The following is a 101,532-nucleotide window of genomic DNA, read 5'->3' on the forward strand; positions in this document are numbered from 1 at the left end:
CCCACGCGACGACACGACCAAGTCGAAGACTCAGAAAGATCGTTCCGTGGGAGGCGCCCTGCGGGCCGGCCACCTTGCGGCGTCCTGCATCCCGTCTGGCTTGTCCTTCTAGAGTACCTCGGTGCGCAGAGCCCTGCGAACCGTTTTCCTCTGTCGGTGTCCCCTGGGGCCGTCCGCCTGTCGGCGTCCCGCATCCCCTTGGGGCACCACAGAGATTAGGCAGCCCCGGGAGGTCCGTCAAATCAGGCCCGGCCACCTGTTCGCCCGTCCATCGAAACCCCCAGGTCACGCACTGTTCAAGTCGGCGGCGTCACCAACGCGTCAGCGTCACGTCAGCGCTCGCGCACCGGTGTCCGCGTGATGTCAGCGCCGTCGCCCACGGTGGTGACCGTCACAACGAAGGAATTACGGGAGGCACCCAGATGGACGATGTGATCCGCGCGGAGGGGCTGCGGAAAAGGTTCGGTGACACGAAGGCGCTGGACGGTGTGGACATCACGGCTCGCCGGGGCACGGTGCTCGGGGTCCTCGGGCCGAACGGAGCGGGCAAGACCACCGCGGTGCGCGTGCTGGCGACACTGCTGAAGCCGGACGCCGGACATGCCGAGGTGGGCGGGTACGACGTGGTCAAGGACGCGGTGCGCGTCCGGGCGAAGATCGGGCTGACCGGACAGTACGCGTCGGTGGACGAGGAGCTGACCGGCTTCGAGAACCTCGTGATGATCGCCCGGCTGCTGGACTTCGGCCGCGCGGAGGCGAAGGCGCGGGCACGGCAGCTGCTAGACCGGTTCCGGCTCACCGACGCGGGGGCACGCGCCGTGAAGACGTACTCGGGCGGGATGCGCCGCCGGCTGGACCTGGCGGCGAGCCTGATCAACCACCCGGAGATCATTTTCCTTGACGAGCCGACGACCGGGCTGGACCCGCGGGCGCGCAACGAGGTCTGGGACACGATCCGGGAGATCGTCGCCGAGGGGGCGACGGTGCTGCTGACCACGCAGTACCTGGAGGAGGCCGACGCGCTCGCCGACCGGATCGCGGTGTTCGACCACGGGCAGGTCATCGCGGAGGGCACCTCCGACGATCTGAAGGGGCGGATCGGGCGGCAGACGCTGGTGGTCCGGGCGGCCGAGCCGTTCCGCCTTGCGCAGCTCACCGCGATCGTCGCGGAGCTGACCGGGGAGCCTCCGGAGGTCCAGAAGGCCGCGGGCCTCGTCTCGGCGCCCGTCAACGATCCGCGCCTGCTGTCGGCTCTGGTGCGGCGGCTGGACGAGGCGTCCATCGTGGCGGCCGAGCTGGCGTTGCGGATGCCGAGCCTGGACGAGGTGTTCCTCACGCTGACAGGCCATCACGCCGAAGAGCCCGCGTCCGAGCTCGTTTCCGAGGGGAGCCTGGCATGACCGCCATCACCGTTGACAGCCGTCCGTCCGCCGCTGAGCCGCCCGCGCGCATCAGCGTGAGGAGGACGGTGCGGCACGGTCTGACGCTGGCGTGGCGCAACGTCGCCCAGTTGAAGCACTCGCCGGAGAAGCTGCTGGACACGACGCTGATGCCGATCGTGTTCCTGCTGCTGTTCCTGTACGTGTTCGGCGGCGCGGTGGCCGGCGACACGCATTCCTACCTGCAGCAGCTGCTTCCGGGGCTCGTCGCGCAGATGGCGATGTTCGCCACGATGGGGCTCGGGACGGCGCTGAACGAGGACATCCACAAGGGCGTGTTCGACCGGTTCCGGAGCCTGCCGATCGCTCGTTCCGCACCGCTGCTCGGAACGGTCCTCGGGGACACGGTCCGGTTCATCACCGTGATGACGGTGCTCGTGGGGTTCGGGTCGGTCCTCGGGTTCCGCTTCCACACCGATCCGCTGTCGGTGCTCGCGGCGTTCGCGCTGGCGTACGTGTTCTACCTGGCGGTCTGCTGGATCTCCGTGCTCGTGGGGCTGGTCGCGCCCACGCCCGAGACGGTGCAGGGGCTCGCGTTCATCTGGGTGATGCCGCTGACGTTCGGCAGCAGCATCCTCGTGCCGGACACGTCCACGATGCCGGGATGGCTGGAGGCGTGGACGAAGGTCAACCCGGTCACGCACCTGGCGGAGTCGGTGCGCGCGCTGACCGTCGGCGGCCCGATCGGGAACCACGCCTGGTACACGCTCGCCTGGGCGGCGGGCATCGTCGTCGTCACGTTCCCGCTGGCCATGCGCATGTACTCGCGGAGGGCCTGACGCCCGGCCTCGCATCCGAACGCGCGCCGCCCCGAAGAATCCGTCTTCGGGGCGGCGCGCGTTTCCGGCGCCGACCGCACCGGCCGAGACGCGGAGGCCCTCAGAGGGAGGTGACCAGCCCGTCCGCCTCGTCGAAGACGTCGTCCCGGGTGATCTGGCGCCCCCGCTCATACGCGGCGGCGAACGCCTCCTCGCCGAGGACACCACTGACGAGCGACAGCGTCCGGCAGACCTCGTAGCTCGCCGCGTCACGATAGCCGCGCAGGTTGTGGGCCGTGCCCAGCAGCTCGGCGGCGCGCACGTGCCTCCCCCGCGCGGCGGCATACGCGGCGAGGCCGTCGATGAGGGCCGCCACGGTCGGGTTCCCCATGAGCGCGTCGTTCGGCAGATCGCGCAGCGCCTGGACGTGCCGGCGCTTCGCGGCCTCCAGGTCGCCGTCCTCCTCCGCCAGGCACCCGAGGCGGCTGAACATCCTGCGGGCGGTCTGCGCGAAGTCGGGGCGGTGCCCGCGCGACTCGACCCACGTGCACGCGCGGTCGGCATGGGCGTGGGCGGTCTCGCGGTCGCCTTCCAGCAGCGCCATCTCGCACAGCATGAGGGAGGAGTTCGCGGCGTCGGCGAATTCGCCGATGCGCTCGGACTGCGCCATGGCGCGTTCGAGGTCGGCTCGGGCGCGCGCGACCTCGCCTCGCCGGGCGCGCGCCCACGCGAGCTGGGCGAGCAGCGCGGAGCCCTGCTCGGGGCTGACGCCGCCCGTGGCGTAGCCGTAGGCCTCCTCGCCGAGGCGGACCGCCTCCGCCAGGTCGCCGCGCGCCATGGCGGTCTGCATCATCCCGCTCAGCCCGACGATCATTCCGAACCGGTCGCCCAGCTCGCGGAACCGCGCGTAGCCGTCGGCGGCCTGCTCGGCGGCGTCGTCGATCTCGCCGTGGTTGATCCCCACGTGGGCGAGGATGACGCGGACGACGGCCCGCACCCACGGGTCGGCGTGGTCGCGGATGCGGCCGAGGCTCTGCCTGACCTCCTCCATGTCCCCGCCGAACATGCTGGCCCCCGTTTCGGCGAGGGCGAGCAGAGGATGCATGGGCGCCGCTGACACCACGGCCGCCGCGTCGCTCATGGCCCGGCGCAGCGACTCCTGCGTGGGCCCCGACTCCTTGGTCATCTCGCTCACCAGGGCGGCGGCGACCACGCTGATCGCGTACTGCTCCTCCAGGCCGGGAGGCGCGGCGCCGTCCGCCATGTCGCGGACGACGACCGTCCAGCCGCCCGATTCCCGCTCCATGTCGCGCAGGACCCAGAACCACACCAGCCCGGCCACGAGCCGCAGCGCCGCCTCGACGTCGCCGACCTCGGTGACGTGCCGGAACACGACGGTGAAGTTCTCGCGTTCGGCGGCCAGCCGGGCGGACCAGACCAGCTGGTCGCGGCGGCGCAGCTCCGGCTCGGCGCGCTCGGCGAACTCGATCATGTAGGCGGCGTGCGCGTCGCGGACGCGGCGGGTCTCGCCGGCCTCCTCCAGCCGCTCCCCCGCGTAGACGCGGACGGTCTCCAGCAGCCGGTAGCGGACGTCGGTGTCGCCGTCGGCCATCACCAGCGACTTGTCGATGAGCGCGGCGATCACGTCGATGACGTCCTGCGGGTCGGGCGCGTCCGGCGCGTCGAGCCCGCACACCCGGACGGCGGCGTCCGGTGTGGCGCCGCCGGCGAACACCGCGAGGCGGCGCAGGACGGCGCGCTCCCCCTCGTCCAGCAGATCCCAGCTCCAGTCGACGACGGCGCGCAGGGTCCGGTGCCGGGGCAGGGCGGTGCGGCTGCCGCCGGTCAGCAGCCGGAACCGGTCGCCGAGGCGGGCCGCGACCTGGCCGGGGGTGAGGGAGCGCAGGCGGGCGGCGGCCAGCTCGATCGCGAGCGGGATGCCGTCGAGCGCGCGGCAGATCGCGACGACGTCGGCGACGCTGCCGGCGTCCACGGCGAAGCCGGGGCGGACGGCGGCGGCGCGGTCGGCGAACAGCCGCACCGAGGCGTAGCCGAGGGCGTCGGCCGGGTCGGCGGCGTCCTCGGCCGGCAGCGGGAGGGACGGAACCGGGCACAGCGACTCGCCGGTGATGCCGAGCGGTTCGCGGCTGGTCGCGAGGACGCGGACGCCGTCGGCGTGCGCGACGACGTGGTCGACGAGCCGCGCGACGGCGTCGATGAGGTGCTCGCAGTTGTCGAGGACGAGCACGCTCCGCTTGGTGGCGAGGAAGTCGGTGAGCCGTTCGAGGGGCCGCACGACCACGCGGGTCTCGGTGGGGCGGACGCTCTCGGGGACCGCCAGTGCCGACAGCACCGCCTGCACGACATCGCCCGGGTCGCTGACGGGGGCGAGCGGGACGAACCACACGCCGTCCGGCATCTCCTCGATGAGCGCGGCGGCGCTCTCCCCGGCCAGCCGCGTCTTGCCGGCGCCGCCGGGGCCGGTGAGGGTGACCAGGCGGGTCTCGCGGAGCAGCTTGCCGACCCGCTGCGACTCCTCCTCCCGGCCGACGAAGCTGGTGAGCTGGGCGGGCAGGTTGGTGCGCGCGGGCCGCGGGACGGCGGGGGGCGGCGCCGGTTCGGGCGGCGGGGCGGTCGTCTCGCGCCGGAGGATCGACAGGTGCACGGCGGCCAGTTCCGGGGACGGGTCGACGCCGAGCCGGTCGGCGAGGGCGCGCCGCGTCTCCTCGTACACCTCCAGGGCGTCGGCCTGGCGCCCCGCCGCGTACAGGGCGCGCATCAGCTGGCCGCGCAGGCGCTCGCGCAGCGGGTTCGCGGCGGCGAGGGGCTCCAGTTCGGCGACCGGCGGGGCGGGGAGCCCGGCGGCGATCTCGGCGGCGACCCGGTCCTCCACGGCGGCGAGCCGCAGTTCCTCCAGCCGCGCGATGGTCGGGTAGGCGAAGTCGGCGTCGGCGACGTCGGCGAGGGCGGGGCCGCGCCACAGCGCGAGCGCCGCGCGCAGGCCGTCCGCCCGCGCGCAGGGGTCCTCCTCGGCGCGGGCGGCGGCGACGCCGCGCTCGAACGCGACCGCGTCGATCTCGCCGGGGTCGATCCCGAGCCGGTAGCCCGCCGGGCCGTGCTCGACCATGTCCCGCCCGGCGACGCCGCGCAGCCGGGACACCAGCGCCTGGAGCGCGTTCCCGCCGGGCGGGGCGCCCTCCCACAGATCGTCCAGCAGCCGCTCGGCCGACACGGGGCGGCCCGCCTCGGCCGCCAGCCGCACGAGGAGGGCTCGCAGCCTGCGGCCCGCGACCTCGACGGGCCGCGCGGCCCCGTCCCGCACGTCGAGCGGTCCCAGGATGCCGATGCGCACGCGTGCCCCCTTCCCGGGTGCCATTGTCCCCGATGTGTGGATCTCACGGGCCGGGTATGGATTCCCCATGCCCAGAGCACAGATCAAGGACGAGAAGAAGTACCAGAAGCTGCGTGAGAAGGGCGAGAGCAAGGAGAAGGCGGCACGGATCGCCAACGCCTCCGCGGCTCAGGGGGAGAAGAAGGTCGGCCGCAAGGGCGGCAAGAGCCCCTCCTACGACGAGTGGACGAAGGACGAGCTGCTCAAGCGCGCCCGCGAGATCGGCGTCGAGGGCCGCTCCTCGATGAACAAGTCGGAACTGGTGAAGGCGCTGCGCGACCACTAGACGGGATTTTCGCGCCGAGCCGAACGTCGCGGAGTTCCGGGCACCCGCCGAGGGCAGCGAGTCCTGCCTGTTCGCCCCCCACAGAAGGAGAGCCCATGAACGCGGTCGTCGACACCGCGCGCAGGCAGAAGGAGGAGTACGCCGCCGGGGAGGACCGGCCGCTCGGCTCGTATCTCGGCACCCTCGCCGTCTACGCCATCACCACGGGGACGCTGGCCCTGCTCGGCCGCCGCCTCCGCGACGGCGCCCCGGCGATCGGCCTCGCCGATCTGGCGCTGATGACGGTCACGACGCACAAGGCGTCCCGGCTGATCACGAAGGACCCGGTGACCAGTCCGCTGCGCGCCCCGTTCACCCGCTACTCGGGGACGGCCGGCCCGGCCGAGCTGTCGGAGGAGGTGCGCGGCAGGGGCGTCCGGCACGCCGTCGGGGAGCTGATCACCTGCCCCTTCTGCACCTCCCAGTGGGTCGCGACCGCCTACGCGGCGGGCCTGGTGTTCGCTCCGGACGCGACCCGGCTCGCCGGCGCCACGATGACCGCGGTCGCCGGGTCGGACTGGCTGCAGCTCGCCTACGCGCGGCTCCAGAAGTCCGCCGAAGGCTGACGCCCCAACGACGTTTGTCACAGATGCGGGGGGTACGGCGAACCCATGGATCTGGCATTCCTCAAAACGCTGTACCAGAAGCCGGGACCGTACGCGTCGGTGTACGCCGACCTCACCCGTACCACGGAGGACGCGTCCAAGGCCGCGGAGCTGCGGTGGCGGGCGCTGCGCTCGGAACTGGAGGCTCAGAGCACACCGGACGCCACGCTCCGCGCGATCGACGAGACCGTCCAGGAGGACATGGCGCTGCGCCGCTCCGAAGGCATCGTGATCTTCGCGGCGGACGGCGCGGTGGTGCACAGCGAACGCCTCCCGGGCCCGCCCCGCAGCACGCGCGCCACCCTCGCCCCGCTCCCCGACGTCCTGCCCTACCTCGTCGAGCGCGGCGAGAGGTTCCCGCACCTGCTGGCGGTCGTCGACCGGCGCGGCGGCGCGATCGAATGCGTCACCGCCGACGGGAAGCGCGAGCGCATCGAGGTGGACGGGGACGAGGAGTACCCCATCCGCAAGGTCAAGGCGGGCGACTGGAACCAGTCCCGCTTCCAGCGCTCCGCGGAGAACGTCTGGAAGCTCAACGCCAAGAAGGTCGCCCACGAGATCGACAGGGCCGCGGAACGCTGCGGCGCCGAGGCCGTCGTGATCGCCGGTGACACCCGCGCCCGGACGGCCGTCCTGGAGGAGATCTCGGAACACGTCCTGGAGCACACCGTCGAGGCCGACAAGAACACCACGGTCGACGACCCGGACCTCGACGCCGAACTGCGCCGCCTGCTGCGGCTCAAATCCACCGAGCGCATCATGACCGTGGCGGAGCGCTTCGACCGGGAACTCGCGAACGGCCAGCGCGCCGTCTCCGGACTGGACGCGACGACGGAGGCCGTGCGCCAGGCCCGGGTGGAGACGCTCCTGCTGGCGGACGAACCGGACTCGCGGGGCCGGCTGTGGGTCGGCCCCGACCCGTCCCAGATCGCCACGACCGCCGAGCAGCTGCGTGAGGAGTTCGGCGTGGACGACCCCCGCGAGGACCGCGCCGACGCCGCCCTGGTGAGAGCGGCCGCCGCGACCGACGGCGAGCTGGTCGTCCTGCCCTCGGACGGCCCGGCCCCGACGCTGCACGTGGGCGCCGTCCTGCGCTTCACCGCCTGAGAAACGAGAAGGAGTGGCGCTCTCGGCGACCACTCCTGAATCGTTCGTGGAGCTATGGGGATTCGAACCCCAGACCTCCTCCATGCCATGGAGGCGCGCTACCAACTGCGCCATAGCCCCTCGCGAGGAAAAGCTTAGTGCACGTTGGGAGCGGTTGGGACGCGTCGGCCGCGGAGGGTCGCCCCTCCGCGGCCGGCGCGCGGGTCAGGGCTTCTTCGAGGTGTAGACGTACCAGCGGTCGTTGACCGTCGGGACTTGGACGGTGAGGCTTTTGAGCCACTCGACCGAGCCGAGAGACTTGTCCCGCTCGACCTTCTTGCCGTTCTCGTCGGTGTACTCGGTGTGGACCTCGTTGGTGTACTGCTCCTTCTGCTGCTGCGCGACGGAGCACAGAGTCCGGCCCAGGTCGGGCTGGTTCGGGAGCAGCTTGAAGTAGGACAGCACGTCGAGCGCCTTGGCGCAGTCGTCGACCTGGTACTCGGGCGGCGGAGCCGCATGCGCGGGAACGGTCGCCGCCGTGACGGACGCCCCGGCGACCGCCGCGGCCAGCAGCAGCCTCTTCCCGGTGAACCGGCTTCTCATGGGGTCAACCCTCATCTCGATCATGCATCGCCACGTGGGGCCTTCCGCATGATCAACACGGCGAAGCGCGAGGGGCCAAAGGTAGCCGCCGTGATGGTGAAGGCTTTGCGTCATCTCCACCCGAGGCGTTCGCCGACCTCGTCGGGCGCGTAGCCCCGCTGCCCGCCGTCGCCGATCCACACGATCCCGTCGGCCTGCGCGACGGTCCCGACGGCATGCTCCTGCGGCATCCGCGGTTGGATCGCCAGCCGCACCTCGGCGCCGGGATCGAACCGTCGCAGCTCGTCGATGAGATCACCCACGGTGACCTCGCGCTTCGCCCCCCTGCGGTGTCTTCCCATACCCCGCATGAAACCATCCCTCCACCCGCGCAGAGGCCAACCCGCAGACCCCCAAGCCCCGAGCCGGAAAGGAGCAAGGACCAAAGCCCCCGAACAAGCCACACCAACCCACAGATGACCAAAAACCTGCCCCGACAGGGACAAGGGCGCAGCCCCAACAAACGGGCGGAGCCCGCTTCAGCGAGCGTCACCATCCCGCAGGTGATCAGAGACCTGAGCCGGGAGGGGGTGTGGGGGCGGAGCCCCCACATCGGGGGTCTGGGGGTCGCCCCCCAGGCAGACATGAAGAAGGGAGTCCCGGCCCACGCTTTCCGTGGGCACGGTCCTCCCAACTCCGTTCGTGGAGCTATGGGGATTCGAACCCCAGACCTCCTCCATGCCATGGAGGCGCGCTACCAACTGCGCCATAGCCCCGCCGCCGCGTGGACTTTCATCCCGCGGCGCCCAGCCAGTGTATAGGACGGCCGGGCCTGGTCTCGAATCGTTTGGGTCAGGCGCCGGCGTCGGGGCGGTCGTCGCTGAGGAGGGGTTCGGGGAGGGTGCCGGCGTTGTGCTCGACGAGGCGCCAGCCGCCGTTCCGCATCTCGGTGATGACGGACCAGCAGCAGTTGGACAGGCCGCCGAGCCGTTCCCAGGTCTCTTCGGGGAGGCCGAGGAGGTGGGACATGCCGAGGCGGAGCGCGGCGCCGTGGGAGGCGACGACGAGCTGGCCGGTGGGCGGCAGGTCGTCGAGGGCGCGTTCGAGCGCGGCGCCGACCCGTTTGGCGACCTGGGCGCTGGTCTCGCCGCCGGGCGGCTGCCAGGCGGCGTGCTCGGCGGGGTAGCGCTCGCGGATCTCGTGGGAGGTGAGGCCCTCCCAGGCGCCGCCGTCGCGTTCGATGAGGTCCCGGTCGTAGTGGACGGGCAGTCCGGTGATCTCGGCGAGGGCCTGGGCGGTGTCGGCGGCGCGGCGCAGCGGCGAGGAGAGCAGCGCGGTGGGGCGGAGGCCGGCGAGGAGCCGGGCGGCGCGCTGGGCCTGGGCGACGCCCGTCTCGTCGAGACGGATGTCGGTCTTGCCTTGGAAGCGGCGCTCGACGTTCCACGCGGTCTGGCCGTGCCGCCAGAGGACGAGGCGGCGTCTGCCCGGTTCGCGGGCCGGGCGGGCGTCACTCACTCGGGCTCCCGACGGCGCGGGTGCGCTGGGCCTGGTGAGCGGTGACGCTTTCCGGCATGGCGATGATGGGGCAGTCTTTCCAGAGCCGCTCGAGGGCGTAGAACATGCGGTCCTCCTCGTGCTGGATGTGGACGATGATGTCCGCGTAGTCCAGCAGGACCCAGCGGCCCTCGCGCTCGCCCTCGCGGCGGACGGGCTTGGCCTCGGCCTCGTCGCGCAGGCGCTTCTCGACCTCGTCCACGATGGCGCGGACCTGGCGGTCGTTGGGGGCCGAGCAGAGCAGGAACGCGTCGGTGATGACGAGCTGCTCGCTCACGTCGTAGGCAAGAATGTCGTCGGCCAGCTTGTCGCCCGCCGCCTCGGCGGCGATCCGGACGAGCTGCGCCGCCCTCTCGGATGCGGTCACGGTGCGCTCGCGATCCTCCCTGTAGGGGTCGTCTCCACTCCACCTTCTCACGTGCGGCGGACGATCGACCTCTTTGTTGTTGTTCGACCGCAATGGCGGATGCGGCCCCGCTCTCCGTCCAGAATATGTGGCCGCGGCGCCGCGTCAGGCGGCACCGCGGTAGAGGCTCCGCTTGTTGATGTACTGGACGATCCCGTCCGGGACGAGGTACCAGATGGGTTCGCCGCTGCCGACCCGCTCCCGGCACTCGGTGGAGGAGATGGACAGCGCGGGCACCTCCATGAGGGAGACGCGCCCGTCGGGCAGCCCGGGGTCGGCGAGCCGGTGGCCGGGGCGGGTGACACCGACGAAGTGGGCGAGTTCGAACAGCTCGTCGGTGTCGTGCCAGGTGAGCATCTTCTCCAGCGCGTCCGCGCCGGTGATGAAGAACAGGTCGGTGTCCGGGCCCTGGATCTCGCGCATGTCACGGAGCGTGTCGACGGTGTAGGTGGCGCCGGGCCGGTCGATGTCGACGCGGCTGACGGAGAAGCGCGGGTTCGACGCGGTGGCGATGACGGCCATGAGGTAGCGGTCCTCGGCGGCGGCGACCTTGGCCCCCTCCTTGTGGGAAGAGATGCCGGTGGGCACGAACACGACCTCGTCCAGGGAGTAGAAGTGCGCGACCTCGCTGGCGGCCACGAGGTGCCCGTGGTGGATCGGGTCGAAGGTGCCGCCCATGATCCCCATGCGCCGCTTTTGCGTCATGGCGACGACAATAGCCAGCCGATGGGCGTCCGGAACGTCCGCCCCCGGCGGCTCAGGCCAGGCCGGGCAGCGGCGGGTCGCCGTCCTCCCAGGTCACGACGCGGACGGCCTTGCCCACCTCCACCCTCGGCACCGTGCCCTCGGGCAGGACCGCGACCTCGGCGGTAAGGCCGAGCGTCTCGTACAGGGCGTGGACGAGGGCGGCCCTCGGGTCGCCGGAGAGGGCCTCGCAGGCGACGATGAGCCGCGCGGTGGGGCTGCGCCGGTCCACGACGAGCTGGTAGTGCGGCCGGACGAGCCCGGAGCCGAGCAGGACCCGCTCGACCTCGCTCGGATACACGTTCACGCCCCGGACGACGATCATGTCGTCGGCACGGCCGAGGATCTTGCTCATCCGCACCAGGGTCCGTCCGCAGGCGCATTCGCCGCGGGTGAGGGACGCGATGTCACCCGTCCGGTAGCGCAGCAGCGGCAGCGCCTGCTTGGTGGGGGTGGTGAAGACGAGTTCGCCGGGCGTCCCGTCCTCGACGGGGACGCCGGTGGCGGGGTCGACGGCCTCGACGATGAAGTGGTCCTCGTTGACGTGCAGGCCGTCCTGCTCCAGGCACTCGGTGGCCACCCCGGGCCCGATGATCTCCGACAGCCCGTAGACGTCCATCGCCTTGATCGGCAGGACGTCCTCGATGGCCGTGCGCAGTTCCTCCGACCACGGCTCGGCGCCGAAGAGCCCCGCGGTGAGCGAGGTCGCGTCGATCCCGGCCTCGGCGACGGCCTCCCCCAGCCGCAGCGCGTACGCGGGGGTGCAGGTGAGGATGTCGGGGCGGAGGTCGGCGAGCATGCGCACCTGCCTGTCGGTCATGCCGCCCGACATCGGCACCACGGTCGCGCCGAGCGCCACGGCCCCCTGGTGGATGCCGATCCCGCCGGTGAACAGCCCGTATCCGTAGGCGTTGTGGACGATGCTCCCCGGCGACGCCCCGGCGCACGACAGCGAGCGCGCGCACATCGCCGCCCACAGGTCGAGGTCGGCCTTGGTGTACGCCACGAGCGTCGGGCGCCCCCGCGTCCCGCTGGACCCGTGCACGGCGGCGACCTGGTCGCGGGGCACGGCGAGCATCCCGAACGGGTAGTGGTCCCAGAGGTCCTGCTTGGTGGTGAACGGAAGGTCCCGCAGCCCCGCGAGCGTCACGTCGGCGCCGCGTCCGACCCCGGCCTCCTTGAGCCGCCGCCCCTGCACGCCGCCGGCCGCCAGGAGCCGGTCGACCAGCCCCCACACCCGGTGCCGCTGCAGGGCGGCGCGCTCGTCGAGGGACATCGCCTCGGCCTTCGGGTCGAACATGGCTGCCTCCCGGGCGCGGCCAGAGCCGGACGCGGCTCCCGCGCGGGGAACCCTGCGGCACGGTGGATCGTCGGAACTACCATGCCAGACTTGGCTTCTCCCCTGTTGGAAGGAATGTCCCGCTTCGTCGCCGATCGCCCGCTCGGAAAGAAGACTCCCGTTGAGGTCTGACATCGGCTCCACCGGCGTTTCGCCTCTCCGCCGGCCCGGCGGCGAGGACGTCACGGGCCGCGTCGGCGGTCACCGGTCGGCGATCCTCCACTCCTTCCAGCGGCGGGCGCGACCGCACGAAGCGCAGCGGTTCCTTCAGCTCGGCCAAGGCCAGGCGGCCCTCGTCGCAGGTCAAGGGCCGACCGTCCCGGTGTGCCCGGATGCGCGCTTCCAAGGCCATGTTGTAGACCAGACGGACACAACCGAACGTGCGGCTCAGGTGCTCGGCCTGTTCCAAGATCGGGTAGAAGCGGTACCGGAAGGACCGGCGGACACAGTGCGTCACGCCGCAGGCACCATTCGAACACGTCGGCGAGGGTCGGGGATACGTACGAACCCGTCGCCCCGGACCTCTCCGGGGCGTGGCACCGCCTCACGCCCGCCTGTCGACCAGGCTCTGCACCCTCCAGGAGGTCGGACATGACGGAGAACACACCGGATCGAGCACGTACGCGGTTCCCAGGGATCAGTTCCCGGGCCTACGAACACCCGGCGGACCGATCGGCGCTCGTGGCGCTGCGCTCGCTCTCCGGGTTCGACGTCGTGCTGCGCAAGCTGTCGGGGCTGGTCAACGAGCGGTCCCTGCGGCTGATGTTCCTCGGCGGGACGGTGCGCGTCGGCGAGGACCAGTTCCGCCACATCTACGACATGGTCCGCGATGCCTCCTACATCCTGGACATGCCGGAAGTTCCCGAGCTCTACGTGCGGCAGGACCCGACGCCGAACGCGATGGCGCTCGGGTCCGACCATCCGTTCATCGTGCTGAACACCGGACTGATCGACCTGCTGGACGAGGAGGAGCTGCGCTTCGTCGTCGGACACGAGGTCGGGCACATCCTGTCCGGCCACGCGGTGTACCAGACGATGATGCAGATCCTGCTGCAGCTCGGGGCGCGGCTGGCGTGGCTGCCGCTCGGCAACGTCGGGATCGCGGCGATCATCATCGGGCTGCGCGAGTGGTTCCGTAAGGCGGAGCTGTCGTCGGACCGTGCCGGGCTGCTCGTCGGGCAGGACCTCGACGCGGCCAAGCGGGTGAACATGAAGCTCGCGGGCGGGACGCGGCTCGGCGAGATGAGCAGCGAGGCGTTCCTGCAGCAGGCGCGCGAGTACGACGCGGCCGGCGACGTGCGGGACGGGCTGCTGAAGTTCATGAACCTGCTCGGGCAGTCGCACCCGTTCGCGGTGATCCGGTTCGCCGAGATCGAGCAGTGGGCGGGCAGCGGCGCGTACGAGCGCATCCTGGCCGGGGACTACGCGCGCCGGGAGGACGACGGCAACGCGTCGGTCCGCGACGGGATCAAGGAGGCCGCCCAGTCGTACCGCGAGTCGTGGGAGCGGACGGCCGACCCGTTCGTGGGCAAGGTCCGCGACATGGCCGACGCGGCGGCGGGCGCGGCCGGCGGGCTGTTCGACCGCTTCACCCGGCGCGACAACGGGCCCACGTCCGGCAACTGACCGGGCACCGAGCCGGGGCCGCCGCGACACGGACGCGGCGGCCCTTCGCGGTTCCTCAGAAGGGGGCCGGGACCAGGAGCTCGACGTTGCGGTCGGCGGCCTCGCCGCGGCGGTCCTCCTCGCGGTCCTGCCAGTCGTTGCCCGCCAGTTCCCGGGACAGCGACGCCAGCCTCACCGGGTCGGTGAGGCGGCCGCCGTGGGAGGCGGGCCCGGCGGAGTCGAGGATCGTCGCGAACACCGAGAGGGTGCCGTCGCCGTTGTCGGCCAGCTCCACGATGCGGCTCTGCTGCGGGAAGTCGATGTGCGCGGCCGTGTTGACCTCCCAGAAACCTCCGCCGCCCTTGCGCGCGTGCGGGATGACCTGGTTGCGGTGCGTGTGGCCGTTCACCCACAGGACGACGTTCGGGTAGCGCAGCAGAAGCGCCTCGACCTCGTCGCCGAGGACGCGGTCGCCGCCGAGCGGGTTCTCCAACGAACCGATCGGGTGGTGGCTGAACAGGACGAACAGCCGGTCCTTCACCGCGTGCTCCACGACCGAGCCGTCCGGCGCCCGGTAGCGGCCGCTACCGGCCTTGAGCTGCGACTCCAGCCACGTGAACTGCTTCCGGTCGAGCGAGCCCTCGGAGTAGCCGTTCGGGTTGACGGTGTCGAGGACGAGACCGCGCACGACGCCCTTGTCGAAGGCGTAGTAGGCCGTCCCCTCGCGCAGGTTGGCGGCGGTGAAGCCGTGGCCGCGCAGGGAAGCGCTGGTCTTGAAGTGTTCGGCGACGACTTCGGCACGCGACAGCATCCGGCGGTTCGGGTCGGGGGTCACCGGGCGGAACAGGCCCCCCGCGCCGCCCTGCTCGCGGCTGAGGCGGACGAGTTCGGCGGCGTCGCCCCCGCTCATCATGCGGGCGAGGCGCTCGGCCTGGCCGGCGTCCGCCGGGGCGCCGATCTTGATGCCGCCGGTGGCGAGGCCGGACACCAGCGGGTTGACCGGCAGATTGCCCTGGACGAGTCCGTCGTGGTTGCCGAACGCGGCCAGCCACGGGGCGTCGAGGCCGGTCGCCTCGAACGGGCGGCGCGCGGCGTCGATCAGGCCGTGCACACGGGGAAAGCCGTACCTGCTGCTCGGGAGGTCGGCCTCGGCGCCGGGCGGCGGGCCCTCGGGGTGCCAGAACGAGCGGTCGTAGGACGCCCAGTCCATGACGCCCTCGTAGCGGTTCGGGTCACCGGAGTCGGGGCGGATGCGCCCGCCGTCCAGCAGGTCGATGATCCAGCGGAGCTCGTTGTACTGGACGTTGTCGGCGGCGTCGCCGGTGTTGATGGTGAAGGCGAGGCCGAGGCCGGTCGCCGGTCCTCGCCCGACCCGGTTCACCGCCTGGACCATGGCCTCGGCGACCTGCGTGGACAGGATCTCCTGCGGCCGGTAGGCGCCCTCGACCGGCAGGACGTCCAGGCCGTCCTTGAGCCGGTCGACGAACTCGACGCGCGCCGGGGACTGCGCGTCGATGATGTGGACGTCGGTGAGATGGCCGAAGGCGAGAACGCCCCGGCGGACGGCGGCCCGGCGCGCGGAGGCGGTGCCGCCGAGGTCGCGGCGCAGCAGGTGCGGCTCACCCGGGCCGGTGGTCACCTTGCGGTACCCGCCGGCGCCAGCGGCGCCGAGCAGGTAGGTCCGGTCGAGGGTGGTGCCGGCGGTGGGACCGCGCAGCGCGGGCGCCGCCGCGGCGGCGGGGCGCGCGGGGAAGGCGGCCAGTCCGGTGGTGGCGATCCCCGCGCCGAGGGCGGCGCCCTGCAGGACGCGGCGGCGGCTGTACTGACGAGTCACAATCGTGAATCAGACCACACCCGCACACGTGACATCAATGGCAAAACTGTCACAAATCCGGAGCTCAGCCGCGCACGTGCCCTTCCCCGGTCACCACGTACTTGGTGGACGTCAGCTCCGGCAGCCCCATCGGGCCGCGGGCGTGCAGCTTCTGCGTCGAGATGCCGATCTCCGCGCCGAACCCGAACTCCTCGCCGTCGGTGAAGCGCGTCGAGGCGTTCACCATCACGGCCGCCGAGTCGACCAGCGCGACGAACCGCTTCGCGGCCGGCTGGGACGTCGTGACGATCGCCTCGGTGTGCCCCGAGCCGTACCGGCGGATGTGCGCGACGGCGTCGTCGAGCGAGTCCACCACGCGGGCGGCGATGTCGAGCGAGAGGTACTCGGCGTGCCAGTCGTCCTCGGTCGCCTCCACGACGTCGCCGCCGAAGGAACGGATCCGGTCGTCGCCGTGCACCGTGACACCGGCGCTCTTCAGCGCCTCAAGCGCGCGCGGGACGAACGCGTCGGCGATGTCGGCGTGCACCAGGAACGTCTCGGCGGCGTTGCACACCGAAGGGCGCTGCGTCTTGGCGTTCAGGAGGATGTCCACGGCCATGTCGACGTCGGCGGAAGCGTCCACGTACACCGCGCAGTTCCCGACGCCCGTCTCGATCACCGGGACGGTCGACTCCTCCACCACCGAGTTGATCAGCGAGGCGCCGCCGCGCGGGATCAGCACGTCCACCAGGCCGCGCGCCCGCATCAGGTGCTTCACCGACTCCCTGGACGTGCCCGGGACGAGCTGCACCGCGTCCGGCGGGACCTCCGTACCGGTCAGCGCGCCCTGCATCACCTCGACCAGCACCGTGTTGGAGGAGTACGCCGACGACGAGCCGCGCAGCATCGCCACGTTCCCGCTCTTCAGGCACAGCGCGGCGGCGTCCACGGTCACGTTCGGGCGGCCCTCGTAGATGATCCCGACGACGCCGAGCGGCACCCGCACCTGGCGCAGCTCCAGCCCGTTCGGCAGCACGTTCCCGCGGACCGTCTCCCCCACCGGGTCCGGCAGCGCGGCGACCTGCCGGACGGCGTCGGCGATCGCGGCGATCCGCGGCTCCGACAGGCTCAGCCGGTCGATCATGTACTCGGAGGTGCCGTTCCCGCGGGCCCGCGCGACATCGGACTCGTTCGCCTTGACGATCTCCGGGGCGGCGGTGACCAGGGCGTCCGCGATCCGGTGCAGCGCCGCGTCCTTCGCCGACCGCGGCAGCGGGGCCAGCCCGGCGGCGGCCTCCCTGGCGCGCCGCGCCACCCGCAGGAACTCCTCGCGCTCGTCGCTCATCAGCAGGCTCCTGTCATCGCAGTATCACCAGATGGTCGCGGTGGATTATCTCGCGTTCGTACTCGGCGCCCAGCTCACGGGCCAGCCAGCGCGTCGAGCGCCCCATCAGCTCGGGGATCTCGGAAGCGTCGTAGTTCACCAGGCCTCGCGCGACGACCTCGCCGCCCGCGTCGCACAGGTCGACCGGGTCGCCCGCGGCGAAGTCGCCGTCCACGCCCGTCACCCCGGCCGGGAGCAGGGACGTGCGGCGCCGCACGACCGCCTCGACCGCGCCCGCGTCCAGCATGACGCGGCCCTGGCCCGTCGTCGCGTGCGCCAGCCACAGGTGGCGGGTCGACATGCGGCGGCCCTCGGCCGGATGGAACAGCGTCCCGACCTGGTCGCCGGAAAGCGCGCGCGCCGCGGACGCCGCGTTGGTCAGCACGACGGGGATGCCCGCGATCCTGGCCGCCTCGACCTTGGTGACCATGCCGCCGGTGCCGACCCGGCCGGACCCGCCGAGCTCGACGTCCCGGAGGTCGTCCGGGCCGCGCACATCCTCGATGCGGCGGGTCCCGGGACGGCGCGGGTCCCCGGTGTAGAGGGCGTCCACGTCCGAGAGCAGGACCAGCGCGTCCGCGCGGATCAGGTGCGCGACCAGCGCGGCCAGCCGGTCGTTGTCGCCGAACCGGATCTCGTCGGTGGCGACGGTGTCGTTCTCGTTCACGATCGGCAGGACGCCCATGGCGAGCAGCTGCGCGAGGGTGCGCTGCGCGTTGCGGTGGTGGGAGCGGCGCATCATGTCGTCGGCGGTGAGCAGCACCTGCCCCACCGTCAGCGCGTAACGGGCGAACGAGGAGGTGTAGCGGGCGAACAGCAGGCCCTGACCGACGCTCGCCGCCGCCTGCTGGGTCGCGAGGTCGGGCGGCCGGCGGGTCAGCCCGAGCGGGCCGAGCCCCGCCGCGATCGCGCCGGACGACACGAACACGATCTCGGTGCCCTCGCCGCGGCGCGCGGCGAGAACGTCCACCAGCGCGTCGATGCGGTTCACGTCGATCGTGCCCTGCGGCGTGGTCAGGGAGGACGAGCCCGCCTTCACCACGATCCGCCGCGCCTTCGCGACCGCCTCACGCCCACTCATGACTCAGCTCCGCTCAACCCTGTCTCCTGTGGGGGGACGACCCCACACCCCCCGGTCCGCTTCGCTCGGCCCTGTTTCCTGTGGGGGACGATCCCCCACACCTCCCGGTCCGCTTCGCTCGGCCCTGTTTCCTGTGGGGGGACGACCCCCCACACCCCCCGGTCCGCTTCGCTCGTTCAGGACCAACCGTCCAGGCGGCGGTCGGTGCCGCGCGGGCCCCTCGTGCCCTCGCCCGCCGCGACCTCCGGCTCCCAGTCGAAGACGATCGAGTCGTCCATGGTGCCGATCAGGACGGTGGCTCCCGCGCTGGCGCCCGCCTGGCGGAGCGCGTCCTCCACGCCGAGCCGGGCGAGGCGGTCGGCGAGGTAGCCCACGGCCTCCTCGTTGGCGAAGTCGGTCTGGCGCAGCCACCGGACCGGCTTCGTGCCGGTGATCAGGTAGGTGTTGTCGCCGAGGGTCCTGATCTCGAAGTCGGTGTCGCCGCCGACCGGCTCGGGACGGATGACGATGCGGGTGGGCTCCGCCGCCGGCAGCGAGTCGCGGTAGTCGGTGACCATCGCCGCCATCGCGAACGACAGCTGCCGCAGCCCCTCGTGCGTCGCCGCCGACACCTCGAACACCCGCAGGCCCCGGGACTCGAACTCCGGCCGCACCATCTCGGCGAGGTCGCGGCCGTCCGGCACGTCCACCTTGTTCAGGACGACGATGCGGGGGCGGTCCGACAGCGGGCGGTCGCCCAGCACCCGGTCGTAGGCCTGGAGTTCGCGCTCGATGACCTCGAAGTCGCTGACCGGGTCACGGCCCGGCTCCATCGTCGCGCAGTCGAGGACGTGCGCGAGGGTGGAGGAGCGCTCGATGTGGCGCAGGAAGTCCAGGCCGAGGCCGCGGCCCTCGCTGGCGCCCTCGATCAGGCCCGGCACGTCCGCGACCGTGAACGTCGTGTCGCCCGCGCTCACCACGCCGAGGTTCGGGATCAGCGTCGTGAACGGGTAGTCGGCGATCTTCGGCTTGGCGGCCGACAGCGCGGCGATCAGCGACGACTTGCCCGCGCTCGGGAACCCGACGAGTGCGACGTCGGCGACGCTCTTCAGTTCCAGGACGACGTCGCGCTCCTCCCCCGGCTCGCCGAGCAGCGCGAATCCGGGCGCCTTGCGCTTGGCCGTCGCCAGCGCCGCGTTCCCGAGACCGCCGCTGCCGCCCTTGGCGATCACGAACCGGGTGCCCTCGCCGACCAGGTCCGCGAGGACGGTGTCGCCCGACTTCACGACGGTGCCGTCGGGGACGGACAGGATCACGTCGCCGCCGTCCGCGCCCGTCCGCAGGCTGCCCTGGCCCGGCCTGCCGTTGCCCGCCTTGCGGTGCGGGCGCCGGTGGTATTCGAGGAGGCTCGCGGCATTGGAGTCGACGACGAGGACGACGTCGCCGCCGCGGCCGCCGTTGGCGCCGTCCGGGCCGCCGAGCGGCTTGAACTTCTCCCGGTGGATCGAGGCGCAGCCGTTGCCGCCGTTGCCCGCCGCGACGTGCAGCACCACCCGGTCGACGAACTGCGCGCCCGATCCCGCTCCAGCGGCCACGGTGACTCTCCTCAGGGAACCTTGGTAAGAACGGCGAAGGGGCGGACCGGAAACGGTCCGCCCCTTCGAACAAAAAGTCGCTGCCCCCGGCGGACTATTCCGCCGGCGGGACGACGCTCACCGCGTTGCGACCGCGGTAGCGCCGGAACTCCACCGCGCCCGCGACCAGCGCGAACAGCGTGTCGTCGCCGCCGCGGCCGACGCCCGGGCCGGGGTGGAAGTGGGTGCCGCGCTGGCGGACGATGATCTCGCCGGCGTTGACGACCTGGCCGCCGAAGCGCTTCACACCGAGGCGCTGGGCGTTGGAGTCGCGACCGTTGCGGCTGGACGATGCGCCCTTCTTGTGTGCCATGAGACCGCTCTCCCTTACTTCTTGCCGGCCTTGATACCGGTGATCTTGACCTCGGTGTACGGCTGGCGGTGACCCATCCGCCGCTTGTACCCGGTCTTGTTCCGGTAGTGCATGATGTTGATCTTGGGACCCTTGACCGCGCCGAGGATCTCGGCGGTCACCTCGTAGCGGGCGAGGTCGGCCGTGCGGCTCACGACGTCGTCGCCGTCCACGACCAGCAGGGGCTGGAGCGTGATGGTCGACCCGACGTCACCGGCCAGCTTGTCGACGGTCAGCACGTCGTCGACGGCGACCTTTTCCTGCCTGCCGCCTGCGCGGACAATCGCGTACACCGCGGAAACCCTTCGTCTGCGCGCGCTTCCGGAGTGAACCGGCCCCACGCGTGGCTAACCAGCCCCCGGACGGGGGCCTACCCCCGGCACCGGGCCGAGGGCGGCACACCAGGAGGACCCTGGCGCTCTCTGCTGTGCCCCACCGGATCGATGAGGTGAGCACCGAACGATCCCCGGACGGGGCTCGCGGTGCGGATTCGGGCGACGCACCGAAGGCGCGCCGAAGGTCAAGGGTACCGGATGCCCTGGCCGGAACGCGAACGCGTCCGGCCAGGGCCCCGGCCTCGTGTCAGTCCGAGGACTCGCCGCCGTCGGCGGCCTGCGCCGCCGTCGCGCGGGGGCGGCGGGCACGGCGCCGGCGGGCGGGCTCGGCGCCGTCCTGGTCGCCCGCGGGCGCGGAGCCGTTGGACTCGCCGGCGGCCGCCCCCGTGCCGTTCAGCTCACCGGCGGGCTCGCCGCCCGCCGGTTCGGCGCCGTTCGAGCCGACCTGCACCGGCTCGGGGGAGTCGAGCGCGCCCGGCGCGGTGTCGGCGGTCTCCTCGGCGGCCTCGGCGGCCTCCACGGCGGCCTGGGCCGGGGCCTCGTCGATCTCGGGCGGCGGGCCCGCCGGGCGCTTGGCGGGCCGGGACTTCTTCGGCCGCGAACGGGCCGGCTCCGGCGCGGCCTCCACGACCGGCGCCGTCTCGGAGGCGGGCTCCCTCGCGGGCTCCTCCGAGGCCTCCTTGGGCTTGGGCTCGTGCCGGGACAGCTTCTCCTCGACGGCCTTCTCGACCTCGCCCTTGCGCTTGCGGCGGCGTCCGGACTCCTTGCCGGCCGCCTTCTCCGCCTTCGGCTCGACCGGCGTCAGGTGGACGTGGATGCCGCGGCCGTTGCAGGACTCGCAGGTCTCCGAGAACGCCTCCAGCAGCCCCTGGCCGACCCGCTTGCGGGTCATCTGCACCAGCCCGAGCGAGGTGACCTCGGCGACCTGGTGCTTGGTACGGTCCCGCGACAGGCACTCCACGAGGCGGCGCAGCACCAGGTCGCGGTTGCTCTCCAGCACCATGTCGATGAAGTCGACCACGATGATGCCGCCGATGTCGCGGAGCCGGAGCTGGCGGACGATCTCCTCGGCCGCCTCCAGGTTGTTGCGGGTGACGGTCTCCTCCAGGTTGCCGCCCTGCCCGGTGAACTTGCCGGTGTTGACGTCGATGACCGTCATCGCCTCGGTGCGGTCGATCACCAGTGAGCCGCCGGACGGCAGCCAGACCTTGCGGTCCAGCGCCTTGGCGAGCTGCTCGTCGATGCGGTACGCCGACAGGGCGTCCTGGTCGCCGTTCCAGCGCTCGACGCGGTCGGCCAGATGCGGGGCGACGTACTGGACATAGTCGGAGACGGTGTCCCAGGCCTCGGCGCCGGACACGACGAGCTTGGTGAAGTCCTCGTTGAAGATGTCGCGGACGACCCGGATCGTCAGGTCGGGCTCGCCGTAGAGCAGGGACGGCGCCGAGGCCGTCTTGACCTTCTTCTGGATGCTGTCCCACTGGGCGGCCAGGCGCGAGACGTCGCGAGCGAGCTCCTCCTCGGTCGCCCCCTCGGCCGCGGTCCGCACGATCACGCCGGCGTGCTCCGGCATGACCTTCTTCAGGATCGACTTGAGGCGGCTGCGCTCCTTGTCGGGCAGCTTGCGGCTGATGCCGGTCATCGAGCCGTCCGGCACGTAGACCAGGTACCGGCCGGGCAGGGAGACCTGGCTGGTCAGCCGGGCGCCCTTGTGGCCGAGGGGGTCCTTGGTGACCTGCACGAGCACCGACTGGCCCGACCTCAGCGCCGACTCGATGCGGCGGGGCTGGCCCTCCAGCCCGGAGGCGTCCCAGTTGACCTCGCCCGCGTACAGCACGGCGTTGCGGCCCTTGCCGATGTCGACGAACGCCGCCTCCATCGACGGCAGGACGTTCTGGACCTTGCCGAGGTAGACGTTGCCGACGTACGACTGGTGCGTCGCGCGGTTGACGTAGTGCTCGACGAGCACGTCGTCCTCCAGGACGGCGATCTGGGTGCGCTCGCCCTCCTGGCGGACCACCATGACCCGCTCGACGGCCTCGCGGCGGGCCAGGAACTCCGCCTCGGTGATCACCGGCGGGCGGCGGCGGCCCTGCTCGCGGCCCTCGCGGCGGCGCTGCTTCTTGGCCTCCAGGCGGGTCGAGCCCCGCACGGACTGGACCTCGTCCTCGGCGGCGGCGCGCTCCTCGCGGGCCGTGCGGACGTGGACGACGGTGTTCGGCGGGTCGTCGGTGCCGCCGGACTCGCCGTCGGCCCCGGTCCGGCGCCTGCGGCGGCGACGGCGGCGGCTCGTCCCGCCCTCTGCGTCGTCGTCCTCGCCCTCGGCGGCTCCCTGCTCGGGCTCCTCGGCCTTGGGCTCCTTGTCCTGCTCCCTGTCCTTGGCCTTGGACGCCTTGCCGCCCTTGGCCGTCTTGCCCTTGGCGGCCCTGGCGGCCCTTACGGGCTTGGCGGGCTGCTCTTCCTTGGGCTCCTCGGCCTCGGCCTCGTCGTCGGCCTCGGTGTCGTCGCCCTCGTCCTCGGCGCCCTCCTTGCCGCCCCGGCCCCGTCCGCGGCCGCCGCGGCGGCGGCGACGGCGGGACGGGCGGTCGTCGGAGTCGTCCTCGTCCGCCGGCCCGTGGTCCTGGTCCTGGTCGTCCTCGCCGGCGTCCTGCACGGCGGGCTCGGCCTCGGCGGGCTTCGGCCGGGCGGGCGCCTCGGCCTTGGGCTGCGGCGGCTGGAAGACGACCATCGGCGGCTGGAACGTCACGCCGGGGACGCCGACGCCGCTCGCGGGCTCGGTCTCCGACACCTGCTCGGGGGTCGGCACCTCCCCGGCGACCGGGACGGCGGGGACCTGCGGCACGGACGGGACCTCGGCCGCGGCCTTGGTGGAGCGGCGGCGGGTCCTGGTGCGGGGCGCCGGCGCCTCTTCGGCGGGCTGCTCGGCGGAGGCGGGCTCAGGCTGCTCGGCGGGGGCCTCGGGGGAGGTCTCGGCGCCGGTCATCGGGACGGGCTCGGCCGTCTCGGCGGCGGCCTTCGTGCTCTTGCGCGCGCGGGTCCGGGTCCGCTTCGGCGGCTCGGCCGCCTCGGCGGGCGCCGCGGGCTCCTCGGCGGGCGCGGGCCGCTCGGCGGAGGCGGGCTCCGGCTGAGCGGCGGGGGCCCCGGCGGAGGTGTCGTCCACGTCGGGCGGCGGGCCGGCGGGCCGGCTCGCACGGCGCGGACGCGACGTCACGCCCGTGCCCTCGCTCTGAGCGTTCCCGCTCTGCGCACTCCCGCTCTGCGCACTCCCGCTCTGCGCGCTCTCGGTCTGGGCGGTCTCGTCGTCAACGGTCCCGTCGTCGGCGCCTTCGGCCGCGGCCGCATCGGCTTCGTTCTCAAGCATCCGGGCAATCTCCCGTCAGGCTCCCGGGCGCGTCCGCCCGTCCCGCCAGGGGCGGAACGATGCGGTGCGCCGCACGAGAGCACCTCGTCAGTCGGTGTCGTCACCGCCGGACGGTGGTCCGGCCATGACGACGAAGTCGTCGGGGGTGCGCCTTCCCTACCCTGCGGAACCGGTTCCGTGCCTCCACGGCTTCGGTTCCACGGTCAGGCGCTGACAACATCCGCGCTCGCGGGGTCCCCGGACCGCGGCCGCTCATGGCCGTGGGCCGTCCCGGCGTCGTCGCCGGGCGGCGGTCCGGTCTCCCGGTCGGGATCCAGGGGATCCGCGAGGCCACCGGTGTCCGCGTCGAGGGGCCCCTGCGCCAGCCTGGTCACCAGCGGTGGTGACGGCGGCGCGAGGTCGGCGACCTGGCGCAGTCCGGTGAGGATGTCGTCGGGTCGAACGGCGGGTGTGGAATGCCGAACAACCATTCGAAGTATCGCACAAGGGGCATCCGCCGTCTCGGCGGCACGCCGGTCCAGCTCGCAGACGGACACGGCGGCCCGCACATCGAAACGGCGCCGTCCCTTCTTCGTGAGACGTTCTACCTCGATGTTCTCGGCGTCCATGAAGGCGGCCACGGCCGCGGCGGCGTCGTTTTCGGCGACGCCGTCCAGCCGGATCCGCCATGCGGACGCCTCGAGCCGATCGGTGAACGCGCCCGGCTTCACCGGGGCGTCGCCGCGTCCCGCCCGTACCGGCACGACGTCCAGGACGTCGAGTCCGGGAGGCAGGGCCGCGTCGAGATCGGCTCGCACCCGCGCAGGGTCGCGGGTCTCGGTGAGCCCGAGTTCGAGGTATTCGGCCTCACTGGCCACCCCTGTCGCCGCCGCACCCGCATACGAGATCTTCGGGTGGGGGGTGAATCCGGCGCTGAACGCGACAGGGATCCCGGCGCGCCGCACGGCGCGTTCCACGGCCCGGGAAATGTCGCGATGGCTCGTGAACCGCAGCCTGCCCCGCTTGGCGTAGCGGACGCGCAGTCGCTGGGTCACGGGGGCCGGCGCCGGACCCTCCGGCATGGGTGCCAGGGTTCTGGTCCTTCCTACTCGTGTCGAGTCGAAATAAAGGTCTCCCTATAGAGTACGGGGCGCGGGACCCGGTTCCGCCAGCCACCGCCCCCGTAAGCCCGGAACCCTTGCAGCTCAAGGGACGACGCGGCCGAATCCGGTTCACACCACGTTCAGCGGGAGCAGCTTCCTGCCGGTCGGGCCGATCTGGATCTCGGTGCCCATCGTGGGGCAGACGCCGCAGTCGTAGCACGGCGTCCAGCGGCAGTCCTCGACCTCGGTCTCGTCGACGGCGTCCTGCCAGTCCTGCCAGAGCCACTCGCGGTCGAGGCCCGCGTCGAGGTGGTCCCAGGGCAGCACCTCGACCTCCTCGCGCTCCCGGACGGTGTACCAGGCGAGGTCGACGGGCTCCTCGGCCAGGGCCTTCTCGGCGCAGGCCGTCCAGCGCTCGTAGGAGAAGTGCTCGCTCCAGCCGTCGAAGCGGCCGCCGTCCTCCCAGACGGCGCGGATGACCTTGCCGACGCGCCGGTCGCCCCGCGACAGCAGGCCCTCGACGATCGACGGCTGGCCGTCGTGGTAGCGCAGGCCGATGGCGCGCCCGTACTCCTTGTCGCCGCGCAGGGCGTCCTTGAGGGCGCGCAGGCGGCGGTCGACGGTCTCGTGGTCGCACTGCGCGGCCCACTGGAACGGGGTGTGCGGCTTCGGCACGAACCCGCCGATGGACACGGTGCAGCGGATGTCCCTGCGGCCGGTCGCGTCCCGCCCGGCCTGGATGACCCGCTTGGCCATGTCGGCGATGGCGAGGACGTCCTCGTCCTCCTCGGTGGGCAGGCCGCACATGAAGTACAGCTTGACCTGCCGCCAGCCGTTCTCGTAGGCGGTGCTGACCGTGCGGATCAGGTCGTCCTCGGTGACCATCTTGTTGATCACCTTGCGCATCCGCTCGGAACCGCCCTCCGGCGCGAACGTCAGGCCGGAGCGGCGTCCGCCGCGGGAGAACTCGTTGGCGAGCGTGATGTTGAAGGCGTCCACCCGCGTGGACGGCAGCGACAGGGAGGTGTTGGTGCCCTCGTAGCGGTCGGCGAGGCCCTTGGCGACCTCGCCGATCTCGCTGTGGTCCGCGCTGGACAGGCTGAGCAGCCCGACCTCCTGGAAGCCGGACTCCTTGAGCCCCTGCTCCACCATGTCGCCGATCGTGGTGATCGACCTCTCCCGCACCGGGCGCGTGATCATTCCGGCCTGGCAGAACCGGCAGCCGCGGGTGCAGCCGCGGAAGATCTCCACGCTGAACCGCTCGTGCACGGTCTCGGCGAGCGGGACCAGGGGCTTCTTCGGATACGGCCACTGGTCGAGGTCCATGACGGTGTGCTTCTCGATCCGCCACGGGACGCCCGGACGGTTCGGCGCGACCCGCTGGATGCGGCCGTCGGGCAGGTAGGTCACGTCGTAGAAGCGCGGCACGTAGACCCCGCCGGACGCGGCGAGGCGCAGGAGCAGCCCGTCCCGACCGCCGGGCTCGCCCTCGGCCTTCCACTCGCGGACGACCTCGGTGATGGCGAGCGCGATCTCCTCGCCGTCGCCGAGGACGGCGGCGTCGACGAAGTCGGCGATCGGCTCGGGGTTGAACGCGGCGTGCCCGCCCGCGATCACGATCGGGTGGTCGCCGGTGCGGTCGGCGGCCTCCAGGGGGATGCCGGCGAGGTCGAGCGCCGTCAGCAGGTTGGTGTAGCCGAGTTCGGTGGAGAACGACACGCCGAACACGTCGAAGGCGGCGACCGGCCGGTGCGCGTCGACGGTGAACTGCGGGATGCCGTGCTCCCGCATGACGGCCTCCATGTCGGGCCACACCGAGTACGTCCGCTCGGCGAGCACGCCGTCGCGCTCGTTGAGGATCTCGTAGAGGATCTGGACGCCCTGGTTCGGCAGCCCCACCTCGTAGGCGTCCGGATACATCAGCGCCCACCGGACCGTGGTCTCGTCCCAGTCCTTGAGCTGGGAGTTCAGCTCGCCGCCAACGTACTGAATCGGCTTCTGCACGCTCGGGAGCAGCGGCTCCAGGCGCGGGAAGAGCGACTCGACCGGCATGACGGGACCCTCCGTGCAGGGGACGTGGGATGAACGTTCAGCCTACGCGGTCGCCGGTCGCTAATCGAACGGGCGGCGGCGCACGTGGACGGCCTGCAGCAGGCCGAACGCGATCATGTTCGCGAACGTCGCGGACCCACCGTAGGACACGAACGGCAGCGGCAGCCCGGTGATCGGCATGATCCCGATCGTCATCCCGACGTTCTCGAACGTCTGGAAACCCAGCCAGCACACGACGCCGGTGGCGACGAGCGTCCCGAACAGGTCGGCGGCCTGGGTGGCGATGCGCAGCCCGCGCCACAGCACCACGCCGAGCAGCGCGATGATGACGGCGGCGCCGACGAAGCCGAGCTCCTCCCCCGCCACCGTGAAGATGAAGTCGGTCTGCTGCTCGGGGACGAAGTGGCCGCCGGTCTGCTCGCCGTGGAACAGGCCCTTGCCGAACGCCCCGCCCGACCCGATCGCGATGCGGGCCTGCTGGGCGTTGTAGCCGGCGCCGCGAGGGTCGGCCTCGGGGTCCAGGAACGCGGTGAACCGGGCGATCTGGTAGGCCTTCAGCAGCCCGAAGAAGTACACGGCGAAGCCCGCGGCGATGCCACCGCCGACCAGCCCGACGAGCCAGCGCTTCTGCGCTCCGGAGATCGCCAGCATGCCGAGCACCACCGCGATGAACACCAGCGTGGTGCCGAGGTCGGGCTGCAACATGATCAGCATGCCGGGCACTCCGGCGAGCACGAGCGCGAGCAGCACGTCCCGCCGCCCCGGGCCGATCTCCCCGTCGCGCGGCTCGCCGAGGATCATCGCCAGCAGCACCACGAGCCCGACCTTCGCGAACTCCGACGGCTGCACCTGGAACCCGCCGCCGATCACGATCCACGAGTGCGAGCCGTTGATCGTCGAGCCGAGCGGGGTCAGCACGGCCAGCAGCCCGACGCACGCCAGCCCGTACAGGATGGGGACGTAGGCGCGCAGGAGCCGGTAGTCCAGCACGGTGACCAGGCCGCCGAGCAGGAACCCGATGACCAGGTTCAGGATGTGCCGCTTGAGGAAGCCCTCGGGGTCCTTGCCCTGCTCGGTCAGCAGGTGGAAGGTCGCCGAGCGCACCAGCAGCGCGCCCACCGCCGACAGCGCCAGCACGGCCAGCAGCATCGGCAGGTCGAGCCTGCGCAGCCCGGAGAGCCTGCTGGTCCACGACCGGTGCGCGGCATAGGCGTCGACGCTGCCGACCCCGGAACCTGTGATCACGGGGCGGTCCCCTCGGCGGGCATCCGCGGCAGCTCGGACGGGAGCCTTCCGTCCTGGAGGATGGCCTTGCGGTCCTTCGTCCCGTACATGGCCTCCCAGATCTCCCGGACGGCCGGCGCGGACGTCTGCGCGCCCTGCCCGCCCTGGGAGACCATCGCGACCACCGCGAAGCGCGGCTTGTCCACCGGGCCGAACGAGGCGAACCAGGACGTGTCCTGCTTGCCGTAGACCTCCGCGGTACCGGTCTTGCCGCCGACGTCGACGCGCTTGAAGTCGAAGCCGGTGAACGCCCCGGCCGCCGTGCCGCTCTTCGGCACCTCCGCGAGCGACTCGCGGATGTACTTGAGCACCTTGCCGTCGACCGGCACCTTGCGCGCCGGCGGCGCGTCGATCCGGCGGACGATCGAGCCGTCGGGACGCACGACCGCGACGCCGAGCCGCGGGGTCAACAGTTTGCCGCCGTTCGCCACGGCCGAGTACGCGCGGACGAGCTGCAGCGGCGTCACCAGGACGTCGCCCTGCCCGACCGAGAAGTTCGCCGCGTCACCGGGTCGCCAGACGTAGCCCTCGGTGCAGTTCTCCGTCGCGACGGCCTTCAGGTACGCGGCGCGGGCCGGGTCGGTCTTGGCGACCTCCGGGTAGCCCTCCTTGGCGCCCTTGCAGTTGGCGGCCTTGGTGACGTCCCAGAAGTTCTTCTTCCACCCCCGGTCCGGGATGCGGCCCTCGCTCTCGCTGGGCAGGTCGACGCCGGTGCGCGCCCCGAACCCGTAGTTGCGGGCCATCTTCACCATCGGGTCGGAGGGGTTCTTCCTCGGCTTCATCCCGCCGTCGCGCTGCCACTCCTGGTAGGCGAACCGGTAGAAGATCGTGTCGCAGGACTTGACGAGCGCCGTGTGCAGCGACATCGCCCCGAGCTCCTCGCCCTCGAAGTTGCGGAACGCGCGGTTGCCGACGTTGTAGGAGCCGGGGCAGTCGTAGGTGCCGGACAGGCTGTTGCCGTCCTTCACCGCGGCGGACACCGAGGAGATCTTGAAGGTGGAGCCGGGCGCGAACTGCCCCTGGGTGACCCGCGAGATCAGCGGCTCGCCCTGCTTCTTGCCGAGCAGCGCGTCGTACTCGTCCTGGGAGATGCCACCGGTCCAGATGCCGGGGTCGTAGGTCGGGTAGCTCGCCATCGCGATCATCCGGCCGGTGCGCACGTCCATCACGACCGCGGCACCGGCGTCGGCGGGGCGGCCCTGCTTGTGCGCGCCGTCGATCGCGTGCTTGAGGGCGTTCTCCGCCGCACCCTGCACGCCGGCGTCGATGCTGGTGACGAGGTTGCTCCCGGCCGTCGGGGGCTGCTCCTGAGCGGTGCCGGTGACGCGGCCCTGGCTGTCGACCAGGACCTTGCGGAACCCGGGCTCGCCGCTCAGCACCGAGTCGTACTGCGCCTCCAGGCCGTCGCGCCCGACGAGGTCGACGCCGCTGTAGCCGGTGACCTTGAGGCCCTTGCGCTTGTCGAGCTCGTCCTGCGTGACGGGCTGGAGGTAGCCGAGCAGCTGCGCGGGGCGCGCCCCCTCCGGCTCGGGGTAGTCGCGGACGGCCTGGACCTGCGCGGTGATCCCGGGGAAGTCCTCCTGCCGCTCCATGATCTGCAGGGCGCGCTTGGGGTCGACGTGGTCCTCGACGGGGATCGGCTGGTAGGGAGAGCCGGGCCAGCACGGCCGCTTGATGCCGGGACCGCACAGCCGGATCCGCTTGGACATCTCGTCCTGGGACGTCCCGAGCACGGCGGCGAGCCGCTTCAGCACGGTCTGGCCGCCGTCCTTCTGCCGCGACAGCGTGGTGCGGTCGACCGACACGACGAGCGCGCTGCGGTTGCGCACGAGGGGCCTGCCGCGGTCGTCCAGGATCATGCCGCGGGTGGCGGGGACGACGATGTCGCGGGTGCGGTTCTCGGCGGCGACCGCCCGGTAGTGCTCGCCCTCCAGGACCTGCAGGGCCCACATCCGCCCGATCAGGACGAGCAGCAGCGCCGCTACGAGCACGTACAGGACCACGAGGCGGAAGTGGGTCCGCGGGTTCACAGGGTCCCGCTCCGCCCCGACATCGCGCGGTAGCGGGCGGCGGGCACGGCGAGGCGGTCGCCGCGGGCGCGTTCCCCGCGTTCGTACCGGCGGGTGGCGCGCAGCACCGCCCAGACCACGAACGGGCTCGCGATGACGTCGTAGAGCACCTGCAGCGGCACCATGCTGGACACGGTCGCCCACCCGGCGCGCGGGTCGCCGAGGATCATGCCGGTGCCCGCGTACAGCACCGTCCCGGCGAGCGCGCCGGCGGCGACGGCGAAGAACGGCACCGCGGACTGGCGGTCCATCTCGGCGGACGCGGCGCCGCACAGGTATCCGATGAGGCAGTAGACGAGCGCGTACCGGCCGATGGTGTGGTCGGCGGGCGGGATGATGTCGGCGGCGAGGCCCGCGAGGAACCCGGCCACCATCCCGGTCATCGAGCCCGCGACGAGCGCGAGCGCCACGACGGCCAGCAGCACCAGGTCGGGCTGGACGCCCCCGGGCAGCGGCAGCCGGTTCGCCACCGACACCTGCAGGACCAGCGTCACGACGATCACCACGGCGGTCACCGCGGCGCGGCCTGCCGGCGACGCCTCGGGCGGGTTCAGCACGTCATTCCCCCCGGGTCGGATTCGTGGACGGGCTCTTCGAGCGGCGCGGCTTCGCCGTCGGGCTCTTGCTCGCCGACGGCGTCGCGGTCGGCGTCGGGGTCGGCGGCGGCGGGGGCTTGGGCGGCAGCACCGCGTCCCGCGGGTCGGCCCTCGGCGGGGCGACCACGACGGCGACGACGTCCAGGCTGGTGAACCGCACGAACGGCCGGATGTAGGCGGTGCGGGTCAGCCCGCTGGTGGACCGCTCGATCCGCTCGACCACGCCGATCGGGACGCCCGGGACGTACGGCCTCTGCCCCTGCGACCCGAGCGTGACGATCCGCTGGCCGACCTTGATCGGCGCGGCGGCGTCCAGCAACTGGAACCGCAGCGGCGTCGCGCTGCCCCGGCCGAGGCCGCGCCGGCCCCGGCCCTGGGTGATCCCGATCTCCTTGGACTGTTCGAGCCGGGAGCCGATGGAGGAGGTCTGGTCGGTGGCGAGCAGGACGGTGGCCGTCGCGGGCCCGACGCGCGTGACGCGGCCGACGAGACCGTCGGCGCTCATCACGGTCATGTCGGGCTTGATGCCGCTGCGGCTGCCGACGTCGATGGTCACGGTGTCCTCGAAGCCCTGCCCCGCGGAGATCACCTGCGCGGCGTGGATCTTGTAGCCGCCCATCCCGGCGGTGCCGAGCAGCCTGCGCAGCTGCGCGGACCGGTCCTGGTCGAGGCGGCTGGAGCGCAGCTGCTCGCGCAGCCGCTGGTTCTGCCGCACGAGCCGGTCGGCGCGGCGCCGCTCGCCCGGCGCGTCGGTGATGGCGTCGAAGCTGTTGCCCACCGGCCGGACGACGGACGCCGACGCCCGCTCCACCGGTCCGAAGACCGCCGCGCCGACGCCGCGCAGGCCGCGCAGTGGCGAGTCCCCCCCGCCGCGGTAGTCAATAGTGATCATCGCGAGCGCCACGACCAGCAATGCGCCGAGGACCACGCGGGTACGCCGGGTGTCCTTCACGCACCGACCTCCCGTTCACTGGTCCGCCGGGAGCCCAGTGCCTCACGAGGGGGGACGCCCCCGCGTCCCCCTCGGCGGACCATGTCCGAATCGGCTCGCCCGGGGGACGACCCCTCGCGTCCCCTGGCCGGCCACGTCCGAATCAGTGCCGCGGCTCCGGCACGAGCACCTGCCGGAGCGACTCGAAGTCCTCGACGCACTTGCCCGTGCCGAGCACCACCGAGTCGAGCGGATTGTCCACCAGATGGATGGGCATCCCGGTCTCCTCGCGGAGCCGTTCGTCGAGGTTCTTCAGCAGAGCGCCGCCGCCGGTGAGCGCGATGCCGCGGTCCATGATGTCGCCGGAAAGCTCGGGCGGGCACTTGTCGAGAGTGGTCTTCACCGCGTCCACCACGGCGTTGACCGGTTCCTCGATCGCCCGCCTGACCTCCTCGGCGGAGATCACGACGGTCTTGGGCAGCCCGCTGACGAGGTCGCGGCCCCGAATCTCGGCGTGCGGCTCCTCTTCGCCGCCGGGATAGGCCGACCCGATCGCCATCTTGATCTCCTCCGCGGTGCGTTCCCCGAGCATCAGGGAGTACTCCTTCTTGGAGAAAGAGATCACGGCCTGGTCGAGCTCGTCGCCGCCGACGCGCACCGACTGGCTCGTGACGATCCCGCCGAGCGAGATGATCGCGACCTCGGTGGTGCCGCCGCCGATGTCGACGACCATGTTGCCGGTCGGCTCGTAGACGGGCAGCCCGGCGCCGATCGCGGCGGCCATCGGCTCTTCGATGATGTAGACGCGGCGGGCCCCTGCCTGGTACCCGGCCTCCTTCACCGCGCGCTGCTCCACCCCCGTGATCCCGCTCGGCACGGCCACGACGATCCGCGGCTTGGCGAAGTGCCGGCGCTTGTGCACCTTCTGGATGAAATAGCGCAGCATCCGTTCGGTGACGTCGAAGTCGGCGATGACGCCGTCCTTCAGCGGACGGACCGCGACGATGTTGCCAGGTGTGCGGCCGATCATCCGCTTCGCCTCGATGCCCACCGCGACGATCTTCCCGGTATTGGTATTGATCGCCACCACTGAGGGTTCGTTCAGGACGATGCCACGCCCGCGCACGTACACCAGGGTGTTGGCGGTACCTAGATCGACCGCCATGTCACGGCCAAGAAACGACAGCTTGTTACCCATGAAGAAAGGGAGCCCTTCATGATTGACGGGCGTGTATAGCGGCGCGTCCATCGTAACGTGCGCCTACCTCCGCGGGCAGTAACCCCCGCGCCGCGCGTCGCGAAAAAAACGCGTCCTGACCAGCCCGGTTTTCCATAAAGAGAACCCGGCGGACTGACCCGGCGGCCCGATCGGCCAAAGACGCGCGACGCCACGGCAGACCCGACGCCACCGGGTATCCGAGGATCTTAGGGGGTCTCCCCCGGCCGGACACAGCCCCCACACCGACACGGTTCGACCAGCTCCGCAACACCGCTCCGCACGGCCACAGAAAAGCCGAACCCCGGGACGAGGATCTACCGGCTCATGAAGGGGACCGGGGCACCGCAGGGCCAGCCCTTACTCGTCCTCAAGCCGGTCGTGGGACGAGCGCCCCCGCCCCGTCTCCGCCGGAACGGGCCCGGTTCTCGAAAGAGAAACATCCAAGCCCTCTCGAACCGAACCTCACCCAGCGGCAGCTGGACGCCCGCTCAAAGAGGGTGCGAATCATCCACATCCAACGCTCTTGGACGTGCCGCGCCCGGACGCTCGTGGAAAGACCCGAGCCGGGACACGGTCAGGTGCGGGGAGCGAGCGCAACGCACCTGCCCGTCGAGCCGGGCGACCACAGCGACACAGCGCCAACTCGCACGGGCACAGCGCACCCGCGCGGTGGCGTGAGGATCGCCCGGCTACGTGACGGGGGTTCCAGGGGTCACCCCCCGGGAAACACAGCGGGTTCCAGGGGGTCGCCCCCTGGGCCGACTCACACCTCGGGGAAGAAGAGCTTGATCTCGCGCTCGGCGGAGTAGGTGGAGTCGGAGCCGTGGACGATGTTCTCGCCGATTTCCAGGGCGAAGTCGCCGCGGATGGTGCCGGGGGTGGCGCTGACCGGGTCGGTGGCGCCGGCGAGGGAGCGGAACGCCTCGATGGCGCGCGGGCCCTCCACGACCATGGCGACGAGGGGGCCGCCGGTGATGAAGTCGACCAGTTCGCCGAAGAACGGCTTGCTGGCGTGCTCCTCGTAGTGCGCCTCGGCGGTCTCGCGGGCGAGGGTGCGCAGTTCCAGCGCGACGAGCTTCAGGCCCTTGCGCTCGATCCGGGAGATGACCTCGCCGACGACGCCGCGGCGAACGCCGTCGGGCTTGACCAGGACAAGAGTGCGCTCGGACACGGGAGTTTCTCCTAGAGGATTGCGGATTCGGTAAGCGCGCGAATCCTACCCGGCTCCGGGGTCCGCAGCGGCATTCCCGGGGAGCCGGGCGGCGCGGGCGCGCGGTGCCGCGGCGCGTCCGGCGCACAGGCGGGCGGTGGCTCCGGCGAGCAGCACGGCGGCCACCCCGGCGACGGCCAGCCAGATGCGGTAGCCCTCCAGCAGGGCGTGCACATGCTGCGCGTCGGTGACCGGGCGGATGCGCTCCAGCCGCGCCGCCTGCAACGACAGGACGAGCATCTGCCCGGCCAGCACCGCGGGGAAGCACAGCGACAGGCCGAACAGCGCGGCGCCAACCCTCGCGTCCCGGAGCGAGGCGGCGAGGGCCAGTCCCGCGCCGGCGCCGAGGGGGACGAGCGGGGCGAGCAGCGCCCAGCGGCCGAGGGCGCCGCCCGCGAGGCCGAGCGGCACGGCGACGGCCATGAGGATGTGGCCGGTGCGGACGGCGCCGCGCGTCCCGGCGCGGGTGGCCGCGAGCGCCGCCGCGAGGGCGGCGGCGGCCGCCACGGCGAACGGGAGCAGCGGCGGGCCCCCGGCCCCCGCCTCGGCGGCGGCCAGCCCGGCGAGCGGGCCGGCGACGGGCTGGCAGAGCAGGCCGACGGCGATCATGACGACCACGCCGCCGGACGGGCCGCCCGCGGCCGCGCCCCGGCCGCCGGCGAAGGCGAGGCCGGCCAGGGCGAGCAGCGTGAGCCCGGCGAGGAGGAGCCGCGCCCCGGGCGACCAGCCGTGCGCGGCGACGACGGCGAGGAACGCGAAGCCGCCCGCGGGGACCGGCACGAGGAGCAGCCGGCCGCGCTCGGTGCTCCGGAGCGCGGGCGGTCGCCGGTGGCGGCGTCCGCGCAGGAGGGGGTGGGCGAGCGCGGCCCCCGCGGCGGCGACGGCGAGCAGCGGGTAGGGCGCCAGCGCGACCCGCCAGTCGTGGACGGCGGTGCCGTCGGCGGGCACGGGCACGGCCTTCAGCGCCAGGGGCATCGCGAGGATCAGCGTGCCCGCGAGGGCTCCGGCCCAGGCGGCCGACAGGGCGCGGTTCCGGCGTTCCCACACCAGGACGAGGCTCGCGGGCAGCACGATGCCCGCCCCGACGCCCTGGACGGCTCGGACCGCCCCGATGTCGGGCAGCGAGTGGGCGAGGCCGGCGGCGCCGGTGCCCGCGAGCAGCACCGCGAGCCCTGCCATGAGCACGCCCCACGCGGGGAGCCGGCGGGCGGCGACGGCGGCGAACGGCACGGTGACCAGCAGGGCGGGCAGCGACAGCCCGGTGGCGCGCAGCAGTCCGGGGACCTCGGCGTCGCCGAGCGCGAGGGCGCTCGCGGCGGCCGGGACGACGTTGCCGGACGCGTCGGGCACCACCAGGACGGCCGCGGGCAGCGCGGTGAACGTCAGCAGCAGCGCGCCGAGCGTCGCGAGCCGCCGCCGGGCGACCCCCTCGGTGGGGCGTGCCGGAGGCCAGGCGGGCCGCGTCCCGGCGAGGTCGCCGGGCGTGTGTTCGCGTGCGTGGGAGGACACGGCGTGCTCCTTAGGACGTCGTCATCCGCCGCACGCACATTTCCCAAAAAGGAAATATGTCCAAATAAGATGATGAGGTGAATGCGCGGGAATCGGCGGACGCAATGGTGCCGTCCCCGCGAACCTAGCGCGGCGGAGCGCCGCCCACCTTGCGTCCCAGCCAAATGGCCGTTCCCCAAAGTGCCCCGAACACGACACCGAGGAAGAACATGGCCGGCACCATGAACCCGGTCGCGATGATCAGCACCTGCAGGACCGTGCCCGCGTGGACCGCCCACGGGAAGCGCAGCAGGCCGGCCAGCACCACGCACGCGACGGCCAGGCCGCCGCACACGCCGCCGGCGGTCGCGCCGTCCACGTCCAGCACCGTCACCGCCACCGGGATCGCGAGCGCGATCACGATGGCCTCACACGCCAGCACCGTGGCGAACAGCCTGCGCGCGGGGTTCGCGGCGGTCCGCGCGCTCATGCCCGTCACCGGCCTTCCCCGACGCGCAGCAGCGTGCGGGCGTCGCCCGCGGTGACCACCGAGCCGGTGATCAGCACGCCGGCGCCCCGGTACTCCCCCGTCTCCTCGGCGAGGCCGATCGCCCGGTCGATGGCGTCGTCCAGCCGCTCGACGACATGGACGCGCTCGGCGCCGAAGACCCCTTCGGCGATCTCGGCCAGTTCCTCGGGCGGCATCGAGCGCGCCGAGGAGTTGCGGGTCACCACCAGCTCGGCCAGCACCGGTTCGAGCTGGTCGAGGACCCCGGCGACGTCCTTGTCGACGGCGATGGCGAGAACACCGGCGAGCCGGGTGAAGCCGAACGACTCGGTGACCGTGGCGACGGTCGCGGCCATCCCTGCGGGGTTGTGCGCCGCGTCCAGCAGGACGGTCGGGCCCGTCCGGGCGACCTCCAGCCGGCCCGGCGAGGCCGACTTGGCGAAGCCGCTGCGGACCAGGGCCGGGTCGAGTTGCCCCTCCTCGCCGCCGAGGAAGGACTCGCCGGGCGCGATCCGCGTCGCGGCCTCCAGGTTCGGCTCGCCCCGGGTCGGGGCGCCGCCGGCGAACGCCTCCACGGCGGCCAGGGCCGTCGCGGCGTTGCTCGCCTGGTGCTCGCCGAACAGCGGCAGGAAGATGTCGTCGTAGACGCCGTGCAGGCCCCGCAGCGAGATCTGCTGGCCTCCGACGGCGACGTCCCGGCTCAGCACGCCGTACTCGACGCCCTCGCGCGCCGCCGTCGCGCCGGTCTCCACGACCCGCCGCAGCAGCACCTCGGCGGCCTCGACCGGCTGCTGCGCCAGCACGGCGATCGCGCCCGGCTTGATGATGCCCGCCTTCTCCCCGGCGATCTGCTCCAGCGTGTCGCCCAGGTAGCGGGTGTGGTCCAGGCCGATCGGCGTGATCACCGCGACCGCGCCGTCGGCGACGTTCGTGGCGTCCCAGGCGCCGCCCATGCCGGCCTCGACCACCGCCACGTCGACCGGCGCGTCCGCGAAGGCCGCGAAGGCCATCGCGGTGAGCACCTCGAAGAACGACAGCCGGGCCTCGTGCTTGTCGTCGACCAGCTGGAGGTAGGGCAGCACCTCGTTGAACGCCTCGACGAACCGCTCCTCGCTGATCGGCTCCCCGTCGATCGCGATGCGCTCGCGCAGCGTCGTCAGCTCGGGGCTGGTGTAGAGCCCGGTGCGCAGGCCGCGCTCGCGCAGCAGCGCCTCGACGAGCCGGGCCGTGGTGGACTTGCCGTTCGTCCCGGCGATGTGGATCACCGGGTACGCGCGGTGCGGCGCCCCCAGGACGTCGACCAGGTCGGCGATCCGGTCGAGGGTCGGGTCGATCTCCCACTCGACCCCGCGCCCCATGATCGCGCCGACGGTGGCCCTGTAATCGGACGGCTCGGATACCTGACTCACGGTCACAGAGCCTACTCGGCGGTGGGCGCGGCTCCGCCCGGGGTCACACTGGAGGCATGGACGTGTTCTTCGGCGAGTGGGAGCGGCGCGCGCCGGGCGAGACCCGCGACGTCGGGCGGGCCCGCGCCCTCGCGGGCGCGCTGGGCCTCCTCGCGCCGGACGTTCCCGTCCTGACCGTCGTCGGCTCCAAGGGGAAGGGGACGGCGGCGACCTACGCGTCGGCCTTCCTCGGGGCCGCAGGGTTCCGCGTCTGCACGGTCACGAGCCCCGGGCTGCGCAGCGATCGCGACCGCATCCGGGTGGACGGGCGCGCCGTCTCCGCCGGGGAACTCGCCTTCCTGGCGGACGTGCTCGGGCAGGCCGTGGCCGCGCTCCCGCCGCCGTCCGGCGGTTACCTGTCGCCGTCGGGCCTCTTCACGATCGCGGGCGTCCTGCACGCGCGCCGCGCCGGTGCGGACGCGCTCGTCCTGGAGGCGGGCATGGGCGGACGGTCGGACGAGGTCGCCCTGTTCCCGCCGGACGTCGCCGCGATCACGCCGGTCTTCCGCGAGCACGCCGGGGTGCTCGGCGACACGCCGGCGGAGATCGCCGAAGAGAAGCTCGGTGTCGCCGGGCCGCGGACGCGCGTCCTGTCGGCGCCGCAGTCGGCCGAGGTCGCGGGGGTGCTCGGCGCCGCGGAGTTCGTCGGGCCCGGAGGAAGCGCGCTCCCCCCGGACCTGCTTCCCGCCGGTCTCGGACGCGCGGCGGCCGAACTGGGCGTGGTCGCCGCCCGCCGTCTCCCCGGAGTGGCCGAGCCCGCGGCCGCAACGGTGCGGGACGCGCTGTCCTCGATCGCCCTGCCCGGCCGCCTGTCCTGGCACGACGTGCCCGGGTCGGCCACGCGGCTGCTGGTCGACTCCGCGATCGACCGGGCCGGGGTCGCCGCCGCCCTCGGCGCCGCCTGGGATGCCTGGGGGACCATCGACCACGTCGTGGTCTGCCTCCCCGACCACAAGGACCTGGACGGCGCCATCGCCGAACTCGGCACGCTGCCCGTGACGTTCGTCCGGCTTTCGCCATCGCACCTGCGGTTCACCCGCGCCCTGCCGTCCCGCTGGGACGTGATCGGGTCCGCCGCCATCACACCCGAGTCGCTCGCGACGCTCGGGCACCGGGTGGTCGCCCTCGGCACGGTCTACTTCACCGGGCTCGTCCTGGACGCGGTGGGCGCCGACACTGAGCGCCTCTACATCACTTCGGCTTCTCGACGTCCTTCCTGATGCGGTGCATCAGGTCGGCCATCAGGGGGAACTGCGGGTTCACCGAGGGCCGGTTGGACGCGACGACGCCGAAGGAGTCCTTGGTCGCCCAAGCGCAGTAGGTGTGGGTCTCGGCGAGGACGGCGAACGTGCCGCACACCGCCTTGCCGCCCTTGCGGCCCGGGTCGGCGTCCTGCCCGGCGATGAACGTGGTCGGCTGTGTCTTCTGCAGGAAGCCGGAGGGATCGCCGATCTGGCCCGTCCCGCCCACGAACAGCAGGTCGACATTGCGCACCGGCTCCTCGGTGTAGACGGCGAGGCCGTTCTCGGCCACCGGGACACCGCCCGCCTCGACCGCGCCCGCGAGGAACGGGTAGGCGGCGCTCGCCTGCGGCGAGGTCAGCGGGTCCTTGTGCAGGCCCCCGGCCGTCGGACCCGCTTTGATCACCTTCTTGGACGGCCCGGGGCCGGCCGCCGTCTCGGCGTCCTTGCCGGCGCCGCCGGCCCGCAGCGCCAGCGCGCCCGCGACCAGCAGCATCCCGACGACCACGGCGACGCCGGCGACCACCAGCGGTTTCGGCAGGCGCCCGCCGGGCGCGGCCGGCGCGCCGGTCACCCGCGGCAGCGGGCCGGTGCCGTTCGGGAGGACGCCGTGCGGGCCCGTGCCCACGACCGGAAACGCCCCCGACCCGTTCGCCGAACCGGGCATCGCGTGCGGGCCGGTGCCGTTCCTCGGCATGGCGTGCGGGCCGGTGCCGTTCACCATCGCGTGCGGGCCGGTCCCGTCGCCGATGTCGACCGACCACCAGGGGCGCGCGCCGCCGAAGGGCGTCGGGTCGTCCTCCGGTTCGCGACCGTCCTCGATGACCTGCGCCGCGTCCAGGTCGTCGCCGGACGGGGAGTCCGGCGTGCCGGACCGAGGTGGTGAATCGGCCATTGCACTCCCGATAGTTCAAATACCGCAGGGGCCCACGGGCCCTACCGGATCGTAACTGCGGCAGGCGCCGCCGTGCCGACGGATCGCCGTGTCAGCGCCCGTGTCAAGAGCGGCCCGGCCGGCCCGCCGGCGGGGGTCAGCCCGCCGGGAGCGCGGCCAGCTGGGCCTCCAGCCTGCCGATGTCGGACTCCGCCTGGGCGAGCCGGTCGCGGTTCTTCGCCACGACCGCCTCGGGCGCCTTCGCCATGAACGCCTCGTTTCCGAGCTTGCGCCGCGCCTGGTCGACCTCCTTGCGGGCGGCGGCCAGGTCCTTCTCCAGCCGCTTGCGCTCGGCGGCGACGTCGATCGCCCCCGCGGTGTCTAGGTGCACCTTCACGTCCTCGACCGGCAGGGACGCCGTCGAGGAGAAGCCGTCCTCCGGCTCGGTGAGGCGCAGCAGCGAGCGGATGCCGTCCTCGTGGCGGTGCAGGGCGGAGCCGTTCCACTCGATCCGCGCGGCGACCCGCTGACCGGGCTTGAGGCCCTGGTCGGCGCGGAACCGCCGCACCTCGGTCACCATCCGCTGGAGGGAGCCGACGAGCTCCTCGGCGCCGCCGTCGCGCCGCGCCGGGTCGGCGGTCGGCCACGGCGCGGTGACGACCGTCTCCGCGCCCGTGAGAGACGTCCACAGCTCCTCGGTGACGAACGGGACGACCGGGTGCAGCAGCCGCAGCAGGTTGTCGAAGACCTCGCCGAGCACGCGGCGGGTCGCCTCGGCGCGCTCGTCGGCGAGCTGCACCTTGGCCAGCTCCACGTACCAGTCGCAGACCTCGTCCCACGCGAAGTGGTAGAGCGCCTCGCACGCCTTCGCGAAGTCGAACGCCTCCAGGTGCGCGTCGACCTCGGCGATCACCGCGTGCAGCCGGGACAGGACCCAGGCGTCGACCGTGGAGAGCTCGGCGGGCATGGCGCCGCGGGTGTGCGCGCCGTTGATGAGCGCGAACCGGGTCGCGTTCCACAGCTTGTTGCAGAAGTTGCGCGAGCCCTGCGCCCACTCCTCGGCCACCGGGACGTCGCCGCCCGGGTTCGCGCCGCGCAGCAGCGTGAAGCGGGTCGCGTCGGCGCCGTAGGCGTCGATCCAGTCGAGCGGGTCGATGACGTTCCCGAACGACTTGGACATCTTCTTGCCGAACTGGTCGCGGACCATCCCGTGCAGGGCGATGGTGTCGAACGGCTGGACGCCGTCCATCGCGTACAGCCCGAACATCATCATGCGGGCGACCCAGAAGAACAGGATGTCGTAGCCCGTGACCAGGACGGACGTGGGATAGAACCGCTTCAGGTCGGGCGTCTCGTCGGGCCAGCCGAGCGTCGAGAACGGCCACAGCGCCGAGGAGAACCACGTGTCGAGGACGTCGGAGTCCCGCGTCCATCCGGCGGGCGGCTCCTCGTCCGGGCTCGGGCAGACGACCTCGCCGTCCGGCCCGTACCAGACCGGGATCCGGTGCCCCCACCACAGCTGGCGGCTGATGCACCAGTCGTGCATGTTGTCGACCCACTCGAAGTAGCGGGACGCCATCTCCGGCGGGTGGATCTTGACGCGGCCGTCGCGGACGGCGTCGCCCGCGGCCCGCGCCAGCGACTCGACCTTGACGAACCACTGCAGCGACACGCGCGGCTCGACGACCGTCGAGCAGCGCTGGCAGTGCCCGACCGAGTGCTTGTAGGGGCGGACCTCCTTGACGATCCGGCCCTGCTCGCGCAGCGCGGCCACGACCGCCGGGCGCGCCTCGAACCGGTCCAGCCCCGCGAACGGGCCCGGCGCGGTGACGTTGCCCCGCTCGTCCATGACCGACAGGGACGGCAGCGAGTGCCGCCGCCCGATCTCGAAGTCGTTCGGGTCGTGCGCGGGGGTCACCTTGACGGCGCCGGTGCCGAACGCGGGGTCGACGTGCTCGTCGGCGACGACCGGGATGCGGCGGCCGGTCAGCGGGAGCTCGATCTCCCGCCCGACCATGTGCGCGTACCGGGCGTCCTCCGGGTGGACGGCCACGGCGGTGTCGCCGAGCATCGTCTCCGCCCGGGTGGTCGCGACGACGATCTCGTCCTCGCCCGACCCGTACCGGATCGAGACCAGCTCGCCGTCGACCTCCTCGTGCTCGACCTCGATGTCCGACAGCGCCGTCAGGCAGCGCGGGCACCAGTTGATGATGCGCTCGGCGCGGTAGATCAGGCCGTCGTCGAACAGCCGCTTGAAGATCGTCCGGACGGCGCGGGCACGGTCGTCGTCCATCGTGAACGCCTCGCGCGTCCAGTCGACGCCGTCGCCGAGGCGGCGCATCTGACCGAGGATGCGGCCGCCGGACTCCGCCTTCCACTGCCAGACCCGCTCGACGAAGTCGGCGCGCCCGAGGTCGTGCCGCGACAGGCCCTCCTTGGCCAGCTCGCGCTCCACGACGTTCTGCGTGGCGATGCCCGCGTGGTCCATGCCCGGCACCCACACCACCTCGTGGCCCTGCATCCGGCGGCGCCGGACGAGGGTGTCCTGGATGGAGTGGTCGAGGGCGTGCCCCATGTGCAGCGAGCCGGTCACGTTCGGCGGTGGGATCACGATGGAGAAGGCGGGCCGCTCCGGCGCGCGTTCCGGGTCGGCGGTGAACAGCCCCGCCGATACCCACCGCTCGTAGAGCCGGCCCTCGACATCGGCCGGTCGGTACTGGGTGGGAAGGTCGACGTCCGCGGCGGCGCCCTGGCCGCGCTCAGTGCTGGGCTGTGTCACGGCTGACGATTCTACGGGGACGCCGGGGGTGGACGGCCCCGGGGACGGCCCGGCGCGCGGAGGAATCCCCACCGGCCAGCACCCCGTCGCGCCGTCCACGTTCACGCCGATCACCCTGATCCGGTCGACCGGAACCACCGCCCGACCGTCCGGCCGGCGGCCGGACCGGCCCGGACCATGTCCGCGACGACCGTGCGAGTCGGCGCGCCGTGCGCGGGCATCGGCCTGGCCAGCGTCCTGCGCGACGTCCGCGACACGCGGCGGGGCGGGCCAGAGAGCGTTTTCCCGCCGCGGTCGGGACACTGGTCACCTGACACCGGGTCGCCTCCCCGGAAAGGGTGGCGGCGAAGTTCCGCGACGGCGGGACGGAGGAGAGGGACGGGATGCGAGCGGTACTGGCACGCGCCACCGTGCTGGCCGGCGCGTTCACAGCGGGGGCCGTGGCGGCACGTGCCGCGACCATCCCTCACCTCCGCCGTCTCACCGCCGACCTGCAGCGCTCGCGCGAGCGCATCCTCGCCAGCCGGGAGGAGGAGCGCCGCCAGTTGCGGCACGACCTGCACGACGGGCTCGGGCCGACGCTCGCCAGCCTCGCGATGTCGCTGGACGCGGCCCGCATCACCCTCGCCGGCGAGCCGGAGCGGATGGACCCCCTGCTCGCCGAGGTGAGGGACCGGCTGGCGACCGCCGTCGGGGAGATCCGGGATCTGGCGCACGGGCTGCGGCCCCCGGCGCTGGACGACCTCGGCCTCGTCGCGGCGATCGAGTCGTTCGCCGACGGCTGCTGCGAGCGGGTGGACGTCCGGTTCGACGGCGAGCCCGCGGGGCTGCCCGCCGCGGTGGAGGTCGCGGCGTACCGGATCGCGCAGGAGGCGCTGACGAACGTCCGGCTGCACGCTCCCGAGAGCACCGCGACGGTCAGGCTGAGCCGGGACGCCGACCTGCACCTGATGGTCGCCGACACCGGACCCGGCCTGCCGGACGCCGCCCGCAACGGAGGCCAGCCGAAGCCGCGCCGCGGCCTGGCCGCGATGAGGGAGTGGGCCGCCGAGGTCGGCGGCAGCTGCGCGATCACGTCCCGGAACGGCGGCGGGACCGTCGTCACCGTCCGGCTCCCGCTCGCCGCCGCGCGGATCGCCGCCGGGTACCATCGTCCCTCGATCGGAAGAGACGGGCGGAGATGACCGAGACCATCCGGGTGCTCATCTCCGACGACCACCCGGTGTTCCGGCAGGGGCTGAAGGGCCTGCTGCAGGCGCTCGGGGTGGAGGTCGTCGGCGAGGCGGAGAACGGGCCGGGCGCGGTGCGGCTGGCGGCGGAGCTGCAGCCGGACGTCGTCATCATGGACCTGCACATGCCCGGCGGCAACGGCATCGAGGCGACCCGCACCATCACCCGCACCAGCCCGCGCATCGGCGTGCTGGTGCTGACGATGTTCCGCGACGACGACTCGGTCTTCGCGGCGATGCGCGCCGGCGCCCGCGGCTACCTGCTGAAGGAGTCGGGCGCGGAGGAGATCGCCCGCGCCGTGAAGGCGGTCGCGGCGGGCGAGGCCATCTACGGCCCGGAGATCGCACGCCGCGTGCTCACCTACTTCACCGACATGCCCGACCCGCGGCAGGCCGCGTTCCCGCAGCTCACCGAGCGGGAGCGGGAGGTCCTCGAACTGATCGCGCAGGGCCGCAGCAACACCGAGATCGCCGGGACGCTCTACCTCAGCCAGAAGACCGTCCGCAACCACGTCTCGAACATCTTCATGAAGCTGCACGTCGCCGACCGCGCCCAGGCCATCGTCCTGGCCCGCGAGGCCGGCCTCGGCGAGTCCCGCGGCTGACCCCTCCGGCCCTCCCCCGGCTCAGCGGGCCGCGAAGGCTCCGTGCTCGCTCTCGAAGACCAGTGCGGCGAAGCGTTCTCCGATGCGGCGATGGCTTTCGGGGGCCGGGTGGACCTCGTCCGGCAGGGGCAGCTCCGCGTAGTCGGCCTCGCCGTAGAGCACGCGGCCGTCGAGGTAGTGCAGGTGGGGATCGTCCTCGGCGCGCCGCGCGGCGATCCCGGCCAGCGCGTCCCTGATGACGGTGAGCGTCAGGCGCCCGTTCGCGACCTCCGCCGGGTCGCCCAGAGCCCGGAACCGCAGTCGCGGAGCGCCGGGGTCGAGGGCCAGCGGACCCGGCGTCCGCTCCTGGACGGGGCACAGGATCGGCGAGACGAGCAGCAGCGGCGTCTCGGGGTGCCCCTCGCGGACGGTGTCGAGGAAGCCGTGCACGGCGGGCCCGAACGCGCGCAGGCGCATCGCGTCGGCGTTCGCGACGTTGATGCCGATCTTGAGGCTGATCAGGTCGGCGGGGGTGTCGCGGATGGCGCGGGCGGTGAACGGGTCGAGCAGCGCGTTGCCGCCGAAGCCGAGATTGATCAGGTTCGCCCCGCCGCGGGCGGCGGCCACGGCGGGCCAGGTGGAGGTGGGGCCGGCGGCGGTGGAGCCGTGGCTGATCGAGCTGCCGTGGTGGAGCCACACGGGGCTCCCGCGGTCCGGGACGGGCTCGACGGGGGCGTCGGTGCGCAGCGCGATCAGCTCGGTGGGCTCGACCTGCGGCAGCCAGATCTCCACGTCCTTCGCCTCGGGGGCCAGGCCCGCGAACCGGAGGGTGCCGGGCTCTCCCGGGGTGGTGACCGCCTTCTGGGTCGCCATGTCGATGACGGTCAGGTTCCCGCCGGGCACGCTGCCCCGGCCCGCCGGGCGCCCGTCGATCACGAGGTCGTAGAAACCGTCCGGCTGCGGCGGGGTGCCCTCGTAGGCCCGCTTGGTGGGCAGGACGTCCAGCTCCACCGCGGTGGCCCGGGTGCGGAAGACCAGCCGCACGCCCGACGGCTGCTCCTCCGTCCGCGCCAGGTACTCGTCCGGGAACTGGACGCGGGCGGCGAGGGGCAGGCGGTGCGGCAGCACTCCGCGGCCGGTCCGCTCCAGTTCGAGCGCGCCGCGCACGATGCGCGTGTCGATGGGGGTGGTGGTCCACTCGGTCATTCCCGTCTCCCTCACTTCCTAATAGAATTAGGCAGATACCAAGTTACTCTAGGTACGGAGGTCCCATGGCGCGCGCGGGCATCACCCCCGAACGCCTCGCCCGGACGGCGGCGGAGCTGGCCGACGAGATCGGGTTCGACCGGCTGACCGTCTCGGCGGTGGCGCGCAGGCTCGGCGTCAAGGACCCGAGCCTGTACGCGCACATCGAGAACGCGCGGGAGCTGAAGGTGCGGGTCGCGCTGCTGGCCCTGGAGGAACTGGCCGACCATGTCGCGAGCGCGGTGGCGGGGCGCGCGGGAAAGGACGCACTCGTGGCGTGCGCCGGCGCCTACCGCGCCTACGCGGCGGAGCATCCCGGGCGGTACGCCGCGGCGCGCTTCGACCTCGACCCGCAGACGGCGGCGGCGAGCGCCGGGCCCCGGCACGCGGAGATGACGAGGGCGATCCTGCGCGGGTACGACCTTCCCGAACCCGACCAGACCGACGCGGTGCGCTTCCTCGGCAGCGTGTTCCACGGCTACGTGAGCCTGGAACTGGCGGGCTCCTTCGGCCACACGCCCCGCAAGGCCGACGCGTCCTGGGCGTGGGCGCTCGACACGGTCGACTTCGCCCTCAGGAACCACCCGTCCCGCGAGGCCGCACCGGGCGGGACGCGGCCCTAGCCGGGAACACCGAGAGCAGCGGTGCCGTGTGGCGCCCGCTGCTCTCGGTGTCAGGTCTCGTGCTGTGTCAGGGCTCGTGCGGTGTCGGGTCTCGCGGTGTCAGGCCGACTTCTCCCGCGGCTCGCGCTTGGGACGGTCGCGCGGGACGAGGGTCGGGTTGACGTGCTCCAGGACCGCCTCGCGGGTGATGACGACGCGGGCGACGTCCTGGCGGCTCGGTACCTCGTACATCACCGACAGGAGCACCTCCTCCATGATCGCGCGGAGGCCGCGGGCCCCGGTGCCGCGCAGGATGGCCTGGTCGGCGATGGCCTCCAGGGCGTCGTCGGTGAACTCCAGGTCGACCCCGTCGAGCTCGAAGAGGCGGTGGTACTGGCGCACCAGCGCGTTCTTCGGCTCGGTGAGGATGTTGATCAGGGCCTCGCGGTCCAGGTTGTGCACGGAGGTGATCACCGGGAGCCGGCCGATGAACTCGGGGATCATGCCGAACTTCAGCAGGTCCTCGGGCATCACGTCGCCGAGCACGGCCGACGACTCCTCGAAGTCGGACTTGGAGCGGATCTGCGCGCCGAAGCCCATGCCCTGCTTGCCCACCCGGGACTCGACGATCTTCTCCAGGCCGGCGAACGCGCCGCCGCAGATGAACAGCACGTTGGTGGTGTCGATCTGGATGAACTCCTGGTGCGGGTGCTTGCGGCCGCCCTGCGGCGGGACGCTCGCGGTGGTGCCCTCAAGGATCTTCAGCAGGGCCTGCTGGACGCCCTCCCCCGACACGTCCCGGGTGATCGACGGGTTCTCGCTCTTGCGAGCGATCTTGTCGACCTCGTCGATGTAGATGATCCCGGTCTCGGCCTTCTTGACGTCGTAGTCGGCCGCCTGGATCAGTTTGAGGAGGATGTTCTCCACGTCCTCCCCGACGTAGCCCGCCTCCGTCAGCGCCGTGGCGTCCGCGATGGCGAACGGGACGTTGAGCAGCTTGGCGAGCGTCTGCGCGAGCAGCGTCTTGCCGGATCCGGTGGGACCGAGGAGCAGGATGTTGGACTTGCCCAGCTCGACCATGTCGTCACGGCCGGTGTCACCCGACTGGATCCGCTTGTAGTGGTTGTAGACGGCGACGGACAGTGCCTTCTTCGCCGTGTCCTGCCCGATGACGTAGGAGTCGAGGAACTCGTAGATCTCCCGCGGTTTGGGCAGGTTGTCCCACTTGAGGTCGGAGGTCTCGGAGAGCTCCTCCTCGATGATCTCGTTACAGAGATCGATGCACTCGTCGCAGATGTACACGCCCGGGCCCGCGATGAGCTTCTTGACCTGCTTCTGGCTCTTCCCGCAGAACGAGCACTTGAGCAGGTCACCGCCGTCGCCGATGCGTGCCACCCAACCGTCTCCTTTTCGTGGGGCCGCCAGCCTTGGAGGATGCGGCGCAGCTGGTTGCGTCCCAGAGGCTCACGACGTCGGATTCGACGTTACCGCCTCCAGCGGACTTGGAAAGCCCCTCGCCCGGAAGTGTGACGACCGGGCTGGGGGACTCCCTCGTCCTCGTGCCGTCTCAGGACGACACTACCTCGGCCTTCCGCTTCCTGCTGGCGAAGACGTCGTCGATGAGGCCGTACTCCTTGGCCTCGGCCGCCGTGAGGATCTTGTCGCGCTCGATGTCGCGGCGGACCTCCTCGACGCTCTTGCCGCTGTGCTCGGCCAGGATCGTCTCCAGCAGATCGCGGATCCGCATGATCTCGCGGGCCTGGATCTCGATGTCGCTGGACTGGCCGTAGCTGCCCTCGGTCGCGGGCTGGTGGATCAGGATCCGCGAGTTGGGGAGCGCCGCCCGCTTGCCCGGCGTCCCGGCCGCGAGCAGCACCGCCGCGGCGGACGCGGCCTGGCCGATGCACACGGTCTGGATCTCGGGCTTGACGAACTGCATCGTGTCGTAGATCGCCGTCATGGCGGTGAACGAGCCGCCCGGCGAGTTGATGTAGATGCTGATGTCGCGGTCGGGGTCGATCGACTCCAGCGTGATCAGCTGGGCCATCACGTCGTTGGCGGACGCGTCGTCGATCTGCACGCCGAGGAAGATGATCCGCTCTTCGAAGAGCTTGTTGTACGGGTTCATCTCCTTGACCCCGTACGTGGTGCGCTCGACGAACGACGGAATGATGTAGCGGTCGTCGACCGGACGCGGAGTTCCGCCGGCGTTCACGCCGGGCCGGACCCTATCGCCGAGAACGGGTCGGATGAGGTCGCTCACTGTGTGCCTCCGATTCGTTGTGAGGTCGTCAGGAGACGGGGCCCTCGGAGGGCACCTGGGTGGCGCTGAGCACGACGTGGTCGACGAACCCGTAGTCCTTGGCCTCGTCGGCGGTGAACCAGCGGTCCCGGTCGGAGTCGCGCTCGATCTGGTCGAGCTCCTGGCCGGTGTGCTCGGCGATCTTCTCGGCGAGCGTCTTCTTCACGTACAGCATCTGCTCGGCCTGGATCTTGATGTCGGAGGCGGTGCCGCCGATGCCGCCGGACGGCTGGTGCATCATGATCCGCGCGTGCGGCAGGGCGTACCGCTTGCCCCGGGCGCCCGCGCACAGCAGGAACTGGCCCATCGACGCGGCCAGGCCCATGCCGACCGTGACGACGTCGTTCGGGACGTACTGCATGATGTCGTAGATCGCCATGCCGGCGGTGACGGAGCCACCTGGCGAGTTGATGTAGAGCGTGATGTCGCGGCGGCCGTCCTCGGCCGACAGCAGCAGGAGCTCGGCGCAGATGCGGTTGGCGATGTCGTCGTCGACCTGCTGGCCGAGGAAGACGATGCGTTCGCGCAGCAGCCGCTGGAACAGCTGGTCGCCCAGAGGCAACAGGGGCGCCTCGGCGACCCGCGCCTGGATCCGCGACGACTCGTCGAAAGTCGGAGGCATGCTCACCGGGTGTTCCTCCGGTCCTTTTAATCGGTTCGGATGATTGGACATTAACGCGCTCACGGGCCCACTCACGCCCGGGGGCCCGGCTTTTCGCCAGGGGCGTACCCGGCGCGGCCCGGCCGACGCGCACGCAGCTGACGATCTTCGCCGCCGCGCCCGGCCGAGCGGGGCCCGCTCACGCGCACGCCCCGCACCCGTCGTACGGGTGCGGGGCGTGCCCGGTGCCTCAGCGGACGTCCAGAAAAGCTCTAGGCGTCCTTGGTCTTGGCGTCCTGCTCGTCGGCAGCCTCGCCGGCCGGGGCCTCCTCAGCGGCGGCCTCAGCCGTCTCCTCGGGGGTCTCCTCCTGCGCGCCGTCCTCGGCCTCCGCGTCGGCGGCGTCCTCGGCGGCGTCCTCGGCCTGGGCGGTCTCGCCGTTCAGCTCGCGCTGCACGGCGTCGACGTCGATCTCGTTGCCCGACTCGTCCTTGACCGTGACGTGCTCGACCACGAGGTTCAGCGCCTTGCTGCGCAGCACCTCCGAGACGATCGCCGGGAGCTGGTTGTTCTGCGTCAGGTACTCGGCGAGCTGCTGCGGCTGCACGCCCATCTGCATCGCCTGCGTGACGACGTACTCGCTGAGCTCCTCGTTCTCGACGTTCAGCTCCTCCTGGACGGCGAGCTGGTCGAGCACGAAGCCGCCCTTGACCGCGAGCCGGGCCGCGTCGGCGACCTCGGTGTCGAACTCCTCGGCGGTCTTCTCCTCTTCCTTGAGGTAGTCGTCCCTGGTCATGCCCGCCATCTGGAGCTGCTGCTCCAGCTGCTGGTTGCGGCGGTCGACCTCCTCTTCCACGACCTTGTCGGGAAGCGGGATGTCGACCTTCTCCAGGAGCGCCTCAAGGGCCTTGTCGCGCGCCTCGGACAGCTGCTGCAGCTTCACCTGCCGGCCGAGCCGGGCGCGCACGTCCTCGCGCAGCTCCTCGATCGTGTCGAACTCGCTGGCGAGCTGGGCGAACTCGTCGTCCAGGTCGGGCAGGTTCTTCACCTTGACGCTCTGCACGGTGACCGTGATCTCGGCCTCCTCGCCGGCGTGCTCGCCGCCGACCAGGGTGCCGGTGAAGGTCTTGTCCTCGCCCGCGGCGAGCCCGACGAGGGCCTCGTCCAGGCCCTCGATCGCGGAGTTGCTGCCGACCTCGTAGGAGTAACCGGTGGTCGAGGCGTCCTCGATCTCCTCGCCGTCGATCCGCGCGACGAGGTCGATGGTGGCGAAGTCGCCGTCCTCGGCCGCGCGCTCGGCGCCGGTGAGGGAGGCGAAGCGCTCGCGGAGGTTGTCGATGGTCTCGGCGACCTGCTCGTCGGTGACCTCGGCGTCCTCGACGACGACCTCCAGGCCGTCGTAGTCGGGCACATCGAACTTCGGCCGGATGTCGACCTCGGCGGTGAAGGCGAACTGGGTGCCGTCCTCCAGCTCGGTCACCTCGACGTCGGGCTGCCCGAGCACGAAGATCTCGGACTCCTCGACGGCGCGGCCGTACAGCTCGGGAAGCGCGTCGTTGACCGCCTCCTGGAGGACCGCGCCCCGGCCGACGTACTTGTCGATCAGCGGGGCGGGAACCTTGCCGGGCCGGAAGCCCTTGATCCGCACCTGCTGCGAGATCTCCTTGTACGCCTTGTCGAGGTTCGGCTTGAGCTCGTCGAACGGAACCTCGACGGTGAGCTTGACCCGCGTGGGGGTCAGCTCCTCGACATCGGTCTTCACTGGGGTCGGTCTCCTTGATCGGGCGCTGTCTCGGCCGCGGCGTTCGACGCGTTCTCTTCCTCTTGACGTGCGAGTCCTCGGCCTCCACGCAGCGGGCTGCGCCGTGGTGCTCGGCCGGTCAGTCTCTCGGCGGCGCGGGCGCGCCGAAATACGGCTCCGCGCCTTCGCGCGGCCAAGTCTATGGGGTCGCGGCGCCGTCTGCGGACATCGGAGGCCCACAAGCCCGGCGAATCCGCGTCAACGCCGCCGCACGGGCAGTGACATGGAGCACCGGGACCCCCATACTCGTCCGGGATGAACGGGATAGCCGCGGCCTTCAGTGCGACCGGTCTCTACTACCTCGGGTTCGCCGTGTTCAAGCTCGCGGCGGACCGGATGCCCGCTGTACGGGGCAACCGCATCCCGCACATGGTGTGGACGATCGTGAGCAACTGGGTCTTCCTGATCGCGCTCGGGGTCGTGCTCGGCGGGCTCGGCCTGCAGATCCTCGCGCTGCGCAACCTGCCGCTGTCCACCGCGGTACCGATCTTCATGTCCGGCATCGTGCCGCTGCTGCTGATCGCCCTGGTCTTCTTCGGCGAGCGGCTGACCCCGCGCGAGTGGCTCAGCCTGGTGCTGATCGGCGCGGCGATCCTGCTGCTCACCGCGTCGCTGCGGGGGGACGAGCCGATCGGCTCGGCGGACGCGCCGCTGTGGAAGATCGCCGCGGTGGTCGCCCCCGCGGTGCTGGTGCCGGTGCTGATCCTGGTCCTCGGCGACCACCGGCCCGACGGCCGGCACGCGCGCCCGGTGACCGGCATCGCCTACGGGCTGAGCTCGGGCTTCCCGGTCGGCACCGCCGAGCTGGCGATCAAGGGGTGGAGCGACGACGCGCACGCCACGAGCCTGCGGATCGCCGCGACGCCGTGGCCGTACCTGACGGTGCTGGCGGCGGCCATCGGGTTCGGGATCATGGTCATGGCGTTCCAGCGCTGCCGGGTGTCGATCGTGGCCACCGTGATGACGGTGAGTGCGAAGACCTACCTGCTGGCGATGGGCACCTTCCTCTACGCGGAGCCGTGGCCGCAGGACGTGGGTCGCTCGGCGATGCGGCTGGGCGCGCTGGCGCTGGGCGCGATCGCCGTCCTCCAGTTCCCCCGGCACCGTCCGATACCGGACGAGCCCGACGCCTCCTCCGCGGAGGAGGCGGACGCGGTGGACCCGTTCGGCGGCACGGCCGTCGGCGGGCCGGTCCTGGGCGGCCCGAGGCTCGGCCAGGCGCACCGGCAGGCTCCGCAGGTGCCGCCGCAGCGTTCCCCCTACGCGCAGGACCCGCTCGGCAAGGGCCCCTACGACCGGCCCGAGGCCTCTCCCTCCGAGGCGGCGCCGCCGCAGCCGCGCCGTCCCGTCCGCCCGCAGCGCCCGACCGAGACGGGCGCGGACGGGCGGTGGCGCGGCTTCGGCGACGGCTGAACGGCGCCCCGGCGCGAAGCCGGGACACCGTTCCGCCCGCGTGGCCGGGTCTCAGCGGCCCTTGCCGCCGGAACGGCGCTTGTCGTTGCCGGGAAGGCCCTTGTCCAGGCCGGCGCGCCTGAGCGCGTCGGCCATGGCGCCGCCGCCGGAGGAGTCGCCGCCTCCCTGGCCGCCGCGGCGCTGCCCGCCTCGCTGGTTCCGGCCGCGCTGGTCCTGACCCCGCTGGCCCTGGCCCCGCTGCTCCTGGCCCCGCTGCTCCTGGCCGCGCCGGTTCTGGCCGCCGCGCCGGTCCTGCCCGCCGCGTTCCGGACGTGCGCCCCCCTCGCGCTGCTCGCGCTGCTCGCCGCGCCGGCCGCCGCCCTGCTGGTCACGGCCGGGTTCGTCGTCCAGGCGCAGGGTCAGTGAGATGCGCTTGCGCTGCAGGTCGACGTCCAGGACCTTGACCCGGACGATGTCGCCCGGCTTGGCGACCTCGCGCGGGTCGGAGACGAACTTGTCCGACATCGCGGAGATGTGGACGAGCCCGTCCTGGTGGACGCCGACGTCCACGAACGCGCCGAACGCGGCGACGTTGGTGACGACGCCTTCCAGGAGCATGCCGGGTTCGAGGTCGGCGAGCTTGTCGACGCCCTCCTTGAAGGTGGCGGTCCGGAACGCCGGGCGCGGGTCGCGGCCCGGCTTCTCCAGCTCGGCGAGGATGTCGGTGACCGTCGGCAGCCCGAAGGTGTCGTCGACGAACTCCGCCGGCCTGAGCGAGCGCAGGACGGCGGTGTTGCCGACGAGGGCCTTGATGTCCGTCCCCGCGCTGTCCAGGATCCGGTGGACGACCGGGTAGGACTCGGGGTGGACGCTGGAGGCGTCGAGCGGGTCCTCCCCGCCGGGGATGCGCAGGAAGCCGGCGCACTGCTCGAACGCCTTCGGACCGAGCCGCGGGACGCCCTTCAACCCGGCGCGGCTGCGGAAGGGGCCGTTGGCGTCGCGGTGCGCGACGATGTTCTCCGCTAGGCCCTCGCCGATGCCGGACACGCGAGTGAGCAGCGGCGCGGACGCGGTGTTGACGTCGACGCCGACGCCGTTCACGCAGTCCTCGACGACGGCGTCGAGGGAGCGCGACAGCTTCACCTCGGACACGTCGTGCTGGTACTGGCCGACGCCGATCGACTTGGGGTCGATCTTGACCAGCTCGGCGAGCGGGTCCTGCAGGCGGCGGGCGATGGAGACGGCGCCGCGCAGCGAGACGTCCATGCCGGGCAGCTCGCGGCTCGCGTACTCCGACGCCGAGTACACCGACGCGCCCGCCTCCGACACCATGACCTTGGTCAGCTCGAGGTCGGGATGCCGGGCGATCAGGTCGGCGGCGAGCTTGTCGGTCTCGCGGGAGGCGGTGCCGTTGCCGATCGAGACCAGGTCGACGCGGTGCTCGCGGGCCAGCCGGGCGAGCGTCTCGATCGACTCGTCCCACCTGCGGCGGGGCTCGTGCGGAAAGATGGTGTCGGTCGCGACGACCTTGCCGGTCGCGTCGACGATCGCGACCTTGACGCCGGTGCGCAGGCCCGGGTCCAGGCCCATGGTCGTGCGAGTGCCCGCGGGCGCGGCGAGCAGCAGGTCGCGCAGGTTGGCCGCGAACACGCGGACCGCCTCGTCCTCGGCCTCCTGGCGCAGCCGGGTGCGCAGGTCGATGCCGAGGTGGACGAGGATCCGGGTGCGCCAGGCCCACCGGACGGCGTCCGACAGCCACTTGTCGGCCGGACGCCCCTGGTCGGTGATCTGGAACCGGCGGGCGATCTCCACCTCGAAGGAGCTGCGCGCGGCGGGGTCCTCCCCGGCCTCCTCGGGCTCCAGGTCGAGGTCGAGGACCTCTTCCTTCTCCCCGCGGAACAACGCGAGGACACGGTGCGAGGGCAGCTTCGCGAAGGGCTCGGCGAAGTCGAAGTAGTCGGAGAACTTGGCGCCCGACTCCTGCTTGCCGTCCCGCACGCGCGAGACCATGCGCCCCTGGTTCCACATGCGCTCGCGCAGCGCGCCGATGAGGTCGGCGTCCTCGGCGAAGCGCTCGACCAGGATGGCGCGGGCGCCCTCCAGCGCGGCGGTCGCGTCGGCGACGCCCTTCTCCTCGTCCACGAAGGCCGCGGCCTCGGCCCGCGGGTCGCGGGACGGGTCGCCGAACAGCATCTCGGCGAGCGGTTCGAGCCCGGCCTCGCGGGCGATCTGTGCCTTCGTGCGCCGCTTCGGCTTGTACGGGAGGTAGATGTCCTCCAGCCGCGCCTTGGAGTCGGCCGTCATGATCTGCGCCCGCAGCTCGTCGGTGAGCTTGCCCTGCGACTCGACCGACTCCAGGATCGCGGCGCGGCGCTCGTCCAGCTCGCGCAGGTAGCGCAGCCGCTCCTCCAGCGCGCGCAGCTGGGCGTCGTCGAGCGCGCCGGTCGCCTCCTTGCGGTAGCGGGCGATGAACGGGACGGTCGCCCCGCCGTCGAGCAGGTCCACCGCGACCCGCACCTGCCCCTCGCGGACGCCGATCTCCTCGGCGATGCGCTCGGTGATGGGCCGCAGGGCGGGCCCGGGGCCCTGACCGTCGGACGTCTGGCTTGTGGTCGCTGTCACAGCTTGAATTCGCTTTCTCCCCTGAGTGTCGCCTGTGCATTGTCCAGGGAACGGGGCCTGTTGTCTCGTCACGCTCGAATGACGGTAGGCCTAACCCCACCGCCTCGGTCACGAAGAGGGGGTCTAGCACCACCGAGCCCCGAGGCGCGAACGATGACAATGGTGGAGGTCCCACGGCGAACCCCTTTGGAGGAACGGTGAGCGAGCTACTGCGCGGGTACGGGCGGCGCGCCCTCACCTGTTTCGTCCGGGCCGTCGCCCAGATCGTGCTCGCGTACGCGGTGAACCTGCCGCTGTTCATCGTGACCGTGCTGTCGATCGCGTTCATCCCGCTGGGGTTCGGGGTCGTCCTGGCGCCGATGATGTTCCAGGCGATCCGGACGGTCGCCAACCAGCAGCGCCTGTGGGCGGCCGAGTGGTCGGGGGTGCGGATCCCCGTTCCGTACCGGGCGGAGCCGGCCGGGGCGGGCGTGTTCGGCCGGCTGAAGTGGATCCTCACCGATCCGGCCTCGTGGCGCGACCTGCTGTGGACGCTCCTGAACGTGCCGGTCGCGCTCGTCCTCGGCGTCCTCGCGGGCGGTCTGACGCTGTACGGGGTGGAGGGCGTGCTGGTGGCGCCGTGGGTGGCGCAGCTGACCGACTACGGGTGGGGTCCCTTCTGGCCGCTGGGCGACTGGGGCGTCGTCGGCCTCGTCGGCACCGTCGTGCTGGGCGCGGCGCTGACCGCGGTGTCCATCCCGCTGGGAACGATGTTCCTGACGGCGCACGCCAGGTTCTGCCAGTCCCTGCTCGCGCCGACGCGGGACGCGCTGGCCGAGCGCGTCGAGCGGCTCACCGAGACGCGGTCGGAAGCGGTGGACGCCTCGGCGGCCGAGCTGCGCCGCATCGAACGTGACCTGCACGACGGCGCGCAGGCCCGGCTGGTCGCGCTGAGCATGAACATCGGCCTCGCCGAGGAGATGATGAAGCACGACCCCGAGACGGCGCAGAAGCTCCTGGCCGAGGCCCGCCAGGCGAGCGGGACGGCGCTGACGGAACTGCGCGACCTGGTCCGGGGCATCCACCCGCCGGTGCTGGCCGAGCGGGGCCTCGACGGGGCCGTGCGCGCCCTCGCCCTCACGCTGCCGCTGCCGGTCGACGTCCAGATCGACCTGCCGGGGCGTAGCGACGCACCGGTGGAGTCGGCGGCGTACTTCGCGGTCGCGGAGATGCTCGCCAACGTGGTCAAGCACTCGGCCGCGCGGCGCGCCTGGGTGCAGATCGAGCACCCCGGGGACCGGCTGCTCATGATCGTCGGAGACGACGGGACGGGCGGCGCCGACCCGGCGGCCGGAAGCGGAATGCGCGGTATCGAGCGCAGACTGGCGGCGTTCGATGGGACGATGGCGGTGACGAGCCCGGTCGGCGGGCCGACCGTCGTGACCATGGAGCTGCCGTGCGCGTTGTCATCGCCGAAGACCTCGCCCTCCTCCGGGACGGCCTGATCCGCCTGCTCGGCGCGTTCGGCTTCGAGGTCGTCGAGGCGGTCGACAACGGTCCGTCCCTGCTCCGGGCGCTGACCACCCACCGCCCGGACGTGGCGGTCGTGGACGTCCGGCTCCCTCCGACGTTCACCGACGAGGGCCTCAAGGCCGCGCTGGAGGCGCGCAAGCAGGTCCCGGGCCTGCCGGTGCTCGTGCTGTCGCAGCATGTGGAGCAGCTGTACGCGCGGGAGCTGCTGTCGGACAGCACGGGCGGCATCGGCTACCTGCTGAAGGACCGCGTCTCGGACGTCAAGGTCTTCGTGGAGGCGGTGCGCCGGGTCGCGGGCGGCGGCACCGCCCTCGACCCGGACGTGGTGGCCCAGCTGCTCACCCGGCACGCCCGCGAGGAGCCGCTGCAGCAGCTCACCCCTCGCGAACGTGAGGTGCTCGGGCTGATGGCGGAGGGCCGTTCGAACGCCGCGGTCGCCGCGAAGCTCTTCGTCACCGAGAAGGCGATCAGCAAGCACACCAACAGCATCTTCGGCAAGCTCGGGCTGCCGCAGTCCGAGGACGACAACCGCCGCGTCCTCGCCGTCCTGGCCTACCTGGGCGCCTGAGCCCCGGGCCCTCTGATCACTTGGCCCAGGGCGGGACGATCCGCTCGTCCCCCTGGGGGGCGATCGCGCAGCGGGTCTCGTCCACCAGGGCGTCCGGGTCGTAGGCGAGGCAGCCCGCGTGGGCAGCGACGACGGCGGTGAACCCGGTGTCCCCGGTCGTGATCTGGCGGGGCGCGTCGGCGGGCAGGACGACGGTGTCGCCGGCGCCCGCCTCCAGTTTACGGCCGTCCAGGTCGACGGTGGCGCCGCCGTCGAGGAACGTCCACACCTGCTCGGTGTCGAAGGCGTGCAGCGGACCGGTCTTGCCCGGTGCCATCTCCACGCGCCAGACGGCGATCCCCTCGGTGCCGCCCTGGGTCGGCGATGCGGCGGTGGTCATCACGGCGGCCGGCGTCTCGGTCCGGCGGCTCTCGGCGTTGCGGATGAGCGTCATGGTTCCCTGTCCCCTAAGTTAGACAACGCGGTTGTCCATATAGTCAACGAGGTTGTCTTTCATGTCAAGTGACGGCGGGCCGCGGGACGCGCCCGGATTCGAGCTGCCGCTGCGGCTCTTCCTGGCGTTCCGCGCGATCATCGACGAACTGCACGCCGAGCTGGCCCGGGAGGGCCATCCGGACCTGCGGCCGATGCACGGCTTCGTGTTCCAGGCCATCGGCCCGGACGGCACGACGGCGGTGGAGCTCGGCCGCCGGCTCGGGGTGTCCAAGCAGGCCGCGGGCAAGATGGTGGAGTCGCTGGAGCGGGCCGGCTACCTGGAGCGCGGGGTCGATCCGCGGGACGCCCGGCGGAAGATCGTCCGGGTGACCGCGCGGGGCACGGACTCACTCGTCCGGTCCGAGCGCATCTTCGAGCGGATCCGGGGCGACTGGGTTCGGGCGCTCGGCGCCGAGCGCCTGCGGGCCCTGGAGGACGATCTCCGCCGGATGACGCCCGCGGACCTGTGGCGGCTCGACATGCCGGGATGGTTCGGCGCGCCCTGAATTTTTCGGGGGCGGTGACCGTATGGGTCCAGGCAGTCGCTTAGACCACTCGCACCGCCGTCCGCCGGTCTCACGGCGGCCCTTGTCGACCCCGTTCGGCGCGGTTACGATCGGCGCAATTCTTAGGAAACTTTCCTAAGAGATGGCGGGGATTCCTGTTTGCTTCGGGGGCCGAACCGAACGGAGAACCATGTCACGACCGGGCGGACGGCGGGCCATCGCGCTCGCCTGCGCAGCGACACTGGCGGCGGCCACCGCCCTGCTCACGGCGCCCCCGGCGTCGTCGGCGCAGGCCGTCACCGCCACCTGTAAGAAGACCTCCGACTGGGGCACCGGCTTCGACGGAAACTGCACCATCACCAACGGCACCGGCTCGGCGATCAGCAGCTGGAAGCTGGAGGCGGACCTGCCGTCCGGGACGTCCGTCGGCAACGTCTGGAACGCGACCAAGACCGTCTCCGGGAACCACTACACCTTCGCCAACACCGGCTGGAACGGCACGATCGCCGCGGGCGCGACCACCAGCTTCGGGTTCGGCGGCACCGGCTCCGGATGGTTCACCGGCTGCACGGTCAACGGCGCGACCTGCGACGGCTCCACACCCCCCGAGAAGGACACCGAGGCCCCCTCGGCTCCGTCCGGACTCCGCTCCACCGGCAAGACCGCCACCAGCGTGTCGCTGGCGTGGGGCGCCTCGACCGACAACGTCGGCGTCACCGGCTACGACGTCTACAACGGCTCCGCCAAGGCCGCGTCGGTGACCGGGACCAGCACCACCGTCGGCGGGCTGTCGGCCAAGACCGCCTACTCCTTCACCGTCAAGGCCAAGGACGCCGCCGGGAACGCCTCCCCCGCGTCGGCCTCGGTGTCGGTCACCACCGACGAGGGCGGCGGCGGCAACCCCGGAGGCGGCGGCAAGGTCGTCGGCTACTTCACCAACTGGGGCGTCTACCAGCGCAACTACCACGTCAAGAACGTCGAGACGAGCGGCTCGGCCGCCAAGCTGACGCACATCAACTACGCGTTCGGCAACGTGACGGGCGGCCGGTGCGCGATCGGCGACTCCTACGCCGACTACGACAAGGCCTACACCGCCGACCAGAGCGTCGACGGCGTCGCCGACAACTGGGACCAGCCGCTGCGCGGCAACTTCAACCAGCTGCGCAAGCTGAAGAAGCTGCACCCCGGGCTGAAGGTGCTGTGGTCGTTCGGCGGCTGGACCTGGTCCGGCGGCTTCGGCCAGGCCGCCCAGAACCCGGCCGCGTTCGCCGAGTCCTGCTACAACCTGGTCGAGGACCCGCGCTGGGCCGACGTGTTCGACGGCATCGACATCGACTGGGAGTACCCGAACGCCTGCGGCCTGACATGCGACACCAGCGGTCCGGGCGCGTTCGGGAAGCTGATGGCCGCGGTGCGCGCCAAGTTCGGGTCCGGCAACCTCGTGACGGCCGCGATCACCGCGGACGCGAGCGACGGCGGCAAGATGGACGTCACCGACTACGGAGGCGCCGCCTCGTACGTCGACTGGTACAACCCCATGACCTACGACTACTTCGGCGCCTGGGACGCCAAGGGACCGACGGCGCCGCACTCGCCGCTCACGTCCTACCCGGGCATCCCGCACCAGGGCTTCAACACCACCGACACCATCTCCAAGCTCAGGGCCAAGGGCGTGCCGGCGGCCAAGATGCTGCTCGGCATCGGCTTCTACGGCCGCGGCTGGACGGGCGTCACCCAGTCCGAGCCGGGCGGTACCGCGACCGGCGCCGCGCCGGGCACCTACGAGGCCGGCATCGAGGACTACAAGGTCCTCAAGGGCAGGTGCCCCGCGACGAGCACGGTCGCCGGAACCGCCTACGGCAAGTGCGGCAGCGAGTGGTGGAGCTACGACACCCCGTCCACCATCCGCGGGAAGATGGGCTTCGCCGGCGACCAGGGTCTCGGCGGTGCCTTCTTCTGGGAACTCAGCGGCGACACCACGGGCGGTGAGCTGATCACCGCGATCAAGAGCGGTCTCGGCTGAGCTGTTCGCAGAAGGGCACTCCCAGCCCCTCAGACAGCCGAGACTTCGGGCCCCTGACCAACCGGACGCCGGTCAGGGGCCCGCCCCTTTGACGGGCTCGGACCAGGCGGGCTTCTCTGCCACGGCGTGCGGGCGTCCATCATGGGAACGGTCAGGAAAGCCCACCGAACCGCACCGGTTCGGCTGCGCGGACGCACGACACGAGGAGCCTTCTTGCACGACTGGACGCTGGGCAGGACGTACCGGAGCCATGCCGGAGAGGTCCGTTGGGAGGTACTAGGCGTTGAGGGAGCGCCCCCAGTCGTCCTGCTGCATGGCACTCCGTTCTCGTCCTACGTGTGGCGTGGTGTCGCGCGCGCTCTGGCAATGACCCATCGCGTGCACGTCTGGGACATGCCTGGCTATGGGACGTCCGAAATGAGCGAAGGACAGGACGTCTCGCTTGCGGCGCAGGGCAGAGTCTTCGTCGAACTGCTGGAGCATTGGGGCCTGGACGAGCCGTCCGTCGTGGCGCACGACTTCGGCGGTGCCGTGGCACTGCGCGCGCACCTCCTGCACGGCGCCCCCTACCGCCGCCTCGCTCTCGTCGACCCCGTGGCGCTGGCGCCGTGGGGGTCGCCGTTCTTCCGTCTGGTCGGAGCCAACGCGGAGGTGTTCGAGCAGCTCCCGCCCGCGCTGCACGGCGCGCTCGTCCGCGAGTACGTGACGTCCGCGAGCCACAAGGGGCTGCATCCGGCCACTCTCGACGCGCTCGTCGCCCCCTGGCTGGGAGACGCCGACCAGCCCGCGTTCTACCGGCAGATCGCCCAGGCCGACCAGCGCCACACCGACGACGTCCAGGGCCGCTACCGCGAGCTGGACCTCCCGGTCCTGATCTGCTGGGGCGCCGAGGACACGTGGATCCCCCCGGCCAAGGGCCGCGAGCTGGCCGGGCTCGTCCCCCGCGCGCGCCTCCAGCCGGTCGAGGGGGCGGGGCACCTGGTGCAGGAGGACGCACCGGCCGAGCTGACCGCCGCGCTCACCGCGTTCCTCTCATGATCACGGCGGTGCTGTTCGACCTGGACGGGACGCTCCTCGACCACGATGACGCCGCGCGCCGCGCCATCGTCGGAACGTTCCCGGAAGTCGACCCGGTATGGCTCGCCGCGCGCTGGGCCGAGCTGACCGAAGAGGCGGTCGACCGGTACCTGGCAGGCGAGCTGAGCTTCGCCGAGCAGCGCCGCCTCCGGATCGTCACCCTCGCCGGGGACCTCGGCCTCGGCGCCTGGGACGACGCGCGCGCCGACGCGTGGCTCACCGGGTTCGTGGCCCGCTACCAGGCCGCCTGGCGCCCGTTCCCCGACGCCGCGCCGGCGCTCGACGCCCTCGCGGCGCACGGCCTGCGGCTCGGGGTGATCACCAACGGGGACGCCGCGCAGCAGCGCCTGAAGGTCGAACGGCTCGGGTTCGCCGACCGGCTCCCCGTCGTCGTGGCCTCCAGCGAGGCGGGCGCCGCCAAGCCCGACGCCGGGATCTTCCTCGCGGCCTGCGCGGCCCTCGGCACCGAGCCGCACGCGGCCGCCTACGTCGGGGACCGGCTCATCGTCGACGCGCGGGGCGCCGCCGCCGCGGGCCTCACCGGCGTGTGGCTCGACCGCTCCGGCGACCCGGCCCCGGACGCCCTGGACGTCGCGCGCATCACGACGCTGGACGCGCTCCCCTCACTGCTCTGGGACTGACGCGGTGCGGCGCCGTCTCCAGGGCGGCGGCGCACCCCGTCCGGCCCGGCGGCGCGGGCGGGATCAGCCGTCCTGGAGGACCGCCTCGATCTCCAGGACGATCTGGATCTTGTCGCTCAGCGCGAGCCCGCCGCCCGCCACGGTCGTCGCCGCGCCCACGCCGAACTCCAGGCGGCTGAGCTCGCCCGTCGCGGTGAACCCGGCGCGGGCGCCCTTGGACGGGTCGTCCTGCCGGAACGGGTCGGGACCGAAGCCTCCGATCTCCAGCCGGAGCGGGACCTCCCTGGTGAGGCCGCGCAGCGACAGCTCGCCGTCCAGCACGAAGTCCTCGCCGTCCGGGCGCACGCCGGTGGAGCGGTAGCTCATGGTCGAGTACCTCTCGGTGTCCAGGAAGTCGCCGGACCTGATGTGCTCGTCGCGCTGGGCGTTGCCGGTGTCGACCGACGCCAGGTCGACCGTCGCGGTCACCGACGAGGCCAGCGGGTCGGCGCCGGTCACGATCGTCCCCTCGAACGTCCCGAAGCGGCCGCGGACCCGGCTGACCATCAGGTGCCGGACGGTGAAGCCGACCCCGGAGTGGAGGGGGTCGATGGTCCAGGTCCCCGCGAGGTAGCCGGGGATCTCGACAAGCTGGGCCGTCATGGTGTCTCCTACGGTTATGGAAGGTAAGGCGGTTCCCATCAGGAACCGCTTCCATGGTGCGGACAGCCCGCCAACCGGCACAAGAAGGCACTTTTTTCTGCCCTGGTCACCTGGAGATAACCGATGGAGCACACCGTCGCGGGCTGCCGCGCCCGCGAGATCCTCGACCGGGTCGGCGACAAGTGGTCGCTGCAGGTCATCGCGCTGCTCGGCGAGCGCACCAAGCGGTTCACCGAGCTGAGGCGCGAGATCGACGGCATCAGCCAGCGGATGCTCACCGTCACGCTGCGCGGCCTGGAGCGCGACGGCATCGTCACCCGGACCGTCTACCCCGTGGTGCCGCCCCGCGTGGAGTACTCGCTCACCCCGATGGGCGCCACGCTGATGGACGCGGCCGGCACCCTCGTCGCCTGGGCCGAGGACCACCTCGCCCAGATCGACGCCGCCCGCGCCGACTACGACGCCCGCCAAATCGACGTGCAAGGGGACAACGGGCGCCGGTAACGTGGATGCGATGGTCATTCACGAGGTGGGACGGCGAGCTAGTCGCGCCGAGCCGGGGAACGCGCAGACGTGCCCGGCCCGGCTCGGCGGTGTGCTCTGCCATCCCATCGACCTCGTGAGGCCGTCCCATGCGCTCGACTGACATCCGTTCGACCTTCCTGGGCTTCTTCCAGGAGCGCGACCACCGCGTCGTGCCGTCCAGCCCGCTGATCCCGTCCGATCCCACGCTGCTTCTGGCGAACGCGGGCATGAACCAGTTCAAGCCGTACTTCCTCGGCGAGAGCACACCCGACCACCCGCGCGCGGTGTCCGTGCAGAAGTGCGCGCGTACGTCCGACATCGAGAACGTCGGCCGCACCACGCGGCACACCACGTTCTTCGAGATGCTCGGCAACTTCTCCTTCGGCGACTACTTCAAGGCGGAGGTGATCCCCTGGGCGTGGGAGCTCCTCACCCGCCACTACAACCTCGACCCGCTACGCCTCTGGGTCACCGTGTACCTGGACGACGACGAGGCCGTCCGGCTGTGGCGGCGCCTGGGCGTCCCCTCCGAGCGGATCCAGCGGCTCGGCATGGAGGACAACTACTGGTCGATGGGCATCCCCGGCCCCTGCGGACCGTCCTCCGAACTGCACTACGACAGGGGGCCGTCCTTCGGACGTGAAGGCGGACCCGCGGTGGACGGCGAGCGGTACCAGGAACTGTGGAACCTCGTCTTCATGCAGAACCTCCGTGGGGAGGGCCCCGGCAAGGACGGATACCCGATTCTCGGTGAACTCCCCGCGCGGAACATCGACACGGGACTCGGTCTCGACCGTCTCGCGGCGGTGCTCCAGGACGTGGACACGGTGTGCGAGACGGATCTGCTCGCGCCGGCGTTCCGTCTCGTCCAGGAGATGGCGGGCCGCCCCTACCCGGGACGCGACGGCAGCGACGACTCGACCTCCTTCCGCGTCGTCGCGGAGCACTCCCGTTCGATCGCGTTCCTCATCGCGGACGGCGTCATGCCCGCCCGCGACGGCCGCGGCTACGTCCTGCGCCGCCTGATGCGCCGCGCGATCCGGCACGCGCGCAGGCTCGGCATCGACGGTCCCGCGCTGCCCGCGCTGACCTCCAGCGTCGTCGGCACCCTCGGCGAAACCTGGCCGGAGCTCTCTAGTCGGTCCGCGCTCATCGAGCAGGTCGTCACGGCCGAAGAGGAGGCGTTCGAGCGGACGCTGCGCCAGGGCTCCCAGATCCTCGAAACGGCGATCGGCCGCGCCACGACCGCCATCTCCGGGCGGACGGCGTTCGAACTGCACGACACCTACGGCTTCCCGATCGACCTGACCATCGACGCTGCGCGGTCGGCCGGCCTCACCGTCGACGAAGAAGCGTTCGCCGAGCTCCTCGAAGCACAACGCCGCAAGGCGCACCGCGCCGGCCAGGGCCGCAAGGGCAGCGCGGTCGCGCGGCAGGACCTCTACCGCCGCGTCGTCGCGGCGCACGGCCTCACCGACTTCGTCGGCTACGCCTCCGAAACAGCCGAAACACAGATCGGCGTCCTCCTCGGCCCGGACGGCGAGGTGCCCACGGCGACCGAGGGCGACGAACTGGAGGTGGTCCTGACCCGCAGCCCGTTCTACGCGGAGTCAGGCGGCCAGGTCGGCGACACGGGCACGATCCGCACGTCCGGCGCGACCCTCGACGTCCTCGACACCCGGCCGGGACTGGACGGCCTCCACGTCCACACCGTCCGCATCGTGGACGGCGAGGTCCGTCCCGGCGACGAGGCCGAAGCGATTGTGGACGCGGACCGCCGCGCGGCCACCGCCCGCTCGCACAGCGCCACCCACGTCCTGCACGCGATGCTGCGACGCACCCTCGGCGACCACGCGGCGCAGCGGGGCTCCCGCGTGGAGCCCGGACGCCTGCGCTTCGACTTCGCGCACTTCTCCCCCGTCGACACGAATCTCGTCCAGACCCTCGTCAACGACTACCTCCTCGACGACCCCGAGGTGCGCGTCTGGGAAACGACCCGGACGGAGGCGGAGCGCGCGGGCGCGGTCGCGCTGTTCGGCGAGCGTTACGGCGACGACGTCCGCATCGTGGACATCGGTGACGCCTCCCGCGAACTCTGCGGCGGCACCCACGTCGGCCACGGCTCGCAGGCGGGCCCCGTCCACATCGTCGGCGAGGCGTCCATCGGCACCGGCCTGCGCCGCATCGAGGCCCTCACCGGCGCCGACGCCCTCCGCCACCACGACCGCGCCACGTTGCTGCTGGAGGAACTCGCGGCGCTGCTGAACGTCCGTCCCGACCAGGCCCCCGACCGTCTCCGGGAACGCCTGGAAACACTCGCGGAGACCCGGCGCAGCCTGGACACGATGCACCGCGCCGAACTCGACCGGCACACCGACCGCCTCGCGTCCCTCGCCGAGCCCCTGCCCGGCGGCTGGCTGGTGGCGCACACCGTCCCCGGCCTGACCGGCTCGGACCTGCGCACGATCGCGACCGGCGTCCTCACCCGCCGCGACCAGCGCGGCCTCGTCGTCCTCGGCACCGCGTCGGACGGCAAGGCGGTGCTCGTCGCGGCGGCCGGCGCGTCCACCGGCGTCCAGGCCCGGGACCTGCTGTCCGAGGCGGCCCGCGAGGTCGGCGGCGGCGCGGGCGGCAGAGGCCCGGTGGCGAACGCGGGCGGCCGCCGCCCGGAGAACCTCCCCAAGGCGATCACCACCGCGGCGGCCAAGGCCCGCACCCTCCTGGCCGCAGACCAGGCGTAGCCCGGCAGGCGTCCGCACGAAACCCGTGCGGACGCCTGCCTTGGCTTCGGTGGTCCCTGAAACCTTGCGACGACCACCACGACTGTGGGGCCTGCCGGTCGGGAGGATGAAACACGGTCGGGCTGGCGGGATTCGAACCCACGACCCCTGGCACCCAAAGCCAGTGCGCTACCAAGCTGCGCTACAGCCCGCAAACCACCGCCGAACGCGATGACGCGAGAAGTGTAGTCCCGATCGCCCCCCACCCGCTCCGCCCCGGCACGTCCACCCCGAGAACCCTGTACGCTACGGGATGGCGACCGAGGCCCGCCGGGCCCTCACACGCCTAGCGGGCGTAGCTCAATGGTAGAGCCCCAGTCTTCCAAACTGGCTACGCGGGTTCGATTCCCGTCGCCCGCTCTCTCATTTCCCCAGGTCAGAGCCCTATGGGGCGATCTTGACCGCCCTTCTGAAGATCATTTGTCACCCATTTGTCACTGGGATCTGGCACGTCTGAGCGGCATCCTGGTTCAACTGCTGTGCTTCATGAGCATGGTCTGACCGTCTCTAGCGGAGATCAGCACGGTGGCGGATCTTGCGTCCTCAACGCGGAAGGTCCAGCTCCCCTTGGGGAGCCGGACCTTCGTTCGTTGGACGGCTCGCTAGCTCGGCTCGATGCCGAGCAGCCGGCGGAGATCGACCGTCACGACGCGGTAGCTCGTGCCGATGCGGATCACCTTGCAGGGGAACTGCCCTCGGCGAGCGAGCTGGTAGGCGCGTGTACGTCCCAGCCCGAGGGCGCGGGCGGCGGTCTCAACGCTGACCGTGGTGGGGAGAGCGAGAAGCTCGTCCTGGCTCATCTGCTTCACGCTCCCGCCCCCTTCCGGGAGCTGCCGAACCATCTCGCCCGAGGCCTTCCGTTCTCGGGCTGTCTCGCTCGTGGCTCGGCTCGTCGGCGCGGGGCCGTGGGGGCGGGTTCGGCGGCGGTGTTGCAGGACGGTGGTGCGCCGGTCTTGTGCGGCAGCCCGCTGCTGTGAACGTGGTTGATCGCCCTGCGCGCCTGGTCGATGGCTTCCCCGCATCCCGCGCCCAGATGGCGGGCGTGAAGGACTGCGCGGCCGAAGGCGTCGAGTGCCTCGTCGAGAGGCGCGCCGTGGTCATGGGTGAGGTGTCCGGCTGCATGCTGGCGCGCGAGAAAACGTTGGAGTTGGAGGAGAAGGCTGTCCAGACCGGAGGTGGCTGCGTGAACGGCGTCCAGCACTGCGTAGACGGTCGCCGGCCCGGCAAGGCCGCCCGTCTGACCCACCGCCCGGTTCAGCGACCGTACGGCGCTCTCCAGCTCCAGGGCGGACTGCTCGGCCTCGTAGTCGGTTTGGGGGTTACGGCCGACCTGGGTGTGGTCGTCTGTCATGGGTGCACTCCTGAAGGTGCAGACCCTCCGCGGGAGGGCCATAGCTGATCGTGGACATGGCCCGTCCTTTCTCTCGGGAGCGACAGGCAGACGCTTTGCCGCTCCATGACTTTGTTTACGCTCGGTCATTGTGCACGCACCGTGTTCGTGACTCCATCACTGAGAACGCATCGGCGAGTCTCGACTTCCCCTGGTCAGCGTCTGGGCGCGCCCTTTCGAGGCGAAGATCGCTGAGACGGGTGGGGTGCTGGCGCAGCCCCCGGTCTCAACCCGTCGCCCAGCGGCACTGGGAAGGACTCGGCGGCAAGCCTCGCCATCGCCCGGCCCTCTTCAAGGGTCTCCACGACTCGCGGCGATACCGGGGCAGCTCGATGGAGCTCCATCCGTCGGACGGCGTCCAGCCCCGTTGCGGCCAGGCGCGCAGCATCGGCCTGGGCAACGCGCTGCTGGGCAAGGCGATGGTCGGCCGCCGACTCGATGAGATCTACAAGGTTCGCTATGAGGAACAGCAGATCAACCGCGAGATCCCGCTTCTGCTCGCGTCGATCACCCCAGCCGACATTGGTGACCGCAAGGGTCCGAGCCACCGCGCGCAAGGCGCTGCCATACCGCGTGACCGGCGGCAGGCGGCCGAGCGGTTCCCGGGCGGCGCGATCGTAGAAGTCGGCGGCCTCGGCCAGCTCGCGGTTGCCGGTGATATCCGCCGTGACATGGAGGACGTCAGAGGCCGCCGCGGCGAGATCGGCGCGAACACCCGGATCACGCAGGACGCGCATCTGCCAGGCCGCCGTCCCGGCAACTCGGGCGGCTTCCCGGTAGGCAGCGGCCCGCTCCGCGTAGTCGGCGGATGAACCCGGCGTCCACCTGCGTGGCCTGGCAGCCCGCCGGTAGGTGGCGCCACCCGTCCACCTGTGGCGCAGCTTGGGCAAGGTGAGGTCAGCGGCGAGCTTGCCGCCCGAGAAGAAGATCGGTTCACCCTGGGAGTTGGTGTACTCGGGCACCGCAACGGCGTAACCCGTCACCTCGCCAGACGTCCGGACACTGAATCTCAACCGCACCGCCAGCCCGCGCTCACGCAGGCCGGCGAAGAACGCCTCCTCACTGTCGGACGCTGCGGCGACAGCGGCCACGTGCCGCCGCAGCGCGACGCGAGGTGGCTCCTCCAGCCCGGCACGCTGCGCCCGTTCCAGCTCAGCCCGCGAAGGACGGGGCGCCGCCGTCCGATCCGCGGGCGCGGTACGGCACAGCCCATACCGTTGCTCGACGACCTGGCACGCCTTGCGGGCCTTGAGGTAGTCGCGAGTGATGTTGGGTCTCCGGCCGTCCTCTCGCGCGAGTGTGGCCACGACATGGATGTGATCGTCCGCGTGACGCACGGCGATCCAGCGGCACGCCTCGGGATCGTCCCGTGGCGCGATGCCGGTCTGGTGCATCAGCTCCTCGGCGATGTCGGCCCACTCTTCATCGGTCAAGGCCCGATCTGCAGGGGCCATCCGCAGCGAGCATTGCCAGACCGGCTCCGCTGGCTGGCTTCGCCTCATCGTCTCCAACGGAGAGCGCAGCGTTTCGGTCAGCGGCCGGAGATCGAGCTTCCCGTCCCCGCGTCGTGCTGGTTCCAGAGCAGCCGGGTGCCGGTACCCGGCAACGATGTGTGGGTCGGCGTGCTCGTTCCGCTTGCCCCGCCCGTACAGGTAGCGCAGCAGGTTGCTCACATCGGCGCCGCGCGTGACCTTCGCGATCACGGCAGCCTTCTACCGAGTTCTACGATGAGGGCCTCCGCCCTGCGCACCACCTGGAAGCAGTACGCCGCCAACCACTCCACCGACTCCGGGACCTCGTTGTAGGCGTTGGCATGGCGCACGAGCTGGTTGAGATTGACACCGACCGCATTCACCTGACGGCTGGCATTCCGCAACTCGGCATGCAACGCGACGAGCGCCCCATCCAGGGGTCGCTGCTCCCGAATCGCGGTACGCACCGTCCTTACGACGAACGCGCTACACGCAAGCCCGGCTCGCGTCGCCGCTTCATGTATCTCTTCGTACTCCACGTCGCTGACGCGAATTCTCAGTTCCCGCTCTCGCCGCCGGCCTCCGCCGAGCTTCGCTCGACGCTGCAGAGGCTCCGGCTCGTCGCTGCTTCGCCTGACTGTCGTCATGTACCTCCGCTCCTGGCGTTTGAGGACCGCGCTCGGTCCCCACCTGGCCAGTGTGAACTTCCGGGCGGAAGTTATCCACAACAGGTAGCGCTCTGCTAGCTATCTTGCATCCCACACCGAGCTGAGAAAACGTCGATTCACGAAGGCCAGTCCATGTCATTTGACCAGCCGATTATGACGCTCGCTGTCGGACGCCATTGCATCGTTCACCCTGCTGACGAATTTCTCGCCACCCGACCTGCGCAGCAAGAACAGGAATCGCCGAGAAAGTCCTCAGTGTCAGATTCGGCCAGTCGAACTGCCGATGGAGAGGGCTTTTACCCATCGCACAGTGCAAGGAGGAGGGTAGTCATACCCGTTCCGTTGACGATCTCTCCAGCGTTTACCTCGGCGATCTCGACGGTGAGATTACACGGAGTCTGGCTTCCGGTGGCCTGCCGGACGGCGGGCGCGTTGTCGACGACAGCCTGCCAAGTCGCACCAGCGGTCTCTAACAGTTCCTAAATTGTCAATCCATCGACCATGACTTTTGACGTCGATCAATAGGATCTACGCTCTGTCATCATGCTGCCGATTCACTCCCACTATCGAAGTTTCCAGACGTGGCAAGATATCGGCCGTGCGGCAGGGTACGGCTCGAAGGGCCTGCTGGAGACAGCGACGGCGACCTGCGCCAACAGGGAGCCGTCTGGTGGTGAACCCGTCTCCGAGTAGAAGTCGAGCCCGCAATGAGCGTACGTCTCTTCAGCACACCCGTGCAGCAGCAGGCACCCGAGGGGACTTGACCTCCTAGCCTTCTGTTTACAAGAGACCGGCCACCCCGTGATCGCCGCCATCGACACAGGTGGAACCATGTGCGCCCGGTCGCCGACGCCAGCAGTCGTAAGCCTCTGTTGCGGTACTTCCGTGCTGTACTTCTCGGCACCCTGCCACGTGATAGACGCCCAACCGCTAACCGGAACTACCGCTGCTACCAGGGAACTGAGCATCCGGCGAGATGTGTCGCTGCGCGGGACTGTCTGTTAAAGTAGTCGCCCTCATCGCCGCTCTCGCGACACTCGGATGAGTTGGGCAACTTCAGCGCCTGTTGACTGCGCTTGCGCTCTCCAAGAGGAGGGCCATACGTGGTTGGCGTTGAGTAGCCTCGCCGTGGCACCTTCGAAGTCGGGTTCGTTGTGGAACTGGGCCTCGTTGAATTCGGCTGTGCCGTTGAACTGGCTCCCGCGGAACCCGGCATCTCCGTTGAATCTAGCTCCCCGAAAGCGGATAGTTTCATTAAATACAACTTCATCAAACCACGCGCCCGCGTAGAATTGGTTATCCTCAAACCATGTGGGCCCGTTGAACTGAGCACTACCGAACCAGGCATCCTTTCCGAAGCAAGCCTCGTCAAACCAGGCACTCCCATCGAACTGGGCCCGATCAAATCCAACCTCATCATCGAATTTTGCTGCATCGAAGCTGGCAGTGCCGCCGAATTGGGTTTTGCTGAACTTGACGTTGCCTTTGAAGCGCGCTCCACCAAACCCGGCCTCCTCGACAAACTTAGCCTCGTCGAACCTTGCGGTACCCGTAAACAGGGCTTCAGAGAAATTCGCGCGTACAGGACGGCAGCGAGTGAAGTCGAACTCGATAAGGCGGGCGCCGGCAAGGTCAATAAGAATGCCGTCCCAATATCTTTCGGACTGTTCTTCATCGGATGGGAAGGCAGTCAAATGACGATGCAACATTCGTTGAGCGGCCAGCCGAACCTGGAGTTCTTGCCGGGCAATTTCGACGAGTACTGTCTCTGAGGCGTCTAGTTGGAGGTGATGAAATGGCATACGCAAGTAGGCGCAGACGACGTCAGTCACGGTTTGCCGGTGCTGTTCGTGACCTTGGGCGAGGCGCTCCAATGAATACAGACCGCCCAAACGGACGGCGGCCTTCTCGTGCCCAAGCTGCTCCACAGCTTGTCCGAACAGTTCCGTGACGCGGCGCTCCGTAGCGTCGAAAGCATTGACCCGTGCCACCTGTTCGGCATGCGCTTGGGCCCGTTCGGCTCGTTCGGCCGCTGCTTCGTCGACGCGCTGGCGCCGGTAAGCGGTAACCAGAGCAACGAGGGCACCAACACCAGCGACCAGGGCGAAGCCGAGTTTGAGGAGCTCCAACTGTGTCTTGGCGTCCAGAGGTTGGGGCGTAGCCTTAGATGGTGAGCCCAACAGCCAGAAGATGAAAGACCAGGCAGCAACCAGCAGGATCACTGCGGTGGTAAATGCCACGGTGAGCGCCCGCCGGATCGACCACAGCCCCAACGTGCGGTGGGCGTCCTTCACATGGCGCTTATCCCGTCCTGCGGGTTCGATGTTATCGCTCACGATCCGTGATGATAGAGAAATCCGGACACCCTCCGCGGTACTTTGCTCTCATCTCCCCCTAGGCCTAGGCACCCCCACTTGGGGTCTCAACCAACCCATGTCCTACGTGTTCAGATCGTGGGCAGGAAGAGGCCACGCGGGTCGCCCTCGCCCAGCGCATCAGACGTGCGCATCGCACCAAACTCTCCGAGCGATTTCCCGATGGTGTGCCAGATAGACCGCAAGCGAGTGCTCTGACTCTCCAGAGGCCGCAAACCGGTTGTCGGCTGGTTCACTCTCGCTCTACCACCTGGGGTCCTGAGCGGACAGCAGCCCCTTGACTGGGGCCAACTGAGCAAGGCGCGGATCGCGACCTGGCGGGCCGGCGTCTGGTGACCGGCACCCAGACCACATGCTCCGAGCGGCGTGGGCATGGGTGGGCACGAGCAACGCCGCCCTAGACGCCACAGGCCACTATTCGTCGTTGCAGACGTCTGGTTACAAGCGAGATCAGACCCGTCCAGGCATGTCCCCACGTGCCCGCTGACCAGCGCCGCAACCTCCCGGACGTCCACACCCGTCCAAGATCATCCGACCCCGTTGTTAGCACCACCGTTAGCACGCACACCCGTCCCGGAGGGTGCGCCCGCGCGAACGACGAGAGACCGCGCCAAGCAGCTTCCACTGGGCTCGGCGTCGGGACGCGGAGCCGACCTTGCCGGGGCCGGCACCCCTGCGCAGCCATGCCGGCCCGGCGTTGCCTGGTCCGGAGCTCGCCCCGCCGTGATCTATTGCTTAGAGATCACTTTGTCCCGCGGGGCCGCCCTTCGGTAAAGGCGCAGATGGGCGGGTCCGCTGACGCCTCTGTTCTGTCAGACCCTCATGCCATCATCGATCACGTAGCCAAGAAACCTTGAGGAAGCCGTGCCTAAGAAGAAGCGCGTCCGCAAAGCTGCGAATCGCAACGCGAACAATAATCGCCACCAAAAAAATAGCCCCGAACGGATTCAGCTCTATCATGACATGGCTGTCTACGAAAACTTCGAGCGCTGCGCACACCGAATCTTCACGATACTGCGAGATAGCCAACACGCGTCCCCCGGCGCCGAGCGTACACTCCTGCTCCGCATACAAGGTCACAGAAACGAAGAAGGTGGCTATGGCCACGATGCCTACGAGATACTTTGCCACTTTCTTCCGGAGTTTATATTTCCATACTTGGCTGCCGCGATTACCCCTTTTGGGGAACTAGAGAACAAGAATACACAACGCAATGACATCCCCAATCGACTCTATATCGGCTATCCGGCAGGCGAGGAGAAAGACTTCTGGTACGACGTTGACCTCCTGCCGATTCGAGCCAGAGAGGAAACTGATGGTAACCGAAAAACGCCGCCAAGCAAGGAAGCGATCGCGCGGTACCTCGGGATGCAATCTAACCCATGTTGTCTGATCTGCTGGAACACGCCTACAGAACGCGCCCACGTGGTGCCAAGTTCACTTGGCGGGTCAATGGACGTACGCAACTTTGCATTACTCTGCGAATATCATCATAGGCAGGCGCCCGACATAGCCGACGCGGAAGCATTTTGGGCTTGGGTGGATTATGCAGAGATGAGGGATTCGGGAAGTAAATGGGAGCGCGAATCCGAGCATGTCAAGGAGATGGCTCGTAAGCTCGGATCTAGGACAGAGAAGGTGAACCGATCCGAAGTAGATTTCATAGCCGCGGTTCGGTTCGAACTCGAACACCTGTACGGCTGGGAAGAAGTTGACTTCGCACGGTTTTCGTGGGATCTGCAGGAAGAGTATCACCGCGTCCTGGAAACGGCGACAAGAAAGCATTTCGGCATAGAACGAAAGGTCTCTACGCATTCTTGGGCCTATGACGTTGCCTTGTATCGAATCACTAGAGACCTTGAAGCACGCAAACGCCGCCGTAACAAGGTGCTACTTTACGATTCGATACCGGATTGCCAACGTAGGCCGTGCAACTTCCGCATCGATCCCGTACCTCCGCCTCCTTCTTGAGCGAGCAGTAGATCAGCCTGCCGATCGGCTGTCATGCGGAGATCATCAAGTCTAAAGGCATCGCCTGCTCATTGCGTAACCGTCCCGGAGGGTGCCCGCGCGAACGACGAGACGGTGTGACACCTGACTTGGCTCAAGATCGCTGATCTTGGGTAGGGTGCTGGCTGTTGAGCTGCGGTTTCGTCGTGTGAACGGCGAAAATCTGCGCACTAAGCGGCCGGTTCTAGGGGTCTGCCCATCGCTTCCCGGTTACGGCTTCAGCGACAAGCCGGCCGCGCCGGGGTGGGGGATCGAGCGGATATCCGACGCGTGGTGCGAGCTGATGGCCCGGCTCGGCTACCGGCGGTTCGGCGCCCAGGGCAGCGACTGGGGCACCAGCATCGCCACGAGCATCGGTCAACGGCAACCCGATCGGGTCGTCGGCATCCATCTCATGCCGCCGCTCGCACCGCCCGATCCGGCCACGTTGGACGACCTCACCGGTGCCGAGCGGGCGGCGCTCGCGACACTGCGGGAGGCGGACGAATGGGGCTCCGGATACTCGGCGCAGCAGTCGACCCGGCCGCAGACGGTCGGCTACGGGCTGGTCGACTCGCTGGCCGCCCTCTGCGCCTGGATCGTCGAGAAGTTCTGGTCGTGGACCGACTCCGGTGGCGACCTGCATCGGGTTATTACCCGGGATGAGCTGCTCGACAACCTGATGCTCTACTGGCTGCCCGGCACCGGTGCCTCATCCGCCCGGCTGTACTGGGAAAGCCTCCGGCAGGTCAACGGATAGATCTCCGGGTCGGCCGGCGCGCCGGTGACCGTACCCACCGGCTGTTCGGTCTTCCCCAAGGAGCTGCAGCGCCCGTCTCGGCGGTGGGCGGAGCGCCGGTTCCCGAACATCCGGTACTGGAACGAGCCCGGTAAGGGCGGCCACTTCGCGGCGTTCGAGCAGCCGGCGTTGTTCGTCGACGAGGTCCGGTCATTCTTCCGGCTGGTCCGCTGATGGTCACCCGTACTCGGTAAGCGGCTGGCTAAAGATCAACAAGTGCCCATCGGGTGTCCGTACGTTGAAGTCGCGCATCCCGTAGGGCCGGTCAGCCAGTGGCTCGACGATGTCGGCGCCGCGGGCGCGCAGCTCGTCGTGGCAGGAATCGACGTCGTCGACGACAACCGTCACCCTGGCCGGGCCGACGCTGCTTTCGGCGTACAGGTGGAACTCAGCGGTGTCGCGGATCACGGCCGCGTAGCTAGGTGGGGTCTCCCAGGTGAATATGGTGTCGAATCCGAGCACGTCCGTGAAGTACGACCGCGCTGCCTGCACATCTCGGCACGGCAGCACGGGAACCGCCACCCGCATGACCATTCCGTCACCTTACCTGACTTTGGCTCAAGATCGCTGATCTTGGGTAGGGTGCTGGCTGTTGAGCTGCGGTTTCGTCGTGTGAACGGCGAAAATCTGCGCACTAAGCGGCCGGTTCTAGGCTGTCTCTCGTGGCGTATGTGCGCACGGTGAAGACGGCGTCGGGGGCCAGGGCGGTGCAGATCGTGCACTCTTCGCGTCGCGGGTCGCGGGACATCGAGCACATCGGCTCGGCGCATGACGATGCGGCGTTGGAGGCGCTCAAGGCGGTGGCGAGGCAGCGTCTGGCTGTGGGGCAGCCCGAGCTCGACTTTGGCCCGGACTTCGCGGCGTTGCAGGCCGGCAGTGGTGCTGGTGGTGGGCCGCTTGCGATCACGTCGTCGCGGATGGGGTACCTGTGGGACGCGCTCGGCCACGCCTACCAGCTGTTGGGGTTCGAGGAGGCCGCTGGTGGTGACGAGGTGTTCCGATTACTGGTGCTGGCACGGATCGTCGAGCCGACCAGCAAGCTGGACAGTCTGCGGGTGGTCGAGGAGGCAGGTTTCGACCCGCCGGCGTACGCGACCCTCAAGCGGCGTCTGCCCGCGTTCGCGAAAGAGTCCTGGCGGCAGAAGTTGGCCGCGGCGTGCGCCCGCACCGCTGATCTGGGGCCAGCGTCACTGGTTCTCTACGATGTGTCCACCTTGTACTTCGAGACCGATGCCGGGGACGGGTTCCGTGAGCCCGGGTTCTCCAAAGAACGCCGCCTGGAGCCGCAGATCACGATCGGGCTGCTCACCGACGCAAGCGGGTTTCCGTTGATGGCTAACGCGTTCGAGGGCAACCGGGGCGAGACCACTACGATGCTGCCGACCATCCGTGCGTTCATGGATGCCCACCAGCTGGCTGATGTCACGGTCGTGGCCGACGCTGGCATGATCTCTGCGGCCAACCAGCAGGCCATCGAGGCCGCGGGGTTGTCGTTCATCCTCGGCGCGCGGATACCCGACGTGCCGTACGTGGTCCAGGCGTGGCGCCACGAGCACCCGGATGAGCAGATCCCCGACGGGCACATCTTCACCCAGCCCTGGCCTGCCGGCCCCAAGGACCAGCGCCGCGACCAGATCATCTACTACCAGTACCGGGCGGACCGGGCTCGGCGCACCCTGCACGGCATCGACGAACAGGTCGCCAAGGCCGAGCAGGCCGTCGCCGGCAAGACCGCGGTCAAACACAACCGGTTCATCCAGCTCACCGGCGCCACCAAGAGTGTCAACCGGACCCTGGAAGCCAAGGCACGCGCCCTTGCCGGCCTCAAAGGCTACGTCACCAACCTCCCGGACGTCACCGCCGAGTTCGTGATCGACGCCTACCACCGACTGTTCCACATCGAGAAGTCGTTCCGAACGTCTAAACACGACCTACGTGCGCGGCCGATCTACCACCACAAGCGCGAGTCGATCGACGCACACCTGACGGTCGTGTTCGCCGCCCTGGCCGTCAGCAGGTGGATCGAGCAGACCACCGGCTGGTCGATCAAGAAGTTCGTGCGCACCACCCGCCGCTACCGCACCATCAACATCCAGGCCGGCGAGCACACCCTCACCGCCGTCGACCCGCTACCCGACGACCTCCGCGATGCCCTCACCCGCATCCACGACCGCGGTGCGCACTAATTTGAGCCAAGTCAGGTAAAGGCATCGCCTGCTCATTGCGTAACCGTCCCGGAGGGTGCCCGCGCGAACGACGAGACGGTGTGACAGACAGCTTCGCGCGGGCGTGCCCTCCGGCCCGCGGGGGGGCTGGGGGCTGCGAGGCCCCCGCTTCGCGCTCGCTCAAGCAAGGTTCAAACTACGCAGGGCCGTGCCTAACTCGCCATCGGGAATTGATATATGCCTTTGACTCTAGAGGGGGGCGACGATCAATTCTTCCGACATCCCCAGACAGATCGATGTCATACATTTTTTCACTTCCACGTACGGTGGCAGCAAGAAAGTCTTCGGAAAAGATGGCCAGAAGACGATCGTCTGTAAGGAGCCGCGCGCGCTCATCCAAGGCGACTGCCAGAATCATAATGTCGTTGAGTGTGTTCCGAAAGTTCTTCTTGATGGTATAGCGCTCCGCAAAGTCACGTAGCAGGCACTGCGCCAGGTGAGCCGATCTTTCAGTAAGAGGTTTGCATTTAATTCCAACGTCACACAAGAAGCGTAGCCTGGATTTGATTGTTCGCTGAGAAGCGATGTCGAGACACTCGGCGTACGTCAGGATGAATGACACCATGCGGGCATTTAGAGCATTGGCGAGCGCTTGATGTGAGTGCTCGACCGCCATGGGGAAAGTGTCGCCAAACTCCAATATTAGAGAGTCGGTTCTACGCTTTCCACTCCGCAGGCGGGCTGTTGGCGGATGGCTTCTGGCATAGCTGACTAGAGCTTGTGATTCCCATAAACCCCTATCTCGCTTCGATACTAGAGGCAGGTAGTAATCGTTCCTTGCACCTCCTGATTTCTGAAATAGCAAAAACTCCTGGGCGACTACGGATGAAATCCAGGCGTCGCTCGAATTTAGAGACGTTCGCCCTTCCGAAGCATGCACGAGAAGTTGTGTGTCAAAGAAATTCATGGACGCCTCCCAGAGGTTTAGCCGGATAATCTGCTCGTGTCGAGCTTAAAACTGTAGTCGCGCCAGGATGGCGAGGGGAACTCTTTTCTTCCACGGCGGTCCGCAGTCGGACTGCGGCCGGGCGGCCGGGGCGGGTGGGCCCGGAGAGGCCGCATGCCCGGCCCGGACCGGCCGGCGGCGGCCGCGGAGCGGGCGCCCTTGAAGACGTAGAGAAAGTTCTAATCAGGGTCGTTGGCTTCCAGACCGGGTCCGGCAGGTGGGCCTCGCCGCGGTGGTGTTGGTGGCAGGTTGCCGGTCGTGGTTCGAGCCGCCCGCGCGGTGACCTCTGAGAAAGTTCTGAGCCTTGGAGCTCCCGGATGAGACTGGGGCCCGCGCGGGTCGCTGGGATCGCGAACGGCTCCATCGGAGGGAAGGCCGCAGAGCCTTGTGATTAGGGCGCCGCGCGTTCCCGGCCAGGCCGCCACTTGCACTGACAGGTCACAGGTGATCGAGGGAGAGCACCGGGTGAAAGCGTTCTGCGGGATCGACCGGGCCGAGGACCACCACGACGTCGCCGTGGTCGACCAGGCCGGCTTGCTTCTGGCCAAGCGCCGGATCGACGACAGCGCCGAGGGGTTTGAGGAACTGCTGAAGCTGCTGGCCGACGTCGGGGAAGACCCCGGCGATCCGATCCCGGTGGCGATCGAGACGCCTCGTGGCCTGCTGGTGGCGGCGCTGCGGAGCACGGGCCGGAAGGTGTTCGCCATCAATCCGATGGCGGTGGCCCGCTATCGCGAGCGGCACTCGGTCGCGCGCAAGAAGTCCGACCACATCGACGCGATGACGCTGGCAGGCATCCTGCGCACCGACGCGCACGCCCACCGGCCGCTGCCCGACGACAGCGATCTGGCCAAGGCGATCGCCGTCCTGGCTCGGGCTCACCAGGACGCGATCTGGCGGCGGACCCGCGCGTCCAACGCGCTGCGGTCGCTGCTGCGCGAGTACTTCCCGGCCTTCCTGGCCGCCTTTGCCGGCGACCGATCCACCAACCTGGCCGGGCGCGACGCCCGGGCCGTGCTGGCGCTCGCGCTCACGCCCACGGCGGCCGCCCGGTTGTCGCGCACGCGCATCGCCGCGGCGTTGCGGCGGGCCGGTCGGCAACGCGGCACCGACGAGCTGGCCCGCCGGGTCCAGCAGGCTCTGAGGCGGCCGCACCTGCATCAACCGCCGCTGGTCGAGGACGCGATGGGCGTCCAGGCTCGCGCGCTGCTGGCCGTTCTGGACGCCGAGTGCGACAACGTCGACCGGCTCGGCCAGGCGGTCGCCGAGGCCTTCGCCCAGCACCCCGACTACGAGATCATCACCAGCTTCCCCGGCTTGGGCGACGAGCTCGGCGCCCGGCTGCTGGCCGAGATCGGCGATGACCGGGGCTGGTTCGCCGATGCCAGGGCGTTGAAGGCCTATGCCGGGTCTGCGCCGGTCACCCGCGCCTCGGGGCGCAGCCTGTCGGTCACCCGGCGCTCGATCAAGAACAATCGCCTGGCCGCCACCGGGTTCAGATGGGCGTTCTGCGCGGCCGCCAAGACCGGGCCCCCGCGCAGCCACTACCAGCAGCGACGCGACCACGGAGACCGGCACGCCGCCGCACTGCGCAACCTGTTCAACCGGATGCTCGGACAACTCCCCCACTGCCTCCAGACCAGGCAGCACTACGACCCGGCCAAAGCCTTCACCCCACCCGTCACCGCAGCAGCGTGAGGCAGCAAACGCATCGAAGCTAGCGCCCCACGTCAGGGGTCTCGAACCGGGCGAATGAGGACTCCGCGGCACCGACGGGCTTCAGACCGACCGAGACATAGACCGGCTCGGCCTCTCCGCTATCGAGTCGCCAGAGTGCGAACTGGTCCATCTCGGTGTCAGCAAAGCGTCGCAGCAAGCGCAGCATGCTCTGAAACTCCTCGGCGGACAGCCGGTCCCCCTCATGCGCATCCACGCTGATCACGCTAACGCTCACCGACGGCTTGAGAACAAGGATCAGTCACCGGAAAACTCACCTGTCGCTTGACTCTGTAACTACATCGGAGGTCTCATCCGGCACTGTTCGCAAGCCGTGTCCTGTCCCGGGAGATGCTTGACACCTCTGTCCCATCACATGCTTGACGGATGGCTGTTCGGCTTGGTTGTCGCGTGTTCGTTTGCGGGGAGCGCGCGTCGGGGGCCGGGATTGGCACTGGTGGAGTTGTCGGTTGTCGAGCAGCGGTATCGGGCGGTGCTTCAGGGCGGGCGGGCGCACCGGTGACCGAGGTGGCGGCCAGGTTCGGGGTGTCGTCGCAGAATGATCATGCGTGGTTGCGGCGGTATCGGGCCGAGGGTTTGGCTGGGTTGGGCGACCGGTCGGCGGCCGGATTCGTGTCCGCATCGGATGAGCGCTGAAATCGAGGCGCTGGTGTGTGAACTGCGGCGTAAGCATCCCCCCGGTGGGGCCGTCCCGCCGTCCGCCGAGACCCCTCACTTACCAATAACGAAAGCCTTCGCAAACACTCACTCAGAGAGCCCTCTGCTGTACCGCTCGGCTCAGGGGCTCTCGTGGTGATGTGCGTGATGGGTTGTCAGGGTAGGTCGTGTGCTCCGCACTTGATGTCGGCGGCCAGTCGACGGAAGCGCTCCACCGGGAGGGTGATGTGGGGGCCGCTCGGGTCCTTGCTGTCACGCACGCCGACTGCCTGGGGGAAGCGCGCCAGTTCGACACAATCGGAGGTCGCACTGCCGCCGCTGTGGCTCGACTTGCGCCAATTCATCATCGATGGTTCTCCAGTTCGGCCGCCAACAGTGCCCGGGACGGGCCGACCGGGGCGGCTATGTCGCTAATACGGTCATACCTTATGGCCACCTCTTCCACATCATGTGGGTCTGTCAAAAAACGCCCCCTCGTCACCGCTTCGGTGTATGCCAGGTCGCGGCCGTCAGCACTGACGATCTTGAATGGCCCGTCGAGCCCGGGGTGCGCCCTGTCCTGCCGTTCCACGATCCGGATGCTCACGGACGGATGATCACTCAAGTCGACGAGGTGGGCAAGCTGTTCGCGCATGAGTTCCGGTGGACCGATGGGCTGTGCTAGGACCGTCCAGTTCATAATTGCCGTGAGACGCGGGGGGTTGGGCCTGTCGAACACGGCGGCCTGACGACTGAGCCGCCGGTTCAGGGCGGCCTGCGGGTCCGCTACCGCGTTGGCCGTAAACGTGGCGAGTGCGTATTCCGGTGTCTGAAACAGGCCGGGAACGTACAGCGTCTCCCACATGCGAATGCGGCTCGCGCGTCCCTCGTACTCCGTTAGCCCGGTGAACCAGTCTCCTTCTTCGCTTGCTCCGGCGAGCGTGACCAGGGACGTGAACATGCCCTGTGTCTGCCACGCTCGGTCAATGATCTCCGCGTGCTTACGAGTGAGCTTGAGCAGGCCGGACTCATATCTAGAAACAGTGGAACGATCACAGTCCAGAACGTCCGCAAGAGCCTGGCCGGTCAGACTGTGCGCCGCACGGTATCGACGCAGGTGAACGGCGATGAAGTGCCAGAGTGAGCGATCCGGGTTGAGCGCATCGCGCAGGGACATTCATGATCCCTTTCGTTGCCGTTGCTTCCAGAACGTAGCGAGCCTAGTTCTACGTAGGCACTCTTGACCTCCAAAGCGAAACAAACAGTTCAGAGGTCGTAGAGATGTCCGTATTTACCTCCGAAATTCCGACAATGTTCCTCGACCCCGATGACCGAGCGCCGGCGTTGGCGAGAGACTTCGTCGCGGCGCAGTTCCGGGAGTGGGGCTCTACCGACGACTTCATAGCGCGCCTGGTGGTGTCCGAGCTGGTGACGAACGCATGGCGGCACGGCGAGGGCCAGATCATCCTTCGCGTCTTCCGCGACGTCCGTGCGGACCTGGCGGTGATCGAGGTGTGGGACCAGGGGGCCGGACTCCCGGTGGTCGGCCCGGAGAACTTCGAGGCGACGTCGGGGCGGGGCCTGCTGCTGATGTCGCAGGTCGTGGACGACTGGGGAACCCGACCGATCACGGAAGGCGGAAAGATCGTATGGGCCAGGTGCGCCCTGTGAGCGCCCGGGTTGAGCAGTGTGTCCTGCGGTGGCGGACGTACCGGAGCGGCGCTTTGGCGGAGAGATTCCTGACCCTGTTGGCAGTGGCTTTGGAGCCTCGGGGGTGGCGTCTCGTCCGGCTCTATCGCCCGCAGGGGTTCCCGGTGCCTCTGCTCTGGGTCTATGCCGGCGGCCCCGACGATCACGTCGGGCTCGGGGTAGTCGTGCTGGCCATTCCGGGCGGCGCATGGGGATACCATGACGCCGAGCGCGGGCGGCGCGGCTACCTCGCTCCCTGCGGTGACGCCAAAGCCGCCGCCGAACAGGTCGAAGACCTGCTCAAACACCGCATGTTCCCCGGCACCTGGTAAGTCATAGAGGGACGACCAGCGAAGCAAGCCGAGGGGGTCGTTCCTCGTCCCCGACGGTGACACGGCCCTGGCTGGAGAGTTCGGGGCCGTCGCGCGGACAACGCAGGATCAAGAGGCAGTCGTAGCGGGCTTCCGTCTCCTCCGCTACCACCGAAAGAGCGACAGAGACGAAAGAGTCCTTAGTCTGCACAGACCCTCTGCTGGCAGTCCCGACGATCACGTCGGACTCGGAGTTTGCAGTACGGCTGCGCCGCCGTCCTCAGCCTCGCGGAGGGCCACCGAGCAGCGAGGCGCCACCTCGCCAGGCGTCCGGAGGCTGATTCTCAGCCGCACCGCCAGCCCGCGCTCAGGCAGGCCGGCGAATGTGCTTTACGTTCTGCACTCGTACTCCCCTTCGATCACCGGCCAGCCCCGGCAGGTGGGTGGAGTCGGCGGTCAAGATCAGCACATCAGGCTGTTGCCCTGCCGCCTCCGCACGGTCGGCGTACATGTGAGCCGTCGCGGCGACCAAAGCGTCAACAACCTCCGTCGAGTCGAACCCCGCGTCACCGATCAGCTTCCCGGCGGCGCGTGCAAGCTCCTCAGTGACAGGCTCAACGACGGTCCTAGTGCTGGACAGCGCATGGTTCAGTTTCGTGTCCCGGTCGGAGCCGCGGAGGATCTCCGTCAGCACGACACTGGACGTAACCAATCGTGCCTGCTTGCGCAGCGCTGCGGCGAAGAAGATCGCAACGTTGCGATCCGTGGCGGCCTTGTTGATGGCATCGTTGTCGAGTACCAAGACCCCGCCAAGCCTTGCAGCCCGACGGCCTCGCACGGTGCTCACTGATCTTGCGCGGACGGCCAAGCGGCGAGGGCGGCCTGGATCTCGTCCTCGCTGAACGGCCCGTGCTGTTCTTCCAGCTCGTCAACGAACTCGGCGAGGGCGTCGAGTTGGAGCTTGGCCGCGATCGCCTCATCAACGTAGGCGGAATCGGACAGGCCCAGCTTGCGGGCTTGTTCGCGGATCTCGGCCTTGCGGCCGCGGCGGATGGTGGCCGACAACTTCTCGGTCGCGCTGTGCCCACTCCCGGCCTTGCGGCGCTTCGCGACACGAAGAGGCTGGTTGGCGGTAGTTCGCTTGGCGTCCACGACTCAATCCTACCAATGGTAGGAGCGGATTGTCCTGGCGAGAGGGGTAGAACTCATGTACGAGCTAACGGAGCTTGGCCTGACGCATTTCCTCGCTGCGGGACGACAAGACAGGCTCGCGGCCTCACTCGCGATCCTCGGCCTCCGAGTACGTGGACGCCATCATGTCAACTCCTCCGCTCCCGGATCCATCCTGAAGCGCGCTACACGGAGCGCAGGTTCGGTCTTGTTTCGGTGTGCTGGGCGATCAGCTGGTCGGCTAGGACGGCCTGTAGTTGGGTGATCTTTGCTTGGGCTTCGGCGAGTTGGGCTTCAAGGTCTGAGGGTGCGTCCTGGGTGCCCTGGGTGGCGCGGATCTTGGCTAGGGCTTCTAGGGCGGTTTCGTCGGCGGTGGGGAGGGTGTGGAGGTAGCGCTCGGTTGTCGAGATCTTGCGGTGGCCGAGGCGTTCTTTGACGACCTGGAGGTCGGCGCCGCCGGCTAGGAGCCAGGAGGCGTGGGCGTGGCGGAGGTCGTGGATGCGGGGTGACCATCCGAGGTCGGCGGCGGCTCGGGCCGGGTGCCAGCAGCGGGTGCGGAACCAGTTCGCGGAGATGTGGGGGTCGTCGTCGATGACGCGTGGCTTGCGGGGGTTGTCCTTGCCCTGGGCACGACGCTCAGCTCGGTAGGCGGCGTACGCGGCTCGGCAGTGGTGGCACTTGCACTTGCCGAGGCTGTAGGCCGTGGTTGTTCCGTGGGTGTAGGTGCGGCCGCTCGGGGCTTCGAAGGTGAGGGTGTCGGGGTCCAGGAGTTCGAGGTTGGGCGGCTCGTTTCGGCGGCGGCTGAAGAACAGGTCGTCCGGGGCGAGGTCGTTGGCTTCTGCGTGGGCCTTCAGCTTGGCGACGATCTGGGGGCTGAGCTTGAAGCGGCGCCAGCGCTTGCCCTTGGGGTAGTCCTTCACCAGGAAGCGGCGGCCTTCGGGGTGGAACTTGGGGACGAGTTCGACGACGGAGCGACTGACGGTGAGGATGCCGGTGGCGAAGTCGAGGTCCTTGACGCGCAGTTCGCTCAGCTCGCCCCAGCGGAGGCCGCTCTCGATGTCGGTCTCGACCAGGAGTTGGGCGTCCGCGTCCGGGAGCGCCTCGTAGATACGGGCGAACTGGTCGGCGGTGATGATCTGGCGTGGCTTCTCGGGGACGGGGTCGGTCTTCACGCCGCGGCTGGGGTGGTAGACGAGGACGCCGTCGTTGACGGCGGTGGTGAAGATGGCGTTGAGGATCGCCGTCTTGCAGTACTTGATGCGGTAGGCGGAGGCGCCCTGCTTCTTGAGGTGCGTGATCCACTCGCGGACGGTCTCTGAGGTGATGTCCTGCAGCCTCATTTCCGCGAAGTACGGCATGACGTGTGATGCGAGGGCGTAGGAGTAGTCCTGGCGGGTCGATGCCTCGATGCGGTGGTTCGGGAACCAGCGTTCCTCGACGTAGGTGCGGAAGGTCTGGCGGGCTCGGCGGGGGTCGCCCGCCTTGCCCTCGGCGATGCGGGACTCGGCTCGTTGCCAGGCGCGGTCGGCCTCCTTGCGGGTGCCGAAGGTGCCGGCCGTCTGGCGGACGCCCCGAGCGTCGTCGTAGAGCGCTTGGTATCGGGTGCCCTCCGGCCCCTTGCGCTTGCGTGTGAAACCCATGATCCCCCGAAGATCATTTGTCACTCATTTGTCACTGGATCATGGAAATCCGAGCGACATCGGCGAGCACAGGATGGCATACGAAACGGCCCCTGACCTGCAGTTTAGCGGGTCGGAGGCGATCTCCGGGAGGTGTTCAACTGCCGCTTCCAAACTGGCTACGCGGGTTCGATTCCCGTCGCCCGCTCCCACCGAGAAGGCCCAGGTAGGAACCTTGCTTCCCCACCTGGGCCTACTTTTGTTTTCCCGGTTGCTTCGGGAGGGTCGGCCGGTGGCTGGTCGCTGGTGCCCTGCGCGGTGGTCTGGTCGGCAGTCTCGGGGCCTTTGCCTGGCCTACCGGGGTGCTCCACGCCCACGCTCGCAACCCTTCCATAGGGATGATGAACGCCCGACCGGACGGCCAACCGGGCGCGTCTGTGACGTGCGGGGCCTACGCCAGTTCACGCCGGTCTCTATGTAAACGCGCGCGTGCGAAGTTCGCACGTCCATCGAGCCCGCAGCGCCCACGTGCGTTTAACGTCGCGTCGCCACTACAAGGAGGACCGCCAGACTTACCCGGACTCGGGTCTCTCCGGACTGGGGGCGGGCCCTTGGCCAGTAGGGGTGACCGATCTCGTCTCAAGGCTGATCAAGTGGTGGCAACGAGGGGTGAGGTCGGACGGCTCGCATGCCCGGGGGGAGTCGCCGCCCTTCCTCGCATTGGATGACGCCATTGCCACGTCGGCGCCACACTGGGCGTCGATGGCGGGGCTCTCCACATCTTGGGAACCGCGCTCGGACGGCGGCAGGGGGACGTCGAATCAGCGGGTGTGCTGGTGGGGGTTCGATAGACTTACAGACACGTTTGTTCTTTCGAGGTGGGGGCGGGATGGGGCCACTCCAGCCGGGGGATCCCATTGGGGTCGGCGGGTATCGGATCCTCGCTCGGCTCGGCGCGGGCGGGATGGGCGTCGTCTATCTTGCCCGGTCGCCGGGCGGGCGGCTGGCGGCCCTCAAGCTCATCCGGCCGGACGCCGCCGACCACCCGGGCTTCCGGAGGCGGTTCCGCCGCGAGATCGCCGCCGCGGGCAGGGTCAGCGGCCTGTACACGGCTCCCGTGCTGGACGCCGACGCCGACGCGCCGCAGCCCTGGTTCGCCGCCGCCTTCGTCCCCGCGCCCACGCTGAAGGAGGCCGTCGAGGACGGCGGGGCGCTGGCCGAGCCCGCCGTCCGCGCTCTGGGCGCGGGGCTCGCCGAGGCGTTGCAGGCCGTCCACGGGGCGGGGCTGGTGCACCGCGATCTCAAGCCCGGCAACGTCCTGCTGGCCGAGGACGGCCCCAAGATCATCGACTTCGGGATCGCCAAGGTCGTCGACGCCACGCAGATCACCCGTACCGGCGGCATGATCGGCACGCTGGCGTACCTGGCGCCCGAGCAGATCGCCGGTGCCAAGGACGCGGGGCCCGGGGCGGACGTGTTCGCGCTGGGGGGCGTGCTGGTCTACGCGGCCACGGGAGCCCGGCCGTTCGGCAAGGGCGACCCGGGCGCGCTGCTCTACGAGATCATGTACGGCGACCCCGGTCTGGACGGGCTGCCCGCGTCCCTGCGGAGCATCCTGGCCGCCTGCCTGGACAAGGAACCGGCCCGGCGGCCTCCGCTCACGGACGTGATCGCGGCGCTGACCCCCGCCGACCCTTCGGCGCTCGTCTCCCCTGCTCTGCGCCGGGACCTAGCGGCCAGGGAGGCCGAGGCGAACCGGATCTCGTCCGGGCCCGTGACGTTGCCGCCGCCGCTGCCGAAAATCGAGGGGACGGCCCCCGGCGGTCTGCGGCGGCGGCGCGTGCTGGGGCTGGCCGCCGGGGCGGCGGTCGCCGTGACCGGCGTCGGCGCGGGGACGGCGGGCTGGGCCCTGGCGGGCGGGGAGTCCAGGCCCGCCAAGCCCGCGCCCCGCGGGACCGCTCTCGCCGCGGCGCCCACGCCGGCGTGGAGTTTCGTCCCGCCCGCGCCCGTCGCGTCCGACGAATCGCACCTGCTGGTCGCGGGCGGTGTCGTTCTGTGGGGCGGCGAGGACGCGACCTACGGGGTGGACGCCGCGTCCGGGCGGCGGCGGTGGACGGCGGACGTCAGCACGTTCGCGGGCTGCGCGGTCCACGGGTCGACGTTCATCCTCCCGAACGGCGGCGGTACCGACGAGAAGACGACGATCACCCTGGTCGACGCGGCGTCCGGTGAGCCGACGCATCTGCCGATGCCCGACGGCGCGTTTCCCGGTTCCGTCTTCGGCGTGGCCGGCGGCGCGGTCCTGCTGGAGTCGGGGACGTACTCGGACGAGGACACCCCGGCCGTGTGGGCCGTGGACCTCGCGGGCGGCAAGGCCCGGTGGCGGCTCCCCCTCGCCGACTCGGTCGTCAACGGCGCGGTCGACCGGAACGGCCTGTACCTCAACGTGGAGCACACCCTCAGCGCCGTCGACCTCGCCACCGGCCGCAGGCGCTGGACCGTCGACTGGTCCAGATCCGGACCGGACTGGCCGGCCCAGGGCATCGCGGTCGGCGGCGGCAGGGTCTTCGGGAACTTCGCCGACACGCTCCAGGCGGTCGACACGGCCGGCGGGAAGGCGGTGTGGTCGCGGACCACCGGCACGGGCTTCTCCTCCGTCCTGCTGACGGCCGGCAACGTGATCTTCAGGGGGGACGATCTGCACGCCCACGACCGCGCGACCGGGGCCCCCGCGTGGACGCTGGCCGGCCCGGAGAAGTTCGTCGACCAGCCGGGGCAGGGCGCGGCGTCGGACGACGTCCTCGCGGCGGCGTTCAGCGGCGGCTCGACCAACGGAGTGTTCGCCGCCACGGCCTCCGGGCGGGGGCTTTGGGCGCACTGGGGCGATGTCCCCCGCGCCAAGGAGTGGGACGTCGTCGTGTCAGGCTCGTCGATCTTCGCGACCGATCACCAGCGGCTGCTCTGCTTCCGGACGGCCTCGTGACGTCCCCGCCAGGGCCCGGGGACCCCGACCGCATCGGCAGGTACCGGGTGCTGCGGCGGCTGGGCGAGGGCGGCATGGGACGGGTCTACCTGGGCGCGTCCCCGGCCGGGCGAGCGGTCGCGATCAAGGTGGTGCGGCCGGAGCTCGCCGGGGACCCGGGGTTCCGGGCCAGGTTCCGGGCGGAGGTCGCGGCCGCCCAGCAGGTCAGCGGCGCGTTCACCAGCCCCGTGGTCGAGGCCGAGCCGGACGGGACCGTCCCGTGGCTGGCGACCGCGTACGTCAACGGCCTAAGTCTGAAGGAGACGGTCGAACGGTACGGGCCGATGCCCGAGCCGCTGCTGCGCACACTCGGCGCCGGGCTGGGCGAGGCGCTGGTCGCGATCCACGCGGCGGGGCTGCTGCACCGCGACCTCAAACCGGCCAACATCCTGCTTGCCAAGGACGGGCCCCGGGTCATCGACTTCGGCATCAGCAAGGCCGTCGACCATGACGCGTCCGCCCACGGGCCCACGCAGGCGCTCACCTCCGACGGGCAGATCATCGGCTCCCCCGGTTACATGTCCCCCGAGCAGATCCGCGGCGGGACGCTCGCCGCGTCCGCCGACGTGTTCGCCTTCGGGGCCGTGCTGGCCTTCGCCGCGACCGGCCGCCCCCCGTTCGGCAGGGGCGAGCTGCCCGCGGTCGTTCACCGGACCCTGCACGAGGCGCCCGACCTGAACGGCGTACCGGCGTCCCTTGCGCGGATGGTGGCCGCCTGCCTGAGCCGCGACCCCGGTGAACGCCCGCCCACCGACCTGCTGCCGTCACTTCTGGCGGCCGAGCCGGTGGCCCCCGGCTGGCTTCCGGGGTCCCTCGGCGAGGAGCTGCGGCAGCGGGAGGCCACGCTCCTCCTGGATCTGCGGGAGATCGCCAGGTCCCGCACCCGCCGGCGGCTGCTGCTCGGCGGTGCCGCAACCGCGGGACTCGCCGTCATCGGCGGCGGGACGGCCGCGGCACTGGCCACGGCCGGGGCCGGACGGAGGCCCGCCCCGCCGAAGCTGCTGTGGCGGACGACGATCAACGAAACCGGTGACCGGTCCTTCGCCGGCGAGGTCTTCTCCCGGACGGTCGTCTCCCACGGCCAGGCGGAGGTGTACCGCTGCCACTCGCTCGGCACCGGGCGGCAGCTGTGGTCCAGCAAGTTCTCCGTCGCGGTCACCGAACCGAACCTGATCTACGGGATCCCGGACGACGGCGACCGGCTGATCGCCATGGACGAGTCCCGCAAGGTCAGGTGGACCAGCGACGTGGCCGACGGGGACGCCACCCCCGAGCTGCTGGGGCCGGACGGCGGGACGCTCGTCCTCGCCGGCCACAACCGCGTCATCAGCGGCGTGGACGCCGCCACCGGCGAGCGGCTCTGGACCCACGAGTGGCCCGCCAAGACGTCCATCGACTTCCTCTACGGCATCACGAACCGCACCCTCGTCGCGATCGGCGTCCAGGGGTCGAACAGCCTGCTCATCGGGCTCGACACCGCGACGGGCGTGCTCCGCTGGGCCGACCCGGACGGGAGCCTGACCATCGTCCCCGAGGGCGGCGGGAACCTGATCTTCCGCAACCCGTCGGGCGTCACGCTCGACGCGCTGGCCGCCGACACCGGCCGCAGGCTCTGGACCGCCGAGCTTCCCAAGGCCGCGGCGGATCCCCACCAAGACAAGCAGCTCTCGCCAGGCTTCACCGTGGCCGGCGGGACGGTCTACACCGGCAGCCCGACCTTGTACGCCCTGGACGCGTCGACCGGCCGCGAGCGGTGGACCTACACACCGACCTCGCCCGGCGGGCAGGAGCGGAGCCTCCTCGTCAGCGGGAAGTACGCCTACATCCTCGACAACCCGCAGCTCGTCGCGCTCGACGCCCGCACCGGCCGCCGGGTCTGGTCCGTCAACACGCCCGCGGCCCTCCCCGCCCGGCTGATCGCCGCCGGCGGACTGATCTGCACCGGCGTGACCGGCACCGCGGGCGCGGGACTCTACGGCTGGGACGCCGAAACGGGCGAGCTCGTCTGGAACCACCCCGCCTCCACCTCCGTCCCGACCAAGCGCTGGGCGCTCACCACCCGCGACCGCACCCTCGTGGCCTCCCAGGACAAGACCCTGCTCGCCTTCCACCTCTCCTGAGACGGCTTCCGGCGGGTCGTCGTGCTCGGCGCCGTCCCGCGCTCGGCGCTCCACGTCGGCTGGAGGCCACCACCTGCCGCCCGGACGGCGCGGTTCTGCGGGTGTGTTCGTCTCACTCTTCGTAGTTGGGAGTGGGAGGGTGGGAGGTGTCGAGGTCAGGGAGGGATGTTGAGTACGTACGCCTACGACGTGGACCGTCACGCATTGGTGGTCTTCTGGAACACCGGGATGGGAAACGCCGCTTTCACCGTCGCGGACCTCTCCCGGAAGGTCACCGGCGATCAGGCTCAGCATCTCGCCCATGCGTTGACGCTCCTCTCGAAACAGGCTTGGCGGACCTACACGCACCCGGCATCCGCGGCCGAGGACCAGAGCGAGAACAGCGAAGGGTGGCGTCGCGAACACCATCGAGAGGCCTTCACCACGGTCGCCGATGCGCTGACCACGCCCAACCTCCCCAGTGACGGCATGCTGCTCCACTCCCACAATCCCGTCGAGGAGGCGGCGCAACAGGCCGGCCGCGCACTCCACGCCGCAGGCGACGCAGACCTGACCGCCCGAATCGTGGCCGAGATCCAGACGGAGATGAACGCGGTCGAGCAGGCGGAGCTCGGCGACCTCACCGGCCGCGCCCGGCAGGCCGTGGCGCTCACCCGCGCCGGCGCCTCCCCGGCGCAGGTCCAGGCCGCCGACAGGATCCTCTCCGACCACCCGCTCGGCAGCCGCGCCCTGTTCACCGACGTCGATCCCGTCGCCGCCTCCATCGCGGCCGCACACTGGCTGCAGGCGGCCGCCGATGTCGCGGCCGAGACATCCGGACTCGCCCCGACCCAGGTCGTCGAGGAGGCCGACAACATCGAGGCCCTCGCGCACGCCACGCCCACCGCCGTGTTGGAGAGCCTGGAGGTCGGCCTTTCCCCCTATGACGCGATCACCGGCATGATCCGGGAGGCCATGACGGCCGCCGAAGGCAAGATCCCCGATATCGAAGCCGTCCGCGACTGCATCAGCCAGGCGGACGAACTCGCCGACGAACACCAGGACCCGCGCCTACGGGACGCCCTCCTCCAAACGCTCCGCACCACCCCGCTCGACCCCATGCGGCCCGCGCACGACCTTCTCGAAGACCTTCTCGACGGAATCCGCGGATGCTGGCTCATCTACCGGGAAAGCGCGGAAACAGAGGAAGGAGCCGGCGGCCCCTTCGCCGATGCCGTACGCGCCGAGGCCAACGAGAACCAGGACCGCCTCACCTGACCACACCCGAGGCGACCGTGAGCCGGGTCGAGTGGTCCCCGTCGGCTCGCCGGCGCGCGTTGCCGCCAGTCAGGCGGTCCGGTGTCCGAAGTCAGCCGACGTGGACGACGGGGCGCTGTTCGATGTCGGGTTCGGCCTGGCGGAGGATCTCGCGGGTGAGGGGCGGGACGTCGCCGCCGCCGAAGACCAGGTAGCGCAGCAGGGCGCCGATCGGGTTGCCTTCGGCCCAGTGGAAGTAGACGTGCGGCTGCTTGCCCGTCTCATGCTGGATGTGGAGCAGGATCGCCGCGATCGCGTTGGGGATGCTCGGGGTCTCGGTGCGCAGGATGCGGTACCCGTGCCGGTCCTCGCCCGTGACGCGCACGGTGGACTCGAACTCGGACGCGTCGGACACGGTGAGTTCGAGGAACAGCAGCCCCTCCTCGGCGCGCAGGCGGTGCAACTCCCAGGCCTCCTGCGCCTTGTCCAGGTACTCCTGGCGGTCGCGCTCGTCGGGCTCGTTGGCGATGATCCGCAGCTCGCCGCGCTCGTCGAGGAACTCGCGGGCCTTCCCGTCGAACTCGACGTCGGTGATGCGCAGTTCGGTGGAGCGGGTGGCGCGGGAGATCAGCGACGTGACGACGATCGCCACGCAGAACACCACGGCGATCACCAGGCCGTCGGGCCGTTCGATGATGTTGGCGATCGTGGCGTAGGTGAAGATCAGGGTGACGATGCCGAAGGCGGCGCCGACGCGGCGGCGGCCGCGCTTCCAGGCGGCCAGCGTCGCGGCGACCGCGGCGGACAGGATCAGCGCGAGGACGCCGGTGGCGTAGGCGCCGCCCTGCGTCTCGACCTGGGCTCCGAACAGCAGCGTGATCGCGAACGAGACGAGGGTGAAGATCAGGACCATCGGGCGGGTGGCGCGGGTCCAGTCCGGTGCCATCCCGTAGCGCGGCAGGTACCGGGGGACGATGTTGATCAGCCCGGCCATGGCGGAGGCGCCGGCGAACCACAGGATCGCGACCGTGCTGAGGTCGTAGGCGCTGCCGAACCAGTCCCCGAGGTTCTCGTGCGCGAGATAGGCCAGCGCTCGGCCGTTGGCCTTCCCGCCCTCCTCGAACTCCTTCTCGGGGATCAGCACGCTGGTGGCGAAGCTGGAGGTGACCAGGAAGACGCTCATGATGACCGCGGCCGTGGTCAGCAGCTTGCGGGCGCCCTGGATCCGCCGGTTCAGGTCACCCTTGACCAGGGGCATCACGGCCACCCCGGTCTCGAACCCCGACAGTCCGAGGGCGAGCTTGGGCATCACGAACAGCGAGACGGCGACCATGACCAGCGGGTTGGAGTGCTCGGCGGTCAGCGCGTGCTTCCAGTCGGTGACCAGACCCGGGTCGGACGCCACCTTGGCCAGGGCGGTCCCCACCACGACGACGTTCAGCACCAGGTACACCGCGACCAGGACGACCGCGATCGAGATCGCCTCGCTGAACCCCACCAGGAAGACCGCGCCCAGCGCCGCGATCAGCACCAGTGTGACCGGGATCTGCCAGCCCGCGACGGCGTCCGGCGCGAACGGGTTGTGCAGCAGGTGAGCGGTGGCGTCGGCGGCCGACAGCGTGATCGTCACGATGAACGCGGTGGCGACGAAGCCGAGCAGGAACAGCACCAGGAGCTTGCCGCGCCAGCCGGGCAGCAGCCGTTCCAGCATCGACAACGACCCCAGCCCGTGCGGGCTCTGCCCCGCCACCGCCCGGTAGACCGGAAGAGCCCCGAAGAGGGTCAGCGCCACCAGCAGCAGGGTGGCGATCGGGCTCAGCGCCCCGGCCGCCAAGGCGGCGATGCCCGGCTGGTAGCCCAGGGTGGAGAAGTAGTCGACACCGGTCAGGCACATGACCTGCCACCAGGTGTGCTGCCTGTGCGGCGCGTCCTCGTGATGGGACGGCTGCTTCTTGTGCGGGCCCGGCTTGTGCCCCGGCCGGTGCAGTCCCTGAAGCAGCCAGCGCCGCATCCCTGAGTCCCCGTCAGGCTTCAGTGACGTGTCCATCCGGCCGCCCCCAGGATCGATTCGCGAGCCCGCACACAATACTGGCGACAACGGTCACCCGCGCCCCGGCCCCGCGATCTCCCGATATCTCAACCTGCGGAACCTTCGGGCCGGTCCTGGCAGAGAGCCCGAGGTGGGGGCGCGCGCCGGCGCCCTGCGCCGTCGGTCAGGCGACGAGGTGGCGTGCGAGCTGGTGGAGGTGCGCGCGGAACCTCTGCCGCGTTTCCGGATCGCGGGGCTCCCGCCGTACTCCGTCCGTGTCCACGATGCCCTTCTGGGAGAAGGCGAGGATGGTCCAGGTGAGCGTGCGCATGACCATGCCGGCGTCCAGGTCGTCGGCGACGGCCCCGCGCACCATCGCGATCACCCGGCCGAGTTCCGGTCCGCCGAACATGGCGTCCAGCTGTGGAATGTCGCTCGCGTCCGACAGCCAGCGCTGCATCCAGAAGGCGCCCAGTTCCGGGGTGTCCAGGCAGAGGTCCAGGTACTCGTCCAGAAGCCGCCACAGGCCGTCGAGATCCGGGGTGTAGACCGCCTCCACCGCGCGCAACCGCTCGATGCGCCGCCTGTGGACTCGCTTCAGCACCGTCATGAAGACACCGCGTTTGCCCCCATGACGCTCGACCAGCGTCGCGAGGTCGACCCCGGCGGCTTCAGCGATCATCTCGTTGGTGACCGCGTCGTACCCCAGTTCGCTGAGCAGCCTCCCCGCCACAGCCAGCAGCCGCTCCTCCACCGACTCCTCGTCGGGACGGGACATGTCGCTCACCGGCCTCCTGGACTCGCCCTGCTCACCTTTCCTCTCTGTGCAGTGTTTCCGCAGGTAGACGACTTACTCGGCCGTGGCCGGGGGTTCGTCCGCCGGCACCGGGCATCGCCCGTCCGCCGGTGGCGGATCCGCAGGGGGCTGTTGACCTCGCCGCACCCTCATCATACATTCACTCGTTAGATGTATGAATGGATGAGGTGGGGAGATGCCGGGAGAGACGGCTGTGGTGCTGGGTGGGAGCGTGGCGGGGCTGTGCGCCGCGGGGGTGCTCGCCAGGCATTTCGAGAAGGTGGTCGTGCTGGAGCGGGATCGGCTGCCGCCGGGGGCCGAGCACCGGCGGGGCGTTCCGCAGAGCAAGCACCCGCACTTCCTTCTCAACTCCGGCCGGCGTGCGATCGGTGAGATCTTTCCCGGGTTCGAGGAGGCGCTGATCGCCGCCGGCGGGATGCACCTGATGCCGTCGATGGACGCGGCCTACTGCGAGAACGACGGCTGGGCCCCGCGCAAAACGGGATCGATGACGATGGTGTACAGCTCCCGGGTGCTGATCGAGCGGGTTCTGCGCGACAAGGTTCGCGAGCTGCCGGCCGTCGAGATCCGCGAGGGCGTGACCGTCACCGGGCTTCGCACGACGGGTGGTCGCGTCGAGGGGGTCGAGTGCGACAGCGGCCATCTGCCCGCCGATCTGGTCGTCGACGCGCTGGGACGTGGCTCTTCGGTCGTGGAATGGCTCGGCGCGGACGGGTGGGCCGCGCCGCCGGAGAAGACTCTCGACGCCAAGGTCACCTATACCTCGCGCTGGTACGACCTGCCCCCGGCAGAGCGGCGTCCGGAGACGTGGTGGTGGAAGCACCTGGTCATCACTCCGACGCAGGACGACGGGGACCACCCTGCCGAGCACGAGTTCCTCAGCAACTTCTTCCCCATCGAGGGGGAGCGCGCCATCGTGTGCATGGGGTCGTGGGGTATCCAGATGCCGCGCAAGGTCGAAGCGTTCGAGACCGCTCTGGACCGCGTGCGGACACCGGTGTTCGCGCAGGCGGCCCGTGCCTGCACTCCGACCTCCGCGGTGCACGTGACCCGTGCGACCGGCAACAAGTGGCGCCGCTTCGACCTGCTGAAGGCGCCCCCGATCGGGCTGGTGTCCATCGGTGACTCGATCTGCGCCTTCAACCCCTTCTACGCCCAGGGGATGAGCTCCGCCGCCCGCTCCGCGCTCATCCTCGACGAGGTGCTGCGCAGGCGTGAGGCCATCGACCTCGCCTTCGCGCGCGACTTCCTCGGCAGGCAGAAGAAGTCCCTTCAGGTGCCCTGGATGCTGGCCATGGCCCGTGACCAGGCCTACGACTTCGCGACCGGGACCGAAGTCGCCGCCGCCTGGCGCCGCGCGCTCACCTCGCGCCTGAGCTGGCCGGTCTTCAACGCCATCACCGCCGCGAGCCGCGAGGACGCCTACGTCGAACGGACGTTCGCCCAGGTGTTCAACCTCGACAGGTCACTCGGGCAGATGGCCGCCGATCCGCGGTTCTGGTTCGGCATCGCGCGCTACAGGCTGCGGCAACGGCTCGGGCGCACCGTCGTGCCCCACGGGTTCGACGACCGGCGGGATCCGCCCGGCATCGACTTCACCGGTTACACCGGCCCTCGCGGTGCCTCGCCGGCCCGCGGTGACGACCTCGTCGGCACCTGACGCCAGGGAGCGGCTCATGGGTTACACCTGCGATCCGGCGGCCGAGCGCGTCGCCGGGAAACTCGGTTTCTCCTGCCACGACGCCGATCCCGTGGTGACCTTCCGCAACCCGTTCGACCTTGCGGACGGCACCATGGCGGTGCTCGAACTGCTCATCGTCGGCGGCGCGGTGTTCGCCCTGGTCCACGCGTGGCGGCGGTGGCGGCGCGACGGCGACCCGGTCAACATCTCGCTGTGGTTCGCCTCGGTCGTCTACCTGGCCGTGATCGAACCGCCGCTTTACTTCCCCGGCTGGTTCGGTCTGCAGGACCACGTCGGGTTCATCTTCTCCCACAACGTGTTCACCGTGCAGTTCATGTACGACCGGTTGCCGCTCTACATCGTGGCCTTCTATCCCGCGATCTCCCAGCTCGCCTACGAGCTCGTCCGGGCCCTGGGCGTCTTCGCACGGCGGGGGCCGCTGGTCGGCTCGGTGGCGGTCGCGTTCGCCTGCCAGGTCTTCTACGAGGTCTTCGACCAGCTCGGTCCCCAGCTGAGGTGGTGGGCGTGGAACACCGCGAACGCGAAGATCAACCAACCGGCGCTCGCCTCGGTGCCGATGAACAGCATGCTGCTCTTCGCCTCGGTCTCCTTCGGCGCGATGACCTACCTCGTCGTCCGCCTGGTCGGTGACAGGGACGGCCGTGGAGCGCTCGCCGGCCGGCAGATCGGCCCGCGCGCCGTCGTCGCCGGCGCCGTGACACCCCTGGCGATGATCGTCGTCAGCGCCCCCAGCGGCGCCTTCGAGGGCCGTCTCGGCGTCCAGCAGGCCATCCTCGCCGCCGAGCTCGCCGCGGTCTGGATCGCCGGCCTCCTCCTTCTCGCCGACGCCTGGCGCGCGGGGCGCGCCGGCAGGGCCGCCCCGGTGGTGTCGCCGCTGTTCGCGCGGACGTATCCGGCGCTCTACCTCGGCGTCCACATCGTCTTCTGGCTCGTCGCGCTGCCGGCGTACCTCGCCTCGACCGACGGCGTCACCGAGCAGGGCACGCCGACCGGCAGCCTGTGGTACGTCGCGCTGTGCTCCGCCGCCGCCGCCGGAATGATCGTGGCCGCGCTCCGTGCGAGCGTGCCGCGAGGGGCGGCGGAGCCTGTGCGATCCTAAAGCCCATGGGGCACCACGGCTGGGGAGGCCGGCCTCCCGCATCAGAGGCCGAGGCCCGGCAGCGCATCGTCGACGCGACCGTCCGCTGCATCGACAGGCACGGCGTCGCCAAGACGACCCTGTCCGACGTCGCGAACGAACTCGGTGTGACCCGGCAGACCGTCTACCGCCACTTCGGCCGCATCAGCGACATCATCGGCGAGGTCGCGGCCCAGGGCGCCGAGTCGTTCGTCGACCGGCTGATCGCCCACCTCCAGGGCATCGGCGATCCGGCCGAGGCCGTGGTCGAGGGCATGCTCTTCTGTGTGCGGACCATCCCGAACGAGCCGCGGCTGAGCCTGCTGCTGCAGCTCGAGGACTCCGCCGCCTTCGGCCGCGGGGCCACCACCGCGGATGCCATCGCCTACGGCGCCGAGATGCTGCAGCGCTTCCCCGTCGACTGGGCGGCCGCCGGTGTGGGCGAGGACGACCTCGACGGCCTCGCCGAGATCGTCATGCGCCTGCTGACCTCGCTGCTGCAGCACCCGAGCGAGCCGCCGAGGGACGAGGCCGAGGTCCGTGCCGTCCTGAACCGCTGGCTGGCCCCCGGCCTGCGCACCGGCGGGCCGCGCCGGGTGTGATCACCCCGTCAGACGGGGGTGATCGGCAGGGGGCGGCGCGGCTGGAAGGCGAAGGCGGTGCCGGTGCTGAAGCGGACGACGGCCACCTCGCCGGGCTCCGGGGTCGGGTCGTCGCGGCGGACGACGGTCAGTTGCCATCCGCCGCCGCCGGGACCGGTCACCTCGACGTCGAGATGGACGTCCGCGGCGCGGACGGCGGCCTGGAGCGCGGTCGTCCATTCGGGGCCGCAGAGCGAGATCCAGGCGCCGTCCTCATGCGCGGCGGACGGACGGACGGCGACGGTCGCGCCGTTGATGTCGGCGTCGACGTAGGCGGCGGGGTTGAGGAGGGGGTGCACCGCGAGAAGACGGGCCGCTCCCTCCGGGTCGCGCGGCAGGTCCAGGGCGCGGACGAGCCTCTCGGCGGCGACACCGGCGATGCCGACGAGCTGCTTGCGCCGGATGCGGAGCAGGTCTTCGGCGCCGGCGGCCCGGCGGGCCACTGAGAGCGTGAAGGCCCGGTTGAGCAGGTGCATCTGGAGGCAGACCTCGTCGGCGATCCGGGACAGCGCGGAACGGGAGAAGGCCGCGAAGTCCAGGTCGGAGAGCAGGGGCCCGGAGTAGTCGGCGAGCCCGTCGTCCGACGGGTCGATCGGTGCGAGTTCGAGGGTCGCGGCGCGGGAACGCTCGTTGTCGGCGAGGAGGGGGATGCCCTCCGCGTCCGGGTGGGACTCGTCGATGACCACGGTCCACGCGCAGTGGGGGTGCCGGTCGGCGGGCCGGCGCGGCGGCCGGTGGATCGGCCGCACCTGGGCCTTGGGGTTGGTCGCGACCGCGGTGGCGTCGAAGGTGGGGTCCTCGATGTCGTGGCACATGGACCGGACGTAGTCGTCGCCCATCGGCTCCACGTCCATCAGGGCGCCGCAGTGGTCGAGGTGGAACTCGCCGTGCCACCGGTCGTGAACGGTGTAGCGGAAGTCCATGAACTGCGGTGGGGCGCCGATGTCGAGCTGCAGGCCCTTGAAGATGGTCGGGACGTCGCCCTTCCCGGGCTCGTCGGGGGCGTAGCCGAGCGCCCGCTGCATCCGCCTGGTGTAGATCGGGCTCGACGCCGCCCACTCCTCGATCGCGATCCGCGCCATCTCCTCCCTTCCGAACGCGGAGATGCACCACGCCATCCCGGAGCGGTCGATGAGCTGCCCGATCAGGAGCAGCTCGGGTACGACGACCGCGAGTTCCCCGCGGGTCAGGTCGGCGTACCGGCCCGGAGGTGTCACCGGCGGGTGGGACATCTGCGGATCTCCTCGGTCTTCGGGCGGGCGGAGGATGCGGATGACCCCATACTAGAACGCGTTCCAGCAGAACTGGAAGAGTGTCCGGACAGGTGTCCGACTCGTTGACCGGCCGACGATCACCATTGCGGTGGCGCTGAACCGAGCCTTATGCTGGACATGTGTCCAGCCAACTGGCCGGGGCGGCGCGGTGACCGCCGAGAACGGCCACTGGCCCGTTGCTCGATAACGCGTTCTACCACCTAGGCCCACGCCCGCCGAGAAGGCCGGGGTCGTTCGCCCCACCCCCTGGGAGGACTGCAGGTGCACGCTGATCGGGCCCCTGGCCTGCGCTCCCCCGCGTCCGATCGCTCGACGCGCACGTCCCGGGCGGTGCGCCGGGCGTCCGCAGGGGGCGATCCCGCCGCCCGGCCGCCCCGGGCCCACTGGACGGCCGGCACCGTTCTCACCCGTCGAGGAGCATCATGGCCATCCGCGTCCTGCACGTGGCCACCGGCAACGTCGGCCGCATCGCCCTGGCACAGCTGATCGAGGATCCCCGCTTCGAACTGGCCGGGCTGGTCGTGTCGAGTCCCGGGAAGGTCGGGCGCGACGCCGGCGAACTCGCCGGGCTCGACGTGGTCACGGGGGTCGCGGCCACCGCCGACCTGGAGGCGGCGCTCGCCGCGCGGCCGGAGTGCACCGTCTACTGCGCGATCGGCGAGACCCGGTTGTCCGGCGCCCTGGCCGACATCGGGAAGATCCTCGCCGCGGGCAGCAACGTCGTCGCCTCCTCGCCGGTGCCGCTGATCTACCCCTGGGGGCTGCTGCCGGACCGCATGATCCGTCCCGTCGAGGACGCCTGCCGGGCGGGCGGGACGAGCATCTTCGTCACCGGAGTGGACCCCGGCTGGGTGAACGACCTGCTGCCCTTCGCGATCGCGAGCACCTGCCAGCGGGTGGAGCAGGTGCGCTGCTCGGAGATCGCCGACTACGCGACCTATGACGGCGGCCCGGTCATGCTCGACTTCATGGGCTTCGGACGTCCGGTGGGGGATCTGCCGAAGATTTTGCGACCGGGGACGCTGGCCGCGTCGTGGGGCGTCAGCCTCCGGATGCTGGCCCGGGGGTTCGGTTTCGAGCTCGACGAGATCACCGAGTGGTTCGAGCAGGAGCCGGCGCCGGAGGCGTTCGACGTGGCCGCCGGGCACATCCCCGCGGGCGGGATGGCGGCCGTCCGGTTCCAGATCAGCGGCGTCGTCGGCGGCAAGGAGGTCCTCGTCATCGACCACACGACCCGGCTGCGCGGCGACCTGCGTCCGGACTGGCCGCAGCCGGCGCAGGACGGCGGCTCCTACCGGGTCGAGATCGTCGGTGAGCCGTCCTACCGCGTCGACGTCTGCCCGACCAGCGCCAAGGGAGACCACAACTACGCCGCCATCGCCGCGGGCGCCGGGCGCGTCGTCAACGCGATCCCCGACGTCATCGCGGCGGCGCCGGGACTGCGGACGCCGCTCGACCTGCCTTTCACCACCGCCCGCGGCGTCTTCGCGGCGGCGCTGACCGACTAGGGCACCCCGACAGAAGGGACGGCAACCATGGGACGTGTGGACGGGAAGACCGCTCTGATCAGCGGCGGGGCCCGCGGCATCGGCGCGGCCAGTGCCCGGGCCCTGGCCGCCGAGGGCGCCAGGATCGTCATCGGCGACATCCTCGACGAGGAGGGCAAGGCCGTCGCGGACGAGCTCGGCGACGCGGGACGCTACGTGCACCTCGACGTGACCAGCGAGGACGACTGGGCGGCCGCCGTCGAGACCACCGTCGCCGAGTTCGGCGCGCTGAACGTGCTGTTCAACAACGCGGGGATCGCCAACGGCGCGGCCATCAACCGTTTCAAGCCGGAGAAGTGGCGGCAGATCATCGACGTCAACCTCACCGGCCCGTTCCTCGGCATCCGCGCGGCCACCGACGCGCTGATCGCCGCCGGGGGCGGTTCGATCATCAACAACTCCTCCATCGAGGGCCTTCGCGGCACCTCCTGGGCGCACGGCTACGTGGCCTCGAAGTGGGGGCTGCGGGGCCTGACCAAGTCGGTCGCCGTGGAGCTCGCCCCGCACGGCGTCCGAGTCAACTCGCTGCATCCCGGGCTGATCCGGACGCCGCTCACCGAGGGCATCCCCGACGACATGGTCCCGATCCCCCTCGGACGGCCCGGCCTGCCCGAGGACGTCGCCTCCTTCGTCGTCTTCCTCGCCAGCGACGAGTCGTCCTTCGCCACCGGATCCGAGTTCGTCATCGACGGAGGGACCGTCCAGCAGATCCCCCACAAGGGCTGACCCGGGGCGCGCGGCGCCCCAGCCGGACCTCGCACGACGCATCACCGGCTCATCCGGCGCCGGACTCATCGGGCTCTACACGCGCAGCAGGACCGGCCAGGTCATCGGGCCGACGATCCCGTCGTCGTCGACGCGACCCCATCGCTGGACCGCCTTCACGGCCGCCTCGGTGGTGGCGTCGAACATGCCGTTGATCGAGACCTCGGAGTGGCTGCGCGCCAGCAGGAGACCCTGCACGGTCTGCACGTCCTCCCCGGTGGCTCCTCTGGCGAGCGTCGGGAGGTTCTTCACCATGTTCTCCGTCCAGTCGTCGTAAGCGGGCCGTCCGTAGCCGGCGATGACGCCGGCCGCGCGGACGCGGCGCTTCACCGCGTCATCGGTGTTGGCCTCGATCGTCTGGAGCCGCCCGCCGCCGAGGACCTTCTCGACGACGCCGACATGGTCGATCGCGCCGACACTGTTGGTGGCGCCCCAGTCGAAGAACACGATGTCGCCAGGCTTCGCCTGGTCGACGCTCGCGGTCGTCCCGCTGTGCCAGCGCCCGGCCTTCTGGAAGTCCTGCGCGTGCCACACGGTGTAGGCGCGGTCCCCGCCGGG

The 101,532-nt window shown here is 70.7% G+C and carries 87 protein-coding genes, 4 tRNA genes and 2 pseudogenes; 36 read left to right on the top strand and 57 right to left on the bottom strand.

What is annotated here, in order from left to right:
- Positions 1-422 precede the first annotated feature (422 nt).
- Both AB0H37_RS33780 and AB0H37_RS33785 read left to right on the top strand, forming a co-directional pair.
- Positions 423-1,400: an ATP-binding cassette domain-containing protein gene (locus AB0H37_RS33780; RefSeq protein WP_329087465.1), complete on the top strand. Its 978-nt coding sequence runs from the start codon at positions 423-425 to the stop codon at positions 1,398-1,400.
- Positions 1,397-2,218 carry an ABC transporter permease gene (locus tag AB0H37_RS33785; RefSeq protein ID WP_179836620.1) on the top strand — a complete coding sequence of 274 codons (822 nt, stop codon included), beginning with the start codon at positions 1,397-1,399 and terminating at the stop codon, positions 2,216-2,218. Before AB0H37_RS33780 ends, AB0H37_RS33785 begins: the two co-directional genes overlap by 4 nt.
- A gap of 100 nt (positions 2,219-2,318) precedes the next feature.
- Here the strand turns inward: AB0H37_RS33785 and AB0H37_RS33790 are convergent, their stop codons facing one another.
- Positions 2,319-5,549, bottom strand: coding sequence for a BTAD domain-containing putative transcriptional regulator (locus AB0H37_RS33790; protein ID WP_360616855.1), 3,231 nt, complete (start codon positions 5,547-5,549; stop codon positions 2,319-2,321).
- Between the two features lie 67 nt (positions 5,550-5,616).
- Between AB0H37_RS33790 and AB0H37_RS33795 the strand changes: the two genes are divergently transcribed.
- The 3 genes from AB0H37_RS33795 to AB0H37_RS33805 all read left to right on the top strand — a co-directional run bounded on the left by AB0H37_RS33795 (position 5,617) and on the right by AB0H37_RS33805 (position 7,625).
- Positions 5,617-5,874 carry a Rho termination factor gene (locus tag AB0H37_RS33795; RefSeq protein WP_329087461.1) on the top strand — a complete coding sequence of 86 codons (258 nt, stop codon included), beginning with the start codon at positions 5,617-5,619 and terminating at the stop codon, positions 5,872-5,874.
- Between the two features lie 95 nt (positions 5,875-5,969).
- Positions 5,970-6,479 carry a DUF1360 domain-containing protein gene (locus AB0H37_RS33800; protein ID WP_360616856.1) on the top strand — a complete coding sequence of 170 codons (510 nt, stop codon included), beginning with the start codon at positions 5,970-5,972 and terminating at the stop codon, positions 6,477-6,479.
- A gap of 45 nt (positions 6,480-6,524) precedes the next feature.
- The gene (locus tag AB0H37_RS33805; RefSeq protein WP_329087457.1) at positions 6,525-7,625 is read left to right on the top strand and encodes a Vms1/Ankzf1 family peptidyl-tRNA hydrolase; all 1,101 of its coding nucleotides are present in this window, start codon (positions 6,525-6,527) and stop codon (positions 7,623-7,625) included.
- Positions 7,626-7,672: 47 nt separating this feature from the next.
- On the opposite strand, the gene AB0H37_RS33810 is transcribed toward AB0H37_RS33805, so the two are convergent.
- The 9 genes from AB0H37_RS33810 to AB0H37_RS33850 all read right to left on the bottom strand — a co-directional run bounded on the left by AB0H37_RS33810 (position 7,673) and on the right by AB0H37_RS33850 (position 12,686).
- A tRNA-Ala gene (locus AB0H37_RS33810) sits at positions 7,673-7,745 on the bottom strand.
- 84 nt (positions 7,746-7,829) lie between these two features.
- Complete coding sequence (locus AB0H37_RS33815; RefSeq protein WP_360616857.1) at positions 7,830-8,207, bottom strand: hypothetical protein; 378 nt, start codon at positions 8,205-8,207, stop codon at positions 7,830-7,832.
- A 110-nt stretch (positions 8,208-8,317) separates the two neighbouring features.
- Positions 8,318-8,509 (bottom strand): hypothetical protein, encoded by a 192-nt coding sequence (locus AB0H37_RS33820; protein WP_229810333.1) that lies wholly within the window; start codon positions 8,507-8,509, stop codon positions 8,318-8,320.
- A gap of 380 nt (positions 8,510-8,889) precedes the next feature.
- Positions 8,890-8,962, bottom strand: a tRNA-Ala gene (locus AB0H37_RS33825).
- A gap of 76 nt (positions 8,963-9,038) precedes the next feature.
- Positions 9,039-9,701: a histidine phosphatase family protein gene (locus tag AB0H37_RS33830; protein ID WP_329087452.1), complete on the bottom strand. Its 663-nt coding sequence runs from the start codon at positions 9,699-9,701 to the stop codon at positions 9,039-9,041.
- On the bottom strand, positions 9,694-10,107 hold the full coding sequence (gene rsfS / locus AB0H37_RS33835; RefSeq protein ID WP_179836628.1) for a ribosome silencing factor: 414 nt from the start codon (positions 10,105-10,107) through the stop codon (positions 9,694-9,696). Before rsfS ends, AB0H37_RS33830 begins: the two co-directional genes overlap by 8 nt.
- A gap of 144 nt (positions 10,108-10,251) precedes the next feature.
- Positions 10,252-10,851: a nicotinate-nucleotide adenylyltransferase gene (nadD, locus tag AB0H37_RS33840; RefSeq protein WP_329087448.1), complete on the bottom strand. Its 600-nt coding sequence runs from the start codon at positions 10,849-10,851 to the stop codon at positions 10,252-10,254.
- 52 nt (positions 10,852-10,903) lie between these two features.
- Positions 10,904-12,190 (bottom strand): phenylacetate--CoA ligase, encoded by a 1,287-nt coding sequence (locus tag AB0H37_RS33845; RefSeq protein ID WP_329087446.1) that lies wholly within the window; start codon positions 12,188-12,190, stop codon positions 10,904-10,906.
- Positions 12,191-12,266: 76 nt separating this feature from the next.
- Positions 12,267-12,686, bottom strand: a complete 420-nt coding sequence (locus tag AB0H37_RS33850; RefSeq protein ID WP_360616858.1) for a helix-turn-helix domain-containing protein — start codon at positions 12,684-12,686, stop codon at positions 12,267-12,269.
- Positions 12,687-12,820: 134 nt separating this feature from the next.
- Between AB0H37_RS33850 and AB0H37_RS33855 the strand changes: the two genes are divergently transcribed.
- Positions 12,821-13,855 (top strand): M48 family metallopeptidase, encoded by a 1,035-nt coding sequence (locus tag AB0H37_RS33855; RefSeq protein ID WP_179836630.1) that lies wholly within the window; start codon positions 12,821-12,823, stop codon positions 13,853-13,855.
- A 55-nt stretch (positions 13,856-13,910) separates the two neighbouring features.
- Here AB0H37_RS33855 and AB0H37_RS33860 read toward each other — a convergent pair whose 3' ends face one another.
- The 18 genes from AB0H37_RS33860 to AB0H37_RS33945 all read right to left on the bottom strand — a co-directional run bounded on the left by AB0H37_RS33860 (position 13,911) and on the right by AB0H37_RS33945 (position 37,570).
- The gene (locus tag AB0H37_RS33860; RefSeq protein WP_360616859.1) at positions 13,911-15,668 is read right to left on the bottom strand and encodes a TIGR03767 family metallophosphoesterase; all 1,758 of its coding nucleotides are present in this window, start codon (positions 15,666-15,668) and stop codon (positions 13,911-13,913) included.
- A 64-nt stretch (positions 15,669-15,732) separates the two neighbouring features.
- Positions 15,733-16,992 carry a glutamate-5-semialdehyde dehydrogenase gene (locus AB0H37_RS33865; RefSeq protein ID WP_360616860.1) on the bottom strand — a complete coding sequence of 420 codons (1,260 nt, stop codon included), beginning with the start codon at positions 16,990-16,992 and terminating at the stop codon, positions 15,733-15,735.
- 13 nt (positions 16,993-17,005) lie between these two features.
- Entirely contained in the window at positions 17,006-18,112 is a 1,107-nt protein-coding gene (gene proB, locus AB0H37_RS33870) for a glutamate 5-kinase (RefSeq protein WP_179836633.1), read from the bottom strand.
- A 176-nt stretch (positions 18,113-18,288) separates the two neighbouring features.
- Positions 18,289-19,686 carry a GTPase ObgE gene (gene obgE, locus AB0H37_RS33875; RefSeq protein WP_329087439.1) on the bottom strand — a complete coding sequence of 466 codons (1,398 nt, stop codon included), beginning with the start codon at positions 19,684-19,686 and terminating at the stop codon, positions 18,289-18,291.
- Between the two features lie 94 nt (positions 19,687-19,780).
- Positions 19,781-20,038 carry a 50S ribosomal protein L27 gene (gene rpmA, locus AB0H37_RS33880; RefSeq protein WP_075899989.1) on the bottom strand — a complete coding sequence of 86 codons (258 nt, stop codon included), beginning with the start codon at positions 20,036-20,038 and terminating at the stop codon, positions 19,781-19,783.
- Between the two features lie 14 nt (positions 20,039-20,052).
- Positions 20,053-20,370: a 50S ribosomal protein L21 gene (rplU, locus tag AB0H37_RS33885; protein ID WP_179836635.1), complete on the bottom strand. Its 318-nt coding sequence runs from the start codon at positions 20,368-20,370 to the stop codon at positions 20,053-20,055.
- Between the two features lie 289 nt (positions 20,371-20,659).
- Positions 20,660-23,773, bottom strand: a complete 3,114-nt coding sequence (locus AB0H37_RS33890; protein WP_360616861.1) for an Rne/Rng family ribonuclease — start codon at positions 23,771-23,773, stop codon at positions 20,660-20,662.
- A 203-nt stretch (positions 23,774-23,976) separates the two neighbouring features.
- Positions 23,977-24,834 carry a TIGR03936 family radical SAM-associated protein gene (locus tag AB0H37_RS33895; protein ID WP_329087426.1) on the bottom strand — a complete coding sequence of 286 codons (858 nt, stop codon included), beginning with the start codon at positions 24,832-24,834 and terminating at the stop codon, positions 23,977-23,979.
- A gap of 150 nt (positions 24,835-24,984) precedes the next feature.
- Entirely contained in the window at positions 24,985-26,907 is a 1,923-nt protein-coding gene (locus AB0H37_RS33900) for a TIGR03960 family B12-binding radical SAM protein (protein ID WP_329087424.1), read from the bottom strand.
- A gap of 60 nt (positions 26,908-26,967) precedes the next feature.
- The gene (rodA, locus tag AB0H37_RS33905; protein ID WP_329087422.1) at positions 26,968-28,152 is read right to left on the bottom strand and encodes a rod shape-determining protein RodA; all 1,185 of its coding nucleotides are present in this window, start codon (positions 28,150-28,152) and stop codon (positions 26,968-26,970) included.
- Entirely contained in the window at positions 28,149-30,221 is a 2,073-nt protein-coding gene (mrdA, locus tag AB0H37_RS33910; RefSeq protein WP_329087421.1) for a penicillin-binding protein 2, read from the bottom strand. Before mrdA ends, rodA begins: the two co-directional genes overlap by 4 nt.
- Positions 30,218-30,817 carry a rod shape-determining protein MreD gene (gene mreD, locus AB0H37_RS33915; RefSeq protein ID WP_360616862.1) on the bottom strand — a complete coding sequence of 200 codons (600 nt, stop codon included), beginning with the start codon at positions 30,815-30,817 and terminating at the stop codon, positions 30,218-30,220. The genes mrdA and mreD overlap by 4 nt, the downstream gene beginning before the upstream one ends.
- Position 30,818: 1 nt before the next feature.
- Positions 30,819-31,808, bottom strand: coding sequence for a rod shape-determining protein MreC (mreC, locus tag AB0H37_RS33920; RefSeq protein ID WP_360616863.1), 990 nt, complete (start codon positions 31,806-31,808; stop codon positions 30,819-30,821).
- A 142-nt stretch (positions 31,809-31,950) separates the two neighbouring features.
- Complete coding sequence (locus AB0H37_RS33925; protein ID WP_132197821.1) at positions 31,951-32,985, bottom strand: rod shape-determining protein; 1,035 nt, start codon at positions 32,983-32,985, stop codon at positions 31,951-31,953.
- A 784-nt stretch (positions 32,986-33,769) separates the two neighbouring features.
- The gene (ndk, locus tag AB0H37_RS33930) at positions 33,770-34,177 is read right to left on the bottom strand and encodes a nucleoside-diphosphate kinase (RefSeq protein ID WP_089309488.1); all 408 of its coding nucleotides are present in this window, start codon (positions 34,175-34,177) and stop codon (positions 33,770-33,772) included.
- Between the two features lie 45 nt (positions 34,178-34,222).
- Positions 34,223-35,725 carry a hypothetical protein gene (locus AB0H37_RS33935; protein WP_360616864.1) on the bottom strand — a complete coding sequence of 501 codons (1,503 nt, stop codon included), beginning with the start codon at positions 35,723-35,725 and terminating at the stop codon, positions 34,223-34,225.
- A 124-nt stretch (positions 35,726-35,849) separates the two neighbouring features.
- Positions 35,850-36,194 (bottom strand): DUF4233 domain-containing protein, encoded by a 345-nt coding sequence (locus AB0H37_RS33940; RefSeq protein WP_179836643.1) that lies wholly within the window; start codon positions 36,192-36,194, stop codon positions 35,850-35,852.
- A gap of 5 nt (positions 36,195-36,199) precedes the next feature.
- Entirely contained in the window at positions 36,200-37,570 is a 1,371-nt protein-coding gene (locus AB0H37_RS33945) for a folylpolyglutamate synthase/dihydrofolate synthase family protein (protein ID WP_329098596.1), read from the bottom strand.
- A 107-nt stretch (positions 37,571-37,677) separates the two neighbouring features.
- Between AB0H37_RS33945 and AB0H37_RS33950 the strand changes: the two genes are divergently transcribed.
- The gene (locus tag AB0H37_RS33950) at positions 37,678-38,880 is read left to right on the top strand and encodes a hypothetical protein (protein WP_360616865.1); all 1,203 of its coding nucleotides are present in this window, start codon (positions 37,678-37,680) and stop codon (positions 38,878-38,880) included.
- A gap of 89 nt (positions 38,881-38,969) precedes the next feature.
- On the opposite strand, the pseudogene AB0H37_RS33955 reads toward AB0H37_RS33950, so the two are convergent.
- Positions 38,970-39,084 (bottom strand): annotated as a pseudogene (locus tag AB0H37_RS33955) (IS481 family transposase); the annotation flags it as partial.
- A gap of 848 nt (positions 39,085-39,932) precedes the next feature.
- Positions 39,933-42,554: a valine--tRNA ligase gene (locus AB0H37_RS33960; RefSeq protein ID WP_360616866.1), complete on the bottom strand. Its 2,622-nt coding sequence runs from the start codon at positions 42,552-42,554 to the stop codon at positions 39,933-39,935.
- Between the two features lie 383 nt (positions 42,555-42,937).
- Between AB0H37_RS33960 and AB0H37_RS33965 the strand changes: the two genes are divergently transcribed.
- Entirely contained in the window at positions 42,938-43,738 is an 801-nt protein-coding gene (locus AB0H37_RS33965; RefSeq protein WP_329087406.1) for a sensor histidine kinase, read from the top strand.
- The gene (locus AB0H37_RS33970; RefSeq protein ID WP_360616867.1) at positions 43,735-44,388 is read left to right on the top strand and encodes a response regulator transcription factor; all 654 of its coding nucleotides are present in this window, start codon (positions 43,735-43,737) and stop codon (positions 44,386-44,388) included. The genes AB0H37_RS33965 and AB0H37_RS33970 overlap by 4 nt, the downstream gene beginning before the upstream one ends.
- 21 nt (positions 44,389-44,409) lie before the next feature.
- Here the strand turns inward: AB0H37_RS33970 and AB0H37_RS33975 are convergent, their stop codons facing one another.
- The gene (locus AB0H37_RS33975) at positions 44,410-45,573 is read right to left on the bottom strand and encodes an SGNH/GDSL hydrolase family protein (RefSeq protein WP_360616868.1); all 1,164 of its coding nucleotides are present in this window, start codon (positions 45,571-45,573) and stop codon (positions 44,410-44,412) included.
- Positions 45,574-45,638: 65 nt separating this feature from the next.
- Between AB0H37_RS33975 and AB0H37_RS33980 the strand changes: the two genes are divergently transcribed.
- Positions 45,639-46,235: a WHG domain-containing protein gene (locus AB0H37_RS33980; protein WP_360616869.1), complete on the top strand. Its 597-nt coding sequence runs from the start codon at positions 45,639-45,641 to the stop codon at positions 46,233-46,235.
- Positions 46,236-46,334: 99 nt separating this feature from the next.
- On the opposite strand, the gene clpX is transcribed toward AB0H37_RS33980, so the two are convergent.
- From clpX to tig, 4 genes are all read right to left on the bottom strand, one after another.
- Positions 46,335-47,609 carry an ATP-dependent Clp protease ATP-binding subunit ClpX gene (clpX, locus tag AB0H37_RS33985; RefSeq protein ID WP_179836651.1) on the bottom strand — a complete coding sequence of 425 codons (1,275 nt, stop codon included), beginning with the start codon at positions 47,607-47,609 and terminating at the stop codon, positions 46,335-46,337.
- Positions 47,610-47,781: 172 nt separating this feature from the next.
- Complete coding sequence (locus AB0H37_RS33990; RefSeq protein ID WP_179836652.1) at positions 47,782-48,429, bottom strand: ATP-dependent Clp protease proteolytic subunit; 648 nt, start codon at positions 48,427-48,429, stop codon at positions 47,782-47,784.
- Between the two features lie 76 nt (positions 48,430-48,505).
- Positions 48,506-49,138 (bottom strand): ATP-dependent Clp protease proteolytic subunit, encoded by a 633-nt coding sequence (locus AB0H37_RS33995; RefSeq protein ID WP_089309497.1) that lies wholly within the window; start codon positions 49,136-49,138, stop codon positions 48,506-48,508.
- Between the two features lie 251 nt (positions 49,139-49,389).
- Complete coding sequence (tig, locus tag AB0H37_RS34000) at positions 49,390-50,877, bottom strand: trigger factor (RefSeq protein ID WP_329087398.1); 1,488 nt, start codon at positions 50,875-50,877, stop codon at positions 49,390-49,392.
- Between the two features lie 294 nt (positions 50,878-51,171).
- Between tig and AB0H37_RS34005 the strand changes: the two genes are divergently transcribed.
- On the top strand, positions 51,172-52,329 hold the full coding sequence (locus tag AB0H37_RS34005; protein WP_329087396.1) for an EamA family transporter: 1,158 nt from the start codon (positions 51,172-51,174) through the stop codon (positions 52,327-52,329).
- Between the two features lie 51 nt (positions 52,330-52,380).
- Here AB0H37_RS34005 and AB0H37_RS34010 read toward each other — a convergent pair whose 3' ends face one another.
- Complete coding sequence (locus AB0H37_RS34010; protein WP_360616870.1) at positions 52,381-54,930, bottom strand: Tex-like N-terminal domain-containing protein; 2,550 nt, start codon at positions 54,928-54,930, stop codon at positions 52,381-52,383.
- Positions 54,931-55,127: 197 nt separating this feature from the next.
- Here AB0H37_RS34010 and AB0H37_RS34015 point away from each other — a divergent pair, with 197 nt between their 5' ends.
- A complete protein-coding gene (locus AB0H37_RS34015; protein ID WP_360616871.1) occupies positions 55,128-56,414 on the top strand; it encodes a sensor domain-containing protein in 1,287 nt (428 codons plus the stop codon).
- Positions 56,366-57,010 carry a response regulator transcription factor gene (locus tag AB0H37_RS34020; protein ID WP_179836656.1) on the top strand — a complete coding sequence of 215 codons (645 nt, stop codon included), beginning with the start codon at positions 56,366-56,368 and terminating at the stop codon, positions 57,008-57,010. The genes AB0H37_RS34015 and AB0H37_RS34020 overlap by 49 nt, the downstream gene beginning before the upstream one ends.
- 16 nt (positions 57,011-57,026) lie before the next feature.
- On the opposite strand, the gene AB0H37_RS34025 is transcribed toward AB0H37_RS34020, so the two are convergent.
- Positions 57,027-57,443, bottom strand: a complete 417-nt coding sequence (locus AB0H37_RS34025; protein ID WP_329087389.1) for a cupin domain-containing protein — start codon at positions 57,441-57,443, stop codon at positions 57,027-57,029.
- 61 nt (positions 57,444-57,504) lie between these two features.
- Here AB0H37_RS34025 and AB0H37_RS34030 point away from each other — a divergent pair, with 61 nt between their 5' ends.
- The 4 genes from AB0H37_RS34030 (at position 57,505) to AB0H37_RS34045 (ending at position 61,731) form a co-directional block, all read left to right on the top strand.
- Entirely contained in the window at positions 57,505-57,990 is a 486-nt protein-coding gene (locus AB0H37_RS34030) for a MarR family transcriptional regulator (protein ID WP_179836658.1), read from the top strand.
- A 190-nt stretch (positions 57,991-58,180) separates the two neighbouring features.
- Positions 58,181-60,013 (top strand): glycosyl hydrolase family 18 protein, encoded by a 1,833-nt coding sequence (locus AB0H37_RS34035; protein ID WP_360616872.1) that lies wholly within the window; start codon positions 58,181-58,183, stop codon positions 60,011-60,013.
- 213 nt (positions 60,014-60,226) lie between these two features.
- A complete protein-coding gene (locus tag AB0H37_RS34040) occupies positions 60,227-61,051 on the top strand; it encodes an alpha/beta hydrolase (RefSeq protein ID WP_360616873.1) in 825 nt (274 codons plus the stop codon).
- Positions 61,048-61,731, top strand: a complete 684-nt coding sequence (locus AB0H37_RS34045) for an HAD family hydrolase (protein ID WP_329087385.1) — start codon at positions 61,048-61,050, stop codon at positions 61,729-61,731. Before AB0H37_RS34040 ends, AB0H37_RS34045 begins: the two co-directional genes overlap by 4 nt.
- A gap of 63 nt (positions 61,732-61,794) precedes the next feature.
- Here the strand turns inward: AB0H37_RS34045 and AB0H37_RS34050 are convergent, their stop codons facing one another.
- On the bottom strand, positions 61,795-62,373 hold the full coding sequence (locus AB0H37_RS34050) for a YceI family protein (protein ID WP_329087383.1): 579 nt from the start codon (positions 62,371-62,373) through the stop codon (positions 61,795-61,797).
- A 123-nt stretch (positions 62,374-62,496) separates the two neighbouring features.
- Here AB0H37_RS34050 and AB0H37_RS34055 point away from each other — a divergent pair, with 123 nt between their 5' ends.
- Both AB0H37_RS34055 and alaS read left to right on the top strand, forming a co-directional pair.
- A complete protein-coding gene (locus AB0H37_RS34055) occupies positions 62,497-62,877 on the top strand; it encodes a helix-turn-helix domain-containing protein (protein ID WP_179836663.1) in 381 nt (126 codons plus the stop codon).
- 128 nt (positions 62,878-63,005) lie between these two features.
- A complete protein-coding gene (gene alaS / locus AB0H37_RS34060) occupies positions 63,006-65,639 on the top strand; it encodes an alanine--tRNA ligase (protein WP_360616874.1) in 2,634 nt (877 codons plus the stop codon).
- A 117-nt stretch (positions 65,640-65,756) separates the two neighbouring features.
- Here alaS and AB0H37_RS34065 read toward each other — a convergent pair.
- Positions 65,757-65,830 (bottom strand) — tRNA-Pro (locus AB0H37_RS34065).
- A gap of 137 nt (positions 65,831-65,967) precedes the next feature.
- Here AB0H37_RS34065 and AB0H37_RS34070 point away from each other — a divergent pair.
- Positions 65,968-66,038 (top strand) — tRNA-Gly (locus AB0H37_RS34070).
- 242 nt (positions 66,039-66,280) lie between these two features.
- Here the strand turns inward: AB0H37_RS34070 and AB0H37_RS34075 are convergent.
- The 6 genes from AB0H37_RS34075 to AB0H37_RS34100 all read right to left on the bottom strand — a co-directional run bounded on the left by AB0H37_RS34075 (position 66,281) and on the right by AB0H37_RS34100 (position 72,714).
- Positions 66,281-66,478, bottom strand: a complete 198-nt coding sequence (locus tag AB0H37_RS34075; protein WP_360616902.1) for a helix-turn-helix domain-containing protein — start codon at positions 66,476-66,478, stop codon at positions 66,281-66,283.
- Between the two features lie 5 nt (positions 66,479-66,483).
- Positions 66,484-67,029 (bottom strand): hypothetical protein, encoded by a 546-nt coding sequence (locus AB0H37_RS34080; RefSeq protein WP_360616875.1) that lies wholly within the window; start codon positions 67,027-67,029, stop codon positions 66,484-66,486.
- A 194-nt stretch (positions 67,030-67,223) separates the two neighbouring features.
- On the bottom strand, positions 67,224-68,771 hold the full coding sequence (locus tag AB0H37_RS34085) for a hypothetical protein (RefSeq protein WP_360616876.1): 1,548 nt from the start codon (positions 68,769-68,771) through the stop codon (positions 67,224-67,226).
- Positions 68,768-69,187, bottom strand: a complete 420-nt coding sequence (locus tag AB0H37_RS34090) for a hypothetical protein (protein WP_360616877.1) — start codon at positions 69,185-69,187, stop codon at positions 68,768-68,770. Before AB0H37_RS34090 ends, AB0H37_RS34085 begins: the two co-directional genes overlap by 4 nt.
- A 1,037-nt stretch (positions 69,188-70,224) precedes the next feature.
- The gene (locus AB0H37_RS34095; RefSeq protein ID WP_360616878.1) at positions 70,225-71,544 is read right to left on the bottom strand and encodes a pentapeptide repeat-containing protein; all 1,320 of its coding nucleotides are present in this window, start codon (positions 71,542-71,544) and stop codon (positions 70,225-70,227) included.
- An 867-nt stretch (positions 71,545-72,411) separates the two neighbouring features.
- Positions 72,412-72,714 (bottom strand): hypothetical protein, encoded by a 303-nt coding sequence (locus tag AB0H37_RS34100; protein ID WP_360616879.1) that lies wholly within the window; start codon positions 72,712-72,714, stop codon positions 72,412-72,414.
- 27 nt (positions 72,715-72,741) lie between these two features.
- Here AB0H37_RS34100 and AB0H37_RS34105 point away from each other — a divergent pair, with 27 nt between their 5' ends.
- From AB0H37_RS34105 to AB0H37_RS34115, 3 genes are all read left to right on the top strand, one after another.
- Positions 72,742-73,554, top strand: a complete 813-nt coding sequence (locus tag AB0H37_RS34105; RefSeq protein ID WP_360616880.1) for an HNH endonuclease signature motif containing protein — start codon at positions 72,742-72,744, stop codon at positions 73,552-73,554.
- A gap of 157 nt (positions 73,555-73,711) precedes the next feature.
- On the top strand, positions 73,712-74,332 hold the full coding sequence (locus AB0H37_RS34110; RefSeq protein WP_360616881.1) for an alpha/beta fold hydrolase: 621 nt from the start codon (positions 73,712-73,714) through the stop codon (positions 74,330-74,332).
- A 24-nt stretch (positions 74,333-74,356) separates the two neighbouring features.
- Entirely contained in the window at positions 74,357-74,545 is a 189-nt protein-coding gene (locus tag AB0H37_RS34115) for a hypothetical protein (protein WP_207709950.1), read from the top strand.
- Between the two features lie 3 nt (positions 74,546-74,548).
- Here AB0H37_RS34115 and AB0H37_RS34120 read toward each other — a convergent pair whose 3' ends face one another.
- Complete coding sequence (locus AB0H37_RS34120; RefSeq protein ID WP_053731577.1) at positions 74,549-74,905, bottom strand: VOC family protein; 357 nt, start codon at positions 74,903-74,905, stop codon at positions 74,549-74,551.
- A 173-nt stretch (positions 74,906-75,078) separates the two neighbouring features.
- Between AB0H37_RS34120 and AB0H37_RS34125 the strand changes: the two genes are divergently transcribed.
- Positions 75,079-76,557, top strand: coding sequence for an IS1634 family transposase (locus tag AB0H37_RS34125; RefSeq protein WP_360616903.1), 1,479 nt, complete (start codon positions 75,079-75,081; stop codon positions 76,555-76,557).
- 175 nt (positions 76,558-76,732) lie between these two features.
- Here AB0H37_RS34125 and AB0H37_RS34130 read toward each other — a convergent pair whose 3' ends face one another.
- Entirely contained in the window at positions 76,733-77,212 is a 480-nt protein-coding gene (locus AB0H37_RS34130) for a hypothetical protein (protein WP_360616882.1), read from the bottom strand.
- Positions 77,213-78,007: 795 nt separating this feature from the next.
- On the opposite strand from AB0H37_RS34130, the gene AB0H37_RS34135 reads away from it, so the two are divergent.
- Positions 78,008-79,240 carry an IS110 family transposase gene (locus AB0H37_RS34135; protein ID WP_360616883.1) on the top strand — a complete coding sequence of 411 codons (1,233 nt, stop codon included), beginning with the start codon at positions 78,008-78,010 and terminating at the stop codon, positions 79,238-79,240.
- A 19-nt stretch (positions 79,241-79,259) separates the two neighbouring features.
- On the opposite strand, the gene AB0H37_RS34140 is transcribed toward AB0H37_RS34135, so the two are convergent.
- Complete coding sequence (locus tag AB0H37_RS34140) at positions 79,260-79,475, bottom strand: hypothetical protein (RefSeq protein ID WP_360616884.1); 216 nt, start codon at positions 79,473-79,475, stop codon at positions 79,260-79,262.
- A 246-nt stretch (positions 79,476-79,721) separates the two neighbouring features.
- Here AB0H37_RS34140 and AB0H37_RS34145 point away from each other — a divergent pair.
- Positions 79,722-79,955: pseudogene (locus AB0H37_RS34145) on the top strand (leucine zipper domain-containing protein); the annotation flags it as partial.
- A 136-nt stretch (positions 79,956-80,091) separates the two neighbouring features.
- Here AB0H37_RS34145 and AB0H37_RS34150 read toward each other — a convergent pair.
- Positions 80,092-80,283 carry a DUF397 domain-containing protein gene (locus AB0H37_RS34150; protein WP_360616885.1) on the bottom strand — a complete coding sequence of 64 codons (192 nt, stop codon included), beginning with the start codon at positions 80,281-80,283 and terminating at the stop codon, positions 80,092-80,094.
- Positions 80,280-81,092 (bottom strand): helix-turn-helix transcriptional regulator, encoded by an 813-nt coding sequence (locus AB0H37_RS34155; RefSeq protein WP_360616886.1) that lies wholly within the window; start codon positions 81,090-81,092, stop codon positions 80,280-80,282. The genes AB0H37_RS34150 and AB0H37_RS34155 overlap by 4 nt, the downstream gene beginning before the upstream one ends.
- Before the next feature lie 167 nt (positions 81,093-81,259).
- Here AB0H37_RS34155 and AB0H37_RS34160 point away from each other — a divergent pair, with 167 nt between their 5' ends.
- Together AB0H37_RS34160 and AB0H37_RS34165 are read left to right on the top strand one after the other, a co-directional pair.
- Positions 81,260-81,586: an ATP-binding protein gene (locus AB0H37_RS34160; protein WP_360616887.1), complete on the top strand. Its 327-nt coding sequence runs from the start codon at positions 81,260-81,262 to the stop codon at positions 81,584-81,586.
- A gap of 143 nt (positions 81,587-81,729) precedes the next feature.
- Complete coding sequence (locus AB0H37_RS34165) at positions 81,730-81,936, top strand: hypothetical protein (protein WP_360616888.1); 207 nt, start codon at positions 81,730-81,732, stop codon at positions 81,934-81,936.
- A gap of 346 nt (positions 81,937-82,282) precedes the next feature.
- On the opposite strand, the gene AB0H37_RS34170 is transcribed toward AB0H37_RS34165, so the two are convergent.
- From AB0H37_RS34170 to AB0H37_RS34180, 3 genes are all read right to left on the bottom strand, one after another.
- Positions 82,283-82,717 carry a PIN domain-containing protein gene (locus AB0H37_RS34170; RefSeq protein ID WP_360616889.1) on the bottom strand — a complete coding sequence of 145 codons (435 nt, stop codon included), beginning with the start codon at positions 82,715-82,717 and terminating at the stop codon, positions 82,283-82,285.
- Positions 82,718-82,758: 41 nt separating this feature from the next.
- Positions 82,759-83,067, bottom strand: a complete 309-nt coding sequence (locus AB0H37_RS34175; RefSeq protein ID WP_360616890.1) for a hypothetical protein — start codon at positions 83,065-83,067, stop codon at positions 82,759-82,761.
- A gap of 203 nt (positions 83,068-83,270) precedes the next feature.
- Positions 83,271-84,725, bottom strand: a complete 1,455-nt coding sequence (locus tag AB0H37_RS34180) for a tyrosine-type recombinase/integrase (RefSeq protein ID WP_360616891.1) — start codon at positions 84,723-84,725, stop codon at positions 83,271-83,273.
- Between the two features lie 868 nt (positions 84,726-85,593).
- Between AB0H37_RS34180 and AB0H37_RS34185 the strand changes: the two genes are divergently transcribed.
- The 3 genes from AB0H37_RS34185 (at position 85,594) to AB0H37_RS34195 (ending at position 91,103) form a co-directional block, all read left to right on the top strand.
- A complete protein-coding gene (locus AB0H37_RS34185; RefSeq protein WP_360616892.1) occupies positions 85,594-87,687 on the top strand; it encodes a PQQ-binding-like beta-propeller repeat protein in 2,094 nt (697 codons plus the stop codon).
- The gene (locus AB0H37_RS34190) at positions 87,684-89,846 is read left to right on the top strand and encodes a serine/threonine-protein kinase (RefSeq protein WP_360616893.1); all 2,163 of its coding nucleotides are present in this window, start codon (positions 87,684-87,686) and stop codon (positions 89,844-89,846) included. Before AB0H37_RS34185 ends, AB0H37_RS34190 begins: the two co-directional genes overlap by 4 nt.
- Before the next feature lie 189 nt (positions 89,847-90,035).
- Positions 90,036-91,103: a hypothetical protein gene (locus AB0H37_RS34195; RefSeq protein WP_360616894.1), complete on the top strand. Its 1,068-nt coding sequence runs from the start codon at positions 90,036-90,038 to the stop codon at positions 91,101-91,103.
- A gap of 91 nt (positions 91,104-91,194) precedes the next feature.
- On the opposite strand, the gene AB0H37_RS34200 is transcribed toward AB0H37_RS34195, so the two are convergent.
- Entirely contained in the window at positions 91,195-93,093 is a 1,899-nt protein-coding gene (locus AB0H37_RS34200) for an amino acid transporter (protein WP_360616895.1), read from the bottom strand.
- A gap of 202 nt (positions 93,094-93,295) precedes the next feature.
- Positions 93,296-93,889 carry a TetR/AcrR family transcriptional regulator gene (locus AB0H37_RS34205; protein ID WP_329098590.1) on the bottom strand — a complete coding sequence of 198 codons (594 nt, stop codon included), beginning with the start codon at positions 93,887-93,889 and terminating at the stop codon, positions 93,296-93,298.
- Positions 93,890-94,103: 214 nt separating this feature from the next.
- Between AB0H37_RS34205 and AB0H37_RS34210 the strand changes: the two genes are divergently transcribed.
- From AB0H37_RS34210 to AB0H37_RS34220, 3 genes are read left to right on the top strand one after another with little or no spacing between them, the layout of a single operon-like run.
- Complete coding sequence (locus AB0H37_RS34210; RefSeq protein WP_360616896.1) at positions 94,104-95,588, top strand: hypothetical protein; 1,485 nt, start codon at positions 94,104-94,106, stop codon at positions 95,586-95,588.
- 16 nt (positions 95,589-95,604) lie between these two features.
- On the top strand, positions 95,605-96,729 hold the full coding sequence (locus AB0H37_RS34215; protein WP_360616897.1) for a hypothetical protein: 1,125 nt from the start codon (positions 95,605-95,607) through the stop codon (positions 96,727-96,729).
- Between the two features lie 5 nt (positions 96,730-96,734).
- The gene (locus AB0H37_RS34220; protein ID WP_360616898.1) at positions 96,735-97,349 is read left to right on the top strand and encodes a TetR/AcrR family transcriptional regulator; all 615 of its coding nucleotides are present in this window, start codon (positions 96,735-96,737) and stop codon (positions 97,347-97,349) included.
- Between the two features lie 8 nt (positions 97,350-97,357).
- Here AB0H37_RS34220 and AB0H37_RS34225 read toward each other — a convergent pair whose 3' ends face one another.
- Positions 97,358-98,620 (bottom strand): hypothetical protein, encoded by a 1,263-nt coding sequence (locus tag AB0H37_RS34225; protein WP_360616899.1) that lies wholly within the window; start codon positions 98,618-98,620, stop codon positions 97,358-97,360.
- A gap of 464 nt (positions 98,621-99,084) precedes the next feature.
- Between AB0H37_RS34225 and AB0H37_RS34230 the strand changes: the two genes are divergently transcribed.
- Both AB0H37_RS34230 and AB0H37_RS34235 read left to right on the top strand, forming a co-directional pair.
- Positions 99,085-100,170 carry a dihydrodipicolinate reductase gene (locus tag AB0H37_RS34230; protein ID WP_360616900.1) on the top strand — a complete coding sequence of 362 codons (1,086 nt, stop codon included), beginning with the start codon at positions 99,085-99,087 and terminating at the stop codon, positions 100,168-100,170.
- Positions 100,171-100,197: 27 nt separating this feature from the next.
- Positions 100,198-100,935, top strand: a complete 738-nt coding sequence (locus AB0H37_RS34235; RefSeq protein ID WP_179836696.1) for a glucose 1-dehydrogenase — start codon at positions 100,198-100,200, stop codon at positions 100,933-100,935.
- A gap of 75 nt (positions 100,936-101,010) precedes the next feature.
- Here AB0H37_RS34235 and AB0H37_RS34240 read toward each other — a convergent pair.
- A partial coding sequence (locus tag AB0H37_RS34240) for a peptidoglycan-binding protein (RefSeq protein ID WP_360616901.1) occupies positions 101,011-101,532 on the bottom strand: 522 nt, incomplete at its 5' end.

Source organism: Actinomadura sp. NPDC023710 (assembly GCF_040639875.1).
GTDB classification, from domain to species: Bacteria; Actinomycetota; Actinomycetes; order Streptosporangiales; family Streptosporangiaceae; genus Spirillospora; species Spirillospora citrea.

What these genes read in the sequence shown, in the direction of transcription:
- AB0H37_RS34030 (WP_179836658.1), top strand. Translation starts at nt 57,505, where the DNA reads ATGTCAAGTGACGGCGGGCCGCGGGACGCGCCCGGATTCGAGCTGCCG.
- AB0H37_RS33945 (WP_329098596.1), bottom strand. Translation starts at nt 37,570, where the DNA reads ATGGGGCGCGGGGTCGAGTGGGAGATCGACCCGACCCTCGACCGGATC.
- AB0H37_RS33980 (WP_360616869.1), top strand. Translation starts at nt 45,639, where the DNA reads ATGGCGCGCGCGGGCATCACCCCCGAACGCCTCGCCCGGACGGCGGCG.
- AB0H37_RS34220 (WP_360616898.1), top strand. Translation starts at nt 96,735, where the DNA reads ATGGGGCACCACGGCTGGGGAGGCCGGCCTCCCGCATCAGAGGCCGAG.
- AB0H37_RS34210 (WP_360616896.1), top strand. Translation starts at nt 94,104, where the DNA reads ATGCCGGGAGAGACGGCTGTGGTGCTGGGTGGGAGCGTGGCGGGGCTG.
- AB0H37_RS34025 (WP_329087389.1), bottom strand. Translation starts at nt 57,443, where the DNA reads ATGACGCTCATCCGCAACGCCGAGAGCCGCCGGACCGAGACGCCGGCC.
- AB0H37_RS33950 (WP_360616865.1), top strand. Translation starts at nt 37,678, where the DNA reads ATGGACGTGTTCTTCGGCGAGTGGGAGCGGCGCGCGCCGGGCGAGACC.
- AB0H37_RS33975 (WP_360616868.1), bottom strand. Translation starts at nt 45,573, where the DNA reads ATGACCGAGTGGACCACCACCCCCATCGACACGCGCATCGTGCGCGGC.
- AB0H37_RS34205 (WP_329098590.1), bottom strand. Translation starts at nt 93,889, where the DNA reads ATGTCCCGTCCCGACGAGGAGTCGGTGGAGGAGCGGCTGCTGGCTGTG.
- AB0H37_RS33815 (WP_360616857.1), bottom strand. Translation starts at nt 8,207, where the DNA reads ATGAGAAGCCGGTTCACCGGGAAGAGGCTGCTGCTGGCCGCGGCGGTC.
- AB0H37_RS33995 (WP_089309497.1), bottom strand. Translation starts at nt 49,138, where the DNA reads ATGCCTCCGACTTTCGACGAGTCGTCGCGGATCCAGGCGCGGGTCGCC.
- AB0H37_RS34150 (WP_360616885.1), bottom strand. Translation starts at nt 80,283, where the DNA reads ATGATGAATTGGCGCAAGTCGAGCCACAGCGGCGGCAGTGCGACCTCC.
- AB0H37_RS34225 (WP_360616899.1), bottom strand. Translation starts at nt 98,620, where the DNA reads ATGTCCCACCCGCCGGTGACACCTCCGGGCCGGTACGCCGACCTGACC.
- AB0H37_RS34155 (WP_360616886.1), bottom strand. Translation starts at nt 81,092, where the DNA reads ATGTCCCTGCGCGATGCGCTCAACCCGGATCGCTCACTCTGGCACTTC.
- AB0H37_RS34185 (WP_360616892.1), top strand. Translation starts at nt 85,594, where the DNA reads ATGGGGCCACTCCAGCCGGGGGATCCCATTGGGGTCGGCGGGTATCGG.
- AB0H37_RS33970 (WP_360616867.1), top strand. Translation starts at nt 43,735, where the DNA reads ATGACCGAGACCATCCGGGTGCTCATCTCCGACGACCACCCGGTGTTC.
- AB0H37_RS33965 (WP_329087406.1), top strand. Translation starts at nt 42,938, where the DNA reads ATGCGAGCGGTACTGGCACGCGCCACCGTGCTGGCCGGCGCGTTCACA.
- AB0H37_RS34005 (WP_329087396.1), top strand. Translation starts at nt 51,172, where the DNA reads ATGAACGGGATAGCCGCGGCCTTCAGTGCGACCGGTCTCTACTACCTC.
- AB0H37_RS33865 (WP_360616860.1), bottom strand. Translation starts at nt 16,992, where the DNA reads ATGAGCGACGAGCGCGAGGAGTTCCTGCGGGTGGCGCGGCGCGCCAGG.
- nadD (WP_329087448.1), bottom strand. Translation starts at nt 10,851, where the DNA reads ATGACGCAAAAGCGGCGCATGGGGATCATGGGCGGCACCTTCGACCCG.
- AB0H37_RS33845 (WP_329087446.1), bottom strand. Translation starts at nt 12,190, where the DNA reads ATGTTCGACCCGAAGGCCGAGGCGATGTCCCTCGACGAGCGCGCCGCC.
- AB0H37_RS34035 (WP_360616872.1), top strand. Translation starts at nt 58,181, where the DNA reads ATGTCACGACCGGGCGGACGGCGGGCCATCGCGCTCGCCTGCGCAGCG.
- AB0H37_RS34215 (WP_360616897.1), top strand. Translation starts at nt 95,605, where the DNA reads ATGGGTTACACCTGCGATCCGGCGGCCGAGCGCGTCGCCGGGAAACTC.
- AB0H37_RS33785 (WP_179836620.1), top strand. Translation starts at nt 1,397, where the DNA reads ATGACCGCCATCACCGTTGACAGCCGTCCGTCCGCCGCTGAGCCGCCC.
- AB0H37_RS34075 (WP_360616902.1), bottom strand. Translation starts at nt 66,478, where the DNA reads ATGAGCCAGGACGAGCTTCTCGCTCTCCCCACCACGGTCAGCGTTGAG.
- AB0H37_RS33895 (WP_329087426.1), bottom strand. Translation starts at nt 24,834, where the DNA reads ATGCCGGAGGGTCCGGCGCCGGCCCCCGTGACCCAGCGACTGCGCGTC.
- AB0H37_RS33780 (WP_329087465.1), top strand. Translation starts at nt 423, where the DNA reads ATGGACGATGTGATCCGCGCGGAGGGGCTGCGGAAAAGGTTCGGTGAC.
- AB0H37_RS33925 (WP_132197821.1), bottom strand. Translation starts at nt 32,985, where the DNA reads ATGGGTAACAAGCTGTCGTTTCTTGGCCGTGACATGGCGGTCGATCTA.
- AB0H37_RS34090 (WP_360616877.1), bottom strand. Translation starts at nt 69,187, where the DNA reads ATGACGACAGTCAGGCGAAGCAGCGACGAGCCGGAGCCTCTGCAGCGT.
- AB0H37_RS34180 (WP_360616891.1), bottom strand. Translation starts at nt 84,725, where the DNA reads ATGGGTTTCACACGCAAGCGCAAGGGGCCGGAGGGCACCCGATACCAA.
- proB (WP_179836633.1), bottom strand. Translation starts at nt 18,112, where the DNA reads ATGAGTGGGCGTGAGGCGGTCGCGAAGGCGCGGCGGATCGTGGTGAAG.
- AB0H37_RS33940 (WP_179836643.1), bottom strand. Translation starts at nt 36,194, where the DNA reads ATGAGCGCGCGGACCGCCGCGAACCCCGCGCGCAGGCTGTTCGCCACG.
- AB0H37_RS34130 (WP_360616882.1), bottom strand. Translation starts at nt 77,212, where the DNA reads ATGGCGGTCGAGCACTCACATCAAGCGCTCGCCAATGCTCTAAATGCC.
- AB0H37_RS33805 (WP_329087457.1), top strand. Translation starts at nt 6,525, where the DNA reads ATGGATCTGGCATTCCTCAAAACGCTGTACCAGAAGCCGGGACCGTAC.
- rpmA (WP_075899989.1), bottom strand. Translation starts at nt 20,038, where the DNA reads ATGGCACACAAGAAGGGCGCATCGTCCAGCCGCAACGGTCGCGACTCC.
- alaS (WP_360616874.1), top strand. Translation starts at nt 63,006, where the DNA reads ATGCGCTCGACTGACATCCGTTCGACCTTCCTGGGCTTCTTCCAGGAG.
- AB0H37_RS33890 (WP_360616861.1), bottom strand. Translation starts at nt 23,773, where the DNA reads ATGCTTGAGAACGAAGCCGATGCGGCCGCGGCCGAAGGCGCCGACGAC.
- AB0H37_RS33795 (WP_329087461.1), top strand. Translation starts at nt 5,617, where the DNA reads ATGCCCAGAGCACAGATCAAGGACGAGAAGAAGTACCAGAAGCTGCGT.
- AB0H37_RS33855 (WP_179836630.1), top strand. Translation starts at nt 12,821, where the DNA reads ATGACGGAGAACACACCGGATCGAGCACGTACGCGGTTCCCAGGGATC.
- AB0H37_RS34080 (WP_360616875.1), bottom strand. Translation starts at nt 67,029, where the DNA reads ATGACAGACGACCACACCCAGGTCGGCCGTAACCCCCAAACCGACTAC.
- AB0H37_RS33800 (WP_360616856.1), top strand. Translation starts at nt 5,970, where the DNA reads ATGAACGCGGTCGTCGACACCGCGCGCAGGCAGAAGGAGGAGTACGCC.
- AB0H37_RS34200 (WP_360616895.1), bottom strand. Translation starts at nt 93,093, where the DNA reads ATGCGGCGCTGGCTGCTTCAGGGACTGCACCGGCCGGGGCACAAGCCG.
- AB0H37_RS34230 (WP_360616900.1), top strand. Translation starts at nt 99,085, where the DNA reads ATGGCCATCCGCGTCCTGCACGTGGCCACCGGCAACGTCGGCCGCATC.
- AB0H37_RS34235 (WP_179836696.1), top strand. Translation starts at nt 100,198, where the DNA reads ATGGGACGTGTGGACGGGAAGACCGCTCTGATCAGCGGCGGGGCCCGC.
- AB0H37_RS34120 (WP_053731577.1), bottom strand. Translation starts at nt 74,905, where the DNA reads ATGGTCATGCGGGTGGCGGTTCCCGTGCTGCCGTGCCGAGATGTGCAG.
- AB0H37_RS34055 (WP_179836663.1), top strand. Translation starts at nt 62,497, where the DNA reads ATGGAGCACACCGTCGCGGGCTGCCGCGCCCGCGAGATCCTCGACCGG.
- AB0H37_RS34050 (WP_329087383.1), bottom strand. Translation starts at nt 62,373, where the DNA reads ATGACGGCCCAGCTTGTCGAGATCCCCGGCTACCTCGCGGGGACCTGG.
- AB0H37_RS34045 (WP_329087385.1), top strand. Translation starts at nt 61,048, where the DNA reads ATGATCACGGCGGTGCTGTTCGACCTGGACGGGACGCTCCTCGACCAC.
- AB0H37_RS33900 (WP_329087424.1), bottom strand. Translation starts at nt 26,907, where the DNA reads ATGCCGGTCGAGTCGCTCTTCCCGCGCCTGGAGCCGCTGCTCCCGAGC.